The 110,039-nt window shown below is 67.6% G+C and carries 112 protein-coding genes and 2 tRNA genes; 52 read left to right on the top strand and 62 right to left on the bottom strand.

Annotated elements, in window-relative coordinates; translation table 11 throughout:
- Nucleotides 1-160: 160 nt before the first annotated feature.
- From ACFOMD_RS03275 to ACFOMD_RS03285, 3 genes are all read right to left on the bottom strand, one after another.
- Nucleotides 161-895 (bottom strand): Bax inhibitor-1/YccA family protein, encoded by a 735-nt coding sequence (locus ACFOMD_RS03275; protein WP_380856792.1) that lies wholly within the window; start codon nt 893-895, stop codon nt 161-163.
- Between the two features lie 87 nt (nt 896-982).
- Complete coding sequence (locus ACFOMD_RS03280; RefSeq protein WP_380856795.1) at nt 983-3,481, bottom strand: ABC transporter permease; 2,499 nt, start codon at nt 3,479-3,481, stop codon at nt 983-985.
- Nucleotides 3,482-3,611: 130 nt separating this feature from the next.
- Nucleotides 3,612-4,304, bottom strand: a complete 693-nt coding sequence (locus ACFOMD_RS03285) for an ABC transporter ATP-binding protein (RefSeq protein WP_380856798.1) — start codon at nt 4,302-4,304, stop codon at nt 3,612-3,614.
- Nucleotides 4,305-4,365: 61 nt separating this feature from the next.
- On the opposite strand from ACFOMD_RS03285, the gene ACFOMD_RS03290 reads away from it, so the two are divergent.
- The gene (locus ACFOMD_RS03290; RefSeq protein ID WP_380856801.1) at nt 4,366-5,094 is read left to right on the top strand and encodes an arylesterase; all 729 of its coding nucleotides are present in this window, start codon (nt 4,366-4,368) and stop codon (nt 5,092-5,094) included.
- Nucleotides 5,069-5,602 (top strand): RNA 2',3'-cyclic phosphodiesterase, encoded by a 534-nt coding sequence (gene thpR / locus ACFOMD_RS03295; RefSeq protein ID WP_380856804.1) that lies wholly within the window; start codon nt 5,069-5,071, stop codon nt 5,600-5,602. Before ACFOMD_RS03290 ends, thpR begins: the two co-directional genes overlap by 26 nt.
- A gap of 144 nt (nt 5,603-5,746) precedes the next feature.
- On the opposite strand, the gene ACFOMD_RS03300 is transcribed toward thpR, so the two are convergent.
- Nucleotides 5,747-6,208, bottom strand: coding sequence for a low molecular weight protein-tyrosine-phosphatase (locus tag ACFOMD_RS03300; RefSeq protein WP_380856807.1), 462 nt, complete (start codon nt 6,206-6,208; stop codon nt 5,747-5,749).
- Between the two features lie 89 nt (nt 6,209-6,297).
- On the opposite strand from ACFOMD_RS03300, the gene ACFOMD_RS03305 reads away from it, so the two are divergent.
- On the top strand, nt 6,298-7,875 hold the full coding sequence (locus ACFOMD_RS03305; RefSeq protein ID WP_380856810.1) for a spinster family MFS transporter: 1,578 nt from the start codon (nt 6,298-6,300) through the stop codon (nt 7,873-7,875).
- A gap of 2 nt (nt 7,876-7,877) precedes the next feature.
- The gene (locus ACFOMD_RS03310) at nt 7,878-8,654 is read left to right on the top strand and encodes an SDR family oxidoreductase (RefSeq protein WP_380856813.1); all 777 of its coding nucleotides are present in this window, start codon (nt 7,878-7,880) and stop codon (nt 8,652-8,654) included.
- Here ACFOMD_RS03310 and ACFOMD_RS03315 read toward each other — a convergent pair.
- The 5 genes from ACFOMD_RS03315 to ACFOMD_RS03335 form a co-directional block, all read right to left on the bottom strand.
- Nucleotides 8,651-9,940 (bottom strand): APC family permease, encoded by a 1,290-nt coding sequence (locus ACFOMD_RS03315; RefSeq protein ID WP_380856816.1) that lies wholly within the window; start codon nt 9,938-9,940, stop codon nt 8,651-8,653. The genes ACFOMD_RS03310 and ACFOMD_RS03315 overlap by 4 nt on opposite strands.
- A gap of 37 nt (nt 9,941-9,977) precedes the next feature.
- Nucleotides 9,978-10,379 carry a hypothetical protein gene (locus tag ACFOMD_RS03320; protein ID WP_380856819.1) on the bottom strand — a complete coding sequence of 134 codons (402 nt, stop codon included), beginning with the start codon at nt 10,377-10,379 and terminating at the stop codon, nt 9,978-9,980.
- Nucleotides 10,303-10,692, bottom strand: a complete 390-nt coding sequence (locus ACFOMD_RS03325; protein ID WP_380856822.1) for a hypothetical protein — start codon at nt 10,690-10,692, stop codon at nt 10,303-10,305. Before ACFOMD_RS03325 ends, ACFOMD_RS03320 begins: the two co-directional genes overlap by 77 nt.
- 26 nt (nt 10,693-10,718) lie before the next feature.
- Complete coding sequence (locus tag ACFOMD_RS03330) at nt 10,719-11,183, bottom strand: hypothetical protein (protein WP_380856825.1); 465 nt, start codon at nt 11,181-11,183, stop codon at nt 10,719-10,721.
- A 74-nt stretch (nt 11,184-11,257) separates the two neighbouring features.
- A complete protein-coding gene (locus ACFOMD_RS03335) occupies nt 11,258-11,866 on the bottom strand; it encodes a TetR/AcrR family transcriptional regulator (protein ID WP_380856828.1) in 609 nt (202 codons plus the stop codon).
- A 61-nt stretch (nt 11,867-11,927) separates the two neighbouring features.
- On the opposite strand from ACFOMD_RS03335, the gene ACFOMD_RS03340 reads away from it, so the two are divergent.
- The 8 genes from ACFOMD_RS03340 (at nt 11,928) to ACFOMD_RS03375 (ending at nt 19,001) form a co-directional block, all read left to right on the top strand.
- Nucleotides 11,928-12,782: a metal-dependent hydrolase gene (locus ACFOMD_RS03340; RefSeq protein WP_380856831.1), complete on the top strand. Its 855-nt coding sequence runs from the start codon at nt 11,928-11,930 to the stop codon at nt 12,780-12,782.
- 82 nt (nt 12,783-12,864) lie between these two features.
- Nucleotides 12,865-14,484, top strand: a complete 1,620-nt coding sequence (locus tag ACFOMD_RS03345; RefSeq protein ID WP_380856834.1) for a GMC family oxidoreductase — start codon at nt 12,865-12,867, stop codon at nt 14,482-14,484.
- Between the two features lie 106 nt (nt 14,485-14,590).
- On the top strand, nt 14,591-15,733 hold the full coding sequence (locus tag ACFOMD_RS03350) for an epoxide hydrolase family protein (protein ID WP_380856837.1): 1,143 nt from the start codon (nt 14,591-14,593) through the stop codon (nt 15,731-15,733).
- A 20-nt stretch (nt 15,734-15,753) separates the two neighbouring features.
- Nucleotides 15,754-16,413, top strand: a complete 660-nt coding sequence (gene lipB / locus ACFOMD_RS03355; protein WP_380856840.1) for a lipoyl(octanoyl) transferase LipB — start codon at nt 15,754-15,756, stop codon at nt 16,411-16,413.
- Nucleotides 16,404-17,207, top strand: a complete 804-nt coding sequence (locus ACFOMD_RS03360) for a sulfite exporter TauE/SafE family protein (RefSeq protein ID WP_380856843.1) — start codon at nt 16,404-16,406, stop codon at nt 17,205-17,207. The genes lipB and ACFOMD_RS03360 overlap by 10 nt, the downstream gene beginning before the upstream one ends.
- Before the next feature lie 159 nt (nt 17,208-17,366).
- Nucleotides 17,367-17,684 (top strand): hypothetical protein, encoded by a 318-nt coding sequence (locus ACFOMD_RS03365; protein ID WP_380856846.1) that lies wholly within the window; start codon nt 17,367-17,369, stop codon nt 17,682-17,684.
- Nucleotides 17,685-17,881: 197 nt separating this feature from the next.
- The gene (locus ACFOMD_RS03370; RefSeq protein WP_380856849.1) at nt 17,882-18,181 is read left to right on the top strand and encodes an SCP2 sterol-binding domain-containing protein; all 300 of its coding nucleotides are present in this window, start codon (nt 17,882-17,884) and stop codon (nt 18,179-18,181) included.
- Between the two features lie 193 nt (nt 18,182-18,374).
- Entirely contained in the window at nt 18,375-19,001 is a 627-nt protein-coding gene (locus ACFOMD_RS03375) for a hypothetical protein (RefSeq protein ID WP_380856852.1), read from the top strand.
- A 195-nt stretch (nt 19,002-19,196) separates the two neighbouring features.
- On the opposite strand, the gene ACFOMD_RS03380 is transcribed toward ACFOMD_RS03375, so the two are convergent.
- A complete protein-coding gene (locus ACFOMD_RS03380) occupies nt 19,197-20,336 on the bottom strand; it encodes an OmpA family protein (protein WP_380856855.1) in 1,140 nt (379 codons plus the stop codon).
- A gap of 522 nt (nt 20,337-20,858) precedes the next feature.
- On the opposite strand from ACFOMD_RS03380, the gene ACFOMD_RS03385 reads away from it, so the two are divergent.
- The 3 genes from ACFOMD_RS03385 (at nt 20,859) to ACFOMD_RS03395 (ending at nt 22,178) form a co-directional block, all read left to right on the top strand.
- Nucleotides 20,859-21,140: a hypothetical protein gene (locus ACFOMD_RS03385; RefSeq protein WP_380856858.1), complete on the top strand. Its 282-nt coding sequence runs from the start codon at nt 20,859-20,861 to the stop codon at nt 21,138-21,140.
- Between the two features lie 79 nt (nt 21,141-21,219).
- The gene (locus ACFOMD_RS03390; RefSeq protein ID WP_380856861.1) at nt 21,220-21,795 is read left to right on the top strand and encodes a helix-turn-helix domain-containing protein; all 576 of its coding nucleotides are present in this window, start codon (nt 21,220-21,222) and stop codon (nt 21,793-21,795) included.
- Nucleotides 21,795-22,178, top strand: a complete 384-nt coding sequence (locus ACFOMD_RS03395) for a putative quinol monooxygenase (protein WP_380856864.1) — start codon at nt 21,795-21,797, stop codon at nt 22,176-22,178. The genes ACFOMD_RS03390 and ACFOMD_RS03395 overlap by 1 nt, the downstream gene beginning before the upstream one ends.
- Here the strand turns inward: ACFOMD_RS03395 and ACFOMD_RS03400 are convergent.
- Nucleotides 22,175-22,462, bottom strand: a complete 288-nt coding sequence (locus ACFOMD_RS03400; RefSeq protein WP_380856867.1) for a hypothetical protein — start codon at nt 22,460-22,462, stop codon at nt 22,175-22,177. The two genes, ACFOMD_RS03395 and ACFOMD_RS03400, sit on opposite strands and share 4 nt — an antisense overlap.
- A 108-nt stretch (nt 22,463-22,570) precedes the next feature.
- Between ACFOMD_RS03400 and ACFOMD_RS03405 the strand changes: the two genes are divergently transcribed.
- Nucleotides 22,571-23,713, top strand: a complete 1,143-nt coding sequence (locus ACFOMD_RS03405) for an acyl-CoA dehydrogenase family protein (protein ID WP_380856870.1) — start codon at nt 22,571-22,573, stop codon at nt 23,711-23,713.
- Between the two features lie 8 nt (nt 23,714-23,721).
- Here ACFOMD_RS03405 and ACFOMD_RS03410 read toward each other — a convergent pair whose 3' ends face one another.
- Both ACFOMD_RS03410 and ACFOMD_RS03415 read right to left on the bottom strand, forming a co-directional pair.
- On the bottom strand, nt 23,722-24,141 hold the full coding sequence (locus tag ACFOMD_RS03410; protein WP_380856873.1) for a VOC family protein: 420 nt from the start codon (nt 24,139-24,141) through the stop codon (nt 23,722-23,724).
- An 8-nt stretch (nt 24,142-24,149) separates the two neighbouring features.
- Nucleotides 24,150-24,620: a DUF1465 family protein gene (locus tag ACFOMD_RS03415; protein WP_380856876.1), complete on the bottom strand. Its 471-nt coding sequence runs from the start codon at nt 24,618-24,620 to the stop codon at nt 24,150-24,152.
- 174 nt (nt 24,621-24,794) lie between these two features.
- On the opposite strand from ACFOMD_RS03415, the gene ACFOMD_RS03420 reads away from it, so the two are divergent.
- Nucleotides 24,795-25,265: an Hsp20 family protein gene (locus ACFOMD_RS03420; RefSeq protein WP_380856879.1), complete on the top strand. Its 471-nt coding sequence runs from the start codon at nt 24,795-24,797 to the stop codon at nt 25,263-25,265.
- Nucleotides 25,266-25,324: 59 nt separating this feature from the next.
- On the opposite strand, the gene ACFOMD_RS03425 is transcribed toward ACFOMD_RS03420, so the two are convergent.
- From ACFOMD_RS03425 to ACFOMD_RS03435, 3 genes are read right to left on the bottom strand one after another with little or no spacing between them, the layout of a single operon-like run.
- The gene (locus ACFOMD_RS03425) at nt 25,325-26,245 is read right to left on the bottom strand and encodes an isopenicillin N synthase family dioxygenase (RefSeq protein WP_380856882.1); all 921 of its coding nucleotides are present in this window, start codon (nt 26,243-26,245) and stop codon (nt 25,325-25,327) included.
- Between the two features lie 2 nt (nt 26,246-26,247).
- Nucleotides 26,248-27,099 carry a ribokinase gene (locus ACFOMD_RS03430; RefSeq protein ID WP_380856885.1) on the bottom strand — a complete coding sequence of 284 codons (852 nt, stop codon included), beginning with the start codon at nt 27,097-27,099 and terminating at the stop codon, nt 26,248-26,250.
- Nucleotides 27,096-28,019, bottom strand: coding sequence for a nucleoside hydrolase (locus tag ACFOMD_RS03435; protein ID WP_380856888.1), 924 nt, complete (start codon nt 28,017-28,019; stop codon nt 27,096-27,098). Before ACFOMD_RS03435 ends, ACFOMD_RS03430 begins: the two co-directional genes overlap by 4 nt.
- 163 nt (nt 28,020-28,182) lie before the next feature.
- Here ACFOMD_RS03435 and ACFOMD_RS03440 point away from each other — a divergent pair, with 163 nt between their 5' ends.
- A complete protein-coding gene (locus ACFOMD_RS03440; protein WP_380856891.1) occupies nt 28,183-28,431 on the top strand; it encodes a GlsB/YeaQ/YmgE family stress response membrane protein in 249 nt (82 codons plus the stop codon).
- A gap of 75 nt (nt 28,432-28,506) precedes the next feature.
- Here the strand turns inward: ACFOMD_RS03440 and phnE are convergent, their stop codons facing one another.
- The 4 genes from phnE to ACFOMD_RS03460 form a co-directional block, all read right to left on the bottom strand.
- Nucleotides 28,507-29,349 carry a phosphonate ABC transporter, permease protein PhnE gene (gene phnE, locus ACFOMD_RS03445; RefSeq protein ID WP_380856894.1) on the bottom strand — a complete coding sequence of 281 codons (843 nt, stop codon included), beginning with the start codon at nt 29,347-29,349 and terminating at the stop codon, nt 28,507-28,509.
- Nucleotides 29,346-30,347: a phosphate/phosphite/phosphonate ABC transporter substrate-binding protein gene (gene phnD / locus ACFOMD_RS03450; protein WP_380856897.1), complete on the bottom strand. Its 1,002-nt coding sequence runs from the start codon at nt 30,345-30,347 to the stop codon at nt 29,346-29,348. Before phnD ends, phnE begins: the two co-directional genes overlap by 4 nt.
- The gene (gene phnC / locus ACFOMD_RS03455; protein ID WP_380856900.1) at nt 30,344-31,129 is read right to left on the bottom strand and encodes a phosphonate ABC transporter ATP-binding protein; all 786 of its coding nucleotides are present in this window, start codon (nt 31,127-31,129) and stop codon (nt 30,344-30,346) included. Before phnC ends, phnD begins: the two co-directional genes overlap by 4 nt.
- Before the next feature lie 101 nt (nt 31,130-31,230).
- Nucleotides 31,231-32,448, bottom strand: a complete 1,218-nt coding sequence (locus tag ACFOMD_RS03460) for a CaiB/BaiF CoA transferase family protein (protein WP_380856903.1) — start codon at nt 32,446-32,448, stop codon at nt 31,231-31,233.
- Between the two features lie 108 nt (nt 32,449-32,556).
- Between ACFOMD_RS03460 and ACFOMD_RS03465 the strand changes: the two genes are divergently transcribed.
- Complete coding sequence (locus ACFOMD_RS03465; protein WP_380856906.1) at nt 32,557-33,168, top strand: hypothetical protein; 612 nt, start codon at nt 32,557-32,559, stop codon at nt 33,166-33,168.
- Between the two features lie 110 nt (nt 33,169-33,278).
- Here the strand turns inward: ACFOMD_RS03465 and ACFOMD_RS03470 are convergent, their stop codons facing one another.
- From ACFOMD_RS03470 to ACFOMD_RS03490, 5 genes are all read right to left on the bottom strand, one after another.
- A complete protein-coding gene (locus ACFOMD_RS03470; RefSeq protein WP_380856909.1) occupies nt 33,279-33,689 on the bottom strand; it encodes a hypothetical protein in 411 nt (136 codons plus the stop codon).
- Nucleotides 33,686-36,394 carry a pyruvate, phosphate dikinase gene (ppdK, locus tag ACFOMD_RS03475; protein ID WP_380856912.1) on the bottom strand — a complete coding sequence of 903 codons (2,709 nt, stop codon included), beginning with the start codon at nt 36,392-36,394 and terminating at the stop codon, nt 33,686-33,688. Before ppdK ends, ACFOMD_RS03470 begins: the two co-directional genes overlap by 4 nt.
- A gap of 78 nt (nt 36,395-36,472) precedes the next feature.
- Entirely contained in the window at nt 36,473-38,593 is a 2,121-nt protein-coding gene (glyS, locus tag ACFOMD_RS03480; protein WP_380856915.1) for a glycine--tRNA ligase subunit beta, read from the bottom strand.
- A 141-nt stretch (nt 38,594-38,734) separates the two neighbouring features.
- A complete protein-coding gene (locus ACFOMD_RS03485) occupies nt 38,735-39,625 on the bottom strand; it encodes a glycine--tRNA ligase subunit alpha (RefSeq protein WP_380856918.1) in 891 nt (296 codons plus the stop codon).
- Between the two features lie 74 nt (nt 39,626-39,699).
- Nucleotides 39,700-40,359 carry a peptidylprolyl isomerase gene (locus ACFOMD_RS03490; protein ID WP_380856921.1) on the bottom strand — a complete coding sequence of 220 codons (660 nt, stop codon included), beginning with the start codon at nt 40,357-40,359 and terminating at the stop codon, nt 39,700-39,702.
- Nucleotides 40,360-40,617: 258 nt separating this feature from the next.
- Between ACFOMD_RS03490 and ACFOMD_RS03495 the strand changes: the two genes are divergently transcribed.
- Nucleotides 40,618-42,141 (top strand): acyl-CoA synthetase, encoded by a 1,524-nt coding sequence (locus tag ACFOMD_RS03495; RefSeq protein ID WP_380856923.1) that lies wholly within the window; start codon nt 40,618-40,620, stop codon nt 42,139-42,141.
- A gap of 128 nt (nt 42,142-42,269) precedes the next feature.
- On the opposite strand, the gene ACFOMD_RS03500 is transcribed toward ACFOMD_RS03495, so the two are convergent.
- Nucleotides 42,270-43,046 carry a helix-turn-helix domain-containing protein gene (locus ACFOMD_RS03500; RefSeq protein WP_380856925.1) on the bottom strand — a complete coding sequence of 259 codons (777 nt, stop codon included), beginning with the start codon at nt 43,044-43,046 and terminating at the stop codon, nt 42,270-42,272.
- Nucleotides 43,047-43,050: 4 nt separating this feature from the next.
- Complete coding sequence (locus ACFOMD_RS03505; RefSeq protein ID WP_380856927.1) at nt 43,051-43,860, bottom strand: acyl-CoA thioesterase; 810 nt, start codon at nt 43,858-43,860, stop codon at nt 43,051-43,053.
- A 145-nt stretch (nt 43,861-44,005) separates the two neighbouring features.
- Here ACFOMD_RS03505 and ACFOMD_RS03510 point away from each other — a divergent pair, with 145 nt between their 5' ends.
- On the top strand, nt 44,006-44,404 hold the full coding sequence (locus tag ACFOMD_RS03510) for a hypothetical protein (protein ID WP_380856929.1): 399 nt from the start codon (nt 44,006-44,008) through the stop codon (nt 44,402-44,404).
- A 144-nt stretch (nt 44,405-44,548) separates the two neighbouring features.
- On the opposite strand, the gene ACFOMD_RS03515 is transcribed toward ACFOMD_RS03510, so the two are convergent.
- Nucleotides 44,549-46,474: an alkyl/aryl-sulfatase gene (locus ACFOMD_RS03515; protein WP_380856931.1), complete on the bottom strand. Its 1,926-nt coding sequence runs from the start codon at nt 46,472-46,474 to the stop codon at nt 44,549-44,551.
- Between the two features lie 55 nt (nt 46,475-46,529).
- Here ACFOMD_RS03515 and ACFOMD_RS03520 point away from each other — a divergent pair, with 55 nt between their 5' ends.
- Nucleotides 46,530-46,904, top strand: coding sequence for a VOC family protein (locus tag ACFOMD_RS03520; protein WP_380856934.1), 375 nt, complete (start codon nt 46,530-46,532; stop codon nt 46,902-46,904).
- Here the strand turns inward: ACFOMD_RS03520 and ACFOMD_RS03525 are convergent.
- Nucleotides 46,901-47,128, bottom strand: a complete 228-nt coding sequence (locus ACFOMD_RS03525; RefSeq protein ID WP_380856937.1) for a sulfurtransferase TusA family protein — start codon at nt 47,126-47,128, stop codon at nt 46,901-46,903. The two genes, ACFOMD_RS03520 and ACFOMD_RS03525, sit on opposite strands and share 4 nt — an antisense overlap.
- A 45-nt stretch (nt 47,129-47,173) precedes the next feature.
- Between ACFOMD_RS03525 and ACFOMD_RS03530 the strand changes: the two genes are divergently transcribed.
- Together ACFOMD_RS03530 and ACFOMD_RS03535 are read left to right on the top strand one after the other, a co-directional pair.
- Nucleotides 47,174-48,067 carry an SDR family oxidoreductase gene (locus tag ACFOMD_RS03530; RefSeq protein ID WP_380856940.1) on the top strand — a complete coding sequence of 298 codons (894 nt, stop codon included), beginning with the start codon at nt 47,174-47,176 and terminating at the stop codon, nt 48,065-48,067.
- A 40-nt stretch (nt 48,068-48,107) separates the two neighbouring features.
- Complete coding sequence (locus ACFOMD_RS03535; RefSeq protein ID WP_380856943.1) at nt 48,108-49,343, top strand: TCR/Tet family MFS transporter; 1,236 nt, start codon at nt 48,108-48,110, stop codon at nt 49,341-49,343.
- On the opposite strand, the gene ACFOMD_RS03540 is transcribed toward ACFOMD_RS03535, so the two are convergent.
- Both ACFOMD_RS03540 and ACFOMD_RS03545 read right to left on the bottom strand, forming a co-directional pair.
- Nucleotides 49,321-50,295 (bottom strand): hypothetical protein, encoded by a 975-nt coding sequence (locus tag ACFOMD_RS03540; RefSeq protein WP_380856946.1) that lies wholly within the window; start codon nt 50,293-50,295, stop codon nt 49,321-49,323. The two genes, ACFOMD_RS03535 and ACFOMD_RS03540, sit on opposite strands and share 23 nt — an antisense overlap.
- 109 nt (nt 50,296-50,404) lie before the next feature.
- Nucleotides 50,405-50,479: transfer RNA gene (locus ACFOMD_RS03545), tRNA-Thr, on the bottom strand.
- 79 nt (nt 50,480-50,558) lie between these two features.
- On the opposite strand from ACFOMD_RS03545, the gene ACFOMD_RS03550 reads away from it, so the two are divergent.
- Complete coding sequence (locus ACFOMD_RS03550) at nt 50,559-50,687, top strand: hypothetical protein (RefSeq protein WP_380856949.1); 129 nt, start codon at nt 50,559-50,561, stop codon at nt 50,685-50,687.
- On the opposite strand, the gene msrA is transcribed toward ACFOMD_RS03550, so the two are convergent.
- The 4 genes from msrA to ACFOMD_RS03570 all read right to left on the bottom strand — a co-directional run bounded on the left by msrA (nt 50,684) and on the right by ACFOMD_RS03570 (nt 54,232).
- On the bottom strand, nt 50,684-51,259 hold the full coding sequence (gene msrA / locus ACFOMD_RS03555) for a peptide-methionine (S)-S-oxide reductase MsrA (protein WP_380856952.1): 576 nt from the start codon (nt 51,257-51,259) through the stop codon (nt 50,684-50,686). The genes ACFOMD_RS03550 and msrA overlap by 4 nt on opposite strands.
- The gene (gene msrB, locus ACFOMD_RS03560) at nt 51,259-51,750 is read right to left on the bottom strand and encodes a peptide-methionine (R)-S-oxide reductase MsrB (protein ID WP_380857858.1); all 492 of its coding nucleotides are present in this window, start codon (nt 51,748-51,750) and stop codon (nt 51,259-51,261) included. Before msrB ends, msrA begins: the two co-directional genes overlap by 1 nt.
- Before the next feature lie 66 nt (nt 51,751-51,816).
- Entirely contained in the window at nt 51,817-52,383 is a 567-nt protein-coding gene (locus ACFOMD_RS03565) for a glutathione peroxidase (RefSeq protein ID WP_380856955.1), read from the bottom strand.
- Between the two features lie 58 nt (nt 52,384-52,441).
- The gene (locus tag ACFOMD_RS03570; protein WP_380856958.1) at nt 52,442-54,232 is read right to left on the bottom strand and encodes an aminopeptidase P family protein; all 1,791 of its coding nucleotides are present in this window, start codon (nt 54,230-54,232) and stop codon (nt 52,442-52,444) included.
- A 277-nt stretch (nt 54,233-54,509) separates the two neighbouring features.
- On the opposite strand from ACFOMD_RS03570, the gene ACFOMD_RS03575 reads away from it, so the two are divergent.
- Together ACFOMD_RS03575 and ACFOMD_RS03580 are read left to right on the top strand one after the other, a co-directional pair.
- Nucleotides 54,510-56,558 (top strand): S9 family peptidase, encoded by a 2,049-nt coding sequence (locus ACFOMD_RS03575; RefSeq protein WP_380856961.1) that lies wholly within the window; start codon nt 54,510-54,512, stop codon nt 56,556-56,558.
- Nucleotides 56,551-56,949, top strand: coding sequence for an acyl-CoA thioesterase (locus ACFOMD_RS03580; protein ID WP_380856964.1), 399 nt, complete (start codon nt 56,551-56,553; stop codon nt 56,947-56,949). The genes ACFOMD_RS03575 and ACFOMD_RS03580 overlap by 8 nt, the downstream gene beginning before the upstream one ends.
- On the opposite strand, the gene ACFOMD_RS03585 is transcribed toward ACFOMD_RS03580, so the two are convergent.
- Nucleotides 56,946-57,161 carry a hypothetical protein gene (locus tag ACFOMD_RS03585; RefSeq protein ID WP_380856967.1) on the bottom strand — a complete coding sequence of 72 codons (216 nt, stop codon included), beginning with the start codon at nt 57,159-57,161 and terminating at the stop codon, nt 56,946-56,948. The genes ACFOMD_RS03580 and ACFOMD_RS03585 overlap by 4 nt on opposite strands.
- Nucleotides 57,162-57,226: 65 nt before the next feature.
- Here ACFOMD_RS03585 and ACFOMD_RS03590 point away from each other — a divergent pair, with 65 nt between their 5' ends.
- Nucleotides 57,227-58,069 (top strand): class I SAM-dependent methyltransferase, encoded by an 843-nt coding sequence (locus ACFOMD_RS03590; RefSeq protein WP_380856970.1) that lies wholly within the window; start codon nt 57,227-57,229, stop codon nt 58,067-58,069.
- Nucleotides 58,070-58,123: 54 nt separating this feature from the next.
- Here the strand turns inward: ACFOMD_RS03590 and phaR are convergent, their stop codons facing one another.
- Entirely contained in the window at nt 58,124-58,687 is a 564-nt protein-coding gene (gene phaR, locus ACFOMD_RS03595; protein ID WP_380856973.1) for a polyhydroxyalkanoate synthesis repressor PhaR, read from the bottom strand.
- On the opposite strand from phaR, the gene ACFOMD_RS03600 reads away from it, so the two are divergent.
- The 3 genes from ACFOMD_RS03600 (at nt 58,686) to ACFOMD_RS03610 (ending at nt 61,877) form a co-directional block, all read left to right on the top strand.
- Nucleotides 58,686-59,744, top strand: a complete 1,059-nt coding sequence (locus ACFOMD_RS03600) for an alpha/beta hydrolase (RefSeq protein ID WP_380856976.1) — start codon at nt 58,686-58,688, stop codon at nt 59,742-59,744. The two genes, phaR and ACFOMD_RS03600, sit on opposite strands and share 2 nt — an antisense overlap.
- Nucleotides 59,745-59,810: 66 nt before the next feature.
- On the top strand, nt 59,811-60,983 hold the full coding sequence (locus ACFOMD_RS03605; RefSeq protein ID WP_380856979.1) for an acetyl-CoA C-acetyltransferase: 1,173 nt from the start codon (nt 59,811-59,813) through the stop codon (nt 60,981-60,983).
- Between the two features lie 156 nt (nt 60,984-61,139).
- A complete protein-coding gene (locus ACFOMD_RS03610; RefSeq protein ID WP_380856982.1) occupies nt 61,140-61,877 on the top strand; it encodes a methyltransferase domain-containing protein in 738 nt (245 codons plus the stop codon).
- Here the strand turns inward: ACFOMD_RS03610 and ACFOMD_RS03615 are convergent.
- Complete coding sequence (locus ACFOMD_RS03615) at nt 61,830-63,047, bottom strand: spinster family MFS transporter (protein ID WP_380857861.1); 1,218 nt, start codon at nt 63,045-63,047, stop codon at nt 61,830-61,832. The genes ACFOMD_RS03610 and ACFOMD_RS03615 overlap by 48 nt on opposite strands.
- Nucleotides 63,048-63,115: 68 nt before the next feature.
- Nucleotides 63,116-65,464 (bottom strand): TonB-dependent receptor, encoded by a 2,349-nt coding sequence (locus tag ACFOMD_RS03620; RefSeq protein ID WP_380856985.1) that lies wholly within the window; start codon nt 65,462-65,464, stop codon nt 63,116-63,118.
- A gap of 143 nt (nt 65,465-65,607) precedes the next feature.
- Here ACFOMD_RS03620 and ACFOMD_RS03625 point away from each other — a divergent pair, with 143 nt between their 5' ends.
- Nucleotides 65,608-66,204: a TetR/AcrR family transcriptional regulator gene (locus ACFOMD_RS03625; protein ID WP_380857864.1), complete on the top strand. Its 597-nt coding sequence runs from the start codon at nt 65,608-65,610 to the stop codon at nt 66,202-66,204.
- 34 nt (nt 66,205-66,238) lie between these two features.
- Here ACFOMD_RS03625 and metW read toward each other — a convergent pair whose 3' ends face one another.
- Genes metW through ACFOMD_RS03650 form a run of 5 tightly spaced genes read right to left on the bottom strand, consistent with a single transcriptional unit; the run spans nt 66,239 to nt 69,945 of the window.
- Nucleotides 66,239-66,826 carry a methionine biosynthesis protein MetW gene (gene metW, locus ACFOMD_RS03630; protein WP_380856988.1) on the bottom strand — a complete coding sequence of 196 codons (588 nt, stop codon included), beginning with the start codon at nt 66,824-66,826 and terminating at the stop codon, nt 66,239-66,241.
- Entirely contained in the window at nt 66,823-67,272 is a 450-nt protein-coding gene (locus tag ACFOMD_RS03635) for a GNAT family N-acetyltransferase (RefSeq protein WP_380856991.1), read from the bottom strand. Before ACFOMD_RS03635 ends, metW begins: the two co-directional genes overlap by 4 nt.
- On the bottom strand, nt 67,269-68,387 hold the full coding sequence (gene metX / locus ACFOMD_RS03640) for a homoserine O-acetyltransferase MetX (RefSeq protein ID WP_380857867.1): 1,119 nt from the start codon (nt 68,385-68,387) through the stop codon (nt 67,269-67,271). The genes ACFOMD_RS03635 and metX overlap by 4 nt, the downstream gene beginning before the upstream one ends.
- A 41-nt stretch (nt 68,388-68,428) precedes the next feature.
- Nucleotides 68,429-68,815 carry a RidA family protein gene (locus tag ACFOMD_RS03645; RefSeq protein WP_380856994.1) on the bottom strand — a complete coding sequence of 129 codons (387 nt, stop codon included), beginning with the start codon at nt 68,813-68,815 and terminating at the stop codon, nt 68,429-68,431.
- A complete protein-coding gene (locus ACFOMD_RS03650; RefSeq protein ID WP_380856997.1) occupies nt 68,812-69,945 on the bottom strand; it encodes an alanine racemase in 1,134 nt (377 codons plus the stop codon). Before ACFOMD_RS03650 ends, ACFOMD_RS03645 begins: the two co-directional genes overlap by 4 nt.
- 153 nt (nt 69,946-70,098) lie before the next feature.
- On the opposite strand from ACFOMD_RS03650, the gene hisC reads away from it, so the two are divergent.
- From hisC to ACFOMD_RS03665, 3 genes are all read left to right on the top strand, one after another.
- The gene (gene hisC, locus ACFOMD_RS03655) at nt 70,099-71,205 is read left to right on the top strand and encodes a histidinol-phosphate transaminase (RefSeq protein ID WP_380857000.1); all 1,107 of its coding nucleotides are present in this window, start codon (nt 70,099-70,101) and stop codon (nt 71,203-71,205) included.
- Nucleotides 71,205-72,113, top strand: a complete 909-nt coding sequence (locus ACFOMD_RS03660) for a prephenate/arogenate dehydrogenase family protein (RefSeq protein ID WP_380857003.1) — start codon at nt 71,205-71,207, stop codon at nt 72,111-72,113. The genes hisC and ACFOMD_RS03660 overlap by 1 nt, the downstream gene beginning before the upstream one ends.
- Nucleotides 72,114-72,192: 79 nt before the next feature.
- A complete protein-coding gene (locus ACFOMD_RS03665) occupies nt 72,193-73,731 on the top strand; it encodes an HD-GYP domain-containing protein (protein WP_380857005.1) in 1,539 nt (512 codons plus the stop codon).
- A 170-nt stretch (nt 73,732-73,901) separates the two neighbouring features.
- On the opposite strand, the gene ACFOMD_RS03670 is transcribed toward ACFOMD_RS03665, so the two are convergent.
- Genes ACFOMD_RS03670 through ftsE form a run of 5 tightly spaced genes read right to left on the bottom strand, consistent with a single transcriptional unit; the run spans nt 73,902 to nt 77,700 of the window.
- The gene (locus tag ACFOMD_RS03670; protein ID WP_380857008.1) at nt 73,902-74,864 is read right to left on the bottom strand and encodes a hypothetical protein; all 963 of its coding nucleotides are present in this window, start codon (nt 74,862-74,864) and stop codon (nt 73,902-73,904) included.
- Nucleotides 74,861-75,544, bottom strand: a complete 684-nt coding sequence (locus ACFOMD_RS03675; protein WP_380857011.1) for a lysophospholipid acyltransferase family protein — start codon at nt 75,542-75,544, stop codon at nt 74,861-74,863. Before ACFOMD_RS03675 ends, ACFOMD_RS03670 begins: the two co-directional genes overlap by 4 nt.
- A 4-nt stretch (nt 75,545-75,548) precedes the next feature.
- Nucleotides 75,549-76,085: a YdcF family protein gene (locus ACFOMD_RS03680; protein WP_380857870.1), complete on the bottom strand. Its 537-nt coding sequence runs from the start codon at nt 76,083-76,085 to the stop codon at nt 75,549-75,551.
- Between the two features lie 5 nt (nt 76,086-76,090).
- On the bottom strand, nt 76,091-76,981 hold the full coding sequence (locus ACFOMD_RS03685; RefSeq protein ID WP_380857014.1) for a cell division protein FtsX: 891 nt from the start codon (nt 76,979-76,981) through the stop codon (nt 76,091-76,093).
- The gene (gene ftsE / locus ACFOMD_RS03690) at nt 76,981-77,700 is read right to left on the bottom strand and encodes a cell division ATP-binding protein FtsE (RefSeq protein ID WP_380857017.1); all 720 of its coding nucleotides are present in this window, start codon (nt 77,698-77,700) and stop codon (nt 76,981-76,983) included. The genes ACFOMD_RS03685 and ftsE overlap by 1 nt, the downstream gene beginning before the upstream one ends.
- A gap of 94 nt (nt 77,701-77,794) precedes the next feature.
- Here ftsE and ACFOMD_RS03695 point away from each other — a divergent pair, with 94 nt between their 5' ends.
- The 6 genes from ACFOMD_RS03695 (at nt 77,795) to ACFOMD_RS03720 (ending at nt 84,033) form a co-directional block, all read left to right on the top strand.
- On the top strand, nt 77,795-78,541 hold the full coding sequence (locus ACFOMD_RS03695; RefSeq protein WP_380857020.1) for a zinc-ribbon domain-containing protein: 747 nt from the start codon (nt 77,795-77,797) through the stop codon (nt 78,539-78,541).
- Nucleotides 78,542-78,610: 69 nt separating this feature from the next.
- Entirely contained in the window at nt 78,611-79,906 is a 1,296-nt protein-coding gene (locus ACFOMD_RS03700) for an acyl-CoA dehydrogenase family protein (protein ID WP_380857023.1), read from the top strand.
- Nucleotides 79,907-80,028: 122 nt separating this feature from the next.
- Nucleotides 80,029-81,561 carry an acetyl-CoA acetyltransferase gene (locus tag ACFOMD_RS03705; protein ID WP_380857026.1) on the top strand — a complete coding sequence of 511 codons (1,533 nt, stop codon included), beginning with the start codon at nt 80,029-80,031 and terminating at the stop codon, nt 81,559-81,561.
- A gap of 156 nt (nt 81,562-81,717) precedes the next feature.
- On the top strand, nt 81,718-82,815 hold the full coding sequence (locus ACFOMD_RS03710; RefSeq protein ID WP_380857029.1) for a 6-phosphofructokinase: 1,098 nt from the start codon (nt 81,718-81,720) through the stop codon (nt 82,813-82,815).
- A 112-nt stretch (nt 82,816-82,927) separates the two neighbouring features.
- Nucleotides 82,928-83,014, top strand: a tRNA-Leu gene (locus tag ACFOMD_RS03715).
- A gap of 527 nt (nt 83,015-83,541) precedes the next feature.
- Nucleotides 83,542-84,033 carry a GNAT family N-acetyltransferase gene (locus ACFOMD_RS03720; protein ID WP_380857032.1) on the top strand — a complete coding sequence of 164 codons (492 nt, stop codon included), beginning with the start codon at nt 83,542-83,544 and terminating at the stop codon, nt 84,031-84,033.
- A 24-nt stretch (nt 84,034-84,057) separates the two neighbouring features.
- On the opposite strand, the gene ACFOMD_RS03725 is transcribed toward ACFOMD_RS03720, so the two are convergent.
- From ACFOMD_RS03725 to ACFOMD_RS03735, 3 genes are all read right to left on the bottom strand, one after another.
- Nucleotides 84,058-85,806, bottom strand: coding sequence for a hypothetical protein (locus tag ACFOMD_RS03725; RefSeq protein WP_380857035.1), 1,749 nt, complete (start codon nt 85,804-85,806; stop codon nt 84,058-84,060).
- 145 nt (nt 85,807-85,951) lie between these two features.
- Complete coding sequence (locus ACFOMD_RS03730) at nt 85,952-86,176, bottom strand: hypothetical protein (RefSeq protein ID WP_380857038.1); 225 nt, start codon at nt 86,174-86,176, stop codon at nt 85,952-85,954.
- A 247-nt stretch (nt 86,177-86,423) separates the two neighbouring features.
- Nucleotides 86,424-86,597: a hypothetical protein gene (locus ACFOMD_RS03735; RefSeq protein WP_380857041.1), complete on the bottom strand. Its 174-nt coding sequence runs from the start codon at nt 86,595-86,597 to the stop codon at nt 86,424-86,426.
- A 325-nt stretch (nt 86,598-86,922) separates the two neighbouring features.
- Here ACFOMD_RS03735 and ACFOMD_RS03740 point away from each other — a divergent pair, with 325 nt between their 5' ends.
- The 6 genes from ACFOMD_RS03740 to ACFOMD_RS03765 all read left to right on the top strand — a co-directional run bounded on the left by ACFOMD_RS03740 (nt 86,923) and on the right by ACFOMD_RS03765 (nt 94,213).
- Nucleotides 86,923-88,449: a TolC family outer membrane protein gene (locus ACFOMD_RS03740; RefSeq protein WP_380857044.1), complete on the top strand. Its 1,527-nt coding sequence runs from the start codon at nt 86,923-86,925 to the stop codon at nt 88,447-88,449.
- Between the two features lie 57 nt (nt 88,450-88,506).
- Nucleotides 88,507-89,448, top strand: coding sequence for a helix-turn-helix domain-containing protein (locus ACFOMD_RS03745; RefSeq protein ID WP_380857047.1), 942 nt, complete (start codon nt 88,507-88,509; stop codon nt 89,446-89,448).
- 306 nt (nt 89,449-89,754) lie between these two features.
- Nucleotides 89,755-90,036, top strand: coding sequence for a hypothetical protein (locus tag ACFOMD_RS03750; protein WP_380857050.1), 282 nt, complete (start codon nt 89,755-89,757; stop codon nt 90,034-90,036).
- A gap of 57 nt (nt 90,037-90,093) precedes the next feature.
- A complete protein-coding gene (locus tag ACFOMD_RS03755) occupies nt 90,094-91,065 on the top strand; it encodes a hypothetical protein (RefSeq protein WP_380857053.1) in 972 nt (323 codons plus the stop codon).
- Nucleotides 91,066-91,076: 11 nt separating this feature from the next.
- Nucleotides 91,077-92,888 carry a type I secretion system permease/ATPase gene (locus tag ACFOMD_RS03760; protein ID WP_380857056.1) on the top strand — a complete coding sequence of 604 codons (1,812 nt, stop codon included), beginning with the start codon at nt 91,077-91,079 and terminating at the stop codon, nt 92,886-92,888.
- Nucleotides 92,885-94,213, top strand: a complete 1,329-nt coding sequence (locus tag ACFOMD_RS03765) for an HlyD family type I secretion periplasmic adaptor subunit (protein ID WP_380857059.1) — start codon at nt 92,885-92,887, stop codon at nt 94,211-94,213. Before ACFOMD_RS03760 ends, ACFOMD_RS03765 begins: the two co-directional genes overlap by 4 nt.
- Before the next feature lie 32 nt (nt 94,214-94,245).
- Here ACFOMD_RS03765 and ACFOMD_RS03770 read toward each other — a convergent pair whose 3' ends face one another.
- The gene (locus tag ACFOMD_RS03770) at nt 94,246-94,419 is read right to left on the bottom strand and encodes a hypothetical protein (protein WP_380857062.1); all 174 of its coding nucleotides are present in this window, start codon (nt 94,417-94,419) and stop codon (nt 94,246-94,248) included.
- 116 nt (nt 94,420-94,535) lie between these two features.
- Nucleotides 94,536-94,814, bottom strand: coding sequence for a hypothetical protein (locus ACFOMD_RS03775; protein ID WP_380857065.1), 279 nt, complete (start codon nt 94,812-94,814; stop codon nt 94,536-94,538).
- A gap of 174 nt (nt 94,815-94,988) precedes the next feature.
- Between ACFOMD_RS03775 and ACFOMD_RS03780 the strand changes: the two genes are divergently transcribed.
- Complete coding sequence (locus ACFOMD_RS03780; protein WP_380857068.1) at nt 94,989-95,711, top strand: Crp/Fnr family transcriptional regulator; 723 nt, start codon at nt 94,989-94,991, stop codon at nt 95,709-95,711.
- Nucleotides 95,712-96,547: 836 nt separating this feature from the next.
- On the opposite strand, the gene ACFOMD_RS03785 is transcribed toward ACFOMD_RS03780, so the two are convergent.
- The 4 genes from ACFOMD_RS03785 to ACFOMD_RS03800 form a co-directional block, all read right to left on the bottom strand.
- Nucleotides 96,548-98,623 (bottom strand): catalase, encoded by a 2,076-nt coding sequence (locus ACFOMD_RS03785; protein WP_380857071.1) that lies wholly within the window; start codon nt 98,621-98,623, stop codon nt 96,548-96,550.
- Between the two features lie 107 nt (nt 98,624-98,730).
- Nucleotides 98,731-99,348, bottom strand: coding sequence for a class I SAM-dependent methyltransferase (locus ACFOMD_RS03790; RefSeq protein WP_380857074.1), 618 nt, complete (start codon nt 99,346-99,348; stop codon nt 98,731-98,733).
- 161 nt (nt 99,349-99,509) lie between these two features.
- Complete coding sequence (locus ACFOMD_RS03795; protein WP_380857077.1) at nt 99,510-101,558, bottom strand: TonB-dependent receptor; 2,049 nt, start codon at nt 101,556-101,558, stop codon at nt 99,510-99,512.
- Complete coding sequence (locus ACFOMD_RS03800) at nt 101,555-102,949, bottom strand: Mur ligase family protein (protein ID WP_380857080.1); 1,395 nt, start codon at nt 102,947-102,949, stop codon at nt 101,555-101,557. Before ACFOMD_RS03800 ends, ACFOMD_RS03795 begins: the two co-directional genes overlap by 4 nt.
- A 49-nt stretch (nt 102,950-102,998) precedes the next feature.
- On the opposite strand from ACFOMD_RS03800, the gene ACFOMD_RS03805 reads away from it, so the two are divergent.
- Both ACFOMD_RS03805 and ACFOMD_RS03810 read left to right on the top strand, forming a co-directional pair.
- Complete coding sequence (locus ACFOMD_RS03805; protein WP_380857083.1) at nt 102,999-103,823, top strand: LD-carboxypeptidase; 825 nt, start codon at nt 102,999-103,001, stop codon at nt 103,821-103,823.
- Nucleotides 103,820-104,167 (top strand): DUF2200 domain-containing protein, encoded by a 348-nt coding sequence (locus ACFOMD_RS03810; RefSeq protein WP_380857086.1) that lies wholly within the window; start codon nt 103,820-103,822, stop codon nt 104,165-104,167. The genes ACFOMD_RS03805 and ACFOMD_RS03810 overlap by 4 nt, the downstream gene beginning before the upstream one ends.
- Before the next feature lie 113 nt (nt 104,168-104,280).
- On the opposite strand, the gene ACFOMD_RS03815 is transcribed toward ACFOMD_RS03810, so the two are convergent.
- The 4 genes from ACFOMD_RS03815 to ACFOMD_RS03830 all read right to left on the bottom strand — a co-directional run bounded on the left by ACFOMD_RS03815 (nt 104,281) and on the right by ACFOMD_RS03830 (nt 108,572).
- Complete coding sequence (locus ACFOMD_RS03815; RefSeq protein ID WP_380857089.1) at nt 104,281-105,432, bottom strand: acyl-CoA dehydrogenase family protein; 1,152 nt, start codon at nt 105,430-105,432, stop codon at nt 104,281-104,283.
- Complete coding sequence (locus ACFOMD_RS03820; RefSeq protein ID WP_380857092.1) at nt 105,429-106,601, bottom strand: acyl-CoA dehydrogenase family protein; 1,173 nt, start codon at nt 106,599-106,601, stop codon at nt 105,429-105,431. Before ACFOMD_RS03820 ends, ACFOMD_RS03815 begins: the two co-directional genes overlap by 4 nt.
- A 133-nt stretch (nt 106,602-106,734) precedes the next feature.
- The gene (locus tag ACFOMD_RS03825) at nt 106,735-107,538 is read right to left on the bottom strand and encodes an enoyl-CoA hydratase/isomerase family protein (protein ID WP_380857095.1); all 804 of its coding nucleotides are present in this window, start codon (nt 107,536-107,538) and stop codon (nt 106,735-106,737) included.
- The gene (locus ACFOMD_RS03830; protein WP_380857098.1) at nt 107,535-108,572 is read right to left on the bottom strand and encodes an NADP-dependent oxidoreductase; all 1,038 of its coding nucleotides are present in this window, start codon (nt 108,570-108,572) and stop codon (nt 107,535-107,537) included. The genes ACFOMD_RS03825 and ACFOMD_RS03830 overlap by 4 nt, the downstream gene beginning before the upstream one ends.
- Nucleotides 108,573-108,684: 112 nt before the next feature.
- Between ACFOMD_RS03830 and ACFOMD_RS03835 the strand changes: the two genes are divergently transcribed.
- Together ACFOMD_RS03835 and ACFOMD_RS03840 are read left to right on the top strand one after the other, a co-directional pair.
- Entirely contained in the window at nt 108,685-109,005 is a 321-nt protein-coding gene (locus tag ACFOMD_RS03835; protein WP_380857101.1) for a metalloregulator ArsR/SmtB family transcription factor, read from the top strand.
- A 114-nt stretch (nt 109,006-109,119) separates the two neighbouring features.
- Nucleotides 109,120-109,965, top strand: a complete 846-nt coding sequence (locus tag ACFOMD_RS03840; RefSeq protein WP_380857104.1) for an acyl-CoA desaturase — start codon at nt 109,120-109,122, stop codon at nt 109,963-109,965.
- Nucleotides 109,966-110,039 lie beyond the last annotated feature (74 nt).

The raw sequence follows: 110,039 nt of genomic DNA on the forward strand, positions 1-110,039 counted from the left end.
GTGCGCCAACTATCTCGCCAACTCAGGGTATGCTTCCGTGTAGCGTCATCCCGCTCTAGGCGAGATTAGAATCCCCTCCCCGAGGGGAGGGGAGATAAAGCAGAAAAAGGCCCGGCGGTTTCCCGCCGGGCCTTTTCCGTTTCAGCCTCTATCGCGAGGGCTACTCGCGGTTGCTGCCCATGAAGCGCAGCAGGAAGAGGAAGAGGTTGATGAAGTCGAGGTAGAGCGTCAGCGCGCCCATGATGATCGACTTGCCGCGGAACGAGGTGCCCGCGACGTGGTCGTACATCAGCTTGATCTTCTGCGTGTCGTAGACCGTGAGGCCGGCGAACAGCAGCACGCCGATCAGGCTGATCGCGAAGCTGAGGCCGCTCGACTGCAGGAACAGGTTGATCAGGCTCGCGACGATCAGGCCGACGAGGCCCATGAGCAGGAAGGTGCCCATGCCCGACAGGTCCTTCTTCGTCGTGTAGCCGTAGAGGCTCAGCGCGCCGAAGGAGGCGGCCGTCGCGAAGAACGTGCTGGCGATCGAGGCGCCGGTGTAGGCGAGGAAGATCGTCGACAGCGACAGACCCATCAGCACCGCGTAACCCCAGAACAGCGCCTGGGCGGTGGTCTCCGAGATCTTGTTGATGCCGAAACTCAGCCACAGCACGAGGCCGAGCGGCGCGAACATGACGACATATTTCAGCACGCCGGGGCTCATGAACACCTGGGCGGCAAGGCCGCTGGCGGCAAAGCCGAACGCCACGAGGCCGGTAAGCAGCACGCCCGAGGCCATGTAATTGTAGACCGACAGCATGTAGGTCCGCAGGCCCTCGTCGCGCGCAACGGCGCCCGAGCGGGGAACCGAGGCGGTCGCTCCATAACTGGTGCGAGGGTCGAAATCAGCCATTTCAGGTCTCTCCCAAAAGGCCGGCGCAATGCCGGTTAATCGAAATATCGTGTCGAACGCTTACGCTTTCAAGCAAAACCGAACACGTCACAGCGTACGCAGCACCCGGTTCGGCCTTGCGGACAACGCGCTCCACGAGCCGACGAGCCCGAGACCGATCGTCACAGCGGCGCCGATCAGCACCGTTGCGACCACCGGCGGCCAGCTCGGCAGCCATTCGAGATCGAACGTCTGCGTCACCACATACCAGCCGGCGAGCGTGCCGAGCCCGAACGCCAGCCCGCTGACGATCGCCGCCAGCACACCATATTCGATGAGCAGCGCGCGCAGCACCTGCCAGCGCGTCGCACCGAGTACCTTCAGTAGTACAGCATCATAGGTCCGCGCCCGGCGGCCAGCAGCGAGCGCGCCGACCAGCACCGCGATGCCGGCGGCGACGGCGACGCTGGCGGCGGAGCGGACGGCGGCGGAGAGCTGCGTCAGCATGCCGGCGGCGGTCTCGATCACGTCCTTCACGCGGATCACCGACACGGTCGGGAAGCTGCGGGTGGCGTCGCGATAGAGGGCGCGTTCCTCGCTGGGCGAGACGGCGGCGGTGGCCATGAAGCTGTGCGGCGCGCCCTGCAGGGTGTTCGGCGAGAATATCATGACGAAGTTGAAGCCGAGCGAATCCCAGTCGATCTCGCGCAGCGAGGCGATCTCGGCGGTGATCTCGACGCCGAGCACCGAGATGGTCAGCGTGTCGCCGACGCCGACGCCGAGCGCCTGCGCCGCCTCGACATCGAGCGACACCAGCGGCGGGCCGTCATAGCCTTCCGGCCACCACTCGCCGCCGACGAGGCGGTTGCCCTGCGGAATCTCGTTCGCATAGGTGAGGCCGCGGTCGCCCCGCAGGATCCAGGCGCCGTCGGGAATGTCCTTCATCTCGCTGACCCGCTGGCCGTCGACAGCGACGACGGGGCCGCGCAGCGAGGGGACGAGGCGGAGCTCGGCTGCGGGCGCGTGGCGGCGGACGAGGCCTTCGAAGGTCTGCACTTCCGGTGAGGGGATATCGAGGAAGAAGAAGCTCGGGGCGCGATCGGGGATGCTGCGGTTGATCTGGCCCGAGAGGTTGGTCTCGATCACCGCGAGCGTCGCGAACAGGGTGAGGCCGAGGCCGAGCGCGACGACGAGCTGGCGGGTGAGCGCGCCGGGGCGGTGCAGGTTGGCGAGCGCGAGGCGGAGCAAGGTGCCCTTCGGGCGCGGCAGGCGCGCGGCGACGGCGCGGACGCCGGCGGCGAGGCCGGTCAGGATGAGCAGCAACGCCAGCGCCGCAGCGATGAAGCCGGCGGCGAACAGCGGCTCGCGGGCCTGCGCGATGGCGATGGCGGCGATGGCGAGCGCCGAGCCGACCACCGCGAGCAGCGTCGGCCAGCCGGGCCAGCGCACCGGCTCGACACCGGCGCGGAACAGCCGCGCGGCGGGGACGCTGCAGGCGCGGGCGAGCGGCCACAGCGCGAACACCACGGCAATGAGCACGCCGTAGGCGGCGCCGGTGAGCAGCGGGACCGGATAGAGCCCGAGTTCGGGCGGCGCAGGCAAGGCGCTGCCGGCGACCAGCACCACCGCCCAGGGCACAGCCGCGCCGACCAGCGCACCAACGGCGACGGCGACGAGGGCGACGAGGCCGATCTGCAGCAGATAGCTCTGGAAGATCAGCCGCGAGGTGGCGCCGAGGCTCTTGAGCGTCGCGATGGTGCCGCTCTTGGCGTCGAGGTAGGAGGCGACTCCGTTGCCGACGCCGACGCCCGCGACGACGAGCGCGGTGAGGCCGACGAGCGTCAGAAACTGGCTGATCCGCTCGACGAAACGGCGCACGCCCGGCGCGCCGTTGGTGCGGTCGTCGATGTCCCAGCCGGCATCGGGGAAACGCTCCTTCAGCGCCGGCTCGACCGCCTCGATATCGGCGGTCGGCGGCATGCGCAGGCGATAATGATACTGGAACAGGCTGCCCGGCTGGACGAGGCCGGTGGCGGGCAGCGTCTCCATCGAGATCATCACGCTCGGCCCGAGGGTGAAGCCCTCGCTGGCGCGGTCGGGCTCGTTCTCGATGACGCCCGACACGGTGAGCGTGGTGTTGCCCAGCTCGATGCGGTCGCCGACGGCGAGGTCAAGCTGATCGGCCAGCGCTTGAGCGATGACGGCGTTGGGGCCGCTGAGCGCAGTTTGCAGCGGCGTACCACCGGCGAGGCGGAAGTCGCCGTAGAGCGGATAAACGCCGTCGACCGCCTTCAGCTCGCCGAGAACGCGGGTGTCGCCGCCAACCTCGCCGACCATCGCGCGCATCCGAACGCCTTCGGAGACGTCGCCAAACTCGGCGAAGGCGGCGCGCTCGGCGTCGGTGGCGCGGCGGACGCCCAGCTCGATGGCGACGTCGCCGCCGAGGATTTCCTGGCCGCGCAAGGACAGCCCCTCGACGATCGACGCGCCGAGGCTGCCGACGCCCGCCAGCCCGGCCACACCGAGGAACAGGCAGATGGCGAGGAGGCGCAGCCCGGTGAGGCCACCGCGGAGTTCGCGAAGCGCGAAGCGGAGTGCGAGTGCCATCGCCGTTACACCCTCACCTGTCCGCTCCCGCAGGCGGGAGAGGGACGCCGTTCAAACCCCTCGCCCGCTTGCGGGAGAGGGAGGGGCCCAGCCGCAGGCTGGGAGGGTGAGGGTGCAGCGCCGACGCGTTTCAAGCTGCCACCCGGTCGCTGGCGATCTGGCCGTCGCGCATTTCGATGATGCGGCCGCAGCGGCCGGCGAGTTCGGTGTCGTGGGTGATGAGGACGAGTGTCGCGCCGGTTTCGCGCTGGCGGTCGAACATCAGCTCGACGATCGAATGGCCGGTGGCGGCGTCGAGGTTGCCGGTCGGCTCGTCGGCGAACAGGATCGCCGGCCCCGGCGCCATGGCGCGGGCGATGGCGACGCGCTGCTGCTCGCCGCCCGAGAGCTGCGCGGGATAGTGGCCGATGCGGTGGCCGAGGCCGACCGCGACCAGTTCACGCTCGGCGCGCTCGAAGGCGTCGGCGTGGCCGGCGAGTTCGAGGGGCACCGCGACATTTTCGAGCGCGGTCATCGTGGGGATCAGGTGGAAAGCCTGCAGCACGATGCCGATGCGGGCGCGCCGCGCCTCGGCCAGCGCATCCTCGCCGAGCCCTACGAAATCTTGGCCCGCGACGCGGATCTGGCCACCCGTCGCCTGCTCCAATCCTGAGAGGATCGCCATCAGCGACGATTTGCCCGAGCCCGAAGGCCCGAGGATTGCGACACTCTCGCCAGCGCCCACGCCCAGCGAGACGCCGCGGAGGATTTCGACGCGGCCGGCGCCGCTGGCGAGCGCGAGGGTGACATCGCGGGCGTCGATCACCATATCGGGAATGTTCATGCGGTTAGCTGGAGCCTTAGGCGATGAGGGGGCAATGAGGATCGTTACACATCCGTATAACGTGATTTCCGCATATGAGGCGCTGCGGCGCCTTGTCCACCTCACCCTGTTCGTTGTGCTAGGATCGATGCTGGTCAGTCCCGCTGCTGCCGCTCCGTCTGAGCGGCTGGTGCTGGCCTTCGGTGATTCCCTCACCGCCGGTTACCGGCTGAAGCCGACCGAGAGCTTCCCCGCGCAGCTCGAGGCGCAGTTGCGCGCCGACGGGCTGAAGGTGCGTGTGCACAATGCCGGCGTGTCGGGTGACACCACCTCGGGCGGCAAGGCGCGGCTGGCGTGGGTGCTGAACGGCCTCAAGCAGAAGCCCGACCTCGCGATCCTCGAGCTCGGCGCCAACGACATGCTGCGCGGTCAGAATCCGAAGCTGACCGAGGCGAACCTCGATGCCATGCTGGTCGAGTTCAGGAAGCGCGGCATCCCGGTGGTGCTGGCCGGAATGTTCGCCTCGCAGAATTTGGGCGTCCGCTATTTCGACGAGTTCAACGGCATCTTCCCGCGCCTCGCGAAGAAGCACGGCGCGACGCTCTATCCCTTCTTCATGAAGGGCGTGGTGTTCAACAAGACGCTGCTGCTCGACGACGGCATCCACCCCAACCGGCAGGGCGTCGCGCTGATCGCCAAGAACATGCTGCCGACGGTGAAGGCCGAGCTGCTGAAGCTGCCGGCGCCCAAGCCGGTGCCGAGCGTCGTTCCCGCCAAGGCCGCCAGTGCACCGGCTGTTCGTCGGGATTGATCCGCCCGAGGCGATCAAGGACCAGCTCATCGACCTGATGGGCGGCGTCGCCGGGGCGCGCTGGCAGTCCGACGAGCAGCTGCACCTGACATTGCGGTTCATCGGCGAGGTCGACCGGCATCAGGCGAACGATGTCGTCGCGGCGCTGGCATCGTTGCATGCGCCGCGGTTCGAATTGTCGCTGGCCGGGGTCGGGACGTTCGACAAGCGCGGGCAGGTCAATGCGCTGTGGGCGGGCGTGACGCCGCACATGGCGGTGCATGCGCTGCACAAGAAGATCGATCAGGCGATGGTGCGTGTCGGGCTGGAGCCCGAGCATCGGGCGTATCAGCCGCACATCACCCTGGCGCGGTTCGGGCGGGATACGGCGGGGCTGGACGGGTTTGTCGCGCAGCATGGCGGGCTGGCGAGCGCGCCGTTCGCGGTGGATGATTTCTGTTTGTACGAGAGCGAGCTGACGAACGCGGGGAGCGTATACACGATCGTCGAGCGGTATCGGCTGGATTAGGGCCGCCCGCTTCCCCTTCTTCGTCGTCCCCGCAAAGGCGGGGATCCAGTCCACTTGCGAACGCTCTGCCCGCTACCGCGGGCGCTTTTTTTGTCAGGCTGGGTCCCCGCCTTCGCGGGGAGGACGATCTGAGGTGGGTGGAGCTTACTTCCGCACCGCGTCCAACAGGCCCTTCGCCCCCGCTTCCACCAACGCATAGGTCTCATCGAACCCTTCCGGGCCGCCGTAATAGGGGTCGGGCACGTCGGGGATGCCCGTCTCCGGCGCATAGTCGAGCAGTTTTGCCACCGCCGCCGTCGCATCGGCCGGGCGCATCGCCTGCAGGTTGGCGAGGTTCGACGAATCCATCGCGATGATGTGATCGAAGCTGCGGAAATCGTCTTCCGTCACCAGCCTTGCGCGAAGCCCTGAGATATCGAGGCGGTTCTTCGCGGCGACCGCCTGCGCGCGCTTGTCGGGCGCATGGCCGAGGTGCCAGTCGCCGGTGCCGGCGGAATCGATGCGCACCGCGACGCCTTCGCGCGCCGCGAGATCGCGGAACACGCCTTCGGCCAGCGGCGAGCGGCAGATGTTGCCTAGGCAAACGAACAGGACCGACGGGGTCATGCTTCTCTTTCTCTCAACGGCGATGCATCCTGCCTTCAGATAGACGGCGCCGCCCATAAAACAACGCGCCGCACCCCGGGGAGATCATCGTGGAGCAGCAGGCAGCGACGACGGCGGACGAAGCGGAGATTCGCAAGAGCGACATCGGCGGCCCCTACGCCTGGTATGTGCTGGGCGTGCTGGTGCTGGTCTATATGATCAACTTCATCGACCGGCAGATCATCTCGATCCTCGCGGAAGATATCAAAGCCGATCTCGGCGTCACCGACGCCGATCTGGGCTTCCTCTACGGCACCGCCTTCGGCGTCTTCTATTCGCTGTTCGGCATCCCGCTCGGGCGGCTCGCCGACATGTGGTACCGCGGCCGGCTGATGACGATCGGCCTGTCGGTCTGGTCGTTGATGACCGCGGTGTCGGGCTTCGCGCAGAATTTCACGCAGCTGGCTGCGGCGCGCATCGGTGTCGGCATCGGCGAGGCGACCGCCTCCCCCTGCGCCTTCTCGATGATCTCCGACTATTTCCCCAAGGAGCAGCGCGCCACCGCGCTCGGCATCTATTCCTCCGGCCTCTACCTCGGCGCCGGCACCTCGCTGTTCATCGGCGGCCTTGTCGTCCAGTCGTGGAACGCCGCCTATCCGAGCGGCGGGCCGATGGGCCTGATGGGCTGGCAGGCAGCCTTCCTCGCCGTCGGTCTTCCGGGGCTGCTGCTCGCGATCTGGGTCGCGACCTTGCGTGAGCCGGTGCGCGGCCTCGCCGACGGCCACATCACCCCGGCCGAGCCCAATCCCTGGGGCAAGTTCTTCACCGAGCTGTCGAGCATCGTGCCGCCGTTGACGCTGGTGCATGCGGCGTTGAACGGCGTGGCGGCGCTGGTCACCAATGTCATCGGTCTCGCGATCATCGTCGCGGGGGCGTGGGGCATGGTGATGCTGACCGGCGATATCCCGCAGTGGGCGGCCGTCGGCCTCGGCGTTTACGCCGTCTTCTCCTGGTCGCAGTCGCTGAAGCGGCGCGACCCGGCGACCTACAAGCTGATCTGGGGCACGCCGGCGTTCATGCTGACGGTGCTCGGCTTCGGCCTGATCGCCTTCGGCACCTATGCGGTCGGCTTCTGGGCGGTGCCCTACGCGATCCGCGAATGGGGCGTCGACAAGGCGACCGCCGGCTTCCTGCTCGGCGGCGGCGCCGCGGCCTCGGGCTTCATCGGCGTCATCCTCGGCGGCCGCCTGTCCGACCGGTTCCGCCGCACCAATCCGTCGGGCCGCATCCTCATCGGCTTCCTGTCGATCTTCGGGTCGGCGCCGCTGCTGGTCTGGAGCTTCACGACGACCAGCGAGACCTTGTTCTACATCCTCGCCTTCGTGAACGGCATCTTCGCCTCGCTGTGGGTCGGCGTTGCCGCCGCCACCACGCAGGACCTGGTGCTGCCGCGCATGCGAGGTGCTGCCACCGCCACCTATTTCCTCGGCACCACGCTGATCGGCCTCGGCATGGGGCCCTATGCGGTCGGCAAGGTCAGCCTGATCACCGGCGACCTTGGCGTTGCCTGCATGAGCGTCATCGCGGTGATGCCGATCACCCTCATTAGCCTTGTGCTGGTCTATCGCTGGCTGCCAGAGGCGGAAGCGACGCGCTTCGAGCGCAGCGGCGAGACACCGGGAGCCTGAGCATGAAGATCGACGACCTCTTCTCCATCCGCGGCAAAGTCGCGCTGATCACCGGCGGCAGCCGCGGCATCGGCGAGATGATCGCGCGCGGCTATGTGGCGAACGGCGCCAAGGTCTACATCAGCTCGCGGAAAGGCAGCGACTGCGCGACGCTCGCCGAGGAACTGTCGCAGTTCGGCGAGTGTATTCCCCTGCCCGCCGACCTGGGGCGGATGGACGAGATCGAGCGGCTGGGCGCCGAGCTGGAGAAGCGCGAAGGCAAGCTCGACATCCTGATCAACAACGCCGGCGCCAGCTGGGGCGCGCCGTTCGACGAGTTCCCGGAAAGCGGCTGGGACAAGGTCATGGACCTGAACGTCAAGTCGGTGTTCTTCCTGACGCAGCGGCTGGTGAAGCTGCTGGAGGCCGCCGCCACGCCCGATGACTTCGCGCGGGTCATCAACATCGGGTCGATCGACGGCATCCATGTCTCGCCGATCGAGACCTACAGCTACGCCGCATCGAAGGCCGGCGTGAACCACATGACCCGGATGATGGCGAAGTTCCTCGCCGAGCGGCACATCGCGGTGAACGGCATCGCGCCGGGCTATTTCCCGTCGAAGATGACCGCCGGCATCGCCGAGGACGACGCCAAGGCGACGATGGAGGCGACGCCGATGAAGCGTCGCGGCCAGCCGCACGACATGGCAGGCATCGCCATCTACCTCGCGTCGAAGGCGAGCAGCTTCGTCTGCGGATCGGTGATTCCGGTCGACGGCGGGTACGCGACGACGGCTTAGGCGGCGCGCCTTTTCCCGAACAGCAGCAGGACGAAGCCGCCGGCGGTCACGACGGCCAGCGCCGGCAGTTCGTTGGTCGCCCCGAGCAGCAGCACGCCGGTGAACAGCGCGGCAGTGAACAGCGCGATGATGCCGCCTGCCGGCAGCTTGAACATTGCCGGCGGCGCGTCGGCGCGGTTGCGCAGGCGCCAGAGCGCGATGCAGCTGAGGATGTAGGAGATCAGCCGCGAGCCCGTCGAGATGGTGAGCGCGGTGAGGAGGTCGCTCGCCATTGCCGCGACGTAGGAAAGCACCCCCGAAAGCAGGATGGCGATCCACGGCGTGCGCCAGCGCGGGTGGATGGCGGCGAAGCGCGTCGGCACCTGCCCGTCGTCGGCGAGCGCCAGCAGCACGCGCGGCATGCCGATGCCGATGACGAACAGCGTGCCCAGGATGACGGTGATCGCCCCGGCCGACACCGCGACGGCGCCGATGCTGCCGTAGAGCAGCCGGCCGGCTTCGGCGAGCGGGCGATCGGTGGTCGAGGGGTCGGCGAGCGTGCCGATGCAGACCAGCAGCACCGCCGCATAGGCGAGCGTCGCGACGATCATGCTGATGCCGAGCGCCGCCGGCATGTCGCGCTTCGGATCGCGCGCCTCGCCGGCCAGCACCGCGCCGCGTTCGAAACCGGTGTAGGCGAACAGATAGACGAGCATCGCGGTGGCGAAATCGTCGATAGCCGGCGTCGCGCCGGTCTCGACGCGGCCGAGGTCCACGAACGGCAGGCCGGCAATCAGGAACAGCGCCACGAACGCCACCTTGATGACGATCAGCGCGTTGCTGACCCGCGCCGAGGGCGAGATGCCGACGATCACCACGCCGATCATCACCGCGCCGAGCAGGCCGATGGTGGCAAGGCGCGGCACGCCGCTTTCGAGGATGGGGGCGAAGCCGGCGAGATAGGAAACGAACAGATTGGCGAGCGTCGCCGTCGACATCACCTGCGCGATCCACAGCAGCCAGCCGGCGGCGAAGGCGGGGATGCGCCCCAATCCGTCGCGCACATAGAGATAGGGGCCGCCGGTGCCGGAGAAGCGGCTGCCGAGATCGGCGAAGCAGAGGATGAGCGGCAGCAGTGCCATCGCGCTGAGCAGCAGCACGGTGAAGCTCCATCCACCCGTCACCGCATAGACCTTGGCCGGCGCGGCAAGCATGCCGGCGCCGACCATGGCGTTCAGAAGGATGCCGGCGAGATCGCGGCGGGTGAGCGCGCGGACGAGCGTCGGCGCGGCGGTGTCGGCTGTCATCGCGAGAGGCTAGACGCGCCGCCGCGTGCGTCAAAGCCTATTCGGTGTTCATCTTCAGGAGCTCGATCTCGCGCTTCAGCCGCGACAGTTCGAGCTCGTAGATACGCGAGCAGTCGATGCGGTTCGGCTTCTTGCCGAGCGGCATGGTGATGCGCGCATAGGCCAGCGCCTCGCGGTCGCGGGTGTCTCCGCTGACGAAGCCGCGCGAGGCGGGGTCGACCGGTGACGAGGCGTTGCCGACCACGCCGAAGTCCACATAGGCGCCGTTCGAGTTCATGCTCTGGCGGCAACGCGTGCCGCTCGCCGTCTCGATGGTGTCCTCGCCGCCCGCGCCGCCCGGCGCCTGCGGCAGGTAGGCGCCCTCAATCGCTGAGGCTGGCGATAGCGGCGGCAGGATCAGACAGGCGGCGAGCCACCAGTTTCGAACAGACGCGCGCATTTACAGTTACTCCCTGCGGCGGAGCGGCAAGCTCGCCGCAAACACGGAAACGATAGGTCTCGCCGGGGGCGAGGTCCTTGACGATGACGAGCAGCTGACGCTGGCCGCCGCCGGCGAGCTGTGCCTGCCCCGGCACGATGCGGACGCGGCCGGCGGTCGCTTCGCTCTCCCAGTCGATGCTGTGCAGCGCGAAGCGCTCCGCATGGTCGTAGGGGTTGATCAGCGTCAGGTAGAAACCCTTGCTGTCGCTGTCGGTGATCCCCGACTTGGTGAGCGGGCCGAGGCCGATGGCGGCGGCGGGCACGGCGAGCAACAGCGTAGCCGCAGCGAGGGCGCGCGCTACTGCTGGCATGTGACGGTCGTCGCGATGGTGTAGGTGCCGGAGGTAAAGCCGGCGCTGTCCAGCGCGCGCGCGTTGAACGTCAGCACGTCGAGCAGGCCGTTGGCGGTGTAGCTGCTCGAGCTGTCGGTATAGGCCTGGTTGCCGCCGGCGAGCGACGTGTAGCGCAACCCGAGCGTCGGCGAGCGCCCGTAGGACACCGGCGAGGCGGCGAGCGTCGGCGCCGAGACGTTGATCTGCGGCGCCACACCGGTGGCGACGATGGTCAGGGTCGCGGCCAGGCCGCCGACCTCTTCCGAGCTCAGGGTCGTACCGGCCGACGACACGCGCAGCGCACCGGCGGTGCCGAGCGTGAGGATGCAGCTATTGAGGACGAGGCCAGAAAGATTGACGGTCGCCGCGTTCGCCTGAGGGGCGGCGGCGAGGCACAGAGCGACCCCTGCCAGCAGACTTATACGCAACATACATTCACTCCCTGAACACGACCCGGAATCTGGGCGGACAGGGTAAAGAGGCGGTTAATTCCCGCCTGTGGAAACTACGTAGCGAGGTGGGTGAGGCTGGCCAGCAGATGCTCGGTCACGATGTCGCGCGCGCGGCCCGGCGCGTCGCCGAGGGTGTCGTGCAGCATCGGGCCGATCAGTGAATCACCCAGGCTGGTCAGCACCAGCAGCAGGGTGATGTCGACGATGCGACGGTGCGCTTGGTCGGCGGGCATCGACGCGCCGGCCTCGATGGCGCGGATCAGGTCGCCGAGCACGTCGAACAGCGGGCGCAGCCGCGCCGCCTCCCCGGTCGAGGCCAGCCAGGCGGCCAGCCGGCCGATGCCGTCGCGGCCGTGCGCGTCGAACACCAGGTCGACGATGTCGCGCGGCGACCCCTCCCCGCTGCGCAGGCGGTCGACTGCCTGCTGCGCGCGATCGACGGTGTCGCGGATCATCCGGTCCATCAGTGCCGCCTGAAGCCCCGCCGCGCTGCCGAAATGGTGGAGGAGATTGGCGTGGCCGGTGCCGATGCGCCCCGCCACGCCCTTCAGGGTCACCGCCGCCGGCCCCGATTCGATGAGCAGCGCACGCGCCGCCTCGACGGCGGCCTCGCGCGCGGCTTCGGAGGTGCGGCGGATACGTTTTGGCGCTTCTATTGACACGTTTGTCAGTATCTCTTAGTTACAAGCTCAACCGACCATAGCCGCATTGGACTTCCTTGCCATGGCCTCGCTCGCCACCCCCGCCGACCTCGCCATCGTCCCGCGCAACCTGCGCTTCGGCCGCAACGAGCGCCGCGAGCGCTGGTGGCTCGGCGGCGACCCGTTCGGCACCGCCTACAACAATGCGATGTCGATCACCTTCCCGCAGGGCGAGGCCTTCTTCATCGAGACCGTCCGCCGCTTCCGCGACGCGGTACCCGCCGAGCTGGGCGCGCAGATCGACCTGTTCGTGAAGCAGGAAATTCACCACACCCGCGAGCATGTCGCCTTCAACCGCCAGGTCGCCGACGCCGGCTATGAGGTGAAGGCGATGGAGGAGTGGGTGCGCGAGCGGCTGACCGAATCGCGCGCGCAGCACCCGGTGGCGCAGCTCTGCGTCACGGTCGCGCTCGAGCATTTCACCGCGATCTTCGCGCACCACATGCTGACTAACCCCGAGATGTTCGACGGCGCATCGGAGGAAGCGCGGCGCATGTGGACCTGGCATGCGATCGAGGAGGTCGAGCACAAGGCGGTGGCCTTCGACACCTATATGCACATCACCCGCGAGCTGAAGCCGGCGAAGCGCTGGGCGATCCGCAGTCTGGTGTTCTGGCGGGTGTCCAAGAATTTCGTGCGCGGCCGCAGCCGTGACGCGCTCGAACTGCTGCGCCAGGACGGCATCACCGGCTGGGCGGCGTGGAAGGGCCTTTTGAACTATCTGCTCGTTCGCCCCGGCGCGCTGCGCAAGGTGTTCCCGATGTGGCTGAGCTATTTCCGCCCGGGCTTCCATCCGTGGGATCATGACGACCGGCATCTGATCGAGAAGGTCGAGGCGGAGCTGCGGCTGGAAGCGCCGGTCGCCGAGGCGGCGTAAGCCTACACGCTAGATAGGTTGCCCGCCCGCGGGACCGCGCCTTAAGCTCCGCTCAAATCAAGATAGCGGGGAGTGGCCGGTCATGGCGGAGATCTACGACCATATCATCGTCGGGGCCGGGTCGGCGGGCTGCGTGCTCGCCAACCGGCTGTCGGCCGACCCGTCGAAGCGGGTGCTGCTGCTGGAGGCGGGCAGCAAGGACAAGGGCATGATGTTCCACATGCCCGCCGGCCTCGCGCAGATCATCCCGCCGGAAAAGAACAGCAAGGCGAACTGGTCCTACTGGACCGAGCCGCAGCGCCACCTCAACAACCGCAAGCTCTACTGGCCGCGCGGCAAGACGCTCGGCGGGTCGTCGTCGATCAACGGCATGGTCTATATCCGCGGCCATTCGAGCGACTATGACCATTGGGCGCAGCTCGGGTGCACCGGCTGGGGCTGGGGCGATGTCCTCCCCTTTTTCCGCCGGTCGGAGAGTTCCGAGCGCGGCGGCTGCGACTTTCACGGCAACGAGGGCCCGCTCAACACCTCGACGCGCCACCTGCCCCACCCGCTGACCGAGGCGTTCCTCGACGCGTCGGAGCAGGCGGGCATCGGCCGCACCGCCGACTTCAACGGCGCGCAGATGGAAGGCGCCGGCATCTATGATTCGACGACCAAGGCCGGCTGCCGCTGGTCGGCGGCGAAGGCCTATCTGGAGCCGGCGCTACAGCGGCCCAACCTCGAGGTTCGCACCGACGTGCTGGTCGAGCGCGTCACCTTCGACGGCAAGCGCGCCACCGGCGTCGCGCTGCGCCGCAGCGGTCGCCGCGAGGAGGTGAAGGGCCGCGAGGTCATTCTGTCGGGCGGCGCGATCAACAGCCCGCAGCTGCTCATGCTGTCGGGCATCGGCCCGGCCGCGCAGTTGAAGAGCCTCGGTATCGAGGTCGTTCACGCCGCGCCCGAGGTGGGCCACAATTTGCAGGACCATCTCGACGTCATCCTGCAATGGGCGTGCAAGCAGCCGATCACGCTCAACGGCAACGCCGCCTTCCACAGGAAGGTCGGCGCGCTGTTCTCGTGGCTGTTCCAGAAGGACGGGCCGGGCAGCTATATCCCGACGCCCGCCGGCGCCTTCTTCTCGACGCGCCCCGGCCTTGCCGCCCCCGATGTGCAGATCCATTTCGTCGCCGCCAAGGTCGAGCCGCACGGGCGCGGCGAGATGAGCGCCGAGCATGGCTTCCAGATGCATGTCTGCCAGGTCCGCCCCGAATCGCGCGGCCATATCGCGCTGAAGTCGGCGGACCCGAGCGAGCATCCGCTGATCGACCCCGACTATCTGTCGGCGCCCGCCGACGTCGAAACTCTGCTCGCCGGCATCGACATCACCCGGCGCATTGCCGCCTCGCCGGCGTTCGATGCGTTCCGGGGCAAGGAATATTGGCCGGGCGACGCGGTGCAGTCGCGCGAGCAGGTGCTCGCCGCGGCGCGCGACTGGGCGGAGACGATCTATCACCCGGTCGGCACCTGCCGGATGGGTGCCGACCCGGCCTCGGTGCTCGATCCGCAGTTGCGGGTGCGCGGGGTCGAGGGGCTTCGCGTCGTCGATGCCTCGGTGATGCCGACGCTGGTCAGCGGCAATACCAACGCGCCGACGATGATGATCGCCGAGAAGGCGAGCGACCTGATTCTGGGCGAAGGCAAGCTGGCCGCTGCCGCCTGACCAATTCATTGTCATCCCCGCGAAGGCGGGGACCCACTTACCAACGGTGCAACTGTCACTGGGTGGGTCCCCGCCTTCGCGGGGATGACAGAATGGGGAGAAACTGATGTCCGTCGAACCCTTCACCATCCCGGTCGCGGCGGAGGAAGCCGACTGGATTCGTCGCCGCGTCGAGGAATTCCGCTTCTTCGAGGAGCCGGCCGACGCCGGCTGGAGCTATGGCGCCAACCGCGCCTATCTGGAGGCGCTGCGCGACTATTGGCTGACGCAGTACGACTGGCCGGCGTGGGTCGAGCGGCTGAACCGCCATCCGCAGGTTCGCATCGAGGTCGAGCCGGGGTTCCGGCTGCACGCTATTCACCGCCGCTCGTCGCGAGCGGATGCGCGCCCGCTGCTGATCGCGCACGGTTGGCCGGGGTCGATCCTCGAGTTCGATGCGATCGTCGAACGGCTGGCCGAGCCCGAATCGCTAGACACCCCTGCCTTCCATGTCGTGGCGCCGTCGCTGCCGGGCTATGCCTGGTCCGACAAGCCGGAAAGGCCGATCGGGCCGCGCACCGTCGCCGGGCTCTACGACAGGCTGATGCCGGCGCTCGGCTATGACCGCTATGTCTATCAGGGCGGCGACTGGGGCTGCGTGATCGGCGGCTGGATCGGGCTCGACAGCGCCCGCGTCGCGGCGATCCATTTGAACGGCTTCGGCCTGCGCCCCGCCGATATGCGGCCGCGCACGCCCCAGGAAGAAAAGTGGCTGGCCTGGGCGATCAACATCCGCGCCACCGAAACCGCCTATCTCCAGTTGCAGGGCACCAAGCCGCAGAGCCTTGCCTATGCGATGATGGATTCGCCGATGGGCGTCGCCGCCTGGCTGGTCGAGAAGTTCGCCGGCTGGTCGGACGGCAAAGGCCCGGCGGTCGAGGATTATCCGTTCGACATGGACCGGATGCTCACCAACATCATGATCTACCTGACCTCGCGGTCGTTCCACACCGCGACGTGGATCTACGCCGGCATGTTCCGCGAGGGCGGGTTCAACATTCCGCCCGATCGCCGCATCGAGGTGCCGACCGGCGTCGCGGCGTTCCCCAAGGATCTGCTCGCCTTCCCGCCGCGCGCGATGGTCGAGCGCGGCTACAATGTCGTCCACTGGACCGACATGCCGCGCGGCGGCCATTTCGCCAGCCTCGAGGAGCCCGAGCTGTTCCTCGCCGACGTGCGCAAATTCGCCGCCGCTTTGCCGCGCGGCTGAACGCCCGCTAAGAGCGCGGGATGACCGATCCCGAATGGCGCGTCGAGCCGGGGCTCACCGACTATGCGGCGGCACTCGCCGCGATGGAGGCGCGCGTCGAGGCGATCCGTGACGGCAGCGCGCCTGAGCGCATCTGGCTGGTCGAGCATCCGCCGGTCTACACGGCGGGCACCAGCGCCATCGACACCGACCTCGTCGAGCCCGAGCGCTTCCCGGTGTTCCAGACCGGGCGCGGCGGGCAGTACACCTATCATGGCCCCGGCCAACGGGTTGGCTATGTCATGCTCGACCTCAATGCCCGCGGGCGGGACGTGCGCTGCTTCGTCGATGCGCTGGAGGACTGGATGATCGCCGCGCTCGCCCGCTTCGGCGTGACGGCGTTCAAGGCCGACGGGCGTGTTGGTGTGTGGACGGCGACGCCGGCGGGCGAGGCGAAGATCGGCGCGATCGGCGTCCGCGTGCGGCGCTGGGTGACCTTCCACGGGTTCGCGCTCAACGTATCGCCCGACCTCTCGCATTTCGGCGGCATCGTGCCCTGCGGCCTGCCCGACTATCCGGTGACCAGCCTCGCCGCGCTCGGCATCGAGGCGAGCCTTGCCGATGCCGACGCGGCGCTCGCCGCCACCTTCCCCGCCTTCCTCGCGCGTCTCGCCGCCCGCCAGGCCGCCACATGCCGCTAGAGGCGCTGGCGGCGTTGATCGCGGCAGGGATCGTCGCGGGATTCGTCGCCGGGCTGTTCGGGGTCGGCGGCGGCGTCGTGATGGTGCCGGTGTTGCGCTTCCTCGCCGACGCGCTCGGCTGGCCGCCCGACCAGGCGATGCACTTCGCCGTCGCCACCTCGACCGCGGCGGTGCTGCCTACCGCCATCTCTTCGGCGCGCGCGCATTACCGCCACGGCAATGTCGACATGGATATCGTGCGCCGCTGGGCGCCGCCGATGGCACTGGCGGCGATCGCGGCGGCGACGGTCGCGCCATATATATCAACGGTCGGGCTGACCCTGGTGTTCGCCGTCTTCGCCGCGATCGTCGGCCTGCGCATGGCGGCGAGCGCCGACTGGCGCTGGCGCGAAACCTTGCCGGGAGCGGGCGTGCAGCGGCTGCTGGCGGCGCTGGTCGGCTGGCTGTCGTCATGGATGGGTATCGGCGCAGGCACACTCGGTGTGCCGACGCTGGTGGCGGTCGGCGCGCCGATTCACCGGGCGGTGGGCACGGCGGCATTGCTCGGCGTTTTCGTGTCCGCGCCGGCACTTATCGGCTGGCTTGCCAGCGCGCGACACGCTCCCGCGGTCGCAGGACCTGCGGTCGGCTATATTCAGTTGCTGCCGCTCGCGGCCATGCTGCTGCCGATGGTCTTGCTCGCGCCGCTGGGAGCACGCATCGCAAAATCGTTGCCGCCCAGTAACTTACGGCGTATCTTCGGGCTATTCCTTATATGTGTGTCGGTCGCGTTGCTTGACCGGGCCATGCGTTAATCTTGGGGGGCGCAAGACGCCGCAAGAGCATGTTCGCCCGCTATGACGAAGCCCTATGTAATCGCGCTTGAGGGGCGCGCGGTTCTTGGCTAATGTCCAGCCCGGTTTGGGAACCAAGGGCTAACCAAATCCAACTGAGATTTAACAAGGAGTCAGGAAATGGGTGATCTTCTCACGAAGCTGAAGTCGGCGTCGCTGGTTGCTGGCGCGGCTCTCCTCGTCGTCGCTTGCGGCGGTTCGGAAGAGGCTGCCACGGACGCCGCGACGGCTGATGCCGCTGCCGACGCCGCTGTTGCCGACGCTGCGACGGCCGACGCCGCCGCTGCCGACGCGACCGCGATGGACGCCGCTGCCGGCGCCGACGCCGCTGCTGCTGACGCTGCTGCCGCGACGACCGACGCCACGATGGCGCCGGCCGACGCTGCGACGACCGACGCCGCTGCGACCACCGAGACGACCCCGCCGCCGGCTCAGTAAGCCGACGACGCGTTCTTTTCGGACGAATCGGGAAGGGCCGCCCCTCGGGGCGGCCCTTCTTCTTTTTGGGGCAGTTCGCCCCTTACATCGGCCGCCTCCCCCTTAAATTTGCGTGGGGCTCGATTTTTCGCTTGAGGCCGCCGCCTCCCCTCCGGCATCGTCCGCGCAACGACATCATCAAAGGGGAGTTCGCACCAATGAGCCTTGACCAGATCACCGAACAGATGCGCACCAAGGTCGGCGCCGGCGGCACGCTCAACAAGTCGGTGAAGTTCGACTTCGGCAGCGACGGCGTCGTGCGCGTCGACGATACGGCGAAGCCCGCCGTCGTCGACAACCAGGACCTGCCGGTCGACTGCACCGTGAAGGTTTCGCTGGCCGACTTCGCCGACATCGCCTCGGGCAAGCAGAACCCGCAGATGGCCTTCATGATGGGCAAGCTGAAGGTCGAAGGCGACATGTCGGTCGCGATGCAGCTCGGCAAAATCCTCGGCTGATCCACTTTTTCCCGGGATTTCCGCCGCCGCGTCGTGGCCGCTCGTCAGGGCGGTTGCGGCGCGGCGGTTTGACTCAGGGCACCAGCCCTCTGGCGGTGGAATCGCGCTCGCATTAAGGATAGTGAACCACGGGAGGCAATACCGCGCCGCCGACGGCGAGACGCGGAGCGATTGGGGGTAACAGATGCGTTCTATGCTGCGAGCTTCGATGGTGCTGATCGGCACCGTATCGGCGATCTCCGTACAGGCCCAGGGCACCGCCCCGGTATCGGATGCGGACTGGCCGCGCGGCGTCATGCGACCCGTGGCGATGCGCGACCTGACGCCCGCGGAGCAGCGCGCCCATCACATCTGGAGCATGCGCGCCGCGCTTAACGTCGCGGCGCTGCAATGCCAGTTCTCGCCGTTCCTGCGCACCGTGAAGAACTACAACCAGATGCTGCCGCATCACGCGACCGAACTCGCCTCGGCGCTGAAGACGATGAACGGGCATTTCGTCCGGCTCGACGGCGCCAAGAAGGGCCGCCAGACCTTCGATCAGTATACGACGAAGACCTACAACAGCTTCTCGACGCTCGAGGCGCAGCTCACCTTCTGCCAGAAGGCGTCGGAGATCGGCTGGGAGATGCTGGCCGCGAAGAAAGGCGCCTACGCCGACATCGCCGCGACGCGGCTGCCGGAGATCCGCCACGCGCTGATCCCGACCACCAACCCGCTGCTGCTCGTCCGCCTTGGCTGGATGGACGCCCCGCGCCTTGTCGACCCCTGCGTCGACCGCAAGGGCAGGGCGATCCCGCTGGGGTCGAAGAAGTGCAGCTGACGCACGGCCGTCACCGCTAAAGCAAGAAAACGCCCGCTCAATCGAGCGGGCGTTTTTCGTTGGGATCCCTGCGCCGGATGATTTCGCCCCCTTGATGGTGCGTCATCGCGACATGCGGCTATCGAAACACGCAGCACAAAAGAAAAGGGCCGCTCCGGAAAGGAGCGACCCCAATCTTGTAGGCTTGCGCCCGGCTTACTGGGCCGGAGCAGCGCCACCCGCGAAGTTGATCTCCACGCGGCGGTTCTGCGGCTCGCGCACACCGTCGGCGGTCTCGACGAGCGGACGGCTCTCACCGAACGCTTCGCTGGTGATCACGCCACCCGGGATGCCCTTGCCGACCAGGTAGTCGCGGACACCGGCAGCGCGGCGCTCCGAGAGACCCTGGTTGTAGCTGTCCGAACCCGACTTGTCGGCGTGGCCGGCAAGCGTGACGCTGGCCTGACCGGTCGACGCATACTGCGCCGCGACATTGTCGAGGATCGAGGCCGCTTCGGTCGTGATATCCGACTTATCCCAGTCGAAGAACACGATGAACGGACCCGGAGCCGGCGGCGGGGGCGGCGGGGGCGGCGGAGCAGGCGGCTCAGCCGGTGCCGGCGGCGGCGGCGGCGGAGCAGCAACCGGCTCTTCCGGCGCGCCGAAGTTGTAGATCAGGCTGGCGAGCAGGCTGTGGCTGCGGAAACGGCCCGTCGCTTCACGACCGTCGTTCAGGACGAGATCGACCTGCTCGACGTTGAAGAAGCGGTACTTCAGGCCCAGCTCCACGTTGTCGCTGACCGCGCGACGAACGCCGGCGACGACCTGATAGGCAACGCCCGTGTCGCTGTCGTCAGCGAACGAAGCGGCGGTGCCGGTCAGCGCGTTGCCCGAGGCCTTGACGCGAGCGACACCGATACCGGCGCCGATCGAGCCCGCCCACGGCGAGTCAACGCCGCCGAAGTCGAACATGCTGTTGAGCATGAAGCTCAGCGCGCTGGTGTCGCCCGTCGCACCCGTGAAGCGACCGGTAACGCCGCCCGGAAGGGCGTTGGTCGCGTTCAGACCCGAAGTCGTGATCGTGCTGACATCGGCCTTCTTGTAGCCGAGTTCGAACTCGATGCGCGTCGGGCCGAGATCGTAACCGACGATGAGGTCGCCATCGAAGCCGACCTTGTGGTTCACTTCAGCGGCATTCGGAAGGACGCCACCGGTCGTCGGGAAGATATCGTACTGGATGTTCTCCACGATCATCCCGCCGCCTTCGACGCCAACGTACCATGCGCCATCGCGAGCCAGGGCCGGCCCAGCGAGCGCGGTCGTCGCCAGCGCAAGCGCCACGGCAAATTTCCGCATCTGATTCCCCTTTCTTCAGTTCGTGCCTATAACGAGGCATCCAGAAACCGCTCTAACCCAGCGGTCATAGGCGCGCAAGCGGCGAAATACCCTGTTCTGTTGCAGAAACAACGCACTTGCTCATGAAGTAACGCCAAAGTCCTGCGTCGCTTCAGAGGGTTCCGATGTCCGTTTGATGCATCCGCAACTTATCAGCCGGTCACGGCAACGCAACCGACACTTCGCTCCTGCCCATTGTTCGCCGGCCTTCCCCGGATCGGCAGCCGATGGTGATGATGTGGCACCAGCCCGGCTACCGGATCTGGATCGCCCCGGTTGCGGTGTCTAAACCGCGATACCGCCGCAAGTTCCGAATGCTAGGCTGGAAACTCGCACTTGCAGCAAGGCAGCCCGGCAGTGTGGCGGAAACGCATCACCCGCCCCTGCCGCTGAGCGGCTTTGCCGCCGCGCAACCATTGGCGCTTACCGCACGTTGACGGGAGGAATTCCCAAGCGGCCGGATGTAGCGGCCAGAGGTGTAGCGTGGCGTATCTGAGCATCGATCCCGAGCTTCTTCAGCGGGTGCGCGTGGCGATTGCGTCGCAGCCGGACGGCAACCCCCAGTTCGGGCGGCTGGCCGATGTCGGCCGCGAGCGGCTGCGCATACATATCGAGCGGCTGTTCTATGGCGGCGAGATCGCGGCGGACTGCCGAGTGCAGGGCGGCTGCCTCGACTTGAGCGTGCGGCGCCTGACGCCTTATGGTGTCCTGGCGATGCATGCCGGGCTGTCGCGCGATCCGTCGGCGGCTCGCCGAACCGCCTGAATTTCCGTGACTGGCAGTTACTTGCCAGATCGGTTCTTTTTTGAGAGTATCGCGAACCTTATAGGTTTCGAGATACGCTATGATCACGCGCATTCGTGAGGTTCGCACGGCGCGGCGGCTCACCCTGCAACAGGTCGCCGACCGCTGCCAGCCCGCCACCACCGCCCAGACGATCGGGCGGCTTGAAACCGGCACGCGCACCGTCAGCGTCGGCTGGCTCAACCGTATCGCCTGCGCGCTCGATGTCGACCCCTCGGATTTGGTGAGCCGGCCAGACCGCGCCGATGTGCCGGTGGAAGCGGTTCTGCGCGCCGACGGCGTCGCCGCCCCGCCGCGTGCTTCGGTGTTGCTGCCGCCGGCACCGAACGCCGCGATGGTCGGGCTGAAGGTCGAGGTCGCGCAGGGCGACTATCGCGCCGGCGACCAGGTGTGGCTTGAGCGGCTGTCCCCCGATGCTTTCGTGCAGGCGCTTAACCGCGACGTGCTGGTGCCGCGGTCGGCGGGTCGCTTCGCGTTCGGGCGGTTGGCGGCGACCGCGCCCGACAAGAATGGCGCGCGGGTGCAGCTGCTGCCGCTGACGCCCGGCGCGCGGCAGCAGATCATCCCCGACGCGGCGTGGATCGCCGTGGTGCGGCTGCTGGTGAGGGATTTGTGATGATCGAGCGACGGGACTTCGTGGCGGGCGGCCTCGCGGTAGCAGCGATGGCCGGCGGCGCGGCGCAGGCGCAAACGGCGGGGCTGCACGGGCTGATCGGCAAGATGATCGCGCATCCGGGCAAGCGCGACGAGCTGGCGAAAATCCTGCTCGACGGCGTTGCCGGCATGCCGGGCTGCTTGAGCTATATCGTGGCAATCGATCCGAAGGACGCCAATGCGATCTGGGTGACCGAGGTGTGGACCGATGCGGCCGCACATGCCGCCAGCCTCAAGCTGCCGCAAGTTCGCGCGGCGATTACCAAGGGGCGGCCGCTGATCGCGGCGTTCGGCGAGCACATCACCACCGTGCCGCTCGGCGGCCACGGCCTCGCGAAGGGTTAGTCCTTCGGCTTCTCGGGCGGCGTTTCGAGCGCCTGCTTCGCTTCGGCCTCCTTGGCCTTGCGCCACTCGGCCTCGCTCGCCTTCGCCGGATCCTTGTGCGGCTCGACCTTGAGCAGCGGCGCGGTGCGATCGAGCGATTCCTGCCCGGTGCGTTCGGGCTGGATCGACTGGTCGACCGCGCGGGCGGCGGCACGGGCCGCATCGATGTTCGGCACCGGCGGCGGCACCGCCTGCGCGAGCGCGGCGGTAGCCGGAAGGATCGTCAGCAGCATCAATCTGATCATGGAGCCATGATGCGCTTGGCGGCGCCGGCCCGTCAAATCTGCTCGGGTTGACGCCCCCTGCCCTCCGGCCCCAACTGCCCCCGACCACATTTTTGCCGGAGCGAGGGAATGATCGAGACCGCCGACCGCAGCGCCTTCAACGAGGACCATGCGATGTTCCGCGATTCCGTGCGGAAGTTCTTCGACCGCGCGCTGGTCCCCAATCTCGACCGATGGGAAAAGGACGGCATCGTCGACCGCGACTTCTGGAAGGCGTGCGGCGAGGCGGGCATCCTCTGCCCGCAGGTGCCCGAGGAATATGGCGGCCTCGGCCTCGACTATGGCTATAACGCCGTGGTCGGCGAGGAGCTGAGCTATGCCGGGTCGAGCGCCGGCCTGACGCTGCAGTCGGACATCACCGTCGACTATATCAACAACTATGGCTCCCACGAGCAGAAGCGCCGCTGGCTGCCCGGCATGGTGTCGGGCGAGGTGATCAGCGCCATCGCGATGACCGAGCCGGGCGCCGGCTCCGACCTGCAGGGCGTGCGCACCACGGCGAAGCGCGACGGCAATCACTATGTAATCAACGGCTCGAAGACCTACATCACCAACGGTCAGCACGCCGACGTCATCATCGTCGTCGCCAAGACCGACCCGCCGTTGGGCGCCAAGGGCACTTCGCTGATCCTTGTCGAGGCCGACCGCGAGGGTTTCGCGCGCGGGCGCAACCTCGACAAGATCGGCCAGCATTCGGCGGACACGTCCGAGCTGTTCTTCAACGACGTGCGCGTGCCGATCACCAACTGCCTCGGCGACGAGAACAAGGGCTTCATCTATTTGATGCAGCAGCTGCCGCAGGAACGTCTCCAGATCGCCGTCGCCGGCCAGGCGGGTGCGCAGCGGGCGTTCGACGAGGCAGTGAAGTTCACCAAGGACAGGAAGGCGTTCGGCAAGACGGTGTTCGACTTCCAGAATACCAAGTTCGTGCTCGCCGGGCTGAAGGCCAAGCTGCAGGTTGGCTGGGCTCACCTCGACTGGGCGATCAACCGCCATGTCGCGGGCAAGCTGACCGCGGCCGAGGCCTCGGCGGCCAAGCTGTGGCACACCGAGCTGCAGTGGGAATGCTGCGACGCGGCGCTGCAGCTGCATGGCGGCGCCGGTTATATGAACGAATATCCGATCGCCCGCCTGTGGCGCGATGCGCGCGTGCAGCGGATTTACGGCGGCACGAGCGAGATCATGAAGGAGGTCGTGTCGCGCACGATCTAACGCGACCGCTACCAGCGCGCGAACAGTTCCTCGGGGCGGCGGAAGGCCTTGAACTCGAGCGCGTTGCCCGCCGGGTCGTAGAAGAACAGCGTCGCCTGCTCGCCGGGGCGGCCGGGGAAGCGGACGTGCGGTTCGATGACGAACTTCGTGCCGGCGGCTTTCAATTTCTCGGCCAGCGCTTCCCACTCCGGCCAGTCGAGCACCAAGCCGAAGTGCGGCACCGGCACATGGTCGCCGTCGACCTCGTTGCGGTGCGCGACACCGGCGCCGGGCGCGAGGTGGACGACGAGCTGGTGGCCGTAGAAATCGAAGTCGATCCAGTGCGGATCGGAGCGCCCCTCGGGACAGCCGAGCGTGCCGCCGTAGAAGCCGCGCGCGGCTTCGAGATCGTCGACGGGAATAGCGAGGTGGAAGAGCGCTGTAGCCATGTCGCCTGTTAGAGCGACGAGCGCAGGCGGTCCAGCAGGGCGCGGGCGCCGGCGGGTTCGGCGTCGGCGGCGGGCTCGGTGATGATCTGGTTGTCGAGGCGCGCGACACGGTCATAGAGGTCGCGGCTGCGATCGATGATCTCGCGCGAGCGCGACGGCAGGAAGGCGAGGCGCACGGGATCGTCGCTGTCGCTGGCGCGGCCCAGCCGCCGCTCGGGCGCCTGCGCGTCGAGTTCGGACAGTTCGCCAGCCTGCACTGCCTTCTGCACCAGCAACCACGACACGACATGCATCAGCCGCGTCGTCACCTTCAGCGATTCGCAGGAGAAGGCGACGCGCGCCACCGGATCGAGCTTGCCGCGATCAGCGGCGCCTTCGCGGTCGAAATAGCTCCGCGCCTCGTCGGCGAGCGTCATCGCCTCGAGATACAGTGTGTCGACCAGCTTGGGCGTGATCGGCGTATGGGCGACGGGCGTCATGCCGGCGGAGTGTGACACAGTTCCGGTCCTCGTTCACGCGCCTCTTGAACTGAAAAAGGTTAATACCCAGTTCGCAGCCGTTCGACCACCGGTGCCTGAGGGGCCGGCGGGACGGACGGCCCGGCCATCCGGCGGGCCCCATCCAGACTTTATCGCTTGAAAAGGATGAAGCTCATGCGTGCTTTCGATTTCGCCCCGCTGCTCCGTTCATCGGTCGGCTTCGAGAACTTGAACCGCCTCGTCGACCTCGCCACCCGCGACGCGTCGGCCGAAGCGTTCCCGCCCTACAATATCGAGAAGCTGACGCAGGACGCGTACCGCATCTCGATGGCGGTCGCCGGCTTCAGCCGCGAGGAGCTCGACCTCACCGTCCAGGAGAACACCCTGATCATCACCGGCCGTGGCGCCGAGACCGATGCCGAGAAGCGCGAGTTCCTGCACCGCGGCATCGCCAAGCGCGCCTTCGAGCGCCGCTTCCAGCTCGCCGATACCATCAAGGTGACCGGCGCCAGCTATGAGCACGGCCTGCTCAACATCGAGCTGGTCCGCGAGGTGCCCGAGCACAAGAAGCCCCGCAAGGTCGAGATCGGCCAGGGCCTTGCCGCGCACCCGGTGATCGAGGGCCAGAAGCTCGCCGCGGAATAACCGCGACGACGCTTCGGCTTGAAATCGAAGGCCCGGTGGGATGACCGCCGGGCCTTTTTTCATTTCGTCAGGCCGATTTCGCGCAGCCGTTCGGCGAGGAAATCGCCGGCGGTGATCGGCGGGTATTTGGCGCCGTCGCCGACACAGGAGGGCAGCACGTCGAGCGGCACCGCGGAACTCGGGTGCATGAAGAAGGGCATCGAATAGCGGCTGACGTTTGGGCCGGCCGGGTTGACGACGCGATGCGTCGTCGCCGGGATGATTCCGTTGGTCAGCCGCTGCAGCATGTCGCCTGAATCGACGATGAGGTTGGTCGGATCGGTTTCGACCGGCAGCCAGGTTCCGTCGCGGTCGAGCAGTTCGAGCCCTGCCCCCTTGGCCGCCACCATGATGGTGAGGAAGTTGATGTCCTCATGCGCCGCCGAGCGGACGCAGCCGGCGGCGATGCCGTCATCGACCGGCGGATAGTGGAGGACGCGCAGGATCGAGGTGCCGTGGCGGACCAGCGGGTCGAAGTGGCCCGCGGGCAGGCCAAGCTTCGGCGCCAGCGCGCGCAGCAGGGTGCGGCCGGTTTCGTCGAGGGCGCCGAAGAGGCGCTCGAACGTCGGGCGGAAGTCTGGCAGCTCCGCGGGCCAGACGTTGGGCGGCAGATCCTCGTCGATCTCGACGCCGGCGGGCGCCTCGCGACCGATCTGCCAGAATTCCTTGAGGTCGGGGTGGCGGCTGTCCTTGGCGTGCTCGGTGCCGAACGGCGTGTAGCCGCGCAGGCCGGCGGCGCAGCGGCGCTTGACCTCTTCGGGCAGTGCGAACACTGCTTCGGCGAGACCATAGGCCTTGCCGAGCAGGTCGACCGGTACGCCATGGTCCTTCAGGATGATGAAGCCATAATCCTGAAGCCCGCGCATCAGCGCATCGGAGAAGGCGGCGGCATCGCCGGCGGTGAAGTCGCTGAGGCTCAGTTCGGGTACGCGCTTCGCCATCGTCACGCCTTTCCCAGCATTGTATCGACCTCAGCTCGCCACGGCAGCGACGGCTGCGCGCCCGGTTTCGTCGCCGCCAGCGCACCGACCGTGCAGGCGAAGGTAAGCGCCGCGGCTTCCGCCTGCCCTTCAAGCAGCGCCACAGTGAGCGCGGCGACGAAGGCGTCGCCGGCGCCGGTGGCGTCGATCGCCGTCACCTTGGGCGGTGTCGCTTCGGCGACCAACTCGCCGCGCCGCATTAGCCGGGCGCCCCGCGCGCCGAGGGTGATGGCGACGAGACCCGGCACCACGTCGAGCGCGGCGCCGTAGAAGGCCGCTTCGCCTTCGTTGACCACCACCAGATCGGCGCGCGCCAGCATCGCGGGCGGCACCTCGGCGGCGGGGGCGAGGTTGAGGGCGACGAAGCCGTCCGCCGTCGCCACCGCCTTTGCGACGGTGTCGATCGGCAATTCGAGCTGGGCGATGAGCGCGCCGCTGATGGCGGGGAGCGCGTCCGCCGCGAAACCGGCGTTGGCGCCGGGGGCGACGACGATCAGATTCTCGCCATCGGGCGCGACCGCGATCAGCGCGACGCCGGTCGGGGCAGCGGGATCGGCGGTGCAGCCGCTGAGGTCGACGCCGTCCTGCCGGAGCAGCGCCAGCGCCTCGTCCGCCATGGCATCGGCACCGACGCGGCCGACGAGCGACACGGCAGCGCCGAGGCGGCGCGCGGCGAGCGCCTGGTTGGCGCCCTTGCCGCCGGGATGGCGGGCGAGCGTGGCGCCGGTGACCGTCTCGCCGGGCGCGGGCAGCGACGCGCCGCTGGCGACGAGGTCGAGGTTGACCGACCCGACGATGGTGACGGCGACGCTCATGCCAGCCGCTCGGTCAGCAGCGCGAACAGGCCGTCGGCGTCGGCCTTCACCGCCCATTGCGCGTTGGGCTCGGGCGCGCGGAACTCGACGGCGGTATGGCCCATCGTCAGCGGCGAGCCGGTTTCGACATCCAGGCGACACGGGCGCAGCTCAAACAGCGAGGGGCGGATCAGCCAGGCGATCGGACAGGGATCGTGCAGCGGCGCGTCGAGACCGTGCACCACCTGCCGCTCCACCTCGCGCGAGAAGCGGAGGAGCGAGGCGGCAGCGTCGGCGAGCGGGTTGCCGAGCGCTTCAATGGCGGCGATGCGCGCCTCGGTTGCACGCACCTGATGGGTGGCGTCGAGGCCGAAGGCGACGATCGTCACGCCCGAGCGGCAGACCACATCGGCGGCATGTGGATCGGCGAAGATGTTGAATTCGGCGGAAGCGGTGATGTTGCCACCCTCGCTGCGCGCGCCGCCCATCGCGACGATCGCCTTCAGGCGCGCGGCGAGATCGGGCGCGCGCTGCAAGGCGAGCGCGGCATTGGTCATCGGGCCGGTGACGACCAGCGTGACGCTCCCTTCCGGCCGGGCGCGGACGATGTCGATGATCGCCTGCACAGCGTCGCCGCTGGTGACGGGCAACGCTGGCTCGGCGATCGGCAGTGCGCCAAGGCCGCTTTCGCCGTGGAAGGCGCCGGCCTCGACGGGTTCGCGCACCAGCGGCCGTTCGGCGCCGATATGGACGGGCACGTCCTCGCGGCCGGCGAGTTGGCGGATCAGCCGCGCGTTGCGGGCGGTCAGCGTGCCCGAGACATTGCCGGCGGTGGTTGTGATCGCCAGCAGTTCGAGTTCGGGCGACGCGAAGGCGAGCAGCAGCGCTACGGCGTCGTCAACGCCGGGGTCGCAGTCGAAGATGATCGGGGTCGCAGTCACCTCGCCGTTATGGGCGGTTCGGCCCTACCGGGGCAAGCGGGCCACATACGGCACGGCCCAGGTCCGCCGCCGACAGACGGAACGCTGCCGGAACCAACAAAGCCGGAAAGGCGTCTACCCCTCAGGGTTCCGCGACGGCGGATCTTGGAGGAGGAACACGACCATGAATCTCATCATCATTCTGCTGATCGGTGCACTCGTCGGCTGGCTGGCCGGCATCATCATGAAGACCGGCGGCGGTCTCATCATCGACATCGCGGTCGGCATCGTCGGCGCGCTGATCGCCAGCTTCCTGTTCGGCGGCGGCGCCTCGATCCTGAACGCCCCGCTCAACCTGACGTCGATCTTGTTCTCGCTGCTGGGTGCGATCATCCTGCTGGCGGTGGTCAAGCTGATCCGACGCGCGGCCTAGCCTGGCGGTTCGAAAAGAAAAGGGCCCGCGTTCCGGATGGAGCGCGGGCCCTTTTCTTTTGGCATCAGCGGCGCGTCACACCAGACGCTTGCGGATCGCCTGGCTAAGATTGTCGATGATGATGACCGCGATGACCATCAGGATGACGATGGCGGCGGTGCGTTCATAGTTGAAGCTGCGGATGTTCTGCATCAGCAGCGCGCCGATGCCGCCGGCGCCGATGATGCCGAGCACCGTCGACGAGCGCGCGTTGCTCTCGAACCGGTAGAGCGCGAAGCTGGTCCACAGCGGCAGCACCTGCGGGATCACGCCCCACACCACTTCCTGCACACGGCTGGCGCCGGTGGCGCGAACGCCCTCGACCGGCCCCGGCTCGATGGCTTCGACCGCTTCCGAGAACAGCTTCGCCAGCACGCCGGTGGTGTGAACCGCGAGCGCCATCACGCCGGCGAACGGCCCGAGACCGACGGCGACGATGAAGATGGTGGCGATCACCAGCTCGTTGATCGAGCGGAACAGGTCCATCAGGCGGCGAACCGGCTGGACGATCCACACCGGCGCGACGTTGCGCGAGGCGAGCAGGCCGAACGGGATCGCCGCGACCACCGCGAGGAAGGTGCCCCAAAGCGCGATCTGCACCGTGATGATGATCTCGGTCATGTACAGTTCCCACTGGCCGAAATCGGGCCGCAGGAAGCCGGACAGATAGGTGCCCATCTTGTCGGCGTCGGTGACCAGCAGCGACGATTTGTACATCTCGGCCGGGCCGAACGAGATCGCCAACGCGATCGCGACGATGATCAGCAGGATGAAGTTGAAGCCGCCGGTGAGCGGCGCCTTCGCCTTGCTGGGGTCGATGGCGAGGCCGGTCGCACCAGCGCCCGCCGAGGTCATGTCGAGTGGTTCCGGCGCGGTCATTGGCCGACCTTGGAGGCATCGTAGCCGAGCTTGACGATCTCGGCGGCCAGCTCCTGACGGCGGGTGGCCGAGGCGGCGTCGGTCTTGCCGCGCAGCTCGAACTCCTCGCGCTTCAGCTCGATGTAGCGGTTCTGGTCGAGGACGCTGTTGTCGGCCTTGTAGAAATTATCCCATTCAAGCTGCTCAAGGATCGCCTGCTCGCGCTTCTGCTGCTCGGGCGAGCCCTTGCGGCCATAATTGACGAAGAAATTCTGCAGCTTGGCCTTCACCGACGGATCGAGGTCCTTGCGGTAGGTCAGCACGTCCGAACCGAGCAGCGGCGAGCGCCACAGCTCGCGCATCTGCCCCGCGATTTCGGGACGCGAGCGCTGGATCGCCATCAGGCTCGTGGTGTTGTTGGTGCCGGCGTCGATCAGCTTGTTGACCACCGACAGCGCGTTCGCCTCGTGATTGGCGTTGACCACCGTCTTGAAGCAGGCGGAAGGGTCGATGTTGCGCGGCGCGAACAGGAAGACGAGCGGCACCAAGGTGCCCGAGCCCGAATTGGGATCGCCCATGCCGAAGTCGAGCGTCTTGTCGCACTTCAGCAGGTCGTCGACCTTTTTCAGCGGGCTGTCCTTGCGGACCATGACCACCGAATAATAGCCGGCAACGCCGTCCGAATAGGTTGCCTGCGCGAACACTTCGGACTCGGCGCGGTTGACCGCCTCATAGCCTCCCTTGGTCGAGTACCAGCCAGCTTGCACCTGGCCGAAGCGCGTCGCCTCGATCAGCGCGGCATAGTCGTCGGCGAGGAACGGCTTGATGGTGAGGCCGGTCTCCTTCGCCATGTCGTCGAGGAAGGGCTGCCACTTGGGCAGCAGATTCTCCGAGGATTCGGTCGACAGGATCGAGAAGTTGACCGTGTTCGGGTCCTGCTTCTCGGGCGCGCCGCACGAAGCGACGGCGAGCGCGAGGGCCAGCGCCGCACCGGCGCGGCGGATCGGCTTCATCATCATGCCGGGGAAACTCCAACCTGGGCGAAGTCTTCATACTCCGGCCCGTAGATGTTGCGCAGGATATCCTGGGTGAGGCCGGCGGGCGCGCCGTCGTAGACCATCGCGCCGTCGCGCATCGCGATCACCCGCTTGCAGAAGGTTACCGCCGCATCGACCTGATGGAGCGACACGACGACGGTCAGCCCCTCTTCCACATTGAGGCGGGCGAGCAATTCCATCACGCGGCGCGCCGACACGGGGTCGAGCGAAGCGATGGGCTCGTCGGCGAGCAGGGTGTTGGCGCCCTGCAGCAAGGCGCGGGCAATGGCACCGCGCTGCTGCTGGCCACCCGACAGCGTCGAGGCGCGGCGCTCGCCATATTCGGAGAGGCCGACGCGATCGAGCGCGGCGACCGCCTTTTCCTTTTCGTCTACCGGGAAGAAACCGAGCGTGCCGCGCCAGCCCGGAATACGCCCCAGGCAGCCCATCAGCACGTTGGTCATCAGGCTCAGACGGCCGACGAGGTTGAACTGCTGGAAGATGACACCAAGCCCGCGGCGGACGCTGCGGATTTCCGACGAGATCTTCCCGTTCGACTGCACCTTGCGGTTACCGATGGTGACGGTGCCGGTGTCGCCAACGTTCATGCCGCCGAGGCTGCGCAGCAGCGTGGACTTGCCCGAACCCGAAGGCCCGATCAATGCCACCATCTCGCCAGGCTGGATGGAAAGGTCGACCGACTTCAGCGCCTTGCGCGTGCCGAAGGTCTTCGAAAGCTGTGATACCTGGATGGCCTGCGCCACCGACTTCCCCCTACAGGCGCGGCCCCTCTCGGCCGGTTACGACGGATCTATGACAGCGCTGCGACTCCTTTAGCGGGGCGCGGAACCGCCGCCAAGGCGAGTCATGGGTGTTGCGACACGACGCCCGAGGACTCGAGTGCAACGATCTCGTCCTCGGTGAAGCCGGCGTCGGCGAGAACGGCGCGGCTGTGCTGCCCGATCAGCGGCGGCGCGGAGCGATATTCGGGCGCGGTCTTCGAGAATTTCATCGGCTGCGCGACCGTCGGGATACGGCCGGCGACGGGATGAGCGACCTCCACCAGAAGCCCCCGCGCCGCCACCTGCGGATCGGCGAACGCCTGCGCCAGATCGTTGACCGGGCCGACCGGCACGCCGACCGCCTCGATCGCGGCGAGCCAGTGATCGGCAGACTGGGTGGCGAGTGCCTCGATGATGAGCGCCACCAGCATGTCACGGTTGGCGATGCGGTCGCGGTTGAGCTTGAAGCGCGAATCCGCCGCCCATTCCGGATGGCCGAGGACGGCGGCGAAAGCGGCAAACTGCCGGTCGTTGCCGACGGCGACGATGACCGGCTTCGTCGCGGTCGGGAAGACCTGATACGGCACGAGATTGGGGTGCGTGTTGCCGACCCGGCCGGGGGCCTTGCCGCCGACGAGATAATTCTGCGCCTGATTGGCGAGCCAGCCGAAGGTGACGTCGAACAGCGCCATGTCGACATGCTGCCCCTCTCCGCTCGCGTCGCGGTGGCGGAGCGCGGCGAGGATGGCGATCGCCGAATACATGCCGGTTGTGAGGTCGGCGACGGCGACCCCGGCGCGCAACGGCTCGCCGCCCGCCTCGCCGGTCAGGCTCATGAAGCCCGCCATGCCCTGAATCATGAAGTCATAGCCGGGGCGGTGCTTGTGCGGCCCGTCCTGTCCGAAGCCGGTGATCGAGCAGTAGATGAGTTTGGGGTGCTCCGCGCTGAGCGTCGCATAGTCGAGGCCGTAGCGGGCGAGGTCGCCCTGCTTGAAGTTCTCCAGCACCACATCGGCCTGGGCGGCGAGGCGGCGGATGACCGCTTGGCCATCGGCGCTCGCCAGATCGACGGCGAGGCTGCGCTTGTTGCGGTTGGCAGCGAGGAAATAGGCGGCGTCGCCGGGGGTGCCGTCAGCGTCGGTGACGAAGGGCGGGCCCCAGAGGCGGGTATCATCGCCCGCGCCCGGCCGCTCGACCTTGATCACGTCGGCGCCGAGGTCGGCGAGGATCTGCGCGGCCCACGGCCCGGCGAGCACGCGCGACAGATCGAGCACCTTCAGCCCGTGCAACGGACCCGCCATGATTCCCTCCCCAAACCGTGGCGCGGGTCATAGCCGATCCGCGACGCTATGGAACCCCGCGCGCGTGGCTGTATTGGAAGCCGTAACAACCTTTACTGGAGAATCGCCGTGAACCTGTCGCTCGCCCCCGATCAGGTGGCCATCATCATCTGGGCCCTCGTCGGCCTGCTCGTCGGCTTGCTGCTGTCACGGATGGGACCGTCGCGCCGCCGGCTGGCGCTGTCGCAGGCGGATGTCGCGCGGCTGAAGGCCGAGATCGACGCGCGCGACGCGCGGATCACCCAGCTCGAGCGCGACGTGGCCGCCTCGCGCGACCAGGTGCGCCCGCTGTCCGACGAGGTCGACCGGCTGCGCCGCGAGAGCGCCAAGCGCAGCGCGGCCCCGGCGGCGGTGGTCGCGCCGCCAATCGGCAGCGGTGTGGCCAGCGAGGTGATCGCGCCGACGGCCGCGCCGAGCGGAGCGCCGGACAATCTGACCTTGATGAAAGGCGTCGGCGACCGGTTCGCCGCGAAGCTCAATGAGATCGGGGTGTTCCACTATCGCCAGATCGCCGAATGGTCCCCCGCCGATGTGGCGGCGGCCGATGCCAGGCTCGACAAGTTCAGCGGGCGGATCGAGCGCGATCAGCTGGTCGAGCAGGCCAAGCTGCTCGCGGAAGGGCGGACGACGGAATATGAGGCGCGGTTCGGGAAGATCGGTGGGGACGCGCCGCTGAGCTGAGCGCTCCCGACTCCGTCATACCGGCGAAAGCCGGTGTCCAGACCGGCGTTGGACTGGATACGGGCTTTCGCCGGTATGACGGACGTTTGTGATGAGGTGCCGGCTGCCCGTCAGTAAGCCGGGCAGCGCACCAGCGTTTCGGTCGGCGCGGTCGGGCGCGAGACGGTTAGGCTGTCTTCACCCAAGCGGATGATCCAGCTTTCCATCGACGGCATGCCGTCACCCACGCAGGTCATCTGCAGGGTGGCGGTGTCCGCTGTGCGCTCGTCCTGCATGACCGAGCAGCCGAACCCTTCCGCATTGCGGATCTCGTCGCCGCCGAAGTCCCACCAGCCGGTTTCGCACTGATCGAGGCTGGTTGCCCAGCGCCCGGCGAAATCGACTTCCTCGGGCAGGACATGGTGCTGCGGCTTGATGGTCGTCGCCTGCGCGTTGGGCCGCTCGGGCGGCAGCGGCTTTTCCTCGCGGTCGCAGGCAGCGACGGCGAGGAGCAGCCCGACGAGGGCGACGCCGCGGATCACCCCTTTGCCTCGCTGCGCTTCAGCGCCGACTGCGCGGCGGCGAGGCGGGCGATCGGCACGCGATAGGGCGAGCAGCTGACGTAATCGAGGCGCTGGCCTTCGCAGAAGTCGATCGAGGCGGGATCGCCGCCATGCTCGCCGCAGATGCCGAGCTTGAGCGTCGGGCGCGCGGCGCGGCCACGCTCGGCGGCGATCTCGATCAGCTCGCCGACGCCTTCGACGTCGATGCTGACGAACGGGTCCTTGGCGTAGATGCCCTTGTCGACATAGTCGCCGAGGAAGCGGCCGGCGTCGTCGCGGCTGATGCCGAGCGCGGTCTGCGTCAGATCGTTGGTGCCGAAGGAGAAGAATTCGGCCTCGCCGGCGATCTCCTTGGCGCGCAGCGCGGCGCGCGGCAGCTCGATCATCGTGCCGACCAGATAGTCGAGCGTGCGGCCGCGCTCCGTGAACACCGCCTGCGCGGTGCGGTCGATGACCGCCTTCATCAGCTCCAGCTCGCGCGCGGTGGCGACGAGCGGCACCATCACCTCGGGGACGACCGCCGCGCCCGACTTCTCGGCGACGTCGACCGCCGCCTCGAAGATGGCGCGGGCCTGCATCTCGTAGATTTCGGGATAGGTGACGCCGAGGCGGCAGCCGCGATGGCCGAGCATCGGGTTGAACTCATGCAGCTCGGCAGTGCGGCGACGCAGCGTTTCGACGCCGACGCCCGACGACTTCGCCACTTCCTCGAACTCCTCCTCCCGGTGCGGCAGGAATTCGTGCAGCGGCGGATCGAGCAGGCGGATCGTCACCGGCAGGCCGGCCATGATCTCGAAAATCTCGGTGAAGTCGCGGCGCTGTTCGGGCAGCAGCTTCGCCAGCGCGACGCGGCGGCCCTTCTCGTCCTCGGCGAGGATCATCTCGCGCACCGCCGTGATGCGCGCCGCGTCGAAGAACATATGCTCGGTGCGGCAGAGACCGATGCCCTCGGCGCCGAACTGGCGCGCGGTGCGGCAGTCGTTGGGCGTCTCGGCGTTGGTGCGGACCTTGAGGCGGCGCTTGGTGTCCGCCCATTCCATCAGGCGGCCGAAGTCGCCGGCGAGTTCGGGCTGCACGGTGGGCACGCGGCCGATCATCACCTCGCCGGTCGAGCCGTCGATGGTGACGATGTCGCCTTCCTGCACCTCGCGCCCCGTCACGCGCATCGTCCGCGTCTTCATGTCGATGGCGATCGAGCCGGCGCCCGACACGCAGGGGCGGCCCATGCCGCGCGCCACGACGGCGGCGTGGCTGGTCATGCCGCCGCGCGCGGTCAGGATGCCGCGCGCCGCGTGCATGCCGTGGATGTCTTCGGGGGAGGTTTCGACACGGATGAGGATGACATCCTCGCCGAGGCCCGAGCGGCGCTCGGCGGTGTCCGAATCGAACACGGCAGCACCCGACGCGGCGCCGGGCGAGGCGGGCAGGCCCTTGGTGATGACGTCACGCGGCGCATCCGGATCGAGCGTCGGGTGGAGGAGCTGGTCGAGCGCGGCCGGATCGACGCGGAGGATCGCTTCCTCGGGCGTGATCAGGCCTTCGTTCGCCATGTCGACCGAGATCTTCAGCGCGGCCTTGGCGGTGCGCTTGCCCGAGCGGGTCTGCAGCATCCAGAGCTTGCCCTGCTGCACGGTGAATTCGATGTCCTGCATGTCGCGGTAGTGCCGCTCCAGCAGGTCGAACACCTCGGCAAGCTCGACATAGGTCTCGGGCATCGCCTCTTCCATCGAGGCGGCTTTGGCGCCGGCACGCTCGCGCGCGGCCTTCGTCAGATATTGCGGCGTGCGGATGCCGGCGACGACGTCCTCACCCTGCGCATTGATGAGATATTCGCCGTAATAGGCGTGCTCGCCGGTCGACGGGTCGCGGGTGAACGCAACGCCGGTGGCCGAGGTCTCGCCCATGTTGCCGAACACCATCGCCTGCACGTTGACGGCGGTGCCCCAGCTTTCGGGAATGTCGTTCAATTTCCGGTAGACCTTGGCGCGCTCCGACTTCCACGAGCCGAAGACGGCGCCGATCGCGCCCCAGAGCTGCTCACCGGCGTCCTGCGGGAAGGGCCGGCCCAGTTCCGCCTCGACCTTCGCCTTGTAGTCGGCGACCAGCGCCTTCCAGTCGTCGGCGGACAGCTCGGTATCGAGCGCGACGCCGCGGTCCTCCTTGGCGATCTCCAGCGCTTCTTCGAACAGATAATGGTCGAGGCCGAGGACCACGTCAGAATACATCTGGATGAAGCGACGATAGCTGTCCCAGGCGAAACGCTCGTCGCCGCTGGTCTTGGCGAGGCCGAGGACGGTTTCGTCGTTGAGGCCGAGGTTGAGGACGGTGTCCATCATGCCCGGCATCGACACGCGCGCGCCCGAGCGCACCGAGACGAGCAGCGGATCGGCAGCATCGCCGAACGTCTTGCCGACCACGCCCTCGATATGCGCGAGGCCCTCTGTCACCTGCGCGGCGAGTTCGGACGGATAGACCTCGCCGCGGTCGTAGTAGGCGGCGCAGAGCGCGGTGGTGATGGTGAAGCCCGGGGGCACCGGTAGGCCGATCGAGCCCATTTCGGCGAGGTTAGCGCCCTTGCCGCCCAAGAGCTCCTTCATGCCCTTGCCGCCGTCCGACGCGTCGCCGCCGAAGCGATAGACCCACTGGCTGTTCATCGCATCCGCTCCGGCCGCCTTGGTCGCCATCTTTGCCCCTTCCCTCGCCTGCTCGATATCGCTCCCCACGAGGCCAGCGGGGCGGCAATGGCAAGCAGGCTCTCCCTCTTAACTCTCGATCCGCGAGAAATCCGCCACGGTATGCACCGCCGCGCGAATCCGCCCCAGCAGCCGCAGCCGGTTGGCGCGCACGTCGGCGTTGCTGTCGTTGACGGTCACGTCGGTAAAGAACGCATCGATCGGCGCGCGGAGCCGCGCAAGGCTCGCCATCGCCGCGGTGAAGTCCTCCCGCTCGACCGCCGCGCGGGCATCGGGGATGACCGCGTCGAGCTCGGCGGCGAGGCGCTGCTCCTCGGCGGCGGTCAGCAGCTTTGCCTCGACATCGCCATCGAAGCTGGCGCCGTCCTTCTTTTCCTCGATGCGCAGGATGTTCGCGGCGCGCTTGTAGCCGGCGAGGAGGTTGGTGCCGTCCTCGGTGGCGACGAACGCCTGCAGCGCCTTCACGCGGGCGAGCAGCCGGACGAGATCATCCTCGCCGCCGAGCGCGAACACCGCGTCGATCAGATCGTGGCGGACGCCCGCCTCGCGCTGCTGAACCTTGAGGCGGTCGGCGAAGAAATCGAGCAGCGCAAACCCGTGCCCATTGAGGAACGCGGTCGAGTCCGTTCCTTGTCGTTTGTAAAATGCTTCCTGCGCCATGTCCTCGATCAACGACTTATCGCCGCCTCGTGAGATCAACCGATCTGCAAACATCAGAACGGGTAGCAACGGCATTCTGATTTGGTTGTGTGTGATTGTTTGAATGATCCCCAACGCGGCGCGGCGCAGCGCGAAGGGGTCCTTCGAGCCGGTCGGCTTGATGCCGCGCGCGAAGAAAGCGGCAAGCGTGTCGACGCGGTCGGCGATGGCGACGCACGCCGGGATGCAGCCTTCGGCGACGGGCAAATATTGCTGCTTCAGCGCCGCGACGACGCCCGGCTTCTCGCCGCCCTGCTCGGCATAATAGCCGCCCATGATGCCCTGAAGCTCGGGGAACTCGCCGACCATGCCGGTGCCGAGATCGGCCTTGGCGAGCAGGCCCGCGCGCTCGGCGGTGGCCGGGTCACGCTCAGGGAAATAGCGACGGGCGATCTCGCTCGACAGGCGCGACAGCCGCTCCGTCTTCTCGCGCAGCGAGCCCATGCCTTCGTAGAAGAGCATGCCGTCGAGCTTGGCGAGGTAGGTTTCGAGCGCCTGCTTCTTGTCCTGCTCCCAGAAGAATTTCGCGTCCGACAGCCGCGCGGCGAGCACCTTGCGGTTGCCGGCGACGATCGCCGCGCCACCGTCCGACGCCTCGATATTGGCGACGCACACGAAGGCCGGGGCGAGCGCGCCGGTCTTCGGGTCGCGGCAGGCGAAGTATTTCTGGTTCACCCGCATGGTGAGCTGGATCACCTCGGGCGGCACGTCGAGAAACGACGGGTCGAAGTCGCCGATCAGCGGTACCGGCCATTCGGTGAGGCCGGCGTTCTCCGCCAGCAGCCCGGCGTCCTCGATCAGTTCGAGGCCCTTGGCGGTCGCCTGCGCGCGGGCGCCGTCGCCGATGAGCTTCGCGCGCTCGTCGGCGGAGAGGATGACGTGGGCGGCGCGCAGCGTGGCGGCATAGTCGGCGGCCGACGCGATCTCGATCGTGCCGCGGCTGAGGAAGCGGTGGCCCGTCGTCGTGCGCCCGCTGCGGATGCCGTCGATGTCGAGGTCGACCAGGTCGCCGTCGAGCAGCGCGATGATCGAGTGCAGCGGGCGGACCCAGCGCAGGGTGCCCGAACCCCAGCGCATAGACTTCGGCCACGGAAAGGCGCGGACGATCGACGGCACCGCCTCGGCGAGCACGTCGCGGGTCGGGCGGCCGGCCTTCGAGATCATCGCGTAGAGGAAGCGGCCCTTGGGGTCGTCCCGCTCCTCGAGCTGGTCGCGCGACAGGCCGGTCGACTTGAGAAAGCCGTCGATCGCCTGTGCCGGTGCGTCGGCTTTGGGGCCGCGGCGCTCTTCCTGCTGATCGGCGGTCGCCAGCGGCAGGCCGGTCGCGATCAGCGCGAGGCGGCGCGGCGTGGCGTGGGTTTCGATGGCCGACGCCTTGAGGCCGGCGGCAGCGAGCGCCTCGCCGAACAGCCGTTTCAGGTCGTCGGCGGCCTTCGGCTGCATGCGCGCCGGGATTTCTTCGGAGAACAGTTCCAGCAGGAAATCAGCCACGGGCGGTCTCCCCGGCGCTGATCGTCATCCCCGCGAAGGCGGGGATCCAGCACGAAGGAGATAGCGCCAGCGGGAGCTGGCACGTGATTTGATGGACTGGGTCCCCGCCTTCGCGGGGATGACGGTGGGGATAGTTCAGCATCACGCCGCTCCTCCCGCCGCCCAGCCGTTGTGACGAATCCATCCGTCGCAGCAGCCCTTCGTCAGTTCGCGCACGCGGGCGATGTAGGCTTGCCGCTCGGCGACCGAGATGACGCCGCGGGCATTGAGCAAGTTGAAGAAGTGGCTGGCCTTGATCGCCTGGTCATAGGCGGGCAGCGGCTTCTCCGCGTCGAGGAGTTTGCGGCACTCCTGCTGAGCCTGCTTGAATTGCTCGAACAGCAGATCGGTGTCGGCGAGTTCGAAATTATAGGCCGAGAACTGCTTCTCGTTTTCGAGGAACACGTCGCCGTAGGTCACGCCCCCGTCTCCGGGAGGACGGTCGTTGTAGGCGAGCTCGTAGACGCTGTCCTTGCCCTGGATATAGGTCGCGAGGCGCTCCAGCCCGTAGGTGATCTCGCCGGACACCGGCGCGCATTCGATGCCGCCGACCTGCTGGAAATAGGTGAACTGCGTCACCTCCATGCCGTCGCACCAGACTTCCCAGCCAAGGCCCCACGCGCCGAGCGTCGGGCTTTCCCAATCGTCCTCGACGAAGCGGATGTCGTGCTTGTCGGTATCGATGCCGATCTCGCGCAGCGAGCCGAGATACAGGTCGAGGATGTCGTCGGGCGACGGCTTCAGGATGACCTGGAACTGGTAATAATGCTGCAGCCGGTTCGGGTTTTCGCCGTAGCGGCCGTCGCTCGGGCGGCGCGAGGGCTGGACATAGGCGGCGCGCCACGGCTTGGGCCCAAGCGCGCGCAGGGTCGTCGCGGGGTGGAAGGTGCCGGCGCCCATCTCGACGTCATAGGGCTGCAGCACGACGCAGCCCTGCTCCGCCCAGTAGCGCTGGAGCCTGAGGATCAGTTCCTGAAACGACGGCGCGGCCACGCAAGCTCTTTCGCAGTGCACAAATGTGGCTGCGTCCTAGCGGCCCGCGCGCGTGCGGGCAAGCAAAGTGGCGGCTAAAGCGGAGTCCGCCGTGCGGTCGTAATCTTGATCGGCGCGGCGATCATCTGACCCTTCATCACACCGACGCCCTCGGTCGGCGAGGTCGGGGCGACCATGATTTTCTTCACCGTCTCCATCCCTTCGACCACGCGGCCGAAGGCGGCGAAGCCGAGGTTGTCGCCCGGCTTGGTCAGGTCGGCGTCGAGCGAGGTCAGCGCGCCGATGGTGATGAAGAAGTCGCCGGTCGCCGAACCCGGCGCGCCGCGCGCCATCGAGATGGTGCCGTCGACGTGGCTGAGCCCGGTCTTGCTGGTCGGCTCGTGCGCGATGGCGGGGAGCGTGGTCTTCGGATTGCCGCGCGTGCCGCCCTGGATGAGGCCGTAGCTGCCGTCGGGGGTCAGCTTCATCGCGCGGTAAAAGACGGCCCCGTCGAAGCGCTTCTGGTCGACGTAGCGCAGGAAGTTGGCGGTGGTGACCGGCGCGCGCTCCTTCTCCAGCTCCAGCACGATCGGGCCGTCGGGGGTGGTGAGCGTGACGCGGACGGTCGCCGGCTTGGGCGCTTCGATCGGGGCGACGGCCGCGCCGGGGGCGGGCGCCGCCGCGGGGGCCGGTTCGGTGGTCTGGGCGAGGACGGGCGCGGCGAGCAGCGCAGCGAGGAGCAGGAGGCGTTTCATGGGGGTGAGCTTAGCGCAAAAGGCGAGCCGCAAAAGCCCCGAGCGTTCGGGGCGTCCCTCCCCCCAAGGCCGTCATCCTGACGAAAGTCAGGATCTCACGGGATCTGCGGCTACTCGTGAGGAGATCCTGACTTTCGTCAGGATGACGGGGATGGGGCGCGCGGGGTGGTAGCGCGCCACCCCTCGCGATTGCGGCAGCCTGTCCGGGTTCGGGGGCGCGTGTTAGCCTTGGCGCATCTGGACCTGGGGAGGCCCTTCTTGCATCCGTATATTCACGCCGCGAACAACCCGGACAAGCCCGCCATCATCATGGCGGGGTCGGGCGAGACGATCACCTATGGCGAGCTGGAAGCCGAATCGAACCGCATCGCGCAATTGTTCCGCGCGCACGGGCTGAAGCGCGGCGATGCCATCGCGGTGCTGATGGAGAATGGGCCGCATTATTTGCCGATCTGCTGGGGCGCCCAGCGCGCCGGGCTGATCTTCACCTGTATTTCGACGAAGCTCGGCCTCGAGGAGGCGCGCTACATCGTCGAGGATTCGGGGTCGAAGATCATCTTCGCCTCGCCGGGGCTGGCGCCGGTGGCCGAGCAGCTTTCGGCGCCGGTGGCGCGCTATTCGGTCGGCGGCAGTATCCCGGGTTACGCGGATTTCGCCGCGGCGATCGCGAAGCAGCCGGCCGAGCGCATCGGCGACGAATCGCCGGGCCGCGATATGCTCTATTCGTCGGGCACCACCGGGCGGCCGAAGGGCATTTCGGGGAAGCTGCCCGAGGGCGCCATCGATGCGCCCAACGCGCTGCTGATGCTGGTGACGATGCTCTACGGGTTCAACGGCGACACCGTCTATCTGTCGCCGGCGCCGCTCTATCACGCCGCGCCCCTGCGCTACTGCATGGCGGTGCAGCAGGCGGGCGGCACCATCATCGTCATGGAGAAGTTCGACCCCGAGCAATATCTGGCACTGGTCGAGAAGCACCGCATCACCCACACGCAGCTGGTGCCGACGATGTTCGTGCGCATGCTGAAGCTGCCCGACGAGGTGCGCCGCAAGTATGACGTGTCGAGCCTGAAGGCCGCCGTCCACGCCGCCGCTCCCTGCCCGGTCGACGTGAAGCGGCAGATGATCGACTGGTGGGGACCGGTGATCTTCGAATATTATTCGGCGACCGAAGGCGCTGGGTTCACCGCGATCAGCCCGCAGGAATGGCTGGCGAAGCCGGGATCGGTGGGCAAGTCGCTGCTCGGCGAGATTCGCGTGCTCGACGACGAGGGCAACCGGCTGCCGCCGGGCCGCGAGGGGCGCATCTATTTCCACGGCGGCGGCGAGTTCGAATATCACCGCGACGCGGAGAAGACCGCGAGCGTGATGACCGAGCATGGCGCCACCTTCGGCGACATCGGCTATGTCGACGAGGACGGCTACCTCTTCCTCACCGACCGCGCCGCCTACATGATCATCACCGGCGGCGTGAACGTCTATCCGCAGGAGACCGAGGACGTGCTGGTCATGCACCCCAAGGTGTTCGACGTGGCGGTGATCGGCGTGCCCGACGAGATCATGGGCGAGGCGGTAAAGGCGGTCGTCCAGCCACGCGACTGGGCGGATGCCGGCCCGGCGCTTGAGGCCGAGCTGATTGCGTTTACCCGCGAGCGGCTGAGCCATGTGAAATGCCCCAAGTCGATCGACTTCGAGCGCGAGCTGCCGCGGCACGACACGGGCAAGCTCTACAAGCGGCTGCTGAAGGACCGTTACTGGGCGAAGGCGAAAGAGCCGGCTTAAGATCCCCTCTCCCTGGAGGGGAGAGGGCTAGGGAGAGGGTGGTCGCCGGATATGGCGCGTCTTTCTCGGATACCACCCTCTCCCCGCTCGCTACCGCGAGTCGCCCACTCCCCTCCAGGTAGAGGGGACTAGACGGCGCGCAGCGCGCTCGCCGTCGCCTCATCCGCGGGGAAAAAGGCTTCGATCGCCAGTTCGGCGAGCGTCACGTCGACGGGCGTGCCGAAGACGGTGATCGTGCTGAAGAAGTTCAGCTCGCCGGCCGGGGTGCGCAGCCGCATCGGGACGACGACGCCGCCGTAATCGGTGTGGCCGCCGCCCTCTTCGCCACCGGGGTAGCCGGAAAGTTCGGCGTGGAGATCAATCAGCCGGTCGTCGGCGGTGGTGGCAATCTGCTGGCGCAGGCGGTCGAGGATGTGCGTGCGCCACTCGCCGAAATTGGCAATGCGCGGGGCGAGGCCCTGCGGGTGCAGGCTGAGCCGCAGCACGTTCAGCGGCGGGCCGAGCAGGTCGGGCGAAACGCCGTCGAGGAACGGCCCGACCGCGCCATTGGCGGCGACGAGGTTCCAGTGGCGGTCGACGGCGAGCGCCGGAAACGGCTCGTGCGCCTTGAGCAAGAGGTCGACCGCGGCGCGCGCGGCGGCGAGCGCGGGATCGTCGAGCGGGCGTTCGGCATAGGCGGGGGCGTAGCCGGCGGAAAGCAGCAGCGCGTTGCGTTCGCGCAAGGGCACGCCGAGCTGGTCGGCGAGGTGGAGCAGCAGATCGCGGCTCGGGGTCGAGCGGCCGGTTTCGACGAAGCTCAGGTGGCGGGTCGAGATGTCGGCATCGAGCGCCAAGTCCATCTGGCTGAGACGGCGGCGCTGCCGCCAGTCGCGCAATTGGTCGCCCACGGGGCGGAGCTGGTTCATCGCGCTAGTCCCTATAATAGACGACCTGATGGCTGGTCGCGAGCAGCCGGCCGTCGGCCGACCAGATTTCCGCCGACTGATCGTGGAAGCCGCGATCGAAGATGCGGCTGTCGGCAAGGCCGAGAATCGGGGCGTCGCCGACGGCGGCGAGATCGTCGGGCGTCGCGTGGAAATAGGCGGTCATCGACACGGTGCCGAACGGCACCATCTTCTTCCGCAGATGGATGATCCGCCCGAAGAAGATGTCGCAGAGCGCCACCAGCCCGACGAAGTCGAGCGGGCGCGGCGGGTCGTTCCTGATCCACAGCGCCGATCGGGTGGCGCCGGGCGTTTCCGGGTCGCCGTTCCATTCGGGCGCCCCCTCGGCGAAGCGGAAGTCGTAGCGCTGCGTCCAGCCAAGGCCGTTGGGCGTGAAGCGGGTGAGCGCGTCGAAGCCGGCGACGGCGGGCGGCGATATGGTGCGATGGGCATAGGTATCGGGGCGCGCACCGAACATCGCGGTGGCCGTGGCGACCGCGCCGCCGCCGCCTTGCGTCATCTCCATCGTCCAGTGCTGCGTCGAGCGGTTGGTACGCGCCGGGCGGGCGGTCACGTCGAACTCGCCTTTCGCCAGCGCGGCGCAGAAGTTGATGGTGAGCGCGACCGGGTCGCCCTGTCGCCGCGCATCGTCAAGCGCAGCGCGGAACAGCGAAGCGGCGACGACGCCGCCGAACGGCCCGACCATGTTCCAATAGTCGTCGCTGGTCTGGCCGCGCCACGCACCCTCGCCGGCGGGCTCGAGCGTCATCGCAGTGTCGAACGGGTGATCGGTCATCCAAATCCTCGCCAAGGGATAGGTCACGCTAACGCCGCCGGTGCGCGGCTTCCATTACCTCCCGGGTAATCGACGCGCTGCACCGCGATGGCAATCATGGCGGCAGGACGGGCGATCGGCGCCCGCCAGATAAAGGAGGTTCGCCATGACTGCTTCCGCCACCTTCCTGCGCCGCGTGCTTGCCCTCGACGCGATCACCTGCGCCGTCACGGGCGTCGCTTTTGCGGCCGGGGCATCTTTCGCATCACCGCTGCTCGGCCTGCCGGTCGACCTGCTGCAGACCGCCGGCCTGTCGCTGCTGCCCTTCGCCGCCTTCGTCGGCTGGCTGGCCAGCCGCGAGCAGCCGCCCGTCGCCGGCGTGTGGATCGCCATCATCATCAACGCGATCTGGGTGATCGACAGCTTCCTGATCGCCGCCGGCATGGGCGCGGCGCCGACGACGCTCGGCATCGTGGTGGTGGTCGCGCAGGCGCTCGCCGTCGCGACGTTTGCCGAGCTTGAGTATCTCGGGCTGAAGCGGATGCGCACAAACGCCTTAGCGTGATCCGTTCAAGTCCCTCTCCCGCTTGCGGGAGAGGTTAGGTGAGGGTGTGCGAGCGTCAGCGAGCCGCTCGCGCGGCACACCCTCACCCTCCCACCGCTTCGCGGCGGGCCCCTCCCTCTCCCGCAAGCGGGCGAGGGGTATTTGTTACGGCGTGACCAGCGGGAAGTCGGTGGGCGGACGGTCGAACAGCTCGCCGAAGCCGAGCAGCGCCAGCGGGTTGCCGTCGATCTTCATCACGCCTTGGCCCATCAGCTCGCGCGCCGTCGTCTGCCCGCCGAGCATGGCGAGGATGGCGGCGGTCGGCGCGGTGATGGTGGCTTCGACCTTCTCGGGGGCGCCCGCCTCGTGAATCAGCACGCCGTTGGCGATGCTGACGAGGTGGCGCTCGCCGCCGGCAACAAAGGCGATCTTGAGTTTCTTGTTGCCCGCCTTTTCGGGATCGAGACGGACGGCGAGCAGGTCGAGCAGCGACGACATCGGCATGGCGCGGGCCACGTCGAAGGCCGCCGTCTCCGAGGCCGGGGTCGCCGCCGCGCCGCGCAGCTCCTGCGCGCCCGACAGGTAGATATTTCGCCACGGCGCCGACTCGGCGCGGTAGCCGAGCTGTTCGAGCGCGTCGGCGAGCGCGGCCTTGGCGGCGGTGTTCTGCGGTTCGGCGAACACCAGCTGTTTCAGCAACTCGACCGCCCAGCGCTCGTCGCCGGCCTTGCGGGCGTCGGCGGCGAGCGAAAGCAGCTTCGCCGAGCCGCCGAGCGCCGCGACGTAGCGCTTCGCCACATCCTCGGGCGGTAGCGGATTCAGGTTGGACGGGTTGCCGTCATAATGGCCCATGTAGCGCTGATAGACGGCGCGGGCGTTGAAGCTGGGGCTGCCGTAGTTGCCGCGGTTGAACCAGGCGCTGGCCAGCACCGGCGGCAACTCGATCATGTTGCCGATCTCGATGCCGGTGTAGCCGCGGTTCATCAGCCGCACGCTCTGGTCGTGGAGATATTTATACGCGTCGCGCTGCAGTGCCACCGACTCGGCGATGTCCTTCTGCCCCCAGCGCGGCCAGAAATGCGAGGTGAACAGCGCCTCGGTGCGGTCGCCGTAGCGGCGCAGCGACTGGGTGAGATAATCCGCCCACGCCTTCGAATCGCGGATCAGCGCACCGCGCGGCGTCAGGATATTGTGCATCGACCCGCCGAAATTCTCGGCAAGGCAGAGCGCCTTCAGCGCGGGGAGATAGAGGTTCATCTCCGCCGGCGCCTCGCTATTGGGCGTCAGCTGGAACTCGACCGCGACGCCGTCGATGGTCGCGGTCTCGCCGGTCGCCTTCACCTCGTGCGTGGGCGCGATCAAGGTGATGCTGCCGCCCGAGGCGCGCGGGCCGATGCCGGTGCCGACATGTCCCTGCGGCCCCGCCGGGAGCCGCGAGCCGAACATATAGCTGGCGCGGCGGCCCATCGCGTTGCCGGCGATGACATTCTCGCTGACCGCATGCTCCATGAAGCCGGCGGGCGCGTAGATCGCGACCTTACCGGCCTTGACGTCGGCTTCATCAACGACGCCGCGCACCCCGCCGAAATGGTCGACGTGGCTGTGCGTGTAGATGACGGCGGTGACCGGCTTGTCGCCGAGATGCTTTTTGACGAGGCCGATGGCGGCGCGCGCGGCCTCGGCGGTGGTCAGCGGGTCGATGACGACATAGCCGGTGGCGCCGCGGATGATGCTCATGTTGGAGAGGTCGAAGCCGCGCACCTGCCAGACGCCGGGCGTCACCTCGTAGAGGCCGTGCATCGCGGTGAGCTGGGCGTTGCGCCAGAGGCTCGGGTTGACGCTGTCGGGCGCAGGGCCCTTCAGGAACTCGACCTGGTTGAGATCGCGCACCACCGCGCCCTTGGCGTCGCGGATCAGCCCGTCGGGCAAGGTGCCGATGAAGCCCTTCTTCGCGCGGTCGAAGTCGCTGGTGTCCTTGAACGGCAGCGCCTTCAGCACCGCCGCGTTCGCCGCCTTGGTGCCCGCCGTCGGCTCCGCTGCCTGCGCCGTTCCCCCCAGCAGAATCGCCGATATCGCGATCAGCCCCCGCATCTCGCCCTCCCCTGTTGTTTGCGGCATGCTGCGCCGATCAGCGAGGACCGGCAATATGGCGAAGATCACAGGGTTGGGCGGCGTCTTCTACAAGGTGAAGGACACCGCGGCGACGAAGGCCTGGTATGCGGAAAAACTCGGCATCGGCGGCGAATGGGGGACGATGTTCCGCCTGTCGGACGGCGGGGCGGAGGGCTACAGCCTGCTGAGCCCCTTCAAGGCCGAGACCGACTATTTCGCGCCGAGCATCCTGCCGTTCATGATCAACCTGCGCGTCGACGATCTCGATGCCTTCCTTATCGAGCTGAAGGGGAAGGGCGTCGAGGCGATCGGCACGCAGAACGAGGACTATGGCAAGTTCGCGTGGATCGTCGATCCGGACGGGGTGAAGATCGAACTGTGGGAGCAGATCGGCCCGGCACCGGTCTAACCGAGATCGATCAGCCAGCGGGTGACTTCGCCTTCATCGCTGCGGCTGACCAGCGTCCAGCCGCGCTCGCGAACGAACGCCGGCACGTCCGCGTGCGCCGCCGGGTCTTCGCTTAGCAGCTCGACACGGCCGGTCATCCCTTCGGCCGCCTTGCGCAGCCGGAGCACCGGCAGCGGGCAGCGCAGGCCGCGCGCATCGACGTGAATGACAGGTTGGCTTTCCACCCCCCGCGCTTAGCATGGCCGCAACGACCAAGGGGAGGGTTAGCGATGTTCAGGGACGATCTGCTGAAGGGCCAGAAGATTCTGGTGACCGGCGGCGGCACCGGGCTCGGCAAGTCGATGTCCGAGGCATTCATGCGGCTCGGCGCGCATGTCATCATCTGGGGCCGGCGCGGCAGCGTGCTCGACGAGACCGCCGCCGAAATGCGCGAGGCGACCGGCGGCACCTGCGATGCGGTCGCCGTCGACATCCGCAACGCCGGCGCGATCGACGAGGCGATGGACGCGGCGTTCGAGGGCGGCGCGCTCACCGGCCTCGTCAACAACGCCGCGGGCAATTTCATCAGCCGCACCGAGGATCTGTCGGCGAACGCGTTCAACGCCATCGCCTCGATCGTCGCGCATGGCACGTTCAACACCACGGTGGCGACCGGCAAGCGCTGGATCGAGGGCGGGCACAAGGGCAGCATCCTGTCGATCGTCACCACCTGGGTGTGGGTCGGCGGGCCGTTTACTGTGCCGTCGGCGATGTCGAAGGCGGGCGTCGCGGCGATGACGCAGAGCCTTGCTGTCGAATGGGGGCCGAAAGGCATCCGCGCCAACGCCATCGCGCCGGGCCCCTTCCCGACCAAGGGCGCGTGGGACCGGCTGATGCCCGAACCGGCGATGAAGAAGCTCGGCGGCGCCAACAGCCTTGGCGATACCGGCATTCCGCTGCGCCGGCTGGGCGAGCATCGGGAGCTGACCAACCTCGCTTCCTTCCTGATGTCGGACGGCTGCGACTATCTGACGGGCGCGGTGATCCCGCTCGACGGTGGCCAGTGGCTGACCAGCGGCGGCAATTTCCACGCGCTCACCAATCTCGACGACGGCGACTGGTCGGCGATCCGCGAGACGATCGCGGCGAGCAGCGCCGCCGATCGCGCCAAGCGCAGCGCCTGACCGACTATCGCGGCGCGGGCGGCTCTGGCATGAGGCGCGGGTGACTTCGGCCCCGCCCTCGCGCCACGCGCTCAGCTTCATCTTTTTCACCGTGCTGATCGATACGATCGGCTTCGGCATCGTCATCCCGGTGCTGCCCGAGCTGATCATGGAGCTGACGGGCAAGCCGGTGAACGAGGCGGCGCGGATCGGCGGCTGGCTGGCGTTCGCCTACGCGATCACGCAGTTCGGCTGCGGGCCGCTCGCGGGCAATTTGTCCGACCGGTTCGGGCGGCGTCCGGTGCTGATCGCCTCGCTGCTCGCCTTTGCCGTCGACTATGCGCTGATGGGCTTTGCGCCGACCTTGGCGCTGCTGTTCGTCGGGCGGATCATCGCCGGCATCACCGGCGCGTCCTACACCACCGCCTATGCCTATATCGCCGACATCAGCCCGCCCGAAAAACGCGCGCAGAATTTCGGGCTGATGGGCATGGCGTTCGGCTTCGGCTTCATCATCGGGCCGGCGATCGGCGGCCTCGCCGGCGAGTATCTCGGGACACGCGCGCCGTTCTTCATCGCCGGTGGCCTCGCCCTCCTGAACGCCGCCTACGGCTGGCTGGTGCTGCCCGAGAGCCTGCCGCCCGAGCGGCGGCGAAAGTTCGATATCAAGCGCGCCAATCCGGTCGGCACGCTGATCCAGCTGAAGCGCTACCAGCCGGTGGTGCTCGGCCTCGCCGCGGCGATGTTCGCCTGGCAGCTCGGCCACCAGTCGCTGCAGGGCACCTGGAATTTCTACGCCATCTATCGCTTCGACTGGTCGCCGGGAATGATCGGCGCCAGCCTTGCCGCGGTCGGTGTAACCGCCGCCATCGTGCAGGGCGGGCTGGTGCGCATCATCATCCCCAAGATCGGCGAGTATCGCGCGGTGCAATACGGCCTGATGTCGGGCCTCGCCTCCTTCGTGATCTACGCGGCGGCGACCGAGGGCTGGATGGTCTATGTCGGCATCCTCGTCGGCGCGCTGTCGGGCCTGGCCTATCCGTCGATGAACGCGCTGATGTCGCAGCGGGTCGAGCCCGACGCGCAGGGCGAGCTGCAGGGCGCCGTCGCGTCGCTGCTCAGCCTGTCGACGATCATCGGCCCGCCGCTGATGACGCAATTGTTCGGCTATTTCACCAGCGCCGCCGCGCCCTTCCCGTTGCCGGGGGCGGCGTTCCTGCTGGCGGCTGTCCTGACTCTGGTAAGCCTGCTGCTCTTCCGAAGAGCGACCGCCGTTAGCGGATCTGACGGATCTTGATGCCCCAGACGTGATAGATCTGGGCGAAGCCCCAAGCGGGGAAGATGCGGCGTTTTCCGTGCCGGCCGCGCACGATGTAGAGCCCCGAGGGGTGCACCCACATATTCTGTGACAGCTCCTGCGATTCCTCGACGAGCCGGTCCTTGTCCTCGGACGTGTAGCGCTTGGCGATCGTCGCGGGGCCGACGGGCGTTACCAGCGCGGGCCGTGTGAAGCTGCGATAGACGGTGAAGGCGATGAAGGCGACGAGCAGCGCCATCAGCACGAAAATCCAGCGCATCCAGCCGAGCGGTGTGTCGCCCCCCGCCACCGCGCCGCCCTGCGCGGCACCGGGCGCCGAGCTGAGCTGACCGCCGCCTGTTTCCGCCTTCGGATTGCCGAGCTGAACCCCGACCTTGGGGTCGACATAGGATTTCTGGCCGCCGTCGGCGATCGGCGCGGCGCTGATCGTACCGTCGTCGGAGTTCATCGGCTCGACCTGCCCGTCGCCGCCGTCGGCGAGCAGCCCACCGTCCTGATCGACGCTGACGAGGTAGAGCGGGCGGTTGGTGCAGGCGACCTTCAGGGTCGTGACCGTCACCGTCTGCCGGTAGACCTGATAATGGGTGACGTTGGGGCAGATGCCGCCGAGGCTGTTGATCGAATCGCGCAGCAACCCCGCGATCTCACGGACGTTTCCGCCGTCGTTGAGCGCGATATAGGCCTGCTTGCCGAGCGCCACCGCCTGCGATTCCGGCGGGCCGGGCTCCTTGGCGATGGCGTCGCGCACTTCGCCAGCGACAGGCGCCGCAGCCGCGGCGGCGGGCGATCCGGCGGTCGGTGCGGAAACGGGCGGGGCGGCGGCAGGAACCGGGCCGGCGGGCGTATCGGTGGGCTGCGTTGCAGGCACGGCGGCGAGCGGCGCGGACACCAGCGCCGACAGCAGGACCGCGATCCGCGATACTTTCGCCATGCTCCCCCTTATAAGCATCGGCCTGCCCTAACCCATATCAACCCGCCTGTCAGCGCCTACGCGCGACAAGTTGATGAGGAGTGACAGTTAAAGCGGGAAGTTCCGCGAATGGTGCTGCCGGCGAGGATTGAACTCGCGACCTCAGCCTTACCAAGGATGCGCTCTACCACTGAGCTACGGCAGCAGGCCATTCGCGTGAGGGGGGCGTATGAGGATGCCGCCGTTGGTTGTCAAGCGAAGGCGACAGCCGTTAAGGACGAAACATGGCGGATGCGACGAAAGAGACCCGCGAGGAGCGGCTGGCCAAGGCGCTGCGGGCGAATCTGCAGCGTCGCAAGGCCCGCGACCGCGCCGAAGACGAGGCCAGCAAGGCCGATCCGGCGAAGGACTAGCCCGCCTTTTTCCAGACTTTCGCCAGCGCCGCGTCGCGGCCGCAGCCGATCCGGTACATGCGGTAGCGGCCCGGATTCTTCACATGGAAATCCTGATGCGATGCATCGGCGGCGTAGAAGGGCGCGGCGGGCAGGATCTTCGTCGCGATCAGCCCCGGCAGCACGCCGCTCTTCGCCAGTTTTGTCTTCGACGCCTCGGCGGCGACACGCTGGTCAGCTGTGACAAAGATCGCGGTGCGATAGCTGGCGCCCTGATCGCAGAACTGGCCGTCGGGATCGGTCGGGTCGATCGAGCGCCAATAATGGTCGAGCAGCTGCGCGTATCTGACGCGCTTCGGGTCATAGACGACGCGCACCGCCTCGAGATGGCCGGTGCCGCCGCTGACGACCCGATCATAGCTGGGGTTGGCGACCTTGCCGCCGCTGAAGCCCGAGGTGGTCGAGATGACGCCCGGCACCTTGTCGAAGGCGACCTCGGTGCTCCAGAAGCAGCCGCCGGCGAACACCGCGGTTGCCGCCTGCGCGGCGCCGCCGGTCAGCAGCGCCACCATCGCGATCAAGCCTTTACGCATCACGCCCTCCCCGCCGGCAGGAATTTCATCGCATCGCCGTTCATGCAATACCGCAGCCCGGTCGGCGGCGGTCCATCCTCGAACACATGGCCCAGGTGACCACCACAGCGGCGGCAATGCACCTCGGTGCGCACCATCATCAGGCTGCGGTCGACCGTGGTGCCGATCGCGTTCTTCAGCGGCTGATAGAAGCTCGGCCAGCCGGTGCCGCTTTCGAACTTGGTCTTCGCGCTGAACAACGGCAGCGCGCAGCCGGCGCAGGCGAAAATGCCCGCCCGCTTCTCGCGGTTGAGCGGGCTCGACCCCGGATATTCGGTCTTGTGCTTGCGCAGTACCGCGAACTGGTCGGCGGTGAGGCGCTTGCGCCATTCAGCTTCGGTCAGTTCGACCTCGAAGCGCTTCGCCGGCTTGCCAGCACCACCGAGCGCGATGGCGCTGGCCATGCCCGCAAGTCCGACGAAAAAGCGGCGGCGATCCAACGAATTGATCATCATCTGTCCCTCTCCACACGGAGATAGGTACGATCGCCGCCGATACTTGGCTTTCGCCTGCGGCGGCTAGCCGCGCTTGGCGGCCAGCGCCTTTTCGATCGCGGCCATCACTTCGGGCGCGTCGGGCTTGATGCGGGTTCCGAACGCGGCGATCAGCTGGCCGTCGCGGCCGACGAGATATTTGTGGAAATTCCACTTCGGCACGTTGTCGGCGCCGAGCTTGGTGGCCGCCCAAGTATAGAAGGGCGCCGCCTGCGGGCCGGTGACCTTCGCCTTTTCGGTCAGCGGGAAGCGGATGCCGAACTTCGATTCGCAGAATTCCGCGATCTCCTTGTTCGAGCCGAACTCCTGCCCCTTGAAGTCGCCCGACGGCACGCCGAGCACGGTGAAGCCCTTCGCCTTGTAGGTCTCATGGACCTTCTGCAGCGCCTCATATTGCGGGGTGAAGCCGCAGAAGGAGGCGGTGTTCACCACCATCATCACCTGCCCCTTGTACTTGGACAGCGGCAGCGGCTTGCCGTCGATCGACGTCATCCTGATGTCGTAGGCCGAGCCGATCTCGGTCGGCGCCTTGGCCGGCGCGGCGGCGATCACCGCCACGGCGGCAGCGGCGATGGTCAGATGCTTGTACATGGTGTCTCCCCTCACGTTAGGCCGAAGTCTAGGCGCAGTCGTGAGGGGTGGGAAGCGGTCAGATCGGCCGCGTCGCCTCGACCAGCCAGGCCTGCACATCGTCGGGCAACAGCGGCGACAGCTCGTCGCGGACGCGGGCGTGATAGGCGTTGAGCCAGTCGCGCTCCTTCTTCGTGAGGAGGTCGACGTCGACGAGCGCGAGATCGATCGGCGCGAGGGTCAGCGTCTCGAAGCGGAACATCTGCTTTTCGGCGCCGGGGATGTCCGCCTTCACGACGAGAATGAGGTTCTCGACGCGCATGCCGTATTCGCCGGTCTTGTAATAGCCCGGCTCGTCCGAGAGGATCATGCCTTCGACCAGCGGCTCGTCGCCGCCGGTCTGGCCGCTGCCGGGCAGCGCGATGCGCTGCGGCCCCTCATGCACCGCAAGGAAGCTGCCGACGCCGTGGCCGGTGCCATGAGCATAGTCGAGGCCGACTTCCCACAGTGACGCGCGCGCCAGCGTGTCGAGCTGCACGCCGCGGGTGCCCTTGGGGAAGATCGCGGTGGCGACGGCGATATGGCCCTTCAGCACGCGCGTGAAGCGGTCGCGCATTTCGGCGGTCGGCTTGCCGACGATCATCGTTCGGGTGACGTCGGTGGTGCCGTCGACATATTGCGCGCCGGAATCGATCAGGAAGATGCTGTCCTGCTCGATCTTGCGGTTGGTCTCCGGCGACACGCGATAGTGGACGATCGCGCCGTTCGGCCCCGCGCCCGAGATGGTGTCGAAGCTCAAATCCTGCAGCATGTTGGTCTCACGCCGGAAACCCTCGAGCCGGTCGGCGGCGATCATCTCGTCGAGGCCGCCCTTGGATGCCTCCTGGTCGAACCAGTGGAGGAAGCGGGTGAGCGCGGCGCCGTCGCGGACATGCGCCGCCTTCGAGCCTTCGATCTCGACGGCATTTTTCGCGGCCTTCGGCAGGATGCAGGGATCGCGCGCCTCGACGATCTTCGCGCCGCCGGCGTTCAACGATTCGAAGATCGCGGCGACGCAGGTCGCCGGGTCGGCGACGACGGTGCCGCCCAGCGCCTCGAGCGCGTCGGCGAAGTCACCGCGCGGGCGGATCGTGACGTCGGGGCCAAGATGGTCGCGCAGGCCACCATCGACCTTGCCCGGATCGACGAACAGATCGGCGGTCGCATCGGCGCGGACGATGGCGAAGGCGAGGCCGACGGGCGTGCGCGACACGTCCTTGCCGCGGACGTTGAAAGCCCAAGCGATCGAATCGAGTGCGGCGACGACGGTGGCGTCGGCCTTGCGGTCCTTGAGGAAGCTGGCGATGGCGCGGCGCTTGTCCGCCGACGGCTGGCCGGCGAGCGAATCGGGATGCGGGATCAACCGCTCGGGCGACGGCGCCGGGCGGTCGCGCCAGACGCGGTCGATCGGGTTCTCCTCGATCGCTACCAGCTCGGCGCCCTTGTCGGCGAGCGCCTTCGCCGTCGACTGGACCCAGCCCTTGGTGTGAAGCCACGGGTCGTAGCCGATGCGGTCGCCGGCCTTCATCTGGCCGCCGAGCCAGTCGGCTACGTTGGTGTCAGGGATGCTCTGGTAGCTGAACAGATTGCCGTCGACCTGGTCGCGAACCTGCAAGGTGTAGCGACCGTCGACGAAGATCGCTGCCTTGTCGGCGAGCACCGCCGCCGAGCCGGCCGAGCCCTCGAAGCCGGTGAGCCAGGCGAGCCGCTGCGCATAGGCGCCGACATATTCGCTCATATGCTCGTCGGTGAGCGGGATGACGAAGCCGTTGAGCTTCTGGCTGCCGAGCTGCGTGCGCAGCGCGTCGATACGATCCTTGTGCGTGGACATGACGCCTCCGAAAATTCCGTGAGACGGAAATAGTCCTCGACGCGTCATGATGCCAGTGTGGAGTCCCCTCTCCCTTGAGGGGAGAGGGAGGGGCCCAGCCGAAGGCTGGGAGGGTGAGGGTGATCTCTCAGCCTGGGGACCGCTCGCGCGCGGCGTACCTCGCTCCGGCATCACCCTCACCTTCCCACTTTGCTTCGCAAAGCGGGCCCCTCCCTCTCCCCTCAAGGGAGAGGGAATACGGAATCGACGTTTCGTGATCGGCGGCTTAGGAGCAAGCATGTCGAACGCGCCGATTGCCCCCACCCGCCCGCACAGCTTCACCCATCACGGCACCACGCTCGAGGATGGCTATGCCTGGCTGAAGGACCCCGGCTATCCGCAGGTGACTGACGCGGACGTGCTGAACCACCTGAAGGCGGAGAATGCCTGGTTCGAGGAGTCGATGGCGCCGCTGAAGCCGCTGATCGACACCTTGTTCGAGGAGATGAAGGGCCGGCTGAAGGAGGATGATTCGAGCGTCCCGCAGAAGGACGGCGACTTCCTCTACTGGTGGGCGTTCGAAAAGGGCGGCCAGTACCGCAAATGGTGGCGGCGTCCTGTTGCCGGCGGCGCCGACCAGTTGCTGCTCGATGAACCCGCGCTCGCCGAGGGCAAGGATTATTTCCGGCTCGGTAGCCTCGGCGTCAGTCCCGACGGTACGCGCCTTGCCTATATGATCGACGATGACGGGTCGGAGCGGTTCAAGCTGCGCATCCGCGACATCGACGCCGCCGCCGACATCGAGACGGTGACCGACGCCGCGATCGGCCAGGCGGTGTGGACGGCCGACGGCCGCGCGGTGGCCTGGACCGAGGTCAACGATAACTGGCGGCCGTTCCGCATCCGCCTGCATCGGCTGGGGGAGACGGGCGACGACACGATACTGTATGAGGAGGCCGACGCCGGCTTCTTCGTGGGAGTGAGCCGCAGCCAGGACCGCCAGTGGCTGATCGTCCACGCCGCCGACCATGTGACCAGCGAAGTACGGCTGATCCCGTCGAGTGACCCGACCGCCGCGCCGCTGCTGGTGGCGCCGCGCCAGCCGGGGCGCGAATATGAAGTCGATGTTCGGAACGGCGAACTGTTCATCCGCAGCAACGACACCCACCCCAATTTCCGCGTGGTCACCGCGTCGGTGGCGGCACCGGGCGAGTGGCGCGAGCTGATCGCGGCGTCGGATCGCCACTATATCCGCGGCCTCACCTCCTTCGCGCAGGTGCTGGCGATCAGCGAGCGCATCGACGGCCTCGACCAGATTCGGCTGCGCGATGTCGCGGGCGGGGAGCATTACATCCCCTTCCCCGAGGCGAGCTATGCCGCCTCGCTCGCCAACAACCCCGAGTTCGACCCTGCCGCGCTGCGCCTGACCTATGAGTCGATGGTCACGCCGGCGACTGTCTACGACTACCATCTCGCCGACCACCGGCTCGAGGTGCGCAAGGTGCAGACGATCCCGTCGGGCTATGACGCCGACGCCTATGAGACGGTGCGGCTGATGGCGCCGGCGCGCGACGGGGCGCTGGTGCCGATCTCGGTCGTCTACAAGAAGGGCTTCCCGCGCGACGGCAGCGGGCCGGTGCATCTGTATGGCTATGGCGCTTACGGCCTGTCGATGCCGCCAGGCTTCTCGGCGGCGCGGCTGTCGCTGCTCGACCGCGGCTTTGCCTATGCCATCGCGCATATCCGCGGCGGCGACGACCTCGGCTACCGCTGGTACCTCGACGGCAAGCTGACCAAGCGCTGGAACACCTTCAACGACTTCGTCGACTGCGCGAAGCATCTGATCGCCGAAGGGTTCGCGCGCGAAGGCGGCATCTCGACCTCAGGCGGATCGGCGGGCGGCGAGCTGATGGGGGTGGTCGCCAATAGCAACCCCGAGCTGTGGAGCGCGGTGGTCGCGCATGTGCCGTTCGTCGACGTGCTCAACACCATGCTCGACGACAGCCTGCCGCTGACCCCGATGGAATGGCCCGAATGGGGCAACCCGATCGCCGACGCCGCGGCCTTCGAGCTGATCCGCAGCTACAGCCCCTACGATAACGTCGAGGCCAAGCCCTACCCGCCGCTGATGGTGACCGCCGGATTGAACGACCCGCGCGTCACCTATTGGGAGCCGGCGAAGTGGGTGGCGAAGCTGCGCGCGACCAAGACCGACGCCAATGCGCTGATCCTCAAGGTCAACATGGGCGCCGGCCACGGCGGCAAGTCGGGCCGCTGGGATTCGCTGGTCGAGGTCGCCGAGGAATTCGCCTTCGTCCTCCAGCAGACCGGCCGCGCCGATGGCTGAGCGCCCGCGCTTCGAGCTGGGCGTCGACCCGCAGCCCGAGGACATCGACGAGCTGGGGCACGTCAACAATGCCGTTTACGTGCGCTGGATTCAGGACATCGCGGTGGCGCATTGGCGCGCGGTGGCGCGCGCCGAGGATGTCGATCGCTATGTCTGGGTCGTGACGCGGCACGAGATCGACTATCGCCGCGCCACCAAGCTCGGCGAGCGGCTGATCGCGCGCACCTGGGTCGGCGAACCGGCGGGGGCGCGGTTCGATCGCTTCGTCGAGTTCGTCGGTGAGGACGGCAATGTGCGCGTGTCGGCGCGGACGGTGTGGGCGCTGGTCGAGCTGGCGACGATGCGGCCGATGCGTATCCAGCCCGAAATCGCCGCGCCCTTCCTCGGCTAGCGGATATTGCCCTTCAGCGGCACGCCGGTCATCAGCGTCACCAGATGCGCGGCCAGCACGCAGAAGACGAGGATGCCGAGGAACATCAGCCCGTTCCACGGCACATAGGACACGTCGCCGAGCCGCTTCACTTTTCGACGAGTGCCCCACAGCGAGCCACCAACGAGGGCTGCGGCGAACAGCATAAGCGTTACGGTGGTCTGAAAATCCATGTCCTAGGCTGGTAACCGGCTGGCTGCTAAATGACAGCGCCTGATATTGGGGAGGTTCGCAAAATATGAAGACCTTGGTTCGAGTCACTCTGCTCGCGGCAGCCGCTGCGCTGTCCGTCGGTGCTGTCGCTCAAACGGCGAAGCCCGCTGCGGCGAAGCACGATCACAACGCCATGCTGCTCGACCAGGCCATCGCCGGCGCGCACCGGTCGGCGGCCAACAAGGCCCGCGACCCGTATCGTCATCCGAAGGAAACGCTGGCCTTCTTCGGCATCAAGCCGAACATGACGGTCGTCGAGATCGCGCCGGGCGGCGGCTGGTACACCGAGATTCTCGGGCCGTATCTGGCCAACGGCGGCACGCTCTACGCGGCCGCTGCCAACCCGGCGGCGAGCGAACGGGCGGCGAAGTCGGTCGCCGACTTCAAGACCAAGCTGGCCGCGACGCCGGGCACCGCCAAGGTGCAGGTGACCAGCTTTGCGAAGGATCATTACGCCAACCTCGCTCCGGCCGGCTCGGCCGATGCGGTGCTGACCTTCCGCAACGTCCACAACTGGTACAGCGGCGGCTTCGCGCCCGACGCGTTCAAGGCCTTCTACGCCGCGCTGAAGCCGGGCGGCACGCTCGGCGTCGTCGAGCATCGCCTGCCGGAAGCCCGCCCTGACGAGCAGCAGAAGACCAGCGGCTACATGAAGCGCAGCGAAGTCGTGAAGCTGGCCGAGGCCGCGGGCTTCAAGCTCGCCGGCGAATCGGAAGTGAACGCCAACCCGAAGGACACCGCCGACTATCCGGACGGCGTCTGGACGCTGCCGCCGAACTACCGCCTCGGCGACGTCGACCGCGCCAAATACGCGGCGATCGGCGAATCGGATCGCATGACGCTGAAATTCGTGAAGCCGGCGCGCTAAACGCCGCCATCCGCGAGAAGGAAAGGGACGCGCCGGAAGGCGCGGCCCTTTTCGTCAGCGGTTGCTGAGCTTTTCGAGCTGCGCCTGAAGGGCGGCCATCTGCGCTTTCAGCGCGTCGAGCTCGTCGTTGGCCGGCTTGCTGTCCGGCGCGGGCGCGGCGCCCTTGCGGCCGGTGATCATGTCGGCGGCGGCCTGGAACATCGCCATGTTCTGCTTGGCGAGCGTTTCGAAGGGCTTGAACGCCCCGGCGCCGAACGCGCCCGACACCGCGGTGCGGAACTGCTCCTGGTTGCGCTGGAAGGCGTTCATCGACGCTTCGAGATAGGGCGGCACCATCGACTGCATCGAATCGCCGTACATCGAGATCAGTTGGCGCAGGAAAGAGGTCGGCAGCATCGTCTGGCCGCGCGTCTCCTCCTCCATGATGATCTGCGTCAGCACCGAGCGCGTGATGTCCTCGCCCGACTTGGCGTCGAGCACCTTGAACTCGCGGCCCTCACGGGTGAGCGTGCCGAGGTGGTCGAGCGTGATGTAGCTCGAACTGTCGGTATTATAGAGCCGCCGATTGGCGTACTTCTTGATGATGATCGGCTCGGGCTTGGGTTCGGATTCGGCCATGTCGCCACCTGATGAGGAAGCGACGAGCCTAGCACGCGGCAATGTTGCGCCGCAACAACGGCCCCGTGGTCCCCACCCCCTGCCCGCCTTCCTGCAGATCGTCGCCGAAGCGGTTGGCGGCGACCGTGGCCGGATCGCCACAGTGCTGGCGGGCGTCCGCGCCTATCAGGCGCACCCCTATCGCCGCGACCTGCCGGCGCCGCCGACGGTGGCGCAGGTCGGCAGCGTGCGGCTGCTCGACTATGGCGGCAGCGGGCGCCCGGTGGTGTTCGTGCCGTCGCTGGTCAACCCGCCGAGTGTGCTTGACCTCGCGCCCGGCAATTCGCTGCTGCGCTGGCTGGCGGGCGAAGGGTTGCGACCGCTTTTGGTCGACTGGGGTCATCCCGGCCAGGCGGAGCGTGGCCTGTCTATCGACGGCTATATCGACGAACGGCTGCAACCGCTGCTGCGCGCCGTCGAATCGCCCGCTGTGGTCGGCTACTGCCTCGGCGGCACGATGGCGCTGGCGGCTGCACTGCGCGAGCCGCCCGAGCGGCTGGTGCTGATGGCAGTGCCTTGGAATTTCGAGGGTTATGGCGAGCAGCGGCAGGAATTGGCCGGGGCGTGGTGCGACATGGCCGCAACCGCCGAGCCGCTGGGCGCGGTGCCGATGGACCTGATCCAGCCGTTGTTCTGGCAGCTCGATCCGGCGGGCACCGCCGCCAAATATGAGCGCTTGGGCAGGCTCGATCCGGACAGCGACGAGGCGCGCGCGTTCGTGGCGCTGGAGGATTGGGCGAACGACGGCCCGCCGCTCAGCCTGCCGGTGGCGCGGCAATGTTTCGAAGGCTTCTACGGCGACAATGCGCCGGGCCGCGGCGCGTGGCGCGGCGATCCGGCATCGCTGCCCTGCCCCGTGCTCAACCTCGTTTCGACGCGCGACCGCATCGTCCCCGCCGGCGCCGCTCCGGCGGTCGGCACACGGGTCGATATCGACGCCGGGCATGTCGGCATGGTGGTTGGAGCGAAGGCGCGAAAGCTACTGTGGGAGCCGCTGCGCGACTGGCTACGGACTTAAAAGACTTCCCTTCGCACCTGCACAATCTTAGGTTGCTCTATAAAACGAGCAATGGAGAACCCTCCCATGACCAACGTCGTCATCGTCGCCGCCAAGCGGACTCCGGTCGGCAGCTTCCTCGGGTCGTTCGCGGCCACCCCGGCGCATGAGCTGGGCCGCGTCGCCATCGAGGCGGCGCTGGCGCAGGCGAAGGTCGATCCGGCCGAGGTGTCGGAAGTGATCCTCGGTCAGGTGCTGACCGCCGGCCAAGGCCAGAACCCGGCGCGGCAGGCGTCGATCGCGGCGGGCGTCGCGAAGGAGACGCCGGCGTGGGGCGTCAACCAGGTGTGCGGATCGGGCCTGCGCGCCGTCGCGCTCGGCGCGCAGGCGATCGCCAATGGCGACGCCACCGTCGTCGTCGCGGGCGGGCAGGAATCGATGAGCCTCAGCATGCACGCGCAGCAGCTGCGCGGCGGCACCAAGATGGGGTCGGTCGAGCTGACCGACACGATGATCAAGGACGGGCTGTGGGATGCCTTCAACGGCTACCACATGGGTATCACCGCCGAGAACCTTGCCGAGAAATATCAGGTGACGCGCGAGAAGCAGGACGCCTTCGCGGTCGGCAGCCAGAACAAGGCGGAAGCCGCGCGCCGCGAGGGCCGGTTCAAGGATGAGATCGCGCCGGTCACCATCAAGGGCCGCAAGGGCGACACCGTCGTCGAGGCCGACGAATATATCCGCGAGGGCGCGACCGTCGAGGCGATGGCAGGCCTGAAGCCGGCGTTCAAGAAGGACGGCAGCGTCACCGCCGCCAACGCCAGCGGCCTCAACGACGGCGCCGCCGCGCTGGTGCTGATGTCCGCGGACGAGGCAAAAAAGCGTGGGCTGACCCCGCTGGCGCGCATCGCGTCGTGGGCGAGCGCCGGCGTCGACCCGTCGATCATGGGCATCGGCCCGGTGCCGGCGTCGAAGAAGGCGCTGGAGAAGGCCGGCTGGACCATCGAGGACCTCGACCTGATCGAGGCGAACGAGGCGTTTGCCGCGCAGGCGCTGTCGGTCGGGCAGGAGCTCGGCTGGGATGCCGACAAGGTGAACGTCAACGGCGGCGCCATCGCCATCGGCCACCCGATCGGCGCGTCGGGCGCGCGGGTGCTGACCACCCTGCTCTACGAGATGGGTCGCCGCGACGCGAAGAAGGGCCTCGCGACTTTGTGCATCGGTGGCGGCATGGGCATCGCCATGTGCGTGGAGCGCTGATCTAGTCCCTCTCCCGCTTGCGGGAGAGGTTAGGTGAGGGTGTGCGAGCGGCAGCGAGCTTTTCGGCCGCCGGTCACCCTCACCCTCCCTCTCCCGCAAGCGGGCGAGGGGAAGCACCCTCTCGACAACAGCCTTCCCGTCCCCCAGCTTTGACGCATGCGGCCGACCGTCGAGGAGCTTCGCGCCTATTACGCCACGCGCGACGGACAGCGCGTGGCGCGGCAGCTCGCCGCCACCATCGCGCCCGCGATCCGGCGGGGGACGACGGCGCGGCTGCTCGGACTAGGGTATTGCGCCCCGTTGCTGACCGGGCTCGACCCGGCAAAGCTCGAGCGGCTGGCGCTGGTGATGCCGCACGACATGGGCGCGCACCGCTGGCCCTATGGCCGGCCCGGCTGCACGACGCGCGCCGACGAGTTCAACCTGCCTTTTGCCGAAGCGATGTTCGACCAGGCGCTGCTGGTCCATGCGCTGGAGTTCGCCGAGCCGCCGCGCAAGCTGCTGCGCGAGCTGTGGCGGGTGCTGGCACCCGGCGGCGAGCTTGTGCTGATCGTGCCCAATCGCCTCGGCCTCTGGACCCACTTCGAGGCGACGCCGTTCGGGCAGGGGCGGCCGTGGGGCAAGGGCGAGCTGACGCGGCTGCTGCGCGATTCGATGTTCGAGCCGGTGTCGGCACGCACCGCGCTGGTGGCGCCGCCGGTTCGGGGGCTGCGCTGGCTCGATCGGCCGCTGATGCGGGTGGCGCGGCGGTTCGGCGGCATCCACTTCCTGCTGGCCCGCAAGACCGATGGCCTTGCCGCGACGATGATCGGCCGTGTCGAAGCGGCGCCGGTGCAGGCGGCGGCCTCAGGCCTCCCAATCGCGGTCGAGACGCCGCGACGCCAGAAAGAATAGGGCTGCGCTCAGCAGATAGAAGCTGAGGCCGATCAGGATCGAATAGCGCAGCGACTGGTCGCCGAAGCTCGGCGCGAGCTTGTCGGAGATCAGGCCGAACAGCATTGTGCCAAGGCCGATGCCGATGAGGTTGTTGATGAACAGGAAGCTCGCCGACGCCGTGGTGCGCATGTTCGCGGGCGCGATGTGCTGGACGGCGGTGATCACCGGGCCGAGCCACATCAGGCCGAGCGCCTGCGGGATCAGGAACAGCACATAGGTTACGGGAAGCGAATCCGACATCACGCCCGCCGCGTAGCAGGGCGCGGCGATCAGAAAGGCGATGGCCGGGATACGCGCATAGGCGCCGCGGCTGCCGGCGCCGAGCCGGTCGCCGAGCCAGCCGCCACCCCAGATACCGATGATGCCGCCGACGAGGATGATCGAGCCGTAGAATTGCGAGACCTCGATCAGCTCGAGGCCATAGGTGCGGCCAAAGAAGGACGGCAGCCAGAAGATGAGGCCATAGCCGAGGATCGAGCAGGAGCCGGCGCCGAAGGAGAGCAGCCAGAAGCTCGGCTTGGCGAACAGCGTGCGCATCACCGTGCCGAAGGCCGGCGCGGCCTCATCCACCGGGCGCACCGGATCGAAGCGGCCGCGCACGGGGTCGCGCACGACGAGGCGGAAGATCGGCGCCAGCGCGACGCCGGCGAGGCCGACGACGATGAAGGCGGTGCGCCAGTCGATCGTCGAGGCGATCCAGCCGCCGAGGAAGATGCCGGCGGCCGACCCCATCGGTATGCCGAAGGAATAGACGGCGAGCGCGCGGGCGCGCTCGGCGGGCGGGAAATAGTCGGCGATCAGCGAATAGGCCGGGGCGACGCCGCCCGCCTCCCCGACGCCGACGCCCATCCGCGCGAGGAACAGTTGCCAGAAATTCTGCGCGAGCCCGCAGAGCGCGGTGAAGCCGCTCCACAGCGCCAGCGCCACCGTCATGATCCAGACGCGGCTCTTGCGGTCGGCCAGCAGGCCGATCGGCACGCCGAGCGCGGTGTAGAACAGCGCGAAGGCGAGGCCGCCCATCAGGCCGAGCTGCGTGTCGGTCAGCGCCAGCTCCGCCTTGATCGGCCCGGCGAGGATGCCGACGATCTGCCGGTCGATGAAGTTGAAGGTGTAGACGACGATCAGCATGAACAGCACGAACGCCCGATAGGATTTCCCATCGGGCGTCGTGGCTGTCGTCGAACTTGGTGTGTCGATCAGAAATTATACCCCAGGCTCAGGAACACCTGCCGCGGGTTGCCGTAGAATGCGGTCAACGTGCCCTCGCGGCCCAGCGCCGGAATGAATTGTCCGGCCGGGTTGGTCAACAGCGCACCCGTCGTCGGGTTCGCCGCGAGGAAGGTGTAGCCCGAGGTCTTGTATTCCTTGTCGAGAATGTTCTTGCCGTGGACGCCGACGCTCCAGCGGCTGCCCGCGGCGCGATACACGAGGCTCGCGTCGAGGAGCGCGTAGCTCTTCTGGTCGATGAACGGGTTCGGGATTTCGAACTGGTAGGTCTTGCTGCGGTACGACAGCGTCGTGCTGGCGTTGAGCGTGCCGTCGCCGACCGGGCGTTCGTAGCCGAGCGTGCCGCTGGCGGTCCACTTCGGGGTGTTCTGCACCTCGCGGAAGTCCGCCACATCGACCGGGCCGATGCCGGCGATGTTGGTGATGTATTCGCGGAACTTCGCGTCGATGTAGCCGAGGCTGGCGGCGAGGGTGAGCTGGTCGCCCTCGGCCATCATGTCCTCGCCGAGGCGGGTGTTCGCCTCGAACTCGAAGCCCTGGAAGCGCGCCTTGCCGGCGTTGGTGACGACACCGCAGAAGGTCTGGATGCCACCGACGGTGCAACCCGCCGAACCCGGGATCTGGACGTCCTGATAGTCGGCGCGGAACGCGGCGATCGCCACGTTGAACCGATCGAGCAGGCGGGCCTTGTAGCCGACCTCGTAGCTGTCGACCGTTTCCGGCGAGAAGCTGAGGAAGTCGGCGATCTCCGACTGCTCGCGAACGCCGTTCGCATTGAGATCGGGTGCGTTGGCGCCGACGCCGCGCGGGTCGAAGCCGCCGCCCTTGAAGCCCTTCGAGTAGCTCGCATAGACCGTGTTGTCGTCGTTCGGCTTGTAGGTGACCGACGCGCGCGGGGTGAACTTGTCGAACTGGTTCTTTCCGCGGAAGTTGGTGCTCGGCGCGCCGAACGGGATGTTGGCGCCGCCGAACAGCGACGAGCCGCCGCCAAGATAGTTCTGGCGGAGGATGCTTGCCTCACGCTCGTCCCAAGTGTAGCGGCCACCGAGCGACAGGCTGAGCTGCTCGTTCACGTCGAAGGTCGCGTCGGCGAATACCGCGAAGGTCTCGGTGTTGACGACGGCGTTGGTGAACGCCGACAGGCCCGCGACGGTCGAGAACAGGCGAACGTCGAACGGCGTTTCCGCCTTCGCGTCGAGGAAGTAGCCGCCGACCAGCAGGTTGAACGGGCCGCTGTCGACGAGGAGCTGAAGCTCCTGGCTGAACTGGCGGTTGTTGTAGAGGCCGGCGACATCGAGGTCCGGCGTCGCCAGCGCGTCGAAGTCGATCGGGGTCGAGCTGTCGTCCTTGCGCCATGCGGTGATAGTGCGGAAGGTCAGCGCGTCGGTCATCTCGAACTCGCCGTTCGCCGAGAAACCGTAGCCCTCGACGTCCTGCTGCGGCGTGTTGAGGCCGCCGCGCGTGTCGAACACGTCGCTCAGCACCGGCGCGTTGGTGAACAGGCTCGGGATCAGGCGGTGCCCGCCGCGGGCGTTGCTCTTGTCGTGCGTATAGTCGGCGGCAAGGCGGACGAAGACGTTGTCGTCGTTGTTGATCTCCGCCGAGAAGCGGCCGGCCCACACGTCGCGGTTGTAGTTTTCCTGGCCGGTGGTGAGGTTGTCGCCGAAGCCGTCGCGGGTGAGGCGGGCCAGCGAACCGCCGACGCGGACCAGGCCGTCACCGAGCGGGGTCGAGGCGCTGACGATGCCGTCGAGCTGCTTGTAGGTGCCGGCGTTGGCGCGCAGGCGCAGCTCGGGCGAATCCGACAGGCGCTTGGTGACGTACTTCACCGCGCCGCCGATGGTGTTGCGACCGTAGAGCGTGCCCTGCGGACCACGCAGCACCTCGATGCGCTCGACATCATAGATGTCGAGGACGGCGGCCTGCGGGCGGTTGAGATACACGTCGTCGAGATAGATGCCGACGCCCTGCTCGAAGCCGGCGACCGGGTCCTGCTGGCCGACGCCGCGAATGAAGGCGCTGAGCGTCGAGTTGGTGCCGCGCGACACTTCGAGCGTCACGTTCGGCGTGGTGTCGCCGATGTCGGTAATGTCGAGCGCGCCCTGCGTCTCGAGCGCCTCGCCCGAATAGGCGGTCACCGCGATCGGCACGTCCTGAAGATTTTCAGCGCGCCGGCGCGCCGTCACGACGATCTCGTTCGAGAAATCATCGGCGGCAGCAGCCTCGGCCGGTGCAGCGGCCTCCTGAGCGGCGGCGGGCATGGCGAGCGCAGCAGTCGCGACGCCGAGCAGAAGCGTCGGAAGGAAGATTCGGGACATGTCGGAACCCCCAAGTTGGTTGATTGACTTATTGGTCCGGGCTGCTTGCCCGTAACGTTCCGAGCCTATAATGAAAGTTGAACCACCTTTCAACTTTGTTCCGGAGCTTGCGCTTGGTCGGGTCAGAAGTCAGTCTCGACCTCATGGGGGAAGCGATCCAGAAGATGCCGCGGACGGAGCGCGGCCGGCGCACGTTGCGCAGCTTGCTCGATGCCGCCGCCGCCGAGTTCGGCGAAAAGGGATTCCACAACGCGTCGATCAGCGGGATCACCACGCGGGCCGGCGCGGCACTGGGTTCGTTCTACACCTATTTCGACAGCAAGGACGCGATCTTCCGGGCGCTGGTGCGCGACATGTCGCGGCGGGTGAAGGAGCATGTCGCGCCGGCGATGGCGGGCGCGCCCGACCAGCTCGGCGCCGAGCGCCAGGGCCTTGCCGCCTTCCTCGCCTTCGCGCGCGAGCACAAGGAAATCTACCGGATCATCGACGAGGCCGAGTTCGTCGACCCGCAGAGCTACCGCCTCCACTATGAGACCACTGCCGAGCGTATCCGCGAGCGCCTTCAGGCCGCCGCCGAGCGCGGCGAGGTGCGCACCGATGTCAGCGACATCCACGCCTGGGCGATCATGGGGATGAACGTGTTCCTCGGCTTGCGCTATGTCGTCTGGGCCGACGAGGAGCCGTCGAAGGTCGCGGCGATCGCCAGCGAGATGATCTCCGACGGGTTGAAGCCGCGATAGGGCTTACCGCCCCTCTCCCTTGAGGGGAGAGGGATTAACGGCGCAGCACGAAGATCGCCTGCTCCGCCATCAGATTGGCGAAGGCGGCGCCGCGCGGGCGGCCGTGCGACAGGAAGCGTTCGCGCTCGGTCACCAGCCGCTTCTCGACGATCAGCGCACGGAAGTCGTCGACGGTGCAGAAGTGGATGTTCTGCGTCTCGTACCAGGTGACCGGCAGCGCCCGCGTCATCGGCATCCGCCCGCCGAACATCAGCGCCATTCGCACCCGCCAATAGGCGAAGTTCGGGAAGGACACGATCGCGTGCCGGCCGATGCGCAGCAGCTGGTCGAGCACCTGATGCGGCGCGCGGGTCGCCTGCAGGGTCTGGCTGAGGATGGCATAGTCGAAGGCGTCGGCCGGATAGTCGACGAGATCGGTATCGGCATCGCCCTGCACCACCGACAGGCCACGTCCCACCGCCGCCGCCACGCCTTCGCGCGAGATCTCGATGCCGCGCGCGTCGACGCCCTTTTCATCGCGCAGCGCCGCCATCAGCGCACCGTCGCCGCAGCCGACATCGAGCACGCGCGCGCCGGCCGGCACGATCTCGGCGATGGCGGCGAGATCGGGACGCAGGGTCATGACGCCATCCGCTGATACACGTCGGGGTCGAGCCGCTGCATCAGCCGGCCGGCCTGCTCGGCATCGGGCGGCGCGAAGCCGAAGCGGGCGTAGACACCGTGCGCGTCACTCGTCGCCAGCATCCAGCGGCGCAGATTCTGAAGCTCGGGGTGATCGAGGAAGAAGCCGACCATCGCCTTCGAAACGCCCTGCCCGCGTACCTCGGGCAGCACGAACACGTCGCAGAGATAGGCGAAGGTCGCATCGTCGGTGACCAGCCGCGCGAAGCCGAGCTGCCGACCGTCCACGGCGTAAGCGCCGACGCAGCGGCTGTTGGCGATGGCGCGTTCGACGACGGCGCGCGGGATGCCCGGCGACCAATAGGTCTGCGCGAGAAAGCCGTGGATGACGTCGAGCTGAAGCTCAGCCTTGTCGTCGGACAGGCGGTAGCCGGCGAGCAAGCTCATGAGGCCGCCCGCAGGAAGCCGTCGACCACGCGGTTCATTTCCGGCGCGTCGAGCAGGAAGGCGTCATGGCCGAAGCTCGATTCGATCTCGACGAAGCTGACATGCGCGTTCGCCGCGTTGAGCGCATGGACGATGCGCCGCGATTCGGCGGTCGGGTAAAGCCAGTCGCTGGTGAAGGAGATGAGGCAGAAGCGCGTCGCGGTGCCCTTGAACGCGGTCGCGAGCGTGCCGCCATGCTCCTCGGCGATGTCGAAATAATCCATCGCGCGGGTGATATAGAGGTAGGAATTGGCGTCGAACCGCTCGACGAACCGGATGCCCTGGTGGCGGAGATAGCTCTCCACCTGGAAGTCGGCGTCGAAGCCGAAGGACTTGGCGTCGCGGGCCTGCAGCTGCCGCCCAAACTTCTCCGTCAGCCCCTCTTCCGACAGATAGGTGATGTGCGCCGCCATGCGCGCCACTGACAGGCCAGCCGACGGCGGATCGCCGGCGCCATAATAGTCGCCGCCGCGCCATTTGGGGTCGGCCATGATCGCCTGCCGCCCGACCTCGTGGAAGGCGATGTTCTGCGCCGAGTGCCGCGCGGCGCTGGCGATCACCACCGCCGAGCCGACGCGTTCGGGATAGGTCGCCACCCATTGCAGCACCTGCATCCCGCCCATCGAGCCGCCGACCGCGGCAAGCAGCCGGCCGACGCCGAGATGATCGAGCAGCATCGCCTGCGCGCGCACCATGTCGCGGATGGTGATGACCGGGAAACGCATCGCGAACGGCAGGCCCGTCGCCGGATCGATCGACGCCGGGCCGCTCGACCCCATGCAACTGCCGAGCACATTGGCGCAGACGATGAAGTGGCGCGCCGGATCGATCGGCTTCCCCTCGCCCACCATCCGCGTCCACCAGCCTTCCTTGCCGGTGACCGGGTGGTGGCTGGCGACATGTTGATCGCCGGTCAGCGCATGGCAGATCAGGATGGCGTTCGAGGCGTCGGCGTTGAGCGTGCCGTAGGTTTCATAGGCGATCTCGACCGGCGCGAGATCGACGCGCGAATCGAGCCGCAGCGGCCCTTCGAGCCGCACCCGCCGATTGAGGCCGAAGCGCTGGTCATCCGTCATCGCGCCCGAGCGGTATTGCCCATGCGCCGCCGCTGCAAGCGTCATCGCGCGGCGATGGCCTCGACCTCGACCAGATAGCCGTGGTGAAGCTCGGGCACCGGCACGACGGCGCGTGCCGGCTTCGCCTCGCCGAACGCCTCGGCATAGAGGCGGTTGAAGGCCGGCCAATGCTGGATGCCGGTGACATAGACGGTGACTTTCAGCACCCTCTCGGGCGACGAGCCGGCGGCGGCGAGGACGGCCAACAGATTGTCGAGCACCTGCCGCGCCTGCACCTCGAACGGCTGGTCGAAGCTGTGGCTGCCGTCGGGACGGACGGGGAGCTGGCCGGACACGAAGACGAGGTCGCGCCACGCGGTGGCGGGCGAATAATGGCCGGCCGGCGGCGCGGCGCCCTCGACGAAGATGCGGTCGATCGGGTCGGTCATGACCATCCTCCAAAGCGCGGCCAGGTGCCGGTGATTTCGTCGCTGCCGTCGACGACGCGGTAGGCGCCATGCTGCGCTGCGGTGGCGCAGGCGTGGTTGGGCAGCACGCGCAGCAGGGTGCCGACCGGGAAGCGCGCCACGTCAAGCGGCCCGCCGTCGCGGCGGGCGACGATGCCATGTTCCTGATTGGCGGCAACGACGACGAGATCGTCGAGCGAGCCGCCTTCGGCGTCGCGGACGAGGCCATAGCCCTGGTCGAGCACCTGCCCCTGCGTGCCGCGGTCGCGCGACAGCGCCATCCAGCCGGCGTCGACGATCAACTGCCCGCGCTCCGCCTGATGGCCGATGACGCTGGTGAGCACCCCGACCGCGATATCCTCGGGCGCGCAGACGCCGAGGCCGGCCATGACGAGGTCGAAGAACACATAGACGCCGACGCGCAGCTCGGTGACGCCAGCGAGGTCGCGGGCGAACAGCGCGGTCGGGGTCGACCCGACGCTGACCGTCGGGCAGGCGTGGCCGGCGGCGCGAAGATGCTCGGCGGCGCGGACGGCGCCGGCACGCTCCATCTCGGCATGGGCTGCGATGCCGTCCGCCGAGGTCGAATTGTAGGAGCCCCCGCCATGGGTCATCACGCCGGCCAGTTCGGCGCCGTTTGCGAGCGCCCTGGCGATGGCGTCGAGCGTGGCGGCATCGTCGGGTTGTACGCCGGCACGGTGGCCGTCGCTGTCGATCTCGATCAGCACCGGCAGCCGAACGCCGGTCTCGCGGCCGAAGGCGGCGACCGCTTCGGCGGCGGCGACGCTGTCGAGGATCAGGGTCAGCTGCGCGCCGGCCTGCGTCAGCCGTGCCGCGTGGGCGAGCTTGTTGGACGCGATGCCGACCGCATAGAGGATGTCCCGGCAGCCGGCGGCGAAGAATTCGTCGGCTTCCTTCAGGGTGGAGACGGTGACCGCGCCCGACCAGCCCTCGGTCATCGCGCGCGCCACCTCGACGCTCTTCCCCGTCTTCAGATGGGGCCGCAGCGCGACGCCGAGGCGGCGGGCGGTAGCGTTCATCCGATCGATGTTGGCGCGCATCTTTGCGGCGTCGAGGACAAGGGCGGGGGTTTCGATGTCGGTGAGGCGCATGGCAACCGCATAGGGCATGCCCTGCCCTCGTACCAATAGCCGTCATACCGGCGAAAGCCGGTATCCAGACGAACCGATGGACTGGATACCGGCTTTCGCCGGTATGACGGCAGTGGGTTGTCATTGTGGGCGGCACGCGCCAGAAGCGCGGCCATGAGCGGACCCGTCATGAAACCCTGGATCGCGGCGATCGACGCCTATGTGCCCGGACGGGCCAAGGCCGATGGCGCCACGCGTGTCGTCAAACTCTCGTCGAACGAGAACCCGCTGGGGCCGAGCCCCAAGGCGATCGCGGCGATGGCCGAGATTTCGGGGCAGGCGCACCGATATCCCGATGGCGCCTCGAACGAGCTGCGCGACGCCATCGCGGCGCACCACGGCCTCGAGTTCGACCGGGTGGTCTGCGGCACCGGCTCCGACGAGATTTTGCAGCTGCTCGCCACGGCGTACGCGAGCGCGGGCGACGAAGTGCTCTACGTCCGCCATGGTTTCATGGTCTACCCGATCGCGGCGATGCGCGCCGGTGCGACGCCGGTGGCGGCGCCCGATGTCGACTATACCGCCGACGTCGACCAGCTGCTGGCGCATGTGACGCCGCGCACCCGCATCCTGTATCTCGCTAACCCGAACAACCCGACGGGCACGATCATCGACCGCGCCGCGGTCGAGCGGCTGCAGGCCGGGCTGCCATCGGACGTGCTGCTGGTGCTCGATGCGGCCTATGCCGAATATATCGACGACGCTTCCTATGAGGACGGCATCGCGATGGCGCGGCACCTGCCCAACGTCATCACCACACGCACCTTCTCGAAAATCTACGGCCTCGCCGCCGAGCGGGTGGGCTGGGCATACGGGCCGCCGAGCGTGATCGATGCGATCAACAAAATCCGCGGGCCGTTCAACGTGACCAGCGCCGGCCAGGCGGGCGCGCTCGCCGCGCTCGGCGACCAGGCGTGGATCGACAAGTGCCGTGCGCACAACGCCGAATGGCGGACGTGGCTGGCGACCGAGATCGGCAAGCTAGGCAATGCCGGGCTGCGCGCGGTGCCGTCGGCAGCCAACTTCATCCTCATCACCTTCGCCGACGAAGGTGCGGTGACCGCAGAGAAGGCCAACGCCTTCCTGACGAACGAGGGCTATCTCACGCGCTGGCTGCCCAAGCAGGGCCTCGGCAATGGCCTGCGCATCTCGATCGGCACCGAGGAGGAGACGCGCGGCGTCGCCGACGCGCTGCGTCGCTTCGTCGAGCAGGCGGGCTGATGCTGCCCTTTTCGCGCGTCGCGATCCTGGGCCTCGGTCTGATCGGATCGTCGGTGGCGCGCGCCATCCGCGCCGCGATGCCGACGGTGCGCCTGTCAGGCAGCGATGCCGACCCGGCGGTGCGGGCGCGGGTGATCGAACTCGACATCCTCGACGATGTGGCCGACGGCGCGGGCGCGGCGGTGGTCGATGCCGATCTCGTCATTCTGTGCGTGCCGGTGGGTGCGATGGCGGCGGTGGCCGCCGAGATCGCGCCCGAGCTGTCGCCTGGGACCGTCATTTCCGATGTGGGATCGGTGAAGGGCCAGGTGCTCGCCGACCTGACCGCCGCCCTGCCCGGCATGGCGATCATCCCGGCGCACCCGGTGGCGGGGACCGAAAACAGTGGCCCGGATGCGGGCTTCGCAACGCTGTTCAGGAATCGCTGGTGCATCATCACGCCGGCCAACGACGCCGACCCGCTGGCGGTCGAACGGGTGAAGAGCTTCTGGACGGCGATTGGCAGCAATGTCGAGGTGATGGACGCGCGGCACCACGACCTGGTGCTGGCAGTGACCAGCCACCTGCCCCACCTCATCGCCTATACGATCGTGTCGACCGCTTCCGACCTTGAGGACGTGACCCGGTCAGAGGTCATCAAATATTCGGCGGGCGGTTTCCGCGACTTCACCCGCATCGCCGCCAGCGACCCGACGATGTGGCGCGACGTGTTCCTGTCGAACAAGGAAGCGGTGCTGGAAACCTTGCAGCGCTTCTCCGAGGATCTGTCGGCGCTGCAGCGGGCGATCCGCTGGAACGACGGCGATGCGCTGCATACGCTGTTCACCCGGTCGCGCGCGGTGCGCCGCGCCATCATCGACGCCGGCCAGGACACCGCCGCCGCCGACTTCGGCCGCGAGCATGAATAGCGCTTGGTAACCATCATCTGATAGACGCGGCCACGGCGGCATTTATGATGCCTGCCGAGGGGGATATCGGATGCACGGGGTGGAAAGCGTCAGGCGCCTGCTGGCGATCGGCGCGGCGATGTCGGCGGAGCGCGATCTCGACCGGCTGCTGGAAATGATCCTGCTGTCGGCGAAGGAGCTGACCGGCGCCGACGGCGGCACCTTGTTCCTCGCCACCGATAACGGCCACCTCGAAGCCAAGATGCTGCATACCAGCTCGCTGGGCTATGCGATGGGCGGCAGCACCGGCACACCGGTGAGCTTCCCGCCGCTTCCCATCGCCGATAGCCGTTTGGCGGCGGCAGCCTGCGCGCGCGACGGCGCGACGATCGTGATTGCCGACGTCTATGCCGAGAGCGCCTTTGACTTCGTGGGGTCGAAGCGCTTCGATGCCGAAAACGGCTATCGCACCCGATCACTGCTGTGCACGCCGATGCGCAATGTCGCCGGCGAGACGGTCGGGGTCATCCAGCTCATCAACGCGGTCGAGAACGGCGAGGTCGTCGCCTTCTCCGACGACGCGGTGCTGCTCGCCCAGTCGCTGGCCAGCCAGGGCGCGGTGTCGATCGACAACCGGCGGCTGATCGACCAGCTCGGCAGCCTGTTCGAGGCCTTCGTCGACACCATTAACACCGCGGTCGACGAGAAGTCGCCCTACACCGGCAACCACTGCAAGCGCGTGCCCGAGCTGACCTTGATGCTCGCCGACGCGGCCTCGGCCGCCAACGGCCCGCTCGCCGAGTTCACCATGGATGACGCCGACCGCTACGAGCTCGGCATCGCGGCGCGGCTGCATGACTGCGGCAAGGTGACGACGCCGGTGCATGTCGTCGACAAGGCGACGAAGCTGGAGACGATCTTCGACCGCATCGCGCTGGTCGATGCACGCTTCGAACTGCTGCGCCGCGACGCGGAGATCGCGGCGTTGAGGGGGGAGATCGACGACGCTGCGCGCGATGCGTTGCTGGCCGATTTGGCCGACGAACAGGCGTTCCTGCGCGTCGCCAATGTCGGCGGCGAGCGGATGCGCGACGAAGACATCGCGCGCGTCCGCCGCATCGCCGAGCGGATGTGGCGCGATGCGGGAGGGGTAGAGCGACCGCTGCTCGACACCAACGAACTCGAGAACCTCACCATCGTGGCCGGCACGCTGACCGGTGCCGAGCGCGGCATCATCAACCATCACATCGTGGCGACGATCCGGATGCTCGAGGCGCTGCCGTGGCCGAAGCATCTGCGGCGCGTGCCCGAGTTCGCCGGCGGCCATCACGAGCGCATGGACGGGAAGGGCTATCCGCGCGGCCTCACCCGCGACCAGATGTCGGTGCCGGCGCGCGTCATGGCGATCGCCGACATTTTCGAGGCGCTGACCGCCGACGACCGGCCCTACAAGTCAGCCAAGCCGCTGTCCGAATCGCTCTTCATCCTCGGCAAGATGAAGGAGGGCGGGCACGTCGACCCCGACCTGTTCGACGTTTTCATCCGCGACAAGGTCTACGCGCGCTATGCCGAGCGCTTCCTGCCGGCGGCGCAGATCGATGCGATCGATGAGGCGAAGATTCCGGGCTACCGGCCGTAACGTCCCGCTCCCTTGAGGGGAGAGGGAGGGGCCCAGCCGAAGGCTGGGAGGGTGAGGGTGATCTCCGGACGAGTCCGCCGATGAGAGGTTAGCCGCAAGCCGCGGCATCACCCTCACCTTCCCACCGCTGCGCGGCTAGCTTTCCCTCTCCCCTCAAGGGAGAGGGAAAGCTAGCCGACGATCTTAGGACAGGGCGGTTCCTGCTGGCGCAGCGGCAGCTTGGGCAGGCCTTCGGGCGGCAGCAGCGCCTGCACGTCGCGGCCGATGCCGCCGAAGGCGAAGCTGACTTCCTTGCGGGTGCGATACTCCCTTGCCGGCGCGGGCGTGCCGGCGAGCGCGGCCTGCACGGTCAGCGGGCAGACGGTGCGGATGGTGCCGGATACGCGCAGTGGATCGGCGCTGCCGGCGACGCCGGTGGCGCTGGCGTTGAGTATGTCGCCGTGGCCGTCGGACAAGGTCAGGCTGCGCAGCTCGACAGTGCCGCCCTGCCGCCAGCCGGCGAAATCCCACACGGGCGCGGCGGAGGTGACGCCCAGTTGTGCCGACAGGTTGAGCGGATCGCCGCCGCCGAAGCGGATCGCGTCGGCAACCAGCACGACTTGCGCCTGTTCGGGGAAGGTCGGCGCGCGGCTCGCCGGGTCGGCGGTGGCGGGCGTTTCGCGGAAATGCCATTCGAACGACGGCGCGGTCGCGGTGGCGCGGAGCAGCGGGAGCGTTACCCGCGCGTCGTTGTGGACCGCCGACAGCCGCGCGATTCGGGTGCCGTCGAGGCGCAGACTGGCATGGCCTTCCGCCGATTCGACCTGGAAGACGGCGCCGTCGAGGCCCGGTGCGGACCAGACCACCTTCGGCTTCAGCAAGCCGATCGAGGTGAGGTCCTGCTTCCACGGCTGGCGGTTGAGCTGACCCGTCTCGGCCTCGACGCTGAAGCGATATTGGCCGTCATGGCGGAAGCGCACCGACGGCAGACCGGCCTCGAGCCGATAGGGGAAGCCACCGACCGCCGCGGGTTCGGCCAGCACGCCGGTCAGCGCCTGCTCGAAGATCGCGCGCTCGCCGTCCCAATACCACCAATAGGCGCCGAGCCCGACGGCGAGCGGGATCAGAGTCGCCCATAGCGGAATGCGGCTCATGGCAGCGGCTTGTTGATCGCGGCGTGGAGCCGGGCTTCGAACTCCTTGCGGTCGAGGCCCGCCGGGATCGTCTCGCCGACGTCGATGGTGATGGTGCCGGGCCGCTTCACGAAAGCATTGCGCGGCCAGACCTTGCCGCTGTCGAGCGCGATGGGGACCACCGGCAGCTTCAGCATCTTATAGAGGCCCGAGACGCCGGGCTTCAGCGGCGGCGCCTCGCCGACCGGCATGCGCGAGCCTTCGGGGAAGATGATAATCGGCCGGCCCTGTGCCATCGCGGCTTCCGCCGCGCGCATCATCGTGCGCATCGCCTTGGTCGACGCGTCGCGCTCGACGGGGATCGAGCCGTGACGTTGCGCGACATAGCCCCAGAACGGAATCCGCATCAGTTCGGCCTTCAGCACCACCGCCGGGAAATCCCAGAGGTAGAGCGTGGCGATCGTCTCGAACGCCGACTGGTGCTTGGCGGCGATGATCACCGAATGCTGCGGAATCTCGCCGCGGATGACGACGCGGATGCCGAGCACCGGCAGCAGCATCCGGAACCAGGTCGACCACCAGCGGCCGGTGGCGCGGATGGCGGGCGCCCAGAACACGCCGATGACCGCGCCGACCGGCACGATGATCGCCGAGCCGAGGTAAAAGAGGATCGCGAACAGGATCGAGCGCAGCATGTTCATGGCGTCAGATTCCAAAGGCGGTCGCGGCGCGGCGCAAGGCGTATTTCGCGAACTCGCGGATCATCGGCTGCAGCGGCCGTTCGACCGGCACGCCGTCGGGCACGATCTCGACGCGTTCGTCATCGAGTTGCGCCTCCAGTTCGACCTGCGCGCGGCGCATATGGTCGGCGGCGGTAACGAGGCGGATGCTGCGGTACTTGTTGCGCTTGATCCACGCCGCCGTCTCTTCGCCGTTGGAACGCGTGTCGATCGCCTCGCGTCCGAGATCGATGCAGCAGTCGAACAGCTCCTTCGGCACCTTGTATTCGACGGCCAGCTCGACGGGGCGAACTTTCTTGTCGACGCCGGAGATCAGCAGGCGCTTCGCCGCCTTGTCCTGCACCAGTTCGATGCCGCGCGCGACACGGCGCGGCCCGCCGGTCAGCACAACGATGCCGTCGGTGCGCACGCTGGCGTCGAGCGGCGCCGGCATTGCCAGCACGAACCAGGCGAACCAGCCGATCACCGCGACGATGCCGAAGGCGACGAGCCGCCCGAGCACGCCCATCACAGTTGCGACCTTAGCGCCCGCGCCACGCTGACGCGCGCGGCCGCCATGGCCAGCGCGCCCACGGCCAGCGGCAGGACGGCGAGCGCCGCCCACCCGGCCCATGGCAGGGACAAGCCGCCGATCGCGCCCGCGCCCATCGGGCCGACGAGCCAACCGATCATCACGAGAACCCCGAACGCGCATGCCACCCCTGCCAATCCGCCCGCCAGTCCGTAGCCCAGGTAGCGGTGCTGGAAAACCCGCGCGATGGCAGCGTCTTCGGTTCCCATCAAGTGGAGAAGCTCGATCGTCGGTTGATGGACGTTGAGCCCCGAGCGCACGCCGAGCACGACGACCGCCACGGTGGCGGCGGTGACCAGCAGCACAATGGCGACCGCGAGGCCCTGCAGCGAGTGCACCAGCCCCAGCAGCGGCGCGAGCCAGCGGCCATGTTCGTCGAGCCGCGCATCGGGTGCCACCGTATGCAGGCGACGGTCGATCGCAGCGCTGTCGGCACCGGCGCGCAGCCGCACGTCCACAACGGCGGGGACCGGCAGGTCGGCGGTGACGTTGCCGGCGCCGAGCCAGGGTTCGAGCAGGCGGCGCATTTCGGCATCGGACAGGCGATGCGCCGACACGACGCCGGGCTCCCGCTTGAGCGCGGCGACGACGGCATCGAGCTGCGGCGCGGCGCGATCGGGGTTTGGCTGGAGGATCTGCACGGTGGCGCTGCGGCCGAGATCGTCGGCGACGCCGCCCGCCGCGCTGGCCAGCGCGATCGCCCCCGCGAGCGCCAGCGCGGTCAGGAAGGTCATGATCGCGATGACCCAGGGCACGAGCCCGCCCGACCCCTGCCCTTGCGGCAGGAAGGCGTGGCGATGACCGATGGGCGCGAACGGCAGCCGCATTACCGCGGCCTCAGCGGGCGGAACGGCGCGGGCGGCGCGCGCACCGATCCGGTCGGGTCAGAGAGCGTGCCACCGGCCAGCCGCAGCATCTTCGCCCCCGGCAGTTGCGAGACGAGATGCGCGTCATGCGTTGCGATGACGATGGTGGTGCCGAGCTTGTTCAGCTCCTGGAACAGGTGGAGCAGCCGGTCGGCCATCTCGGGATCGATATTGCCGGTGGGTTCATCGGCCACCAGCAGATCGGGGCGGCCGATGACGGCGCGCGCGACGGCGACGCGCTGCTGCTCGCCGCCCGACAGGATCGCCGGCCGTGCCGACATGCGGTCGGTGAGGCTCACCCATTCGAGCATCTCCTCGACATGCTCGCGCACCTCATCCTCCGGCCGGCCGGCGATGCGCAGCGGCAGCGCGACATTGTCGAAGGCGGAAAGGTGCGGGACGAGGCGGAAATCCTGGAAGACCACGCCGATGCGGCGGCGAAGCGCCGGCAGCGCCTCGCGCGGCAGGCTCGTCACCTCCTCGTCGAAGGTCGAGATGAAGCCGCGGGTGGGACGTTGCGCGAGGTAGATGAGCTTCAGCAGCGAGGTCTTGCCGGCGCCCGATGAGCCGAGCAGCACCTGCATCGAGCCGCGGTCGAGCGCGAAGCTGAGATCACGCAGCACTTCGGCGCCCGTGCCGTAGCGCAGGCCGACATTTTCAAAGCGGACGACGCTGCTCACCACCCCTTCCTCTCGCTTCGGCTTAGTGGCACGCCCTCAAGGGGTCGTCCAGCGTTGCACGGCCCCTGTTGAAGTGCTTATCGGTTCACGCCCCATGATCATTACCTGCCCCAGTTGCGCCAAGCGCTACCAGATCGCCGATACCGCCATCGGGCCGGCCGGCCGCACCGTCCGCTGCGCCGCCTGCGGCCATGGCTGGCACCAGGGTCCAGCGGAAGCTGCAGCGTCGCCCGAGCCGTTGGTGGCGCCGCCGCCTGTTCAGGCCCCGCAACCGGCGCCAGCGCCTGCGCCGCCGCCCCCGCCGCCGAGCTGGACCGCGCCGCCGCGTGCCGAGCCGCGGCCGGTGGCACGCGAGCTCGACCCGGACCTAGAATATCGCCGCCCCTCGCGCTTCGCTGCCGAGGACCGGCCGCGCCGCAACCCGCAGCCGCTGTGGACGGCCGCTGCCGTCGTGTTCGCGCTGCTGCTGGTCGGGCTGATCCTGCTGACGAAACCCGGCGGCATCGGCGGCGTCGATCTCGGCAGGCCGCTCGAGCCAGTGTTCCAGGGCACCGCGCTACGCATCGAGGCCTATGAGCCGATCTGGGGCCGCATCGTCGACGGGCGCACCGTGCTCACCGTCAACGGCCGCATCGAGAATCCGGCGAAGCGCGAGCTGCTTGTCCCGGTGCTGCAGGCGCGGCTGCGCGATGCGGACGGGACCTTGCTCGCCACCTGGACCTCGCCGGCGCCGATGGCGGAACTTCCGGCCGGCGGCGCGGTCAGTTTCGATACCGCGGCGATCGACGTGCCCAACGGCGCCAGCACAGTATCGATAGGCTTTGCACCCCCGCGCGATTGACAGTGATCGGCGGCGCCCGGGCGGCCTAGAGTGGGATCAGACAAACAGGGACTCAGCGGGAGGAAGCGCATGGACTTCGAATATTCGGCAAAGACCAAGGATATGGTCGCCCGCGTGCGGGCATTCATGGACAAGCATGTCTATCCGAACGTGGAGCGCTTCGACCGCGAGCTCAATGAAGGCGGCGACCGCTGGAAGGTCATTCCGGTCATCGAGGAGCTGAAGCCGCTGGCCCGCAAGGAAGGCCTGTGGAACATGTTCGTGCCGCCGAGCCACGGCGGCGTTCCGGTGCACGAATATCATTTCGAGGGCACGCCCCTCACCAACCTCGAATACGCCCCCCTCGCCGAGGAGATGGGCCGCGTCGGCTGGGCGTCGGAAGTGTTCAACTGCTCGGCGCCGGACACCGGCAACATGGAAGTGTTCGCGCGCTACGGCACCAAGGAGCAGCAGGACAAGTGGCTGGTGCCGCTGGCCAACGGCGAGATCCGTTCGGCCTTCCTGATGACCGAGCCCGCCGTCGCGTCGTCGGACGCCACCAACATCGAAACCTCGATCCGCCGCGAAGGCGACGAGTACGTGATCAACGGCCGGAAATGGTGGTCGTCGGGCGTGGGCGATCCGCGCTGCAAGGTGGCGATCGTCATGGGCAAGACCGACACGGATGCGCCCAAGCATCTGCAGCAGTCGCAGATCCTCGTGCCGCTCGATGCGCCGGGCATCGAGATCGTCCGCATGCTCAACGTCTTCGGCTACGACGACGCCCCGCACGGCCATGCCGAGGTGGTGATGAAGGACGTCCGCGTGCCGGCAACGAACATCCTGCTCGGCGAGGGCCGCGGCTTCGAGATCGCGCAGGGGCGCCTCGGGCCGGGCCGTATCCACCACTGCATGCGCACGATCGGCGCGGCGGAAGTGGCGCTGGAGAAGATGGCGCGCCGCCTGCTCAGCCGCGAGGCGTTCGGCAAGCGCATCTCCGAGCATTCGGTTTGGGAGGAGCGCATCGCCGCCGCCCGCATCGACATCGAGATGACCCGCCTGCTCTGCCTGAAGGCGTCCTACATGATGGACACCGTCGGCAATAAGGTCGCGCGCAACGAGATCGCGATGATCAAGGTCGCCGCGCCGAAGATGGCGCTGCGCATCATCGACGACGCGATCCAGGCGCACGGCGGCGGTGGCGTCAGCCAGGACTACGGCCTCGCCAAGGCCTATGCCGGCATCCGCACCCTGCGCCTCGCCGACGGCCCGGACGAGGTGCACAACCGCACCGTCGCCCGCGGCGAATACGCGAAATACGCGGGCAACAGCATGCGCGCCGCCAACGAGCGCGACGAGGCCACGCTGGTTCCGGGCGCGCGGTGACGTTCCCCTATCCCTGAGGGGAGAGGGCGACTCGCGCCAGCGAGCGGGGAGAGGGTGGTTTCCACGTTCGCGCTAATCTCCGACCACCCTCTCCCTAACCCTCTCCCCTCCCGGGAGAGGGAATGAGGTTCATGATGGTCGATCCGCGTACCCCCGTCCTCGTCGGCGTCGCCCAATATGTCGACCGCGACAGCGAGCCCGTCAGCGCGCTGTCGCCGGCCGACATGCTGGCCCGTGTCGCGGAAGGCGCCATCGCTGACAGCGGTGGCGCCGGCATCGCGGCGGCGCTCGACATGGTGGCGGTCATCCGGCTGTTCGCCGATTCGGGGCCGGCGTTCGCGTCGCCGTTCGGCCATTACACCAACCTGCCGCGCTCGCTCGCCAACCGGATCGGTGCCAGCCCGCGCGAGCTGATCTATCCGCCGGTCGGCGGCAACACCCCGCAGATGATGGTGAACCTGCTCGCCGAGCGGATCGCCAACGGCGAGGCGGAGGTGGCGCTGATCGCCGGCTGCGAGCCGCTGCGCACGCAGGCGAAGGCGCAGAAGGTCGGCATCGCGCTGAACTGGGGCGAGGATACCAGCGACACGCCCGATGCCCTCGACAAGGACAAGCCGATGATCTCGCGCCACGAGCTGGCGCACGGCATTGCCCTTCCCGTTTCGGTCTATCCGCTGTTCGAGAATGCCGTCGGCCATCATTACGGCCGGACGCCGCTGGAACATCGCGCCAAGATCGGCGAGCTGATGGCACCGTTCACCAAGGTGGCGGCCGCCAACCCCTATGCCACCCTGCCGATCGAGCGCACGCCCGAGGAGCTGGTGACGCCGACCGACGCCAACCGCTACATCGGCTATCCCTATACCAAGTTCCTCAACTCGCTCCTGTTCGTCGACCAGGCGGCGGCGCTGCTGATGATGTCGACGGCAGCGGCCGACCGGCTCGGCGTGCGGCAGGACAAGCGCGTCTATCTGCACGGCTGTGCCGACACGCATGAGAAGATGCTGGTGTCCGACCGCGTCGACTATTGGTCGTCGCCGGCGGTGAAGGTGGGCGCGGCGCATGCGCTGGCCCAAGCGGGCAAGACGCCCGCCGACCTGCAGCATATCGAAATCTATTCCTGCTTCCCGGTCGCGGTGGAGATTGCCGCCGACATGATCGGCATCGCCCATGATGATCCGCGCGGACTGACCTTGACCGGCGGGCTCCCTTATTTCGGCGGCCCCGGCAACAACTACTCGACGCATGGCATCGCCGAAGTCGTGGAGCGGTGCCGCGCCGCGCCCGGCAGCTTCGGACTGGTGTTTGCCAACGGCGGCTACCTGACCAAGCATGGCTTCGGCGTCTATTCGACCGAGCCAACGCAAGGTGCGTGGAGCCGCACCGACCCGGCGACCTATCAGGCCGAGATCGACGCGATGCCGTCGCCACCCCTCGCCGAGCAGCCGTCGGGCGAGGGCGTGGTCGAGACCTTCACCGTGATCTTCGACAAGGGCCGACCCGTCGTGGGCACGATCATCGGCCGGCTGAGCAGCGGCGAACGCTTCCTCGCGCAGATGCATGACCGGCTCGACGAGCTGATCGACCAGCCGGTGATCGGCCGGCGCATCGCGGTCGAGGCGGGAACGCCGGCCAACATCGCTACCTTCGTCTAGCGCTCCGCTCTCTCCGCTTAACGTCATCCTGACGAAAGTCAGGATCTCTCCGCGCGTATCCACCGTTCACGCCGCAGGAGATCCTGACTTTCGTCAGGATGACGTGGATGGCATGGGTGATGCGGCACCCGGCGGCGACACGAAGCAGGAGACATCATGCGCATCGGAATCCTGACCGGCGGCGGCGACGTGCCGGGGCTCAACCCCTGCATCCGCTCGATTACCCTCTCTGCGCTTGACCGGGGCTGGGACGTCGTCGGCTTCCGTCGCGGCTGGCAGGGGCTGCTCGACATCGATCTGGACGATCCGGCGACGATCGCCGCCAACAGCTTCGGACTTGGCCGTGAGAATGTGCGCGGCATCGACCGGCAGGGCGGCACCATCCTCCACACCTCGCGGCTCGACCCTCGCACCGTCGACGGCGGCGACCGCACCGACCATGTGCTGAACGTGCTCGACCATATGGGCGTCGATGCGATGGTGACGCTCGGCGGCGACGGCACGCTGCGTTTCTCGGCGCACCTCGCGAGCCTCGGCTACCCCGTCGTCTCGGTACCGAAGACGATGGATAACGACGTGTTCGGCACCGACTATTGCATCGGCTTCGCCACCGCGGTCAGCCGCTCCGTAGAGGCGATCTCGCGGCTGCGTACCACCACCGAGAGCCACGAGCGCATCGCGGTCGTCGAGCTGTTCGGTCGGCGCAGCGGCGAGACGGCGCTGCTCGCCGGCTTCCTCGCACAGGTCGACCGCACGGTGATCTCCGAGGTGCCCGCCGATCTCGACAAGCTGCTGCCGCTGCTCGACGAGGACAAGCGCAGCAACCCGGCGAACTACGCCGTGCTGGTGGTGTCGGAAGGCGCCTGCCTTGCCGGGGAACGGCAGGAGCAGGGGCTGTCGAAATCGGCGACGGCGCGCGAGGATGTCGGCATCGGCTTTCGCCTTGCCCGCCAGATCGAGACGCGCACCGGCCATGGCACCGTATTGCAGGAACTCGCCTACCTCATGCGCGCCGGCGAGCCCGACGCGCTCGACCGCATGGTCGGCTTCGCGTTCGGCGGCTTGGCGGTTCAGCTGATCGAGGAAAAACGCCACGGCCGCATGCTGGCGTTGAAGAATGGCGCTTACACACATGTCCCCGTCGACACGCTGCTGCACGGCACCAAGATCGTCGATGTCGACGCCCTCTACGACCGCGACGCCTATCGCGCGAAGCTCGCGAAGATCGAGGGCATGCCGATGTTTCTCTACTGATTGTCGCCACAGCGAAATAAAGCGGGGTTGGGGCTGTTGCAGCCCCCCAACCCATCTGCTACACGGCGCGCCTTACCAGCTCGGCGGGTCGATTTTCAGCCCGCTTTCACGTGCGGTCGTGGCGGAACTGGTAGACGCGCAGCGTTGAGGTCGCTGTGGCCGAAAGGCCGTGGAAGTTCGAGTCTTCTCGACCGCACCACCGAGCTATTCTCTGCAAAAACAACTACTTAGCTGCCAGAAATGGCGGGGCGAAAGCCCCGACATTTCGGTGGCTTATGCGCCATTGGTCAACGCACCTGCGGCCAGAGAACTTCAGCCAAATAGATTGCGCGAAACAGACGCCCTAACCTTTCTCATCTCCTTTTCGATTGAGAGGACGGCCATCTGAATGGGGCAGCGGAAATTGTAATTCATGGCGTCCAGATTTCGATTGCGAGTGTACGTTCTCCCGCGATCACGACGCGTCGGGACGAGGTTGCGTGCTTATTACTTGCCCATCACTTTCGGAACCGGATCATTCGTTCTCCGTTGAGTGGGAGCCGCGAGCCGCGGCAGCGGGGACATCCATGATCCGCAACGTAATCGCCAAGGAGGGTCTGAGCGACCGCGACCAGCGGGTGACCAAGCCTCCCAAAATGCGACGTGGCCCCGGGGGTTCGGAAGACCCTTGGCCCCGCGTCGGGCCGACCATGGCGCTGGCACGTGCGTAGTGGCGGTCATGTCGACGTGGCGAACTCGACCGAGCGCGTCATTATCGAAAGCATGATGCAGCTCTACGTCCACGATTTTTCGGCGAATTGGGCAGGAACTTCCTACGGCGACGTCGACGATCGCGGCCGCTTTGCCGCATATCCGCTCGACCCCTATTGGTCCCGGGCCGACCACATACCGTGGCTCATCCGGCAAAACGGCCAACTGGCGGGCTTTTGCCTGACAAATGTCGACAGCCACATTGGACGCGCAATCGACCGGAACGTCGCCGAGTTCTTCATTCTCCGGAAATATCGGGGGCACGGCGTCGGGATGACGGCAGCCCATGCGCTATTCGCCCGAAAGCCCGGCATCTGGGAGGTGGCGGTGGAAACTCAGAACCCCCAGGCGGTCGAATTCTGGCGTCGAACGGTTCACGGCTGCCGAGCAGCGCGAGACGTCGAGGAAGTGGAGATGCGGTCGCCGGACTGGAACGGGCCGGTCCTTCACTTCCGAATCTCCGCCTGAGCCGATCCGAGGGATAGACGGATATCAGCGCTCGGTTTCCAGGCTGCGCAGAAACTCGATCACGTCGGATCGCTTGGTCGAGTCGGAGATGTAAAAGGGATGCGCCGCGTTGGCGCCGCGCGCCGGGTCGAACAGGCTGTTGGCGGCGCTGCGGAAATCGGTGCCAACGACCGAATCGTCGTGGAGCAGCTTGGTCTTGCGTGTGAGATCGAGCAGCAGCACCAGCGACGTGCCGCGCACCTTGCCGTTGGCGCTGCCGTCGGAAACGATATGCTTGTCGTCGAAGAACGGGTTGGGGCCATCAGAGTTCTGGATCGGGGTCTGGGGCGGCATGCGCTGGGCGAGGACCGCCGGCGTGTACGCCGGATAGATCGTCGGCATCGGGATGACGTTGGGCGGTACGAAGCGGTTGGGATCGACCTGGTGACACGTGGTGCAGTTGCCGCCGTCGCTTACCGCCAATGTCCGGAAGACGATCCGCCCGCGGGCCGCGGCGGCGGTGTCGACGTCGGCGGGGCGGCGCGGTGACGGCAGGCTGATGAGATAGGCATTGAGGTCGCGCAGACGCGTTTCGTCGACACGACGCCCGGTGGGCGATGCCGGCACGCCGGGCGTCAGCCCGGTACGCGACCGCACATAGGGTGTGGTCTCGATCGCAACGCCGGTGGCGCGCAGCACGCGCTCATAGTCTTCGGCGAGCTCGTCGCCCGTCGCGTTGGCGCGGGTGCGCAGGAAATCACGGCCGGCCGGGGTAAGCAGCGCGGTCGGGTCGAGCGCGTTCACGAAGACGTTGTTGCTGAAGTCATCGAGCTTGTCGAAGCCGGCCTCGATGCCATAGGGCGCGGCGAGATCCTGCCGGAACAGCGGCGCGATGTGCAGCGGGTTGCCGATGCCGTCGCCGGTGTCGTCGAAGTGACCGACCGGATAGAAGCGTTCGCCCGTCGTCGGATTGCTTCCGGTCAGATAGGTATCGGCCTCGGCCTCGGTCGGCAGCGAGCTGACGGTCGTTGCCAACCCGGGGAAGCCGCCGCGGCCGATGGTGCCGCCCGGCAGCGTTTCGAAGCGGGCCTGCAGGAAGGGATAGTAGGCCAGCGAATTCTGTCCCGCCGCGAAAATGCGGCCGACATCGAGACGGTGCGGCGTCGGGCCGTCGACCGCGCGGCCGATCGATCCGGTGGTGTTCAGCGCCACGGTCGGCGGCAGAACGCTATTGTCGGTGATGGCATGGCAGCCGGCGCATGACAGGCCGACCTTGTCGCCCCCGGCGATGTTGAGCGTGCCCGTGTTCGCCAGCGCCTTGCGCGTGCCGTCGGGATTGAAGGCGACGACGCCGATCACCGCATTCTGGTTGATCAGCGACAGGGTGACGGCGGGGTCACCGAACGCCGTCTGCGCGGGCGGCGTGCCGTCATTGATCTGGGCGATGGCGTTGGTGATGGCGGTGCGCGTCGCCGCGTTCAGCGCATCGACATTGACCGAAAGCCCGATCTGCAGCGCCTGAAGCGGCGTCAGCCCGGAGGCGGCGATGCCTTGAGGCAGCCGCAGCGCGTCGGTCCAGAACCGCTCGTTGCCGAATGTTTCAAAGCGGAACGCGTCCTGGCCCGCCGAAGCGTTGCCCGAAACCTGTTTGAATTGGTCGGGAAGGCTGTCAGGCGCAGGAGCGTCTTGCATCTGCGCGGCTTGTCCCGACCCGCCATCGTCCTTGTCGTCCTCATCGTTGCAAGCCGTCAGCGCGGTGGCGAGCAGGAGAGCAAAAAGAAAGGACTTGCGCATGCCGGCGACTCCCGATGATGGAAATTCGCGAACGACGGCTTGCGAAAGTTGGTTCCGGCTTCGAGATGGCGCTGCGCAATTAGCGATTTCCAGGCACTTATTTGCCCCGCGAGAGCACCGCAATCCGCCGGCCGGCGTTCACCCGCTAGATTTCACCGCCATTGCCGCCGTCCAGCAGGACGACGGTCGATGCCTGGACGGACACATCCTGTTGCAAGCCGAAGGAATGTGTTTCGCCAGTGCCGTCGTCATATTCCACGCCGGCACCGATGGCGGCGTCGATCGTGAGATCGGCTTCGCCGCCCAGCTGTTGACCGGTCGAGCCGGCGGCCTCTTCACCTGAGAATATCTTGGAAAGCAGCGGTGGCATGGCGACCTCCTTTACACCTCAACAGAACGGATCGGGGGAGGTTCACCCAAGCGGCGCGCATCCCGCGCTCAGCGGTTGGCGGTTCGCGACATGCGACAGATCAAACGATCGCCGTCCCAAGCTTCGACGCGATCGAAGGTCGCCAACATGGCGCGGCAACGCAGCAGAGCTTCCTCATCGTCTACACATGCCAGTTCACGGACGTGCCCCGCTTCGTGAGCGGGCAAACACACCAGCCGGTAGGTCTTCATTCAGCCTGCTCGCCGCCCAGCCCCGATGATCGCTCCGTCAGCCGCAAGAGCCGCTCGAGATAGATGGCGGTCCTCCGATAGTGCGCGGCGATCACCGCCGATGCTGCCGCGCGCCGTGCGAGCTCCAGTTCGCGCTGCGCCCGGTGCATGAGAAAATCCCTGTCGCGCATCGTAGTCTCCGAAACAGCGAGCCCGAAGATGGACACCATTTCCTGCTATTGGACATAGTAATCAGTAAAAAGCGACAATAGTTAACCAAAATCAATTTTGAAATTGATCCATATCAATAATCATTATTTCTAGATATAATTATGAAACACCACACATTATTTTGTTTTATTATAAAATATCTGGAACTGATTTTTCACCGGAAAGTTATCGCCCAACGCCATCGCGAAGGAGCGTCGTTTGCAGACCTGTTTTCCGTCACCCTTGTTGGCGGCGAACTAAATGCCCGCCACGCAGTGGCGCGCGTCACAGGTCGCGGTGATTCTCATGATCCTAGGTGCTCCCGCTGCTCGCATCGAAAGCGCGGAATTGCGCGACGCGCTGGCTGCGGCGCACGCCACGAACCCCGACATCACGGCCGCGCGGGCGCGGCTGCGCGGGGTCGATGAGAATGTCGGCATCGCCAAGGCGTCCGGCCGCCCCTTGCTCGGCGCCACCTCCACGATAAGCCAGACCTTCGACGACATCGGGCGATTTCGCGACGGCGGCCGGGTGCTCGACGCGTCGGCCGACCTGTCGGTTCCCCTCTATTCCGGAGGTCGCGTCCGCAACCTGACACGGGCGGCCGACAGCCGCGTCGTCGGCAGCCGAGCCGACTTGCGGACGATCGAAGGTGATGTGTTCACGCAGGTCGTGGCGGCGTACCTCAACGTCATCCGCGACGCCTATCTCGCCAACCTCAGCCGCAGCTATGTGGAGCTGCTGAGGGCCAATCTCGACGCAAGCCAGGCCCGCTTCAGGGGAGGCGACCTGACCCGTACCGACGTGGCGCAGTCGGAAGCACGCCTGGCGGCCGCAAGGAGCCAGCTCACCGCCGCCGAGGGTGACCTGACGACCAGCCGCGAGGAGTATCGGCGCGTCGTCGGAAGCTGGCCGGTAGAGCTAGAGTCCCCGCCGCCGTTGCCGACGCTGCCATCGACCGCCGACATCGCCGTCGAGATAGCAGTCGCGGGCGCGCCCGATCTGGAATCGGTGTCGGCAAGCGTCAGGGCGGCCGGCTTCGACGTGGAGGTGGCGCGGGCGTTGCGCCGGCCGGTGCTGTCGACTTCCGCGACCGCAAGCTACGTCAACTATCTCGGCTCGCTCGACAGGGTGGCCGGGATCCCGTCGGATCGCGGGCTCGACCAGGTCCAGACCACGGCGGTCGTCGGGCTCGCCGCGAGGATTCCGCTCTATCAGGGCGGCGGCCCGGCGGCGCGCGTTCGGCAGGCGCAGGCGTTCGAAAGCGAATTGGAAGAACAGCGGGTCGGCGTCGAGCGCGCGATCATCGCCGACGTGCGGGCCGCCTTTTCCGACTTCAGCGTCGCAACTGCCAACATCACCTCCAACGAGGTCGCCGTCGCCGCCAACCAGCTCGCGCTGCGCGGCGCGCGCGAGGAGAATGCGGCGGGGACGCGGACGCTGCTCGACGTGCTCAATGCCGAGCAGGAGCTGCTGGAGAGCCAGGTGGCGCTCATCGTCGCCGGACGAGATCGCTACGTCGCCGGCTTCTCGTTGCTCAACGCCATGGGCCGCGCCGGCGCCGATCTGCTCGGCCTCGACGGTGGCGCGCTGTATGATCCGTTGCCGAATTACGAGCGCGCGAGCCGTTCGCTTTCGGATTGGGCGGACAGCCGCAAGGCTGCGCCGTCGGCGACGCGCACCGTCGGCCCGACCCCGCTCGACCGCCCTGCGGTTGCCGTCATGGCAGTCGATGCCGGCAGGCTGCCCGCGACGGAATCGGAGACGATCTCCCGGCCGCCGATCAGCGATGGTCCCGGCAGCGCGGCAATGCCGCAAGCGCCGCGGCGATAGCATGATCGCGGCGGCCTCCCTTGCGTTCGGCCCTGTCCCCTCGCCGATCGCGGCGCCATGAGCAGCCGGGCGGCCCATATAAACGCGCTCGATCACGCGCTCGACGTCTCGATCCAGAACGTCGCGGTTTGCGAGATCCAGAACGGGGCGCGCCTCGTCGTGGCGCCGGTCGAAGCCTTTACCAGCTATCTCGTGCTCGCCGGCACCATGCACGTCAGCTTTGCCGATCACCCCGACCTGGTCGCCGAGACCGGGATGCTGGTGCTGGTGCCGGCGGGGCTCCGGCCCAGTATCTCGGGCAGTGCCGAGCCGGCGGTGGACGTGCTGGCGACAAGGGGAGCCACCCGTCTGGGAAGCCTTGTCGTCCTGGATGCGGCAGGTGGTCAGGCCGGCGATCTTCGTCTGCTGGTCGGCCGCCTGGTGTCCAACAGCGTCGAGCTTCCCATCGTGCTTGGCGACATCGCCGCGCCGCTGCTCAGCGACCTTCGCGACGACCATGTCGCCTCTGCCGCCACGACGGCGATCCTGAAGGAGATCGGTCGGGCCCAGGTCGGTTCGGCCGTCCTCGTCACGACGCTCCTGAAGGCGTGTGTGGTGATCAGCATGCGCCAGATGGCGGCGCATCTCGCGAAATCGGGGGTCAGCTTCCTTTCGCCGCTCAATCCGCAACTGGCGACGGTGACGGCGGCGATCCTGGCGCGGCCAAGGCAGTCACACTGCATCGACTCGCTCGCGAAATTAGCCGGTATGAGCCGGTCGACGTTCGCGAGGCAGTTCGCCGAGGCGATGGGCAGCAGCCCGATGGAGTTCGTGCAACGCGTCAGGCTCCGCCATGCGGCCGCCCTGCTCGACAGCACTGCGATGTCGATCAAGGAGATCGCGGCATCGTCGGGATTCGCCAGCCGCAGCCACTTCTCGCGCGCGTTCCGCTGTCTCCACGGCCTGGATCCGACGCGCTTTCGATCCCGGCCCAACCCGGTGGTCGCCCGGCACCAATAACCCAGGTTAGTCGAAGCTGGTTCAAGCCGGGTTTCCACGGTGCCGCCCGCCCCCAAAGCGGTATCCCTGAAGGTCATGACCGGCCAACGACGTTAATCTAAGATAACAAGAAAATCAATTTATATTCAGTGACTTGTGAGAGATCGTTTTGGCGGAAACCGGTCAATTTCGCACGTTTTGGACAACTGCGCCCGGAGGAACGCGGCACCCTCGCTCTTGGTTCTTCTGCTGCGATCCAACGGGCGGCGTGCCTCCCGTCCGATCGAAAGTCAGAGGCAATCTCAACCAACATAGAGGAGATCGATCATGGGTGGTCTGAACAATATTTTCGGCGGCGAAGGCAACAACGACAGCGAGAACAGCAACAGCTCGAACGCCAACTCGAACGAGGGCAGCCTCACGGGTGACGTGAGCTCGGCGCTGGGTCTCAACGCCAACTCGAGCCAGGAAAGCCAGAGCCAGGACGAGGACGGCAACTCGAGCTCGGAATCGAGCGATCAGTCGATCGGTCTCGACACCAGCACCGACGGCCTTCTGAACTCGATGAGCGACAGCTTCAGCTCGTCGAGCGACTCCGACACGGAGTAATCCACGACGGGAGCGGGCCTTCGGGCCCGCTCCTTCCTTTTTCGGAGATACCGCCTCATGGCCGCCGAGATTCTGCTTCATCCCGATAACCGGCTCCTGGGGTTCTCCACCAACGACTTCAGTTTCTACGGTGCGCAGCCCGCCGACGTGACGACGGTCACGGTCCGACCGGCGCCGGCTTCCGAGGGGCTTGCGCCGCCGGTCGACACCGGCGACGGCGCCGGTGGAGCACCGGCCCCCATGAGCGAGCCGTCGCCTCCTGCGGATATGGCGACGATCGAAATCGCCGACCCGATTCCCGCCGACGTCGAAGCTCCCGCTGCCACCAGCAGCGTCGCCGCCGGCGAAGCGGCCGCGCCGCTGGTGCCGAACGCCGACGGCGCCGGCTCGCTCAGCTCCGTCGCCTTCAGCGTCCTCCCGGCAACGAGCCAGCTTTCAGCCGAAAATGCTGCCGCCGAGACTGCGCCTGCCGCCCTGTCGGGCGTGGCGCCGTCTTCCGGCGACATGAGCGCCGCGACCGACGCCCTGACCACCTCGACCATGCTCGACATGATCGGCATTACGGCGCCGCTCTCTGCTGCGGTAGATGCGCTCGCGATCGACGCGCTCGGCGTGGCGGCGCAGGCTCCTCCGACCGTCGTCGATGCGGTGGGCACCACCACGTCTCTCGCCGCCGACACTGCCGCCTCGCTGGTAGGCGACGTCGTGGCGCCCGTCACCGCGGTGATCACGCCGGTGGTGGATTCGGTCGCCAGTGCGGCCGCGCCCGTCGATGCGGCGGTGGGAACCGATCTCGCCGGCGCGGATCCGGCCGCCGGCATCGCGACCCTCGTCGACCTGGTCACCGTCGACAATCTGTTCGACCTTCGCCAGGCCGGGGTCGAGGCCGCTCCCGATCCGGCGCCGTCAATGGTGGACAGCCTGATGGCCGATGCGGTCGCACCGCCTCTGCTTGGCACCGAAGATTCGGACGACGCTCTCCTCGCAACCAGCGACGCGCACGACGATGCCGTCGGCATCGGAATTTGAGCCCCCCTGTCATGGACAAGACGCCGACGGATGTCCGAAAAACACACCAGGACGCGACCGACGCCTCGGCTGAGGTCATCGCGCTCGACAGCGCCGCCCGCGCGGCCGATCTGGGCCATGGCGACGAGTTCGCGTCCGCACTGCGCCAATGCAAAGGGTTGATCTGGGCGGCCGCCGCCTACAGCGGCGGCGTCAACCTGCTGTTTCTCGCCTCGCCGATCTATCTCATCGAGGTCTATAACCGCGTCATTCCCAGCGGCAGCATCCCAACGCTCGTCGTTCTCAGCATCGGCCTTTGCCTGGCGCTGCTGACGATGGTGGTTCTCGATTCGGTTCGCGCGCGCTTGCTGATCCGCGCGGCGGCCCGGCTCGATCGCATCCTCGCCCATCGCGTCTTCCAGGCAATCATCGATCTGGCGCCGCGCAACGGCGCCATCGCGCGCAACGGGCAGATGCTGCGCGATCTCGACCAGTTCCGGGGCGCGCTCGCCGGACCCGGCGCGCAGTTCTTCTTCGACATGCCGTGGATGCCGCTGTTTTTGCTCACGCTCTTCCTAATCCACCCGCTCCTGGGCGCCGTCGGCCTGGGCGGGGCTCTGCTGCTGCTGGCGCTCGCATTCTGGAGTGACAGGGCGACGCGCGAGAGCGCCGAAATCGCGACCCAGGCAGGTAACCGCAGCTATCGATTTACCGACGCCGTGGCGCGCTACGCCGGTTCGGTGCGGGCGATGGGAATGACCGACGCGCTGTCGGTGCACTGGCATGTCGATCGTGACACGATGATGCGCCGCCAGGCCGAAGGCAGCGACCGCGCGGCCAATTTCTCCGCCGCTGTCCGCTTTATCCGGCTGGGGCTTCAAAGTGCGATGATCGGCGTCGGCGGCTGGCTGGTTGTCGAAGGCAGCATGCTTCCCGCCAGCATCTTCGCAGCGAACCTTCTGCTGGGACGCGCGCTCGCTCCGCTCGAAGTCGCCGTCACGGGCTGGCGCGCCAACGCGCAGGCGATCGCGTCGGGGCGACGCGTGCAGAAAGCGTTGATCGAGGCGGGTCGGCGCCGCGGCCAGGTCGTCCTTCCGAACGACGACGTGGCGATCGAGGCCGCTGGCGTGTTCTTGGTTCCGCCGGGTGCGAACCGGCCGGCGTTGAAGGACATCGATCTCACGATCGCGGCCGGCGAAGCGATCGGCATCGTCGGCCCCAGCGGCGCCGGCAAGAGCTCGCTGGCGCGAATGCTCGTCGGCATCACCATGCCGACGCAGGGGCGCCTCACCATCGGCGGTGTCGAGGGACGCCACTGGACCGACGCGAATCTAGCGGAGCGCATCGGCTATCTGTCGCAAACGGTCGGCTTGTTCCCGGGCACGATCCGGGAGAACATCGCCCGCTTCACCAGCGGCAACGACGACGCCGTCGTCGAAGCCGCGAGACGTGCCAACGTGCACGACATGATCATGACCTTCCCGGATGGTTACGAGACCCGGGTCGACGCGAGCGGCGAGGGGCTTTCCGGCGGCCAGAAGCAGCGCATCGGCCTCGCCCGCGCGATGTTCGGCAACCCGCGGCTGCTCGTGCTCGACGAGCCCAACGCGCATCTCGACGCCGACGGCGAGGAAGCGCTGGCAGGAGCGCTCGCGACGCTGAAGCGCGAAGGCACGACTATCGTGCTGATCGCGCACCGTCTCAACCCGATCGCGCAGGTGGACCGGGTAGTCGTCCTGTCCGCCGGCGAGCTGCAGCTCGACGGCCCCCGCCAGAAGGTCTTCCGCCAGGTGAAGACCGAACTCGTCCGCTCGATCGCGCGCGAACCGGTGCCCGCGTCATGAAGATCGATTTCTCCCCGTTCCGCGGCGGCACGCAGTCCGCCCCGCGCCGCTACATTGATCGGCGGATGCGGCAGCTCGAGATCGAGCCGCTCGACTATTCGCGGCGCATCAACCGGCTCGGCATCGGCGTCGTGCTCTCCTTCGTGCTGATCTTCGTCGTCTATGGGCTGGTGGCGCCGATCTCGAGCGCCGCGCTCGCGTCGGGCGAGGTTTCGCAGCGCGGCGACAAGCTGATGGTGCAGCCGCAGACGTCGGGCGTGGTGAGCCGCGTTTTCGTCCGTGAAGGACAGACGGTTCGCGCCGGGCAACCGCTGATCTGGCTGGATGGCGTTCGCATGTCGGCGAAACTGCGTCAGACGGAGGCCCGTTACGATGCGCTTGCCGCGACCGAAGCGCGGCTGCTGGCGCAGCGCGACGGATCGTCGAACATCTCGTTCCCCACCGACCTCCTCGCCCGACAGGCGGGGCCGGAACTCCGCGCCATCCTCGACGCCGAACGGGCGACGTGGCGCCGCGAGTCCGAAATCAGGCGCGCCGATCGCCAAATGATCGAAATCCGCCTGGCGTCGTCGCGCGCGCAGCAGCGTGCGACCGAGCGGCAACTGAGCCTGATCAACGACGAGCTTACCGGATACCGCGAGCTGTACGACAAGGGGTTCGCCCGAAAAACCACGGTACGAGCGCTCGAACGAACGCAAGCCCAGCTCGAAGCGGAACGCGCGACGGGCGCCGGCGCCATCGCCCAGGCGCAGGCCGAGCATCGGCGCATCCTCGACGCGCAGATGCTCGAGACCGTCAGCCAGCTGGCCGAGGTTCGTTCGCAGCTCGCGCAGGTCAGCCCCGATCTCGCGGTAACGCGATATGATTCGGACCAGCATGTCCTTCGCGCGCAGGCCAATGGCCGCGTCTCAGGCGTGGTCGACCTTGGCCCGGGCATGGTGGTGACGAGCGGCAGCACGCTGATGGAGATCGTTCCGGATCGGCGCGACCTCATCGTGAACGCGCGGATCAGCCCGAACGACATCGATGACGTCCGCGTCGGCCAGGAAGCGACCGTGCGCTTCTCAACCGTCAATCCGCACGGCCAGACCGCGTTCAAGGGCCGTGTCGTCAGCCTGTCCCCCGACCGCGTCGGTGACGATGCGACGGCCCACTTCCGCGCGCAGATCGCGCTGGATGATCCGGCGGGCGCCCGTCGCGAAGGCGTTACGCTGCAGCCGGGCATCCCCGCCAGCATCAGCGTCAAGACGAAGGAACGGACGCTCTTCGACTATCTGTTCTCGCCGCTCACCGACGCCATGAGCCGGAGCCTGCGCGAGGAATGATCGGTGGAGTTCGCTGCGACGGCGAGCCGCCGCTAGGCTGACATGAGCGGAGCCGGGCTTGGCACGCTAGCACCGGCGAGGATGGAATAGCGTCGTGCCATATCGCGATGCACTGCAGCCACTTTCGGGTTGAGGGCTGTCGCGGCGCGCGCCAGTTCCTCCTGCTCGCGCGCCCTGAAATATTCTACCGAGCCAAATTCGATCATTCGAATGCTCCCACCCGAGGAAGCACCATCTAACCAGTCTGCTCACTGCCGTGCGCAACATGGATCATATTTGCCGATGGGATTCAGGCGCGCAGACGATCAGCACGCCGCGCCGGTCATTCCAGGTCGATCGCCAGACTTCGTTCGATCGCCGCGAGGAGGGCAAGGGACTTCGCGAGCTCGGCCGGCGTGTCGCCAAGCTCCGGACCGATCTCCTCCTTCACCTCCGATGCGATGTCGACGATTTCCAGGGCGTCGGCGACACTGAGGACCGAACGCGCCACCAAACCGTGGATGAGGCTTTCGACGAGAAACAGCGCGGCCTGGCCGTGAGCGTCAGGCGGGCTCACTCCGGATGCGGCGGCCGATTCGTTGTCGTTGATATGGCGGGACATGGCGTCTCCATTTCGGCAAGAGCGCTTGGCATCTCTCAGCCGCCGGAAGCCGAACTGTCACCGACGATCCCTTGCCAATAGCGCGATCGCCGAACCGCAGCCATTACTCAAATCAACTTTCGATAATAACTTTGAACAATGTTAAAATGCACGCCCGCGTGGGATGGTAGGACCGTGGCGAACCGATTCATCAGTAAGTTGAATGGCTACGCGCCGCTGGGCAAAGCGGATATCGCGGTGCTCGAGGCTGCCACGGCCAAACCCAGGGACTATCCCGCCAAGTTCGACCTCATCCGCGAAGGGGATCGGCCGGGACCGGTATTCGTGATGCTCGAGGGGTGGGCATGCCGGTACAAAATCCTGCCGAACGGCACGCGCCAGGTGCTGGCCTTCCTGATGCCCGGCGACTCATGCGATCTCCACATCGGGCTCCTGGCGGAGATGGACCACAGCATCCAGACGCTGGTGCCGTCGGTCGTCGCGACGATCCCGCGGGCCGAGATGGATGCGATCATGGATGGTCATCGCGCCATCGCAAAGGCGATGTACGTCGGCCAGCTCATCGACGAGGGCACGATGCGCGCCTGGATCACCAGCATGGGGCGGCGCGCCAGTATCGAACGAGTCGCTCATCTGATGTGCGAGCTCTACATCCGCGCCCGCGCCATCGGGGCGGCGGACGAGCGGCAGCTGGCGCTGCCGCTGTCGCAACTGGTGCTCGCCGATGCGCTGGGGATGACGCCGGTGCATCTCAACCGAGTCCTCAAGGAATTGCGGCTGAAGGGGGCGATGACCCTGAAGCGCGGCAGTCTGGTCGTCACGGATCCGTCCAAGTTGGTTCAGATCGCAGGGTTCGACGACAATTATCTTCACCGGCGCCTCAGGACGGCAGCATAGCTTTCCGCGCGTCGCGCGTCGCCGTGCTTCAACCAGCCGACCATGATCGGTGAGGCGCCCCCCGGGCGTGATAAATGCCATTGGTAGGATGATATCCGCGTCTGTCTCGGGGTTGTTCTTATTCCCCAACAGATTCAATCGATGAACTCTCGGCTTGCCGATGGCGCGCTGCCGTCGCACCTTGAAGAGAAGCTAGGTGGCGGCAAGTTCCCTTCTTTGGACCAATATTGCTGATCGCCAGGTCGCGCTACCGGAAGAGCTTCTTGGGGCGGCGCCTTTCCAACGGCCAGTTTGCCTAATAGCCGCCGTTCAGGCAGGGGAACATTGAGGACGGTGCATACCCGCGCCATGTAGCTGCCCGAAACCTCGAACTGATCTGCGACCGTCGTCATGGGTTCGGACAACACCAACCGATAAAGCGCTTCCCTCGAAATCACTGCTTACTCTCAATGATTGTCGCCGGAGGCGGCAATGGCATGGTCCAGTTCAGATCGCGCCTGCTATCCCTGATGCTCGACAGCACTAGCGTGTTCGTTCCTCGCCAGTTCCCAGTTCGGCTCTAGAGAAATTCCCTGCTCAATTTCGTCGCTGCCGGCACCGGTGGTGACATTATCCCGGCGCATTCGGCATCTTACACGCAAGAAGGAACTGTCGAGCGAAAATCTCCGCCCTGTTTTGCGCCATATCAGGGAATTTTGGGGTGAGACGGGTTCGCACGCGACTGCGCCGCGCACCATTGAGCTACGATCTTATAAAAACAGCGATTTAGCTGCCAAAGCGACGGGGTGAGAACCCCGCCGCTTCGGTGCTTGGTATTCCCTGCCTCGCTAAAGGCCTCAGGCTAGCGTCCGCACGCCCGGCTCGCGGTCGTAAAAGCGCCTCGCCGCTGCCGTGGCGAAGTCCTTGCCTAGCCCGGTCACGCCGTCATCCGGCTCCACCCCAGCCTTATCGAGGAGCGGCTTCGCCGCCTCGCTGGCACCGATCGCCTTCAGGTGGCCGAACGCGTTCATCGCAAACTCGACCGCCGCGCCCTCCTTGAGCAGCGCCTTGCACCCCGCATCGGACAGGATGATCGCCACCGCGTCGAACAGCTGGCTCGGCGTGCCGGCGAGCTGGCCGTCGGCCTTCTGCTGCGTTCCGTCGGAGAGCTTGGCGCCGCCGACCTTGGGCGCGACGATCACCGCCTTGCCCTTCGCCTTGGTGACGGCATCGACCACCGACTTCAGTGCTGCCGCGTCGGTGCCGTCGGCGATAAGGATGCCGACCGCGCGGCCTTCGAGCGTCGCCTTCATATTCTTGTGGATCGACAGCGCGTCGGACGGCGCCAGGTCGACCGGCTCCTTCGCCGCCTTCGCCTTCTTCGGCAGATCGATGCCGAGCCCGTCGGCGACCCGCTTCGCCAGATCCTCGTCGACGTTGCGCAGGTTCGCCACCATGCGCGGCGGCACCTGATCGAGCAGCCCGACCTTCGACAGCTCGAACACGAACGACGAGGCGATGTGCGCCTGCTCGTGTGCGTCTTGCGAGCGGTAGAACAGCCGCGCCTGGCTGTAGTGATCGGCGAAACTCTCGGCACGGACGCGCAGTTTGTCGCCGGTCTCGTCGGGACCGGTGGCGGCGTTGGCCGTCGCGAAGCCGCGCTCGAGGCTTTCGCGTGGGCCGCCCTCCTCGCCATGCTCCGCGAGGCTGTTGGGCTCGTAGTTGGCGCGGCCCTTCGGCACCATCGTCTGCATCTTGCCGTCGCGCTGGAAGTTGCCGAACGGGCAGCGTGGCGCATTGACCGGAATCTGGTGGAAGTTGGTCGTGCCCAGCCGCGAGTTCTGCGTATCGAGGTAGCTGAACAGCCGCCCCTGCAGCAGCGGGTCGTTCGAGAAGTCGATGCCCGGCGGGATGTTGGACGGCAGGAACGCCACCTGCTCGGTTTCGGCGAAGAAATTATCGACGTTGCGGTTGAGCGTCAGCTTGCCGATCAGGCGAACGGGCACATCCTCCTCGGGGATCAGCTTGGTCGCATCGAGCACGTCATAGGGCTGCGTGTCGGCAAAGGCCTGATCGAATACCTGGATGCCGAGGTCCCATTCGGGGAAAGCGCCGGTGTCGATCGCTTCGAACAGGTCGCGGCGATGATAGTCATTGTCGGCAGCCTGGAGCTTCAGCGCCTCGTCCCAGATCGTCGACTGGATACCGAGGCGGGGCTTCCAGTGGAATTTGACGAAGCTCGCCTTCCCGGCGGCATTGACCAGCTTGAAGGTGTGGACGCCGAAGCCCTCCATCATCCGCAGCGAGCGCGGCAGGGTGCGGTCGGACATCGCCCACATCAGCATGTGGGTCGTCTCGGGCATCAGGCTCGCCCAGTCCCAGAAGGTGTCGTGCGCGCTGCCGGCCTGCGGATAGCCGCGATCGGCCTCCATCTTCACGGCATGGACGAGGTCGGGGAATTTCATCGCGTCCTGGATGAAGAACACTGGGATGTTGTTGCCGACGAGGTCCCAGTTGCCCTCGGTCGTGTAGAATTTGACCGCGAAGCCGCGCACGTCGCGCGGGGTATCGACCGAGCCGGCGCCGCCCGCGACGGTCGAGAAGCGGACGAACACCTCGGTCTTCTCGCCCTTCCTGAACACCGCCGCCTTCGACAGGTCGGAGATGTCGTCAGTTGCCTCGAACACGCCATGCGCGCCGCTGCCGCGAGCGTGGACGATGCGCTCGGGGATGCGCTCATGGTCGAAGTGGAAGATTTTCTCCCGCAGCACGAAGTCTTCGAGCAAGGTCGGCCCGCGTGCGCCGCTGCGGAGGCTGTTCTGATTGTCGCTGACGGGAACGCCGTGATTGGTGGTCAGCAGGGCGCCATCACCGGTCGCGCGCTGGTGAGTTTCGCCGCCGTTGCCGGCGTCTGCGTTCAAGTTCTTCGCCATTCGACGTCTCCCCGCAATCTGAAGTGGATGCCGGTTCAAACGTGTCAGGCGTCGGGTTGGTGGCGCACGCGCGGAAATATTGCCGCTGGATCGCCGTATCGACAGCGTCAGGCGGGAGTCGCCGATCCCCAATAGTTGAAGCTGAGCGGGCGCGGGCCTGGGATGTACATGGTGTCGAGCTTCTCGACCGCGAAGCCGCCTTCGCGCAGCAGCGCCGGGATATCGCGGTTGAGGTGGCAGCCGCCGGCGATATGGCCCCAGACGGTGTCGAGCCGGTCCTGCCAGCGCTTCACCTCGGCGTCGGGCGCCTTGCCATGTTCGGAGAACAGCAGCTTGCCGCCGGGCTTCAGCACCCGGCGCATTTCGCGCAGCGTGGCGACGGCGTCCGGGATGGTGCAGAGCGTGTAGGTGGTGACGACGGTGTCGATGCTGGCATCGTCGAGCGGGATGCTCTCGCCGGGCAGGCCGATGAACTCGATGGGGAACGGTGCGCCGACAGCGGCCTTCTCGGCCATCTGGCGGATTTCGGCAGCGGGCTCGAGCCCCCACAGCTTCTCGACCTTCGCCGGATCATAGTAGGGCAGGTTCAGCCCCGAACCGATGCCGATCTCCAGCACGCGACCCGACGCCTCGGGCACCACCTTCCGCCGCTGATAGCGGATCGGCTTCATGCCGCAGGCGAGGTGAAGCACCTTCGGCAGGATGTGGCGGTCGTAGAAGCCCATGATGCCCTCCCCTTTTGCGCGACTGTCGCGCAAACGGGAGGAGCCAGCAACTCGCCGCCATTCCAACCTTTCCCGTCATACCGGCGAAAGCCGGTATCCAGTCGAGCGTCGGTCTGGATACCGGCTTTCGCCGGCACGACGGGATCGTGTGTGGGGGACTGCTACCGGCCGCCGAAGCGCAGGCCGACCCAGAGGGTGCGCGGGGTGCCGAGGTCGAGCAGGCCGGTGCCGGAGATGCCGGCGACGACCTGTTCGTCGAACAGGTTTTCGGCACGAACTTCGACCGCGAGCGCGGGGGTCAGCCGCACGCTCGCACCGGCATCGACGGTGAAGGCGTCGGGCAGGCGGCGCAGGCCGAGATCGTCCTCGGCCTGGCGTCCCGCGTACCGGCCGGTGGCCTCCGCTGCGAGTACGCCGCGCGTCCAGCCGACGGTGCCGCTGAACTGATGCTTCGGCGTTTGCGCCGGACGCTGGCCGTCGAGCGCCGCGGCGGTGCCCGAAGCGCGGACGCGGGCATCGGCGAAGGCGTAGCTGCCGGTCAGGCGCCAGTCGCCATAGGCGAGGTTGCCGGTCGCCTCGAAACCCCGCACGCGGATGGCGTCGACATTCTGGCGCTGGCGGAAGGTGCCGCCGGCCGCCACGAAACCGACCTGCGGGAAAGTGCCCGGCCCCTGCCCGAGGCTGACGTTGGAGATCGCGTCCTCCAGCTCGTTCCAATAGGCGGTGAGCGACAGGCCGACGGTGTTGAGCGGGCGATAGTCGATGCCCGCCTCGATGCCGCGTAGCTTCTCCAGCGCAAGGCCGGGGTTGGCGGCGGTCGCGTCGGCGCCGACGCGGAACGGGCGGTAGAGTTCGTTCAAGGTCGGCAGGCGGAAGCCGGCGTAGGCGGCGGTGCGCAGCTCGATGGCGCCGGTCGGGCGGAAGAGCGCGCCGGCGCGGGCGGTGGGGCGCCAGCCGCTGCGGTCGGCGACAGGCTCGCTCAAGGTTTGTGCGCCGGTGTCGCTGTCGAACTCGTCGAGGAAGCCGTTCGAGATTTCCCAGCGGTCGAGCCGCGTGCCGCCGGTCAAGGTGACGGTGTCGGACAGCGTCCAGCTATCCTCGATGTACAGCCCGGCGGTCAGCGTCTCGCCGCCCGCTTCGCGCAGGCGGGTGAAGCGGCCGGTCTGAAAGCGGAAGCGCTCGCGGGTGCGGCCGTCACTGGTGCGAATGTCGGCGCCGATCTGGAGCTGGTGCCCCTCGCCCACCGCGGGCCGCAGCTCGATCTTGCCGCCAAGGCCGGTCGCCGGCGTGTTGTACTGGTCGAGCGACGGCGTCGCCGAGGCGCGGCTGGCGACGACCGAGGTGAAGCCCGAGGCGAAGCGGCGCGCCTGCACATAGGCGAGCGCCTCGAACGGCAACGCGCCGCGGCCGATCAGGCGCAGGCTGGCGTCGGCGCCGCGGCTGTTGGAGTCGGCGCCGACTTGGCCGCGGCGGCGATCGTCGTCGAACGCCTGCGCGCTGGCCTGCAACTCCGTCGCATCGCCGACGGCGGTGACGCCGCGCAGCGCCACGCTCCACGACTGATATTTCGCCGGCACGTCGACGGCGCCGCGCTGGCCTTCGGGGACAAGGAAATAGCCGTCGCCGCGATCGAAGCGCGCGGTCGCCGTGGCGAAGCCGTCGCCGAGGCGCGCGCCGCCGCCGGCCCCGGCCGAAACGGACTCGCGGCTGCCGTAGGCAAGGCTGGCGAAGGGCTTCAGCTCGTCGGCATCGGCGCTGAACAGTTCGATGGTGCCCGCCACCGCGCCGGCGCCGAATGCGCCCGCGCCGCCGCCACGCGTCACGCGCGCCGAGGACAGGCGCTCAGGCGCGAGCGACGGCCAGGCCACCCAGCCGGCGAAGGGATCGAGCTGCGGCACGCCGTCGAGCAGTACCAGCGCCCGGCTCGATGCATTGCCGCCGAGCGCGCGCAGGGTGGCGCCCTGGCTGGTCGGGTTGGCGGCGCGGCTGTCCGAGCGGCGGAACTGCTGAAAGCCGGCGACGTCGCGCAGAACATTTTCGAGGCGGCCGCTCGGCTCTTCGGTGAGCCGGTCTCGATCGATGACGCTGGTTCCGTAAGCGGCAGCGCCGGCGGGCGCAGGCAGGCTGCGGCCGGTGACCACGATGGTTTCAGGTGCTTCTTCAGCGACGGCGGGCGCCGCCACCGCGAGCAGCAAAAGGAGACGCTTCACAGGCGCTGCAGCAGTTCGGCGGCGAACAGCGACAGCGTGTCGTCGCGCGCGCCCATCACCGCGATGCGGTCGCCGGGCTGGGCGAGTTCGACGAGGCGATCACCACAGGCAGGGCGATCGACCAGCGCTTCCGCCTGGCGGCCGGCGGCGGCGACGCCCTCGGTGATGGCGGCCGAACCGATGCTGCGGTCAACGGTGCCGCCGAAATAGACGGGCTCGGGCATGAGCAGCACGTCGCCGGGGGCGAGCCTGGTCGCGAAAGTCTCGATAAAGGCGTCCTTCATCAGGCGTAGCGGGCCGAAGCCGTGCGGCTGGAACATCACCAGCAGGCGGCCGGGGAAGCTGTGCAGGGTGTCGAGCGTCGCGGCGATCTTGTCCGGGTTGTGGCCGAAGTCGTCGATGACGGTGACGCCCTTCCGCGAGGTGCCAACGACGTCGAGCCGGCGGCGGATGCCGCGGAAGTCACCGAGCGCGCGAGCGGCCAGTTCGAGGTCGACGCCCGCCGCATGCGCCGCGGCGATGGCGGCGAGCGCGTTGGACACATTGTGCCGCCCCGGCGTGCGCAAGGTTACCCGCGCCGTCTCGCCGGTGGCGCGCTCGACCACTTCGAAGGCAATGCCGTTGGAGGCCGGCGCGAGGGCGCGAGCGACGAAATCGGCGTCGTGATCGAGCGCGTAGGTGACCGCCTTGCCCGCCGGCAGCGTCGCGGCGATCACTGCGGTCTCCGCATTGTCGAGGTTGAGCACGGCGCGGTCGGCGCGCGCGACGAAATCGCCGAACAGCTGGCGCAGTTCCTCCATCGATTTGTGGTCGAGCGAGATGTTGCTGACCACCGCAACGGTCGGGTCGTACTGCGCGATCGATCCGTCGCTCTCGTCGATCTCACTGACGAAGGCGGCGCCGCCACCGGTCAGCGCGCTGGCGAAGGGCGTATCGGCGTTCATGAAATTCTTCATGTCGGCGCCGTTCATCACCGTTGGCGCGCGGCGGGCGGTTTCCAATATCCAGCCGGTCATGCCGGTGATCGTCGACTTGCCGCTGGTGCCGCCGATGCCGATGCGCACCGAGGCGGCGTTGAACAGCTCGGCGAGCAGTTGCGCTCGGGTGATGATGGGGAGTCCAAGGCGGCGGGCGGCCTGTACGTCGGGAATCGTTTCCTCGACGGCGGCGGACACCACCAGGGTCTGGCCGTCGCGCAGGCCCGAACCGTCCTGTGCATGCAGCGCGACGCCGCGCGATTTCAGGAAGTCGAACTTGCCGGGCGTGCGGCCCTGGTCATAGGCGCGGTCGGAGCCTTCGACCTTGCCGCCGCGCGCAGTGACGATCATCGCCAGCGGTGCCATGCCGCTGCCGCCGACCCCGCAGAAGAAAAACTCTTTGCCCTGAATCATGGCGCGACCCTAGGGAGCGAACAGGCCCCAAGCAACCGGAGCGCACGCCTTGCGCATCGCCCTCGTCGCACCGTCCTGCCGCATCACCCCGGAAGCCGTCGAGCGCGTGCGCGCGCTGGCCGCGGCGCACTTCGCCGAGGTCGAGCTGGTCGTCCATCCGCAATGCTTCCTGAGCGATGGTCATTTCGCCGGGTCCGACGCCGCGCGGGCCGATGCGTTCGTCGAGATGGCGAATGATTCGCGCATCGACGCGCTGTGGTTCGCGCGCGGCGGCTACGGATCGAACCGGGCTTTGGAAGGCGTGCTGCCGAGGCTCGGGCCGGCGGCTAAGGGCAAGACCTATCTGGGGTACAGCGACGCGGGCTTCATGCTCGGCGCGCTCTATGCGGCGGGAATCGGCCAGCCGGTGCATGGGCCGATGCCGGGGGACATCAACCGCGTCGGCGGTGAGGCGGCGGTGCTGCGGTCGCTGGCGTGGCTGGCGAAACGCGATCCGGCCTCGCTGGAAACGTCGCTCCGCGATCGGCGGCCGGCGGCGGCGTTCAATCTGACGATCCTCAGCCATCTGCTCGGCACGCCCTGGGCGCCCGACCTGTCGGGGCATGTGCTGATGCTCGAGGAGATCGGCGAATATATGTACCGGATCGACCGGGCGCTGTTCCACGTCACCTCCGACCCGATGATCCGACGCGTGGCCGGGCTGAAGCTCGGACGGTGCAGCGACATTCCGGAGAACGACCCGGATTTCATCCGCAACGATGTCCAGGTCGCCGAGGAGTGGTGCGCGCGGGCCGGAATCCCCTGGCTCGGCGTTGCCGATATCGGCCACGACATCGACAATAAGGTGGTGCCGTTCGGAAAGGTCGCGCGATGACGCATCGCATCTACGGGATGAGTTTTGCCAGCGTGTATCCGCATTATGTGACGAAGGCGGCGAAGAAGAGCCGGACGCAGGCGGAGGTCGACGAGGTGATCCGCTGGCTGACCGGCTATTCGCAAGCGCAGCTGGAGGCGCAGATCGCCGAGCGCACGACGTTCACTGATTTCTTCGGTGGCGCGCCGGCGATGAACCCGTCGCGGTCGCTGATCACCGGCAAGGTCTGCGGCGTACAGGTCGACGCGATCGAGGAGCCGCTGATGCGCGAGATCCGCTACCTCGACAAGCTGATCGACGAGCTGGCCAAGGGCCGGCCGATGGCGAAGATTTTGCGGGCCTGACTCCCCTTCTATCGTCATCCCCGCGCAGGCGGGGATCCATTACCGCCGACGCCTCGGAGAATGGACCCCCGCCTTCGCGGGGGTGACGACAAGGGGTAGGGCGACGGCTTTCGCTAAAGCGTCGAGGCGTCGGTCGGCAGGCCGAGGAGGACGCGGCCGGTGAGTTCGTAGGTCGCGGGCGACACCATCATGTGCTGCGTCATCGCATGCGCGTCGCGGAAGCGGCGTTGCAGCGGGTTGGACAGGAACAGCGCCGCGCCGCCGCCGAGGTCATAGGCTTCGCGGGTGACCTCCGCCGCGGTGCGGGTCATGTGGGTGGCGGCGAGGCGTAGTTCGGCACGGGTGTCGAGGTCGATACTACCGGTGGCCTGCGCGATTTCCCACGCCTCGGCGATGGCGCCGTAAAGGAAGGCGCGGGCGGCGCGGAGCCTGGCTTCGCTCTTGGCGACCTCGACCTGCACCGCACCACGCTCGGCGGCGGTTCGCTTCGAGCCCGGCGCGCGCTTGCTGGCGAGTGCCGCCTTCACCTCGTCGAGCGCGGCGCGGGCGTTGCCGGCGGCGACGGCCGCAATGCCCAGCGCCAGCAGGCCGAAGGCGGGGAAGGCGTAGAGCGGGCCCTTCTCGACCGGCGCATCGACGATCAGCGACACTGATCGGGCGCGCGGCACGCGCAGCTCCTCCACCGCGAAGTCGCCCGAGCCGGTGCCCTTCAGCCCCGCCGAATGCCAGGTGTCGATCAGCTCGACGTCGGCGCGCGGCATCACCATCATGCGGTGATCGGGCTGACCACTGGGCAGCAGCCGCATCGCGCTATCCTCGAAGATCAGCGAGCCGCCGACGATCCAGGCGCAGTTCGCGGTGCCCGAGCCCCAGCTCCAGCGGCCGCTTACCACATAGTCGTCGCCATCGACGACCGCCTTGCCCATCGGCGCGAACACGCCGCCGGTGATGACGTTCGGGTCGGCGAAGACTTCGGCTGCGATCTCGCGCGGCAGGTAGGCGCTGGTCAGGCCGGTGGTCGCCGCGATCATCAGGCACCACGCCACCGACGCATCGGCCTGCGCCATCGCCTCGATGGTGGCGACCACCTCGCCGGGCGGCAGCTCGAGGCCGCCGAGCGACTTCGGCACCACCAGCCGGAACAGCCCGGCGGCGGCCAGTTCGGCAGCAAGGTCGGCGGGCAGGCGCCGCGCCGCCTCGATCTCCTCGGCGCGGGCGGCGACCTTCGGCGCCAGATCGGCGACGTCGGGATGGGGAGCGGTCATAGGCGCAGCAGGCTCGCGAGGTTGTTCTTCTGCATGTCGCTCGACCCGCCGACGATCGGCATGCCGAGCAGGTCGCGGACGTGCCGGTCCATGTCATAGGCGTCGGACAGCGCATAGGCGCCCATCACCTGCTGGCAGGCGAGCGCGATCTCGACGCCGGTGTCGGCGATGAACAGCTTGGCCATCGAGGTCTCGACCGAGCAGGGCCGCTTTTCATTGGCGAGCCAGGCGGCGTGGTAGAGCATGTGGCGGCAGGCCTGCAGCTTGGTCTTTGCCGTCACCAGTTTGTGGCGAACCGCCTGATGCTGCGCGATCGGCTTGCCGAACTGCACGCGCTCCTTGGCGTACTGCCACGCCTCTTCCAGCGCGGCGCGGGCGATGCCGTAGGCACAGGCGGAAATCTCGATCTTTTCGACATCGAGCGCGCGGCCCGCGAGCAGCTCCCAGCCGCGGTTCCACATTGCCGGCCCGCCGACGATATTGGCGGCGGGAACGCGGACGTCGTCGAAATAGACGTCCTGGCTTTTGGTGTAGCGCAGGTTCGAATGCTCGATATCCTGCATACTGATCCCTGGCGTGTCGGTCGGGATCAGCACGAAACTGAGGTTGCGATAGCGGTCCTCGGGCGGGCCGGAGCGGACGAGGCAATAGATGACGTTGGCCCAGTCCGCGCCGGTGCACCAGCGCTTGGCGCCGTTGACCACCACCGTGTCGCCATCGAGTTCGGCCCGCGTCTCGACGCTGGCGAGATCGCCGCCGACATTAGGCTCGGAGAGGCCGTAGGCGAAGAACAGTTCGCCCCGCGCCAGCCGCGGCAGATATTCGGCCTTCTGCTCGGGCGAGCCGTTCTCTGACAGGTTCATGCCGCCATAGAAGGCGGTGTGGATGAACGGCCCGGCGAAGAAAGGGCCGGCCTGCGTCAGCTCCTCGATCACCGCGACGGCGGCAACGATGTCCTGCCCCGCCCCGCCATGTTCCTCGGCGATGGTGAGGCCGGTGAGCCCGAGCGCGTTGAGCTTGGCGTAAGCGTCGCGCGGCCACGCCTGCGCCTTGTCCCACGCGATGCGCTTCTCGCGCGGCGCCTCGGCGGCGACGAAGCGGCGGATCTGCTCGCGCAGGGCAGCGATCTCGGGGGCCTCGTCGGTGAAGGACTGGAAGATGCTGGTCATCGCGCTCCTCCCTTGCAAGGGGAGGGGGACCGCCGAAGGCGGTGGAGGGGTAACCGGCGCCGGAATGCCCCTCCACCCTGCTGCGCAGGGTCCCCCTCCCCGTTCCGGGGAGGATAAGAGTGGCGGAAGCCGCTCATTCGCCGGTCAGCTTCGCCGGGCGCTTCTCGATGAAGGCGTTTACCGCCTCGGCGCGGTCGGCGGTGACGTTGGACATCATCTCGTAACCGATCGACGCGTCCATCAGCTGCGACGCCAGCGCCTTCAGCGGCATGTTGGCGAGCGTCTTGGTCCAGCGCACCGCCCAGCGCGGGTTGGCCATGATCTTGCCCGCCACCTCGGCGACCCTGGCATCCAATTGGTCGCCGGGAACGACATGGTTGATGAGCCCAATCTCGGCGGCCTTCGCGGCGGTCAGCAGATCGCCAGTCATCAGCAGCTCCTTGGCGCGCGCGAAGCCGATGAGCTGCGGCCAGATCACGGCGCCGCCGTCGCCCGCCACCAGCCCGACCTTCACATGCGGATCGCCGATCACCGCCTTCTCGTCGGCGACGATGATGTCGCACAGCAGCGCGATCGTGGCGCCCAGCCCGGCGGCAGCGCCGTTCATCCGGCAGATCACCGGCTTTTCGACATCGAGCAGCGAGGTGACGATGCGCTTGGCGTCCCAGCCGATGGCGCGGAAGGTCGCCGGGTCGGCGATCTGCTCCTTGAACCAGTCGAAGTCGCCGCCGGCGCAGAAGGCGCGGCCCTTGCCGGTCAGGATGATGAGGTCGCTGTCGGGGTCCTGCTGCAGGTCGGTGAACACCCGCGCCAGCTCCTCGTGGAGCAAGGCGTCGACACCGTTGACCGGGCCGGGTGCGGCGATGGTGGCAGTGAGGATCCGGCCGTCGCGCCTGAACTCGAAGCGTTCGTAACCTTCGAAGCGCTTGCCGCTCATGCGCCCGCTCCGTTCACGCGCACCAGCCGCCGGCCGAAGTCGGCGCTGCCGCCCTCGAACAACTCGCTGAACAGCGCGGGCAGCGCCTCGACCCCGTCGCGGATCACCTCGCGCGTCTTCAGCTGCCCCGAGCGGATCAGCGCCGCCACCTCGGCCTGCGCGGCGGGGAACGCCGGCAGGTCGTCGAACACCACCAGCCCCTCCATGCGCAGCCGCCGCCCGATGAACTCGCGGGTGTTGTGCAGCCCCGGCGCCTCCGCCGGCGTGCGATTATAATCCGCGACCATCCCCGACACGACGATGCGCCCGCGCGGCCGCATCAGCGGCAGCACCCGGTCGATCATCGCGTTACCGACATTGTCGAACAGCACGTCGACGCCTTCTGGAAACGCCGCCGCGAGCTGCGCATCGAGATCGGCGGCACGATAGTCGATCGCCGCGTCGAAGCCGGCCTCCTCGGTGAGCCAGCGCCGCTTGTCCGTACCACCGGCGAGCCCGACGACCTTGCCCGCCCCCCAAATCTTGGCAAGCTGCCCCGTCGTCGCCCCCACCGGCCCCGCCGCCGAGGTGACGAGCACATTTGCGCCGGCGCGCATCTCGGCGACGCGCTTCAGCCCGAAATAGGCGGTCATCCCCGGCACCCCGAGCGCGCCGAGCCAGGCGGTCGCCGGCACGCCGAGATCGGGCAGCGCCGCGACATAGCCGCGGCCGTTCGAAATCGAATGGGTCGCCCAGCCGCCGGCGCCGAGCGTCAGCAGCGCGCCGACGGCAAATTTCTCGTTCCGGCTCTCGACCACCCGCCCCACCGAAAAGCCGTCGATCGTCGCGCCGGGCTGCAGCGGCGGCGCATAGCTGGCGCCGGGCGAGAGGCGGGATCGGGTGCCGGGATCGGCCGAGACATAGTCGTTGGCGACGAGAAACTGATGCTCGGCAAGCTCCGGGATCGGGACCGTCTCGATGCGAAAATCGGCGGGCGTCGGCGCGCCACTGATGTGGTGCGCGAGCACGACGCGCGTGAGTGTGGCGTTGGCCATGTGATGCCCCCAAGGCGATGTTCGTTGGGGGGAGTGTGACCGAGTTGCGGGGGTTGCTCAAGGACATGAGCGCTTGACAGCCAATCGCGTCATCATTTAACTTATTCGTTACATGGAAAAGATATTCGAAGCCCTCGCATCGACACCCCGTCGAAAGATTCTCGCCTATCTGTCGGAAGTCGACCTGACCGCCGGCGAGATCGCCGACCGGTTCAACATTTCACGTCCGGCCATCTCCAAGCACCTGCAAATTCTTGAGAATGCTGGTCTGATCGCCAGCGAGAAGCGGGGGTCGTTCGTCCATTATTCGCTGGTCCGCGAAAATCTGGCGAACACGCTGAATGGCTTCGTTCAACATCTCTGCCCGGTGTCGACACCGCTGAAGCGCGAAAGCGCCAAGCTGCGCGACGCCCGCAAAGCCAGCCACGAGTAGGAGTTCCCCATGCACCTCGTTCCGGGTTCAGAGCGTATCGTGACAGATGCTTCGTCGGACTCGGTCGAGGGGCGTGTGCGCTGGTCGCCAGCTAGGTCGCTGTGGATCGGTTCGATGACGGCAGCGACGCTTATCCTCGGCCCGCTCTATTTCACTTGGAGCGCGTTCGCGCTGTTCCTCGTCACTTGCGCGATCACCTTGTGCGCCGGCCATTCAGTCGGAATGCACCGGCGGCTCATCCACAACAGCTTCGAATGCCCGCTCTGGCTTGAGCATTTGTGCGTCTATCTCGGCGTCCTCGTGGGCATGGCCGGCCCGGTCGGCATGATGCGCGTCCACGACATGCGCGACTGGGCGCAGCGACAGCGGGCATGCCACGACTATTTCGGGCATCGCGCAAGCTTCTGGCGCGACGGCTGGCATCAACTGCATTGTGAGCTTGAGCTGGCGCGACCGCCCGTATTCCGGCTGGAGCCGCGGGTTGCCGAGGACCGGGTGTACCGCTTCATGGAGCGGACATGGATGTGGCAGCAGCTGCCGTGGGCGGTCGCCTTCTTCCTGATCGGCGGCCTGCCGTGGCTGGTCTGGGGCATCTGTGCCCGCGTCACGGTCTGCGTCACCGGCCATTGGCTGGTCGGCCACTTTGCCCATCGGGAAGGCGGCCAGACCTGGATCGTCGAGGGCGCCAGCGTTCAGGGCTACGACGTGCGGATCGCCGGCCTGATCAGCATGGGTGAGAGCTGGCACAACAATCACCATGCCTATCCGGGATCGGCGAAGCTCGGGCTAGAGCCGGGGCAGGTCGATCTGGGCTGGACGATGCTGATGGCGTTCGAGCGGTTGGGTCTGGTCTGGAATATCGTGACGCCCGATCACCTGCCCTTCCGGGCAAGCCTGCGCCGGGTGGCTGATCGCGGCCAAGGATGTCCGGTCCTCACGCGCGCCTTCATGCGCGCCTGACACGCATCCCCTGCCCACCCCTCCCCGTACTTAAGCACATCAAAATTCACCGTTCCCGCCGGCCGTCCGCGCGG

The organism is Sphingoaurantiacus capsulatus (assembly GCF_042648405.1).
GTDB classification, from domain to species: Bacteria; Pseudomonadota; Alphaproteobacteria; order Sphingomonadales; family Sphingomonadaceae; genus Sphingoaurantiacus; species Sphingoaurantiacus capsulatus.

Bases quoted from the DNA above. Each gene is read 5' to 3' on its own strand.
- ACFOMD_RS03275 (WP_380856792.1), bottom strand. From the start codon at position 895: ATGGCTGATTTCGACCCTCGCACCAGTTATGGAGCGACCGCCTCGGTT.
- ACFOMD_RS03280 (WP_380856795.1), bottom strand. From the start codon at position 3,481: ATGGCACTCGCACTCCGCTTCGCGCTTCGCGAACTCCGCGGTGGCCTC.
- ACFOMD_RS03285 (WP_380856798.1), bottom strand. From the start codon at position 4,304: ATGAACATTCCCGATATGGTGATCGACGCCCGCGATGTCACCCTCGCG.
- ACFOMD_RS03300 (WP_380856807.1), bottom strand. From the start codon at position 6,208: ATGACCCCGTCGGTCCTGTTCGTTTGCCTAGGCAACATCTGCCGCTCG.
- ACFOMD_RS03310 (WP_380856813.1), top strand. From the start codon at position 7,878: ATGAAGATCGACGACCTCTTCTCCATCCGCGGCAAAGTCGCGCTGATC.
- ACFOMD_RS03315 (WP_380856816.1), bottom strand. From the start codon at position 9,940: ATGACAGCCGACACCGCCGCGCCGACGCTCGTCCGCGCGCTCACCCGC.
- ACFOMD_RS03320 (WP_380856819.1), bottom strand. From the start codon at position 10,379: ATGCGCGCGTCTGTTCGAAACTGGTGGCTCGCCGCCTGTCTGATCCTG.
- ACFOMD_RS03330 (WP_380856825.1), bottom strand. From the start codon at position 11,183: ATGTTGCGTATAAGTCTGCTGGCAGGGGTCGCTCTGTGCCTCGCCGCC.
- ACFOMD_RS03340 (WP_380856831.1), top strand. From the start codon at position 11,928: ATGGCCTCGCTCGCCACCCCCGCCGACCTCGCCATCGTCCCGCGCAAC.
- ACFOMD_RS03345 (WP_380856834.1), top strand. From the start codon at position 12,865: ATGGCGGAGATCTACGACCATATCATCGTCGGGGCCGGGTCGGCGGGC.
- ACFOMD_RS03350 (WP_380856837.1), top strand. From the start codon at position 14,591: ATGTCCGTCGAACCCTTCACCATCCCGGTCGCGGCGGAGGAAGCCGAC.
- lipB (WP_380856840.1), top strand. From the start codon at position 15,754: ATGACCGATCCCGAATGGCGCGTCGAGCCGGGGCTCACCGACTATGCG.
- ACFOMD_RS03360 (WP_380856843.1), top strand. From the start codon at position 16,404: ATGCCGCTAGAGGCGCTGGCGGCGTTGATCGCGGCAGGGATCGTCGCG.
- ACFOMD_RS03365 (WP_380856846.1), top strand. From the start codon at position 17,367: ATGGGTGATCTTCTCACGAAGCTGAAGTCGGCGTCGCTGGTTGCTGGC.
- ACFOMD_RS03370 (WP_380856849.1), top strand. From the start codon at position 17,882: ATGAGCCTTGACCAGATCACCGAACAGATGCGCACCAAGGTCGGCGCC.
- ACFOMD_RS03375 (WP_380856852.1), top strand. From the start codon at position 18,375: ATGCTGCGAGCTTCGATGGTGCTGATCGGCACCGTATCGGCGATCTCC.
- ACFOMD_RS03380 (WP_380856855.1), bottom strand. From the start codon at position 20,336: ATGCGGAAATTTGCCGTGGCGCTTGCGCTGGCGACGACCGCGCTCGCT.
- ACFOMD_RS03390 (WP_380856861.1), top strand. From the start codon at position 21,220: ATGATCACGCGCATTCGTGAGGTTCGCACGGCGCGGCGGCTCACCCTG.
- ACFOMD_RS03395 (WP_380856864.1), top strand. From the start codon at position 21,795: ATGATCGAGCGACGGGACTTCGTGGCGGGCGGCCTCGCGGTAGCAGCG.
- ACFOMD_RS03400 (WP_380856867.1), bottom strand. From the start codon at position 22,462: ATGATCAGATTGATGCTGCTGACGATCCTTCCGGCTACCGCCGCGCTC.
- ACFOMD_RS03405 (WP_380856870.1), top strand. From the start codon at position 22,571: ATGATCGAGACCGCCGACCGCAGCGCCTTCAACGAGGACCATGCGATG.
- ACFOMD_RS03410 (WP_380856873.1), bottom strand. From the start codon at position 24,141: ATGGCTACAGCGCTCTTCCACCTCGCTATTCCCGTCGACGATCTCGAA.
- ACFOMD_RS03415 (WP_380856876.1), bottom strand. From the start codon at position 24,620: ATGACGCCCGTCGCCCATACGCCGATCACGCCCAAGCTGGTCGACACA.
- ACFOMD_RS03420 (WP_380856879.1), top strand. From the start codon at position 24,795: ATGCGTGCTTTCGATTTCGCCCCGCTGCTCCGTTCATCGGTCGGCTTC.
- ACFOMD_RS03425 (WP_380856882.1), bottom strand. From the start codon at position 26,245: ATGGCGAAGCGCGTACCCGAACTGAGCCTCAGCGACTTCACCGCCGGC.
- ACFOMD_RS03430 (WP_380856885.1), bottom strand. From the start codon at position 27,099: ATGAGCGTCGCCGTCACCATCGTCGGGTCGGTCAACCTCGACCTCGTC.
- ACFOMD_RS03440 (WP_380856891.1), top strand. From the start codon at position 28,183: ATGAATCTCATCATCATTCTGCTGATCGGTGCACTCGTCGGCTGGCTG.
- phnE (WP_380856894.1), bottom strand. From the start codon at position 29,349: ATGACCGCGCCGGAACCACTCGACATGACCTCGGCGGGCGCTGGTGCG.
- phnD (WP_380856897.1), bottom strand. From the start codon at position 30,347: ATGATGATGAAGCCGATCCGCCGCGCCGGTGCGGCGCTGGCCCTCGCG.
- ACFOMD_RS03460 (WP_380856903.1), bottom strand. From the start codon at position 32,448: ATGGCGGGTCCGTTGCACGGGCTGAAGGTGCTCGATCTGTCGCGCGTG.
- ppdK (WP_380856912.1), bottom strand. From the start codon at position 36,394: ATGGCGACCAAGGCGGCCGGAGCGGATGCGATGAACAGCCAGTGGGTC.
- ACFOMD_RS03490 (WP_380856921.1), bottom strand. From the start codon at position 40,359: ATGAAACGCCTCCTGCTCCTCGCTGCGCTGCTCGCCGCGCCCGTCCTC.
- ACFOMD_RS03500 (WP_380856925.1), bottom strand. From the start codon at position 43,046: ATGAACCAGCTCCGCCCCGTGGGCGACCAATTGCGCGACTGGCGGCAG.
- ACFOMD_RS03505 (WP_380856927.1), bottom strand. From the start codon at position 43,860: ATGACCGATCACCCGTTCGACACTGCGATGACGCTCGAGCCCGCCGGC.
- ACFOMD_RS03510 (WP_380856929.1), top strand. From the start codon at position 44,006: ATGACTGCTTCCGCCACCTTCCTGCGCCGCGTGCTTGCCCTCGACGCG.
- ACFOMD_RS03515 (WP_380856931.1), bottom strand. From the start codon at position 46,474: ATGCGGGGGCTGATCGCGATATCGGCGATTCTGCTGGGGGGAACGGCG.
- ACFOMD_RS03520 (WP_380856934.1), top strand. From the start codon at position 46,530: ATGGCGAAGATCACAGGGTTGGGCGGCGTCTTCTACAAGGTGAAGGAC.
- ACFOMD_RS03530 (WP_380856940.1), top strand. From the start codon at position 47,174: ATGTTCAGGGACGATCTGCTGAAGGGCCAGAAGATTCTGGTGACCGGC.
- ACFOMD_RS03540 (WP_380856946.1), bottom strand. From the start codon at position 50,295: ATGGCGAAAGTATCGCGGATCGCGGTCCTGCTGTCGGCGCTGGTGTCC.
- ACFOMD_RS03550 (WP_380856949.1), top strand. From the start codon at position 50,559: ATGGCGGATGCGACGAAAGAGACCCGCGAGGAGCGGCTGGCCAAGGCG.
- msrA (WP_380856952.1), bottom strand. From the start codon at position 51,259: ATGCGTAAAGGCTTGATCGCGATGGTGGCGCTGCTGACCGGCGGCGCC.
- msrB (WP_380857858.1), bottom strand. From the start codon at position 51,750: ATGATCAATTCGTTGGATCGCCGCCGCTTTTTCGTCGGACTTGCGGGC.
- ACFOMD_RS03565 (WP_380856955.1), bottom strand. From the start codon at position 52,383: ATGTACAAGCATCTGACCATCGCCGCTGCCGCCGTGGCGGTGATCGCC.
- ACFOMD_RS03570 (WP_380856958.1), bottom strand. From the start codon at position 54,232: ATGTCCACGCACAAGGATCGTATCGACGCGCTGCGCACGCAGCTCGGC.
- ACFOMD_RS03575 (WP_380856961.1), top strand. From the start codon at position 54,510: ATGTCGAACGCGCCGATTGCCCCCACCCGCCCGCACAGCTTCACCCAT.
- ACFOMD_RS03580 (WP_380856964.1), top strand. From the start codon at position 56,551: ATGGCTGAGCGCCCGCGCTTCGAGCTGGGCGTCGACCCGCAGCCCGAG.
- ACFOMD_RS03585 (WP_380856967.1), bottom strand. From the start codon at position 57,161: ATGGATTTTCAGACCACCGTAACGCTTATGCTGTTCGCCGCAGCCCTC.
- ACFOMD_RS03590 (WP_380856970.1), top strand. From the start codon at position 57,227: ATGAAGACCTTGGTTCGAGTCACTCTGCTCGCGGCAGCCGCTGCGCTG.
- ACFOMD_RS03600 (WP_380856976.1), top strand. From the start codon at position 58,686: ATGTCGCCACCTGATGAGGAAGCGACGAGCCTAGCACGCGGCAATGTT.
- phaR (WP_380856973.1), bottom strand. From the start codon at position 58,687: ATGGCCGAATCCGAACCCAAGCCCGAGCCGATCATCATCAAGAAGTAC.
- ACFOMD_RS03605 (WP_380856979.1), top strand. From the start codon at position 59,811: ATGACCAACGTCGTCATCGTCGCCGCCAAGCGGACTCCGGTCGGCAGC.
- ACFOMD_RS03610 (WP_380856982.1), top strand. From the start codon at position 61,140: ATGCGGCCGACCGTCGAGGAGCTTCGCGCCTATTACGCCACGCGCGAC.
- ACFOMD_RS03615 (WP_380857861.1), bottom strand. From the start codon at position 63,047: ATGCTGATCGTCGTCTACACCTTCAACTTCATCGACCGGCAGATCGTC.
- ACFOMD_RS03620 (WP_380856985.1), bottom strand. From the start codon at position 65,464: ATGTCCCGAATCTTCCTTCCGACGCTTCTGCTCGGCGTCGCGACTGCT.
- ACFOMD_RS03625 (WP_380857864.1), top strand. From the start codon at position 65,608: ATGGGGGAAGCGATCCAGAAGATGCCGCGGACGGAGCGCGGCCGGCGC.
- metW (WP_380856988.1), bottom strand. From the start codon at position 66,826: ATGACCCTGCGTCCCGATCTCGCCGCCATCGCCGAGATCGTGCCGGCC.
- ACFOMD_RS03635 (WP_380856991.1), bottom strand. From the start codon at position 67,272: ATGAGCTTGCTCGCCGGCTACCGCCTGTCCGACGACAAGGCTGAGCTT.
- metX (WP_380857867.1), bottom strand. From the start codon at position 68,387: ATGACGGATGACCAGCGCTTCGGCCTCAATCGGCGGGTGCGGCTCGAA.
- ACFOMD_RS03645 (WP_380856994.1), bottom strand. From the start codon at position 68,815: ATGACCGACCCGATCGACCGCATCTTCGTCGAGGGCGCCGCGCCGCCG.
- ACFOMD_RS03650 (WP_380856997.1), bottom strand. From the start codon at position 69,945: ATGCGCCTCACCGACATCGAAACCCCCGCCCTTGTCCTCGACGCCGCA.
- hisC (WP_380857000.1), top strand. From the start codon at position 70,099: ATGAGCGGACCCGTCATGAAACCCTGGATCGCGGCGATCGACGCCTAT.
- ACFOMD_RS03660 (WP_380857003.1), top strand. From the start codon at position 71,205: ATGCTGCCCTTTTCGCGCGTCGCGATCCTGGGCCTCGGTCTGATCGGA.
- ACFOMD_RS03670 (WP_380857008.1), bottom strand. From the start codon at position 74,864: ATGAGCCGCATTCCGCTATGGGCGACTCTGATCCCGCTCGCCGTCGGG.
- ACFOMD_RS03675 (WP_380857011.1), bottom strand. From the start codon at position 75,544: ATGAACATGCTGCGCTCGATCCTGTTCGCGATCCTCTTTTACCTCGGC.
- ACFOMD_RS03685 (WP_380857014.1), bottom strand. From the start codon at position 76,981: ATGCGGCTGCCGTTCGCGCCCATCGGTCATCGCCACGCCTTCCTGCCG.
- ACFOMD_RS03695 (WP_380857020.1), top strand. From the start codon at position 77,795: ATGATCATTACCTGCCCCAGTTGCGCCAAGCGCTACCAGATCGCCGAT.
- ACFOMD_RS03700 (WP_380857023.1), top strand. From the start codon at position 78,611: ATGGACTTCGAATATTCGGCAAAGACCAAGGATATGGTCGCCCGCGTG.
- ACFOMD_RS03705 (WP_380857026.1), top strand. From the start codon at position 80,029: ATGAGGTTCATGATGGTCGATCCGCGTACCCCCGTCCTCGTCGGCGTC.
- ACFOMD_RS03710 (WP_380857029.1), top strand. From the start codon at position 81,718: ATGCGCATCGGAATCCTGACCGGCGGCGGCGACGTGCCGGGGCTCAAC.
- ACFOMD_RS03725 (WP_380857035.1), bottom strand. From the start codon at position 85,806: ATGCGCAAGTCCTTTCTTTTTGCTCTCCTGCTCGCCACCGCGCTGACG.
- ACFOMD_RS03730 (WP_380857038.1), bottom strand. From the start codon at position 86,176: ATGCCACCGCTGCTTTCCAAGATATTCTCAGGTGAAGAGGCCGCCGGC.
- ACFOMD_RS03735 (WP_380857041.1), bottom strand. From the start codon at position 86,597: ATGCGCGACAGGGATTTTCTCATGCACCGGGCGCAGCGCGAACTGGAG.
- ACFOMD_RS03740 (WP_380857044.1), top strand. From the start codon at position 86,923: ATGATCCTAGGTGCTCCCGCTGCTCGCATCGAAAGCGCGGAATTGCGC.
- ACFOMD_RS03745 (WP_380857047.1), top strand. From the start codon at position 88,507: ATGAGCAGCCGGGCGGCCCATATAAACGCGCTCGATCACGCGCTCGAC.
- ACFOMD_RS03750 (WP_380857050.1), top strand. From the start codon at position 89,755: ATGGGTGGTCTGAACAATATTTTCGGCGGCGAAGGCAACAACGACAGC.
- ACFOMD_RS03755 (WP_380857053.1), top strand. From the start codon at position 90,094: ATGGCCGCCGAGATTCTGCTTCATCCCGATAACCGGCTCCTGGGGTTC.
- ACFOMD_RS03760 (WP_380857056.1), top strand. From the start codon at position 91,077: ATGGACAAGACGCCGACGGATGTCCGAAAAACACACCAGGACGCGACC.
- ACFOMD_RS03765 (WP_380857059.1), top strand. From the start codon at position 92,885: ATGAAGATCGATTTCTCCCCGTTCCGCGGCGGCACGCAGTCCGCCCCG.
- ACFOMD_RS03770 (WP_380857062.1), bottom strand. From the start codon at position 94,419: ATGATCGAATTTGGCTCGGTAGAATATTTCAGGGCGCGCGAGCAGGAG.
- ACFOMD_RS03775 (WP_380857065.1), bottom strand. From the start codon at position 94,814: ATGTCCCGCCATATCAACGACAACGAATCGGCCGCCGCATCCGGAGTG.
- ACFOMD_RS03785 (WP_380857071.1), bottom strand. From the start codon at position 98,623: ATGGCGAAGAACTTGAACGCAGACGCCGGCAACGGCGGCGAAACTCAC.
- ACFOMD_RS03790 (WP_380857074.1), bottom strand. From the start codon at position 99,348: ATGGGCTTCTACGACCGCCACATCCTGCCGAAGGTGCTTCACCTCGCC.
- ACFOMD_RS03800 (WP_380857080.1), bottom strand. From the start codon at position 102,949: ATGATTCAGGGCAAAGAGTTTTTCTTCTGCGGGGTCGGCGGCAGCGGC.
- ACFOMD_RS03810 (WP_380857086.1), top strand. From the start codon at position 103,820: ATGACGCATCGCATCTACGGGATGAGTTTTGCCAGCGTGTATCCGCAT.
- ACFOMD_RS03815 (WP_380857089.1), bottom strand. From the start codon at position 105,432: ATGACCGCTCCCCATCCCGACGTCGCCGATCTGGCGCCGAAGGTCGCC.
- ACFOMD_RS03820 (WP_380857092.1), bottom strand. From the start codon at position 106,601: ATGACCAGCATCTTCCAGTCCTTCACCGACGAGGCCCCCGAGATCGCT.
- ACFOMD_RS03825 (WP_380857095.1), bottom strand. From the start codon at position 107,538: ATGAGCGGCAAGCGCTTCGAAGGTTACGAACGCTTCGAGTTCAGGCGC.
- ACFOMD_RS03830 (WP_380857098.1), bottom strand. From the start codon at position 108,572: ATGGCCAACGCCACACTCACGCGCGTCGTGCTCGCGCACCACATCAGT.
- ACFOMD_RS03835 (WP_380857101.1), top strand. From the start codon at position 108,685: ATGGAAAAGATATTCGAAGCCCTCGCATCGACACCCCGTCGAAAGATT.
- ACFOMD_RS03840 (WP_380857104.1), top strand. From the start codon at position 109,120: ATGACGGCAGCGACGCTTATCCTCGGCCCGCTCTATTTCACTTGGAGC.